Origin of the sequence: Pseudomonas sp. B10 (genome assembly GCF_900156235.1) — a bacterium.
Classification (GTDB): domain Bacteria; phylum Pseudomonadota; class Gammaproteobacteria; order Pseudomonadales; family Pseudomonadaceae; genus Aquipseudomonas; species Aquipseudomonas siliginis.
In genome coordinates this window covers 1683251-1798593 of the sequence record NZ_LT707063.1, presented here as the reverse complement: position 1 = coordinate 1798593, position 115343 = coordinate 1683251, and the positions used below count along the sequence as shown (strand labels likewise).

At 58.7% G+C, this 115343-nt stretch carries 101 protein-coding genes (2 of these 101 running past the window's edge); 70 read left to right on the top strand and 31 right to left on the bottom strand.

All coding sequences use genetic code 11. The annotated features are described in order from the left end of the window. The 10 genes from BXA01_RS07995 to BXA01_RS07945 all read left to right on the top strand — a co-directional run. Nucleotides 1-410 carry the 3' portion of a GNAT family N-acetyltransferase gene (locus BXA01_RS07995; protein WP_071173199.1) on the top strand. It extends 70 nt beyond the left edge of the window, so 410 of the gene's 480 nt are visible here — the last part of the coding sequence; its start codon lies off the left edge, out of view; its stop codon occupies nucleotides 408-410. A gap of 159 nt (nucleotides 411-569) precedes the next feature. After that, nucleotides 570-1232: a hypothetical protein gene (locus BXA01_RS07990; protein ID WP_076563792.1), complete on the top strand. Its 663-nt coding sequence runs from the start codon at nucleotides 570-572 to the stop codon at nucleotides 1230-1232. Beyond that, nucleotides 1229-1723: a PAAR domain-containing protein gene (locus tag BXA01_RS07985; RefSeq protein WP_076563791.1), complete on the top strand. Its 495-nt coding sequence runs from the start codon at nucleotides 1229-1231 to the stop codon at nucleotides 1721-1723. Before BXA01_RS07990 ends, BXA01_RS07985 begins: the two co-directional genes overlap by 4 nt. 6 nt (nucleotides 1724-1729) lie before the next feature. Continuing rightward, the gene (locus BXA01_RS07980) at nucleotides 1730-2470 is read left to right on the top strand and encodes an alpha/beta hydrolase (protein WP_076563790.1); all 741 of its coding nucleotides are present in this window, start codon (nucleotides 1730-1732) and stop codon (nucleotides 2468-2470) included. Further along, nucleotides 2463-2957, top strand: coding sequence for a hypothetical protein (locus BXA01_RS07975; protein ID WP_157115958.1), 495 nt, complete (start codon nucleotides 2463-2465; stop codon nucleotides 2955-2957). Before BXA01_RS07980 ends, BXA01_RS07975 begins: the two co-directional genes overlap by 8 nt. A gap of 209 nt (nucleotides 2958-3166) precedes the next feature. Next, nucleotides 3167-4156: a 2-dehydro-3-deoxygalactonokinase gene (locus tag BXA01_RS07970; protein ID WP_076563788.1), complete on the top strand. Its 990-nt coding sequence runs from the start codon at nucleotides 3167-3169 to the stop codon at nucleotides 4154-4156. Nucleotides 4157-4175: 19 nt separating this feature from the next. Next, nucleotides 4176-4796, top strand: coding sequence for a 2-dehydro-3-deoxy-6-phosphogalactonate aldolase (locus tag BXA01_RS07965; RefSeq protein ID WP_076563787.1), 621 nt, complete (start codon nucleotides 4176-4178; stop codon nucleotides 4794-4796). A 61-nt stretch (nucleotides 4797-4857) separates the two neighbouring features. Then, nucleotides 4858-6006: a galactonate dehydratase gene (gene dgoD, locus BXA01_RS07960; RefSeq protein WP_016770960.1), complete on the top strand. Its 1149-nt coding sequence runs from the start codon at nucleotides 4858-4860 to the stop codon at nucleotides 6004-6006. Between the two features lie 191 nt (nucleotides 6007-6197). Next, nucleotides 6198-7508 carry an MFS transporter gene (locus tag BXA01_RS07950; protein ID WP_076563785.1) on the top strand — a complete coding sequence of 437 codons (1311 nt, stop codon included), beginning with the start codon at nucleotides 6198-6200 and terminating at the stop codon, nucleotides 7506-7508. Nucleotides 7509-7569: 61 nt separating this feature from the next. Then, nucleotides 7570-8373, top strand: coding sequence for an IclR family transcriptional regulator (locus tag BXA01_RS07945; protein WP_016770958.1), 804 nt, complete (start codon nucleotides 7570-7572; stop codon nucleotides 8371-8373). Nucleotides 8374-8382: 9 nt separating this feature from the next. Here the strand turns inward: BXA01_RS07945 and BXA01_RS07940 are convergent, their stop codons facing one another. Beyond that, nucleotides 8383-9435: an NAD(P)-dependent alcohol dehydrogenase gene (locus tag BXA01_RS07940; RefSeq protein ID WP_041479403.1), complete on the bottom strand. Its 1053-nt coding sequence runs from the start codon at nucleotides 9433-9435 to the stop codon at nucleotides 8383-8385. 190 nt (nucleotides 9436-9625) lie between these two features. Here BXA01_RS07940 and BXA01_RS07935 point away from each other — a divergent pair, with 190 nt between their 5' ends. After that, nucleotides 9626-10516 (top strand): AraC family transcriptional regulator, encoded by an 891-nt coding sequence (locus tag BXA01_RS07935; protein ID WP_016770956.1) that lies wholly within the window; start codon nucleotides 9626-9628, stop codon nucleotides 10514-10516. A 183-nt stretch (nucleotides 10517-10699) separates the two neighbouring features. On the opposite strand, the gene BXA01_RS07930 is transcribed toward BXA01_RS07935, so the two are convergent. Next, on the bottom strand, nucleotides 10700-12364 hold the full coding sequence (locus BXA01_RS07930) for an electron transfer flavoprotein-ubiquinone oxidoreductase (protein WP_016770955.1): 1665 nt from the start codon (nucleotides 12362-12364) through the stop codon (nucleotides 10700-10702). Between the two features lie 551 nt (nucleotides 12365-12915). On the opposite strand from BXA01_RS07930, the gene BXA01_RS07925 reads away from it, so the two are divergent. From BXA01_RS07925 to BXA01_RS07880, 10 genes are all read left to right on the top strand, one after another. Then, a complete protein-coding gene (locus tag BXA01_RS07925) occupies nucleotides 12916-13665 on the top strand; it encodes an electron transfer flavoprotein subunit beta/FixA family protein (protein WP_007908338.1) in 750 nt (249 codons plus the stop codon). Then, nucleotides 13666-14595 (top strand): electron transfer flavoprotein subunit alpha/FixB family protein, encoded by a 930-nt coding sequence (locus BXA01_RS07920; RefSeq protein WP_076563784.1) that lies wholly within the window; start codon nucleotides 13666-13668, stop codon nucleotides 14593-14595. It abuts the gene before it with no gap. A gap of 81 nt (nucleotides 14596-14676) precedes the next feature. Further along, entirely contained in the window at nucleotides 14677-15498 is an 822-nt protein-coding gene (locus BXA01_RS07915) for a substrate-binding periplasmic protein (RefSeq protein ID WP_076563783.1), read from the top strand. Nucleotides 15499-15507: 9 nt separating this feature from the next. Further along, nucleotides 15508-15870, top strand: a complete 363-nt coding sequence (locus tag BXA01_RS07910; RefSeq protein ID WP_076563782.1) for a DUF4398 domain-containing protein — start codon at nucleotides 15508-15510, stop codon at nucleotides 15868-15870. Further along, nucleotides 15867-16679, top strand: a complete 813-nt coding sequence (locus tag BXA01_RS07905) for an OmpA family protein (RefSeq protein ID WP_056788304.1) — start codon at nucleotides 15867-15869, stop codon at nucleotides 16677-16679. The genes BXA01_RS07910 and BXA01_RS07905 overlap by 4 nt, the downstream gene beginning before the upstream one ends. A 201-nt stretch (nucleotides 16680-16880) precedes the next feature. After that, entirely contained in the window at nucleotides 16881-18320 is a 1440-nt protein-coding gene (locus BXA01_RS07900) for an aminotransferase-like domain-containing protein (RefSeq protein WP_024013893.1), read from the top strand. A 78-nt stretch (nucleotides 18321-18398) separates the two neighbouring features. Continuing rightward, nucleotides 18399-18872 carry a translation initiation factor 2 gene (locus tag BXA01_RS07895; RefSeq protein ID WP_076563781.1) on the top strand — a complete coding sequence of 158 codons (474 nt, stop codon included), beginning with the start codon at nucleotides 18399-18401 and terminating at the stop codon, nucleotides 18870-18872. Between the two features lie 163 nt (nucleotides 18873-19035). Next, nucleotides 19036-19290: a YkgJ family cysteine cluster protein gene (locus BXA01_RS07890; RefSeq protein ID WP_016770949.1), complete on the top strand. Its 255-nt coding sequence runs from the start codon at nucleotides 19036-19038 to the stop codon at nucleotides 19288-19290. A gap of 40 nt (nucleotides 19291-19330) precedes the next feature. Further along, nucleotides 19331-19936 (top strand): START domain-containing protein, encoded by a 606-nt coding sequence (locus BXA01_RS07885; protein WP_056788309.1) that lies wholly within the window; start codon nucleotides 19331-19333, stop codon nucleotides 19934-19936. A gap of 314 nt (nucleotides 19937-20250) precedes the next feature. Continuing rightward, nucleotides 20251-22344 (top strand): LTA synthase family protein, encoded by a 2094-nt coding sequence (locus BXA01_RS07880; protein ID WP_041478246.1) that lies wholly within the window; start codon nucleotides 20251-20253, stop codon nucleotides 22342-22344. A gap of 72 nt (nucleotides 22345-22416) precedes the next feature. On the opposite strand, the gene BXA01_RS07875 is transcribed toward BXA01_RS07880, so the two are convergent. Beyond that, entirely contained in the window at nucleotides 22417-22569 is a 153-nt protein-coding gene (locus tag BXA01_RS07875) for a DUF3309 family protein (RefSeq protein ID WP_003183939.1), read from the bottom strand. A 331-nt stretch (nucleotides 22570-22900) separates the two neighbouring features. Here BXA01_RS07875 and BXA01_RS07870 point away from each other — a divergent pair, with 331 nt between their 5' ends. The 3 genes from BXA01_RS07870 (at nucleotide 22901) to csrA (ending at nucleotide 24431) form a co-directional block, all read left to right on the top strand. After that, nucleotides 22901-23716, top strand: coding sequence for an SDR family oxidoreductase (locus BXA01_RS07870; RefSeq protein ID WP_076563780.1), 816 nt, complete (start codon nucleotides 22901-22903; stop codon nucleotides 23714-23716). 63 nt (nucleotides 23717-23779) lie between these two features. Next, complete coding sequence (locus BXA01_RS07865; RefSeq protein WP_016770946.1) at nucleotides 23780-24112, top strand: YnfA family protein; 333 nt, start codon at nucleotides 23780-23782, stop codon at nucleotides 24110-24112. A 133-nt stretch (nucleotides 24113-24245) separates the two neighbouring features. Further along, a complete protein-coding gene (csrA, locus tag BXA01_RS07860) occupies nucleotides 24246-24431 on the top strand; it encodes a carbon storage regulator CsrA (RefSeq protein ID WP_024013891.1) in 186 nt (61 codons plus the stop codon). A 5-nt stretch (nucleotides 24432-24436) separates the two neighbouring features. Here csrA and BXA01_RS07855 read toward each other — a convergent pair whose 3' ends face one another. The 4 genes from BXA01_RS07855 to BXA01_RS07840 all read right to left on the bottom strand — a co-directional run bounded on the left by BXA01_RS07855 (nucleotide 24437) and on the right by BXA01_RS07840 (nucleotide 29721). Then, nucleotides 24437-24664 carry a YheU family protein gene (locus BXA01_RS07855; protein WP_003172962.1) on the bottom strand — a complete coding sequence of 76 codons (228 nt, stop codon included), beginning with the start codon at nucleotides 24662-24664 and terminating at the stop codon, nucleotides 24437-24439. Between the two features lie 169 nt (nucleotides 24665-24833). Further along, a complete protein-coding gene (locus tag BXA01_RS07850) occupies nucleotides 24834-26024 on the bottom strand; it encodes an osmoprotectant NAGGN system M42 family peptidase (protein ID WP_024013890.1) in 1191 nt (396 codons plus the stop codon). 172 nt (nucleotides 26025-26196) lie between these two features. Then, on the bottom strand, nucleotides 26197-27945 hold the full coding sequence (gene ngg / locus BXA01_RS07845; protein ID WP_076563779.1) for an N-acetylglutaminylglutamine synthetase: 1749 nt from the start codon (nucleotides 27943-27945) through the stop codon (nucleotides 26197-26199). A 3-nt stretch (nucleotides 27946-27948) separates the two neighbouring features. Next, entirely contained in the window at nucleotides 27949-29721 is a 1773-nt protein-coding gene (locus BXA01_RS07840) for an N-acetylglutaminylglutamine amidotransferase (RefSeq protein WP_076563778.1), read from the bottom strand. Between the two features lie 364 nt (nucleotides 29722-30085). On the opposite strand from BXA01_RS07840, the gene BXA01_RS07835 reads away from it, so the two are divergent. Continuing rightward, nucleotides 30086-34912: an NEL-type E3 ubiquitin ligase domain-containing protein gene (locus tag BXA01_RS07835; protein ID WP_076563777.1), complete on the top strand. Its 4827-nt coding sequence runs from the start codon at nucleotides 30086-30088 to the stop codon at nucleotides 34910-34912. Nucleotides 34913-34915: 3 nt separating this feature from the next. Here the strand turns inward: BXA01_RS07835 and mnmC are convergent, their stop codons facing one another. Beyond that, a complete protein-coding gene (gene mnmC / locus BXA01_RS07830) occupies nucleotides 34916-36895 on the bottom strand; it encodes a bifunctional tRNA (5-methylaminomethyl-2-thiouridine)(34)-methyltransferase MnmD/FAD-dependent 5-carboxymethylaminomethyl-2-thiouridine(34) oxidoreductase MnmC (protein ID WP_076563776.1) in 1980 nt (659 codons plus the stop codon). 227 nt (nucleotides 36896-37122) lie between these two features. On the opposite strand from mnmC, the gene pap reads away from it, so the two are divergent. Both pap and BXA01_RS07820 read left to right on the top strand, forming a co-directional pair. Next, nucleotides 37123-38637 carry a polyphosphate:AMP phosphotransferase gene (gene pap / locus BXA01_RS07825; protein WP_076563775.1) on the top strand — a complete coding sequence of 505 codons (1515 nt, stop codon included), beginning with the start codon at nucleotides 37123-37125 and terminating at the stop codon, nucleotides 38635-38637. Nucleotides 38638-38740: 103 nt separating this feature from the next. Beyond that, nucleotides 38741-39925 (top strand): thiolase family protein, encoded by a 1185-nt coding sequence (locus tag BXA01_RS07820; protein ID WP_016770940.1) that lies wholly within the window; start codon nucleotides 38741-38743, stop codon nucleotides 39923-39925. Between the two features lie 116 nt (nucleotides 39926-40041). Here the strand turns inward: BXA01_RS07820 and BXA01_RS07815 are convergent, their stop codons facing one another. Next, nucleotides 40042-40233, bottom strand: coding sequence for a DUF6316 family protein (locus BXA01_RS07815; RefSeq protein ID WP_076563774.1), 192 nt, complete (start codon nucleotides 40231-40233; stop codon nucleotides 40042-40044). A 210-nt stretch (nucleotides 40234-40443) separates the two neighbouring features. Here BXA01_RS07815 and BXA01_RS07810 point away from each other — a divergent pair, with 210 nt between their 5' ends. After that, nucleotides 40444-41403, top strand: a complete 960-nt coding sequence (locus tag BXA01_RS07810; protein WP_076563773.1) for a DMT family transporter — start codon at nucleotides 40444-40446, stop codon at nucleotides 41401-41403. Nucleotides 41404-41511: 108 nt separating this feature from the next. Here BXA01_RS07810 and BXA01_RS07805 read toward each other — a convergent pair whose 3' ends face one another. After that, nucleotides 41512-42906, bottom strand: coding sequence for a class II fumarate hydratase (locus BXA01_RS07805; RefSeq protein ID WP_016770937.1), 1395 nt, complete (start codon nucleotides 42904-42906; stop codon nucleotides 41512-41514). 191 nt (nucleotides 42907-43097) lie between these two features. On the opposite strand from BXA01_RS07805, the gene BXA01_RS07800 reads away from it, so the two are divergent. The 7 genes from BXA01_RS07800 to BXA01_RS07770 all read left to right on the top strand — a co-directional run bounded on the left by BXA01_RS07800 (nucleotide 43098) and on the right by BXA01_RS07770 (nucleotide 50921). Then, on the top strand, nucleotides 43098-43613 hold the full coding sequence (locus tag BXA01_RS07800; RefSeq protein WP_016770936.1) for a DUF2059 domain-containing protein: 516 nt from the start codon (nucleotides 43098-43100) through the stop codon (nucleotides 43611-43613). A 12-nt stretch (nucleotides 43614-43625) separates the two neighbouring features. Beyond that, nucleotides 43626-43925: a BolA family protein gene (locus BXA01_RS07795; protein ID WP_041478259.1), complete on the top strand. Its 300-nt coding sequence runs from the start codon at nucleotides 43626-43628 to the stop codon at nucleotides 43923-43925. Nucleotides 43926-44093: 168 nt separating this feature from the next. Continuing rightward, nucleotides 44094-45035, top strand: a complete 942-nt coding sequence (trhO, locus tag BXA01_RS07790; protein WP_076563772.1) for an oxygen-dependent tRNA uridine(34) hydroxylase TrhO — start codon at nucleotides 44094-44096, stop codon at nucleotides 45033-45035. A gap of 35 nt (nucleotides 45036-45070) precedes the next feature. Next, nucleotides 45071-45673, top strand: coding sequence for a DsbA family protein (locus BXA01_RS07785; RefSeq protein WP_172834030.1), 603 nt, complete (start codon nucleotides 45071-45073; stop codon nucleotides 45671-45673). Beyond that, nucleotides 45666-47483, top strand: coding sequence for an ABC transporter ATP-binding protein (locus BXA01_RS07780; protein ID WP_076563770.1), 1818 nt, complete (start codon nucleotides 45666-45668; stop codon nucleotides 47481-47483). The genes BXA01_RS07785 and BXA01_RS07780 overlap by 8 nt, the downstream gene beginning before the upstream one ends. 137 nt (nucleotides 47484-47620) lie before the next feature. After that, nucleotides 47621-50080 carry an EAL domain-containing protein gene (locus tag BXA01_RS07775; protein WP_076563769.1) on the top strand — a complete coding sequence of 820 codons (2460 nt, stop codon included), beginning with the start codon at nucleotides 47621-47623 and terminating at the stop codon, nucleotides 50078-50080. A gap of 79 nt (nucleotides 50081-50159) precedes the next feature. Next, complete coding sequence (locus BXA01_RS07770) at nucleotides 50160-50921, top strand: TenA family transcriptional regulator (protein ID WP_442961896.1); 762 nt, start codon at nucleotides 50160-50162, stop codon at nucleotides 50919-50921. 100 nt (nucleotides 50922-51021) lie between these two features. Here BXA01_RS07770 and BXA01_RS07765 read toward each other — a convergent pair whose 3' ends face one another. After that, nucleotides 51022-51948, bottom strand: a complete 927-nt coding sequence (locus tag BXA01_RS07765; protein ID WP_024013877.1) for a GGDEF domain-containing protein — start codon at nucleotides 51946-51948, stop codon at nucleotides 51022-51024. Between the two features lie 157 nt (nucleotides 51949-52105). Here BXA01_RS07765 and BXA01_RS26940 point away from each other — a divergent pair, with 157 nt between their 5' ends. After that, the gene (locus BXA01_RS26940) at nucleotides 52106-52324 is read left to right on the top strand and encodes a hypothetical protein (RefSeq protein WP_157115957.1); all 219 of its coding nucleotides are present in this window, start codon (nucleotides 52106-52108) and stop codon (nucleotides 52322-52324) included. Here the strand turns inward: BXA01_RS26940 and BXA01_RS07760 are convergent. From BXA01_RS07760 to BXA01_RS07745, 4 genes are all read right to left on the bottom strand, one after another. Next, entirely contained in the window at nucleotides 52311-53051 is a 741-nt protein-coding gene (locus tag BXA01_RS07760) for a YciK family oxidoreductase (RefSeq protein WP_076563767.1), read from the bottom strand. The genes BXA01_RS26940 and BXA01_RS07760 overlap by 14 nt on opposite strands. A gap of 183 nt (nucleotides 53052-53234) precedes the next feature. Then, nucleotides 53235-53906, bottom strand: a complete 672-nt coding sequence (mupP, locus tag BXA01_RS07755) for an N-acetylmuramic acid 6-phosphate phosphatase MupP (protein WP_016770929.1) — start codon at nucleotides 53904-53906, stop codon at nucleotides 53235-53237. A gap of 4 nt (nucleotides 53907-53910) precedes the next feature. Continuing rightward, complete coding sequence (ubiG, locus tag BXA01_RS07750; RefSeq protein ID WP_024013875.1) at nucleotides 53911-54609, bottom strand: bifunctional 2-polyprenyl-6-hydroxyphenol methylase/3-demethylubiquinol 3-O-methyltransferase UbiG; 699 nt, start codon at nucleotides 54607-54609, stop codon at nucleotides 53911-53913. A gap of 58 nt (nucleotides 54610-54667) precedes the next feature. Further along, on the bottom strand, nucleotides 54668-56002 hold the full coding sequence (locus BXA01_RS07745; RefSeq protein WP_071173171.1) for a TRZ/ATZ family hydrolase: 1335 nt from the start codon (nucleotides 56000-56002) through the stop codon (nucleotides 54668-54670). A gap of 108 nt (nucleotides 56003-56110) precedes the next feature. On the opposite strand from BXA01_RS07745, the gene mtnA reads away from it, so the two are divergent. The 19 genes from mtnA (at nucleotide 56111) to BXA01_RS07650 (ending at nucleotide 77925) form a co-directional block, all read left to right on the top strand. Then, a complete protein-coding gene (gene mtnA / locus BXA01_RS07740) occupies nucleotides 56111-57187 on the top strand; it encodes an S-methyl-5-thioribose-1-phosphate isomerase (RefSeq protein ID WP_076563766.1) in 1077 nt (358 codons plus the stop codon). Nucleotides 57188-57610: 423 nt separating this feature from the next. Then, the gene (gyrA, locus tag BXA01_RS07735) at nucleotides 57611-60265 is read left to right on the top strand and encodes a DNA gyrase subunit A (RefSeq protein ID WP_056788344.1); all 2655 of its coding nucleotides are present in this window, start codon (nucleotides 57611-57613) and stop codon (nucleotides 60263-60265) included. Between the two features lie 231 nt (nucleotides 60266-60496). Next, nucleotides 60497-61582, top strand: coding sequence for a 3-phosphoserine/phosphohydroxythreonine transaminase (serC, locus tag BXA01_RS07730; protein ID WP_076563765.1), 1086 nt, complete (start codon nucleotides 60497-60499; stop codon nucleotides 61580-61582). Then, nucleotides 61582-62676, top strand: a complete 1095-nt coding sequence (gene pheA, locus BXA01_RS07725) for a prephenate dehydratase (RefSeq protein WP_016770924.1) — start codon at nucleotides 61582-61584, stop codon at nucleotides 62674-62676. Before serC ends, pheA begins: the two co-directional genes overlap by 1 nt. A gap of 12 nt (nucleotides 62677-62688) precedes the next feature. Next, entirely contained in the window at nucleotides 62689-63801 is a 1113-nt protein-coding gene (gene hisC, locus BXA01_RS07720) for a histidinol-phosphate transaminase (RefSeq protein ID WP_076563764.1), read from the top strand. 28 nt (nucleotides 63802-63829) lie between these two features. Next, nucleotides 63830-66037, top strand: a complete 2208-nt coding sequence (locus BXA01_RS07715) for a bifunctional prephenate dehydrogenase/3-phosphoshikimate 1-carboxyvinyltransferase (RefSeq protein ID WP_231991040.1) — start codon at nucleotides 63830-63832, stop codon at nucleotides 66035-66037. Next, on the top strand, nucleotides 66034-66723 hold the full coding sequence (gene cmk, locus BXA01_RS07710) for a (d)CMP kinase (protein ID WP_024013869.1): 690 nt from the start codon (nucleotides 66034-66036) through the stop codon (nucleotides 66721-66723). The genes BXA01_RS07715 and cmk overlap by 4 nt, the downstream gene beginning before the upstream one ends. A 119-nt stretch (nucleotides 66724-66842) precedes the next feature. After that, a complete protein-coding gene (gene rpsA / locus BXA01_RS07705) occupies nucleotides 66843-68528 on the top strand; it encodes a 30S ribosomal protein S1 (protein ID WP_016770920.1) in 1686 nt (561 codons plus the stop codon). A 192-nt stretch (nucleotides 68529-68720) separates the two neighbouring features. Then, nucleotides 68721-68999, top strand: a complete 279-nt coding sequence (locus tag BXA01_RS07700) for a hypothetical protein (RefSeq protein WP_073472356.1) — start codon at nucleotides 68721-68723, stop codon at nucleotides 68997-68999. A gap of 153 nt (nucleotides 69000-69152) precedes the next feature. Continuing rightward, the gene (gene ihfB / locus BXA01_RS07695; protein ID WP_007950920.1) at nucleotides 69153-69449 is read left to right on the top strand and encodes an integration host factor subunit beta; all 297 of its coding nucleotides are present in this window, start codon (nucleotides 69153-69155) and stop codon (nucleotides 69447-69449) included. Nucleotides 69450-69479: 30 nt separating this feature from the next. Next, the gene (locus BXA01_RS07690; protein WP_076563762.1) at nucleotides 69480-69719 is read left to right on the top strand and encodes a LapA family protein; all 240 of its coding nucleotides are present in this window, start codon (nucleotides 69480-69482) and stop codon (nucleotides 69717-69719) included. Between the two features lie 223 nt (nucleotides 69720-69942). Continuing rightward, nucleotides 69943-71019, top strand: a complete 1077-nt coding sequence (gene rfbB / locus BXA01_RS07685) for a dTDP-glucose 4,6-dehydratase (RefSeq protein ID WP_076563761.1) — start codon at nucleotides 69943-69945, stop codon at nucleotides 71017-71019. Continuing rightward, nucleotides 71016-71909, top strand: coding sequence for a dTDP-4-dehydrorhamnose reductase (rfbD, locus tag BXA01_RS07680; protein WP_076563760.1), 894 nt, complete (start codon nucleotides 71016-71018; stop codon nucleotides 71907-71909). The genes rfbB and rfbD overlap by 4 nt, the downstream gene beginning before the upstream one ends. Continuing rightward, nucleotides 71906-72796: a glucose-1-phosphate thymidylyltransferase RfbA gene (rfbA, locus tag BXA01_RS07675; RefSeq protein WP_076563759.1), complete on the top strand. Its 891-nt coding sequence runs from the start codon at nucleotides 71906-71908 to the stop codon at nucleotides 72794-72796. The genes rfbD and rfbA overlap by 4 nt, the downstream gene beginning before the upstream one ends. 55 nt (nucleotides 72797-72851) lie before the next feature. Next, the gene (locus BXA01_RS07670; RefSeq protein ID WP_076563758.1) at nucleotides 72852-73775 is read left to right on the top strand and encodes a glycosyltransferase; all 924 of its coding nucleotides are present in this window, start codon (nucleotides 72852-72854) and stop codon (nucleotides 73773-73775) included. Further along, nucleotides 73772-74728: a UDP-glucose 4-epimerase family protein gene (locus BXA01_RS07665; protein ID WP_076563757.1), complete on the top strand. Its 957-nt coding sequence runs from the start codon at nucleotides 73772-73774 to the stop codon at nucleotides 74726-74728. The genes BXA01_RS07670 and BXA01_RS07665 overlap by 4 nt, the downstream gene beginning before the upstream one ends. Continuing rightward, a complete protein-coding gene (locus tag BXA01_RS07660; protein ID WP_076563756.1) occupies nucleotides 74729-75733 on the top strand; it encodes an MraY family glycosyltransferase in 1005 nt (334 codons plus the stop codon). A gap of 219 nt (nucleotides 75734-75952) precedes the next feature. Then, nucleotides 75953-76546, top strand: coding sequence for an adenylyl-sulfate kinase (gene cysC, locus BXA01_RS07655; RefSeq protein WP_076563755.1), 594 nt, complete (start codon nucleotides 75953-75955; stop codon nucleotides 76544-76546). Further along, nucleotides 76543-77925, top strand: a complete 1383-nt coding sequence (locus tag BXA01_RS07650; protein WP_076563754.1) for an FAD/NAD(P)-binding protein — start codon at nucleotides 76543-76545, stop codon at nucleotides 77923-77925. The genes cysC and BXA01_RS07650 overlap by 4 nt, the downstream gene beginning before the upstream one ends. Before the next feature lie 77 nt (nucleotides 77926-78002). Here the strand turns inward: BXA01_RS07650 and BXA01_RS07645 are convergent, their stop codons facing one another. The 9 genes from BXA01_RS07645 to BXA01_RS07605 form a co-directional block, all read right to left on the bottom strand. Then, nucleotides 78003-79532 (bottom strand): alginate O-acetyltransferase AlgX-related protein, encoded by a 1530-nt coding sequence (locus BXA01_RS07645; protein WP_076563753.1) that lies wholly within the window; start codon nucleotides 79530-79532, stop codon nucleotides 78003-78005. 10 nt (nucleotides 79533-79542) lie between these two features. Then, nucleotides 79543-81039, bottom strand: coding sequence for an MBOAT family O-acyltransferase (locus BXA01_RS07640; RefSeq protein ID WP_076563752.1), 1497 nt, complete (start codon nucleotides 81037-81039; stop codon nucleotides 79543-79545). 157 nt (nucleotides 81040-81196) lie between these two features. After that, on the bottom strand, nucleotides 81197-84217 hold the full coding sequence (locus BXA01_RS07635) for a rhamnosyltransferase WsaF family glycosyltransferase (protein WP_172834004.1): 3021 nt from the start codon (nucleotides 84215-84217) through the stop codon (nucleotides 81197-81199). Nucleotides 84218-84308: 91 nt separating this feature from the next. Then, nucleotides 84309-85244 (bottom strand): sulfotransferase, encoded by a 936-nt coding sequence (locus BXA01_RS07630; RefSeq protein WP_197685574.1) that lies wholly within the window; start codon nucleotides 85242-85244, stop codon nucleotides 84309-84311. Beyond that, nucleotides 85237-85923 (bottom strand): WbqC family protein, encoded by a 687-nt coding sequence (locus BXA01_RS07625; RefSeq protein WP_076563750.1) that lies wholly within the window; start codon nucleotides 85921-85923, stop codon nucleotides 85237-85239. Before BXA01_RS07625 ends, BXA01_RS07630 begins: the two co-directional genes overlap by 8 nt. Nucleotides 85924-85932: 9 nt before the next feature. Next, nucleotides 85933-87021, bottom strand: a complete 1089-nt coding sequence (locus tag BXA01_RS07620; protein ID WP_076563749.1) for a DegT/DnrJ/EryC1/StrS family aminotransferase — start codon at nucleotides 87019-87021, stop codon at nucleotides 85933-85935. Between the two features lie 148 nt (nucleotides 87022-87169). Continuing rightward, a complete protein-coding gene (locus BXA01_RS07615) occupies nucleotides 87170-88513 on the bottom strand; it encodes an ABC transporter ATP-binding protein (protein ID WP_076563748.1) in 1344 nt (447 codons plus the stop codon). Then, a complete protein-coding gene (locus BXA01_RS07610; protein ID WP_076563747.1) occupies nucleotides 88503-89324 on the bottom strand; it encodes an ABC transporter permease in 822 nt (273 codons plus the stop codon). Before BXA01_RS07610 ends, BXA01_RS07615 begins: the two co-directional genes overlap by 11 nt. 762 nt (nucleotides 89325-90086) lie before the next feature. After that, nucleotides 90087-91061, bottom strand: a complete 975-nt coding sequence (locus BXA01_RS07605) for a glycosyltransferase family 2 protein (protein ID WP_076563746.1) — start codon at nucleotides 91059-91061, stop codon at nucleotides 90087-90089. Between the two features lie 396 nt (nucleotides 91062-91457). Here BXA01_RS07605 and BXA01_RS07600 point away from each other — a divergent pair, with 396 nt between their 5' ends. The 3 genes from BXA01_RS07600 to fabF all read left to right on the top strand — a co-directional run bounded on the left by BXA01_RS07600 (nucleotide 91458) and on the right by fabF (nucleotide 95378). Beyond that, nucleotides 91458-93452, top strand: coding sequence for a polysaccharide biosynthesis protein (locus BXA01_RS07600; protein ID WP_076567685.1), 1995 nt, complete (start codon nucleotides 91458-91460; stop codon nucleotides 93450-93452). Nucleotides 93453-93562: 110 nt separating this feature from the next. Continuing rightward, the gene (locus BXA01_RS07595) at nucleotides 93563-93898 is read left to right on the top strand and encodes a ComEA family DNA-binding protein (protein ID WP_076563745.1); all 336 of its coding nucleotides are present in this window, start codon (nucleotides 93563-93565) and stop codon (nucleotides 93896-93898) included. A gap of 205 nt (nucleotides 93899-94103) precedes the next feature. Next, nucleotides 94104-95378 (top strand): beta-ketoacyl-ACP synthase II, encoded by a 1275-nt coding sequence (gene fabF, locus BXA01_RS07590; protein WP_076563744.1) that lies wholly within the window; start codon nucleotides 94104-94106, stop codon nucleotides 95376-95378. On the opposite strand, the gene BXA01_RS07585 is transcribed toward fabF, so the two are convergent. From BXA01_RS07585 to eat, 3 genes are all read right to left on the bottom strand, one after another. Beyond that, on the bottom strand, nucleotides 95375-95932 hold the full coding sequence (locus BXA01_RS07585) for a TetR/AcrR family transcriptional regulator (RefSeq protein ID WP_041478311.1): 558 nt from the start codon (nucleotides 95930-95932) through the stop codon (nucleotides 95375-95377). The two genes, fabF and BXA01_RS07585, sit on opposite strands and share 4 nt — an antisense overlap. Nucleotides 95933-96069: 137 nt before the next feature. Further along, entirely contained in the window at nucleotides 96070-96237 is a 168-nt protein-coding gene (locus tag BXA01_RS07580) for a DUF2897 family protein (protein WP_016770901.1), read from the bottom strand. Nucleotides 96238-96366: 129 nt separating this feature from the next. After that, nucleotides 96367-97731, bottom strand: coding sequence for an ethanolamine permease (gene eat, locus BXA01_RS07575; RefSeq protein WP_016770900.1), 1365 nt, complete (start codon nucleotides 97729-97731; stop codon nucleotides 96367-96369). 423 nt (nucleotides 97732-98154) lie between these two features. Between eat and kdpF the strand changes: the two genes are divergently transcribed. The 6 genes from kdpF (at nucleotide 98155) to BXA01_RS07545 (ending at nucleotide 106220) form a co-directional block, all read left to right on the top strand. Further along, nucleotides 98155-98244 (top strand): K(+)-transporting ATPase subunit F, encoded by a 90-nt coding sequence (gene kdpF / locus BXA01_RS07570; protein ID WP_007899818.1) that lies wholly within the window; start codon nucleotides 98155-98157, stop codon nucleotides 98242-98244. Between the two features lie 8 nt (nucleotides 98245-98252). Then, complete coding sequence (gene kdpA / locus BXA01_RS07565) at nucleotides 98253-99947, top strand: potassium-transporting ATPase subunit KdpA (protein ID WP_076563743.1); 1695 nt, start codon at nucleotides 98253-98255, stop codon at nucleotides 99945-99947. Between the two features lie 10 nt (nucleotides 99948-99957). Continuing rightward, complete coding sequence (kdpB, locus tag BXA01_RS07560) at nucleotides 99958-102015, top strand: potassium-transporting ATPase subunit KdpB (RefSeq protein WP_076563742.1); 2058 nt, start codon at nucleotides 99958-99960, stop codon at nucleotides 102013-102015. Nucleotides 102016-102143: 128 nt separating this feature from the next. Next, nucleotides 102144-102689, top strand: a complete 546-nt coding sequence (gene kdpC, locus BXA01_RS07555) for a potassium-transporting ATPase subunit KdpC (protein WP_076563741.1) — start codon at nucleotides 102144-102146, stop codon at nucleotides 102687-102689. A gap of 132 nt (nucleotides 102690-102821) precedes the next feature. Beyond that, nucleotides 102822-105473 carry a sensor histidine kinase gene (locus tag BXA01_RS07550; protein WP_076563740.1) on the top strand — a complete coding sequence of 884 codons (2652 nt, stop codon included), beginning with the start codon at nucleotides 102822-102824 and terminating at the stop codon, nucleotides 105471-105473. A 48-nt stretch (nucleotides 105474-105521) separates the two neighbouring features. Continuing rightward, the gene (locus tag BXA01_RS07545) at nucleotides 105522-106220 is read left to right on the top strand and encodes a response regulator (protein WP_071173139.1); all 699 of its coding nucleotides are present in this window, start codon (nucleotides 105522-105524) and stop codon (nucleotides 106218-106220) included. A gap of 124 nt (nucleotides 106221-106344) precedes the next feature. Here the strand turns inward: BXA01_RS07545 and BXA01_RS07540 are convergent, their stop codons facing one another. After that, nucleotides 106345-107382: a patatin-like phospholipase family protein gene (locus BXA01_RS07540; RefSeq protein WP_076563739.1), complete on the bottom strand. Its 1038-nt coding sequence runs from the start codon at nucleotides 107380-107382 to the stop codon at nucleotides 106345-106347. Nucleotides 107383-107596: 214 nt separating this feature from the next. On the opposite strand from BXA01_RS07540, the gene BXA01_RS07535 reads away from it, so the two are divergent. The 3 genes from BXA01_RS07535 to BXA01_RS07525 all read left to right on the top strand — a co-directional run bounded on the left by BXA01_RS07535 (nucleotide 107597) and on the right by BXA01_RS07525 (nucleotide 109773). Beyond that, nucleotides 107597-107875, top strand: coding sequence for a hypothetical protein (locus BXA01_RS07535; RefSeq protein WP_016770894.1), 279 nt, complete (start codon nucleotides 107597-107599; stop codon nucleotides 107873-107875). A 106-nt stretch (nucleotides 107876-107981) separates the two neighbouring features. Continuing rightward, nucleotides 107982-108743: a CHAD domain-containing protein gene (locus BXA01_RS07530; protein ID WP_076563738.1), complete on the top strand. Its 762-nt coding sequence runs from the start codon at nucleotides 107982-107984 to the stop codon at nucleotides 108741-108743. 235 nt (nucleotides 108744-108978) lie between these two features. Further along, entirely contained in the window at nucleotides 108979-109773 is a 795-nt protein-coding gene (locus BXA01_RS07525; RefSeq protein WP_076563737.1) for an acyl-CoA thioesterase, read from the top strand. 1 nt (nucleotide 109774) lies between these two features. Here the strand turns inward: BXA01_RS07525 and BXA01_RS07520 are convergent, their stop codons facing one another. The 3 genes from BXA01_RS07520 to BXA01_RS07510 all read right to left on the bottom strand — a co-directional run bounded on the left by BXA01_RS07520 (nucleotide 109775) and on the right by BXA01_RS07510 (nucleotide 112838). After that, complete coding sequence (locus tag BXA01_RS07520) at nucleotides 109775-110140, bottom strand: Mpo1-like protein (protein ID WP_041478386.1); 366 nt, start codon at nucleotides 110138-110140, stop codon at nucleotides 109775-109777. A gap of 202 nt (nucleotides 110141-110342) precedes the next feature. After that, on the bottom strand, nucleotides 110343-111824 hold the full coding sequence (locus BXA01_RS07515; RefSeq protein WP_076563736.1) for a methyl-accepting chemotaxis protein: 1482 nt from the start codon (nucleotides 111822-111824) through the stop codon (nucleotides 110343-110345). 207 nt (nucleotides 111825-112031) lie between these two features. After that, nucleotides 112032-112838, bottom strand: a complete 807-nt coding sequence (locus BXA01_RS07510; protein ID WP_076563735.1) for a TatD family hydrolase — start codon at nucleotides 112836-112838, stop codon at nucleotides 112032-112034. A gap of 234 nt (nucleotides 112839-113072) precedes the next feature. On the opposite strand from BXA01_RS07510, the gene BXA01_RS07505 reads away from it, so the two are divergent. The 3 genes from BXA01_RS07505 to BXA01_RS07495 form a co-directional block, all read left to right on the top strand. After that, nucleotides 113073-114494 (top strand): transglycosylase SLT domain-containing protein, encoded by a 1422-nt coding sequence (locus BXA01_RS07505; RefSeq protein WP_041478391.1) that lies wholly within the window; start codon nucleotides 113073-113075, stop codon nucleotides 114492-114494. Nucleotides 114495-114607: 113 nt separating this feature from the next. Next, nucleotides 114608-115042: a DoxX family protein gene (locus BXA01_RS07500; protein WP_076563734.1), complete on the top strand. Its 435-nt coding sequence runs from the start codon at nucleotides 114608-114610 to the stop codon at nucleotides 115040-115042. A gap of 248 nt (nucleotides 115043-115290) precedes the next feature. Continuing rightward, on the top strand, nucleotides 115291-115343 hold the 5' end (the start) of the coding sequence (locus tag BXA01_RS07495; RefSeq protein WP_076563733.1) for a hypothetical protein. Its footprint extends 256 nt past the window's final position; the window shows 53 of its 309 coding nt (coding positions 1-53); its start codon is at nucleotides 115291-115293; the stop codon falls past the right edge of the window.

Genomic DNA, 115343 nt, shown 5'->3' with positions numbered 1-115343 from the left:
CAGATTTCGAGAAGGCCCGTCACGAAGTCATCGCCAGCGTCGCTGACATCGAACGCAGCCTGTTCGGCGAAGGCGCCACCGCCCACGGCCTGATCTGCCTGCGCGACGGCTCGCCGATCGGCTTCGCGGTGTTCTTCTTCAGTTATTCAACGTGGCTGGGCAGCAATTGCCTGTACCTCGAAGACCTCTACATCACTCCCGAACAACGAGGCGGCGGCGCCGGCAAAACCCTGCTGCGCCACCTGGCAAAAATCGCCTGCGCCAACGACTGCGGCCGCTTCGAATGGAGCGTGCTGGAATGGAACACCCCGGCCATCGAATTCTACAAATCCCTCGGCGCACAACCGCAGGAGGAATGGGTGCGGTATCGCATGGATGGCAAGGTGTTGCGCGAATTTGCCGAGGGCTGAGCACAATGATGGCAATCTACTACTGATTCAGTTGTCGCCACCGCTCTAGTCCGGCATTCTGTGCGCCATTTTTGCGCGCTCACGGACGACACCTGCAATGCATCTGGCAAAATTTCTCCGCGCCTGTGGAGCCCTCGCTGCGTCAATGAGTGACCAGCTATGAGCGGACTGCAGGCGTCCATGCGTCTGTATGGTCTGGTGAAAACCACCGGCTCTTCTGACGACCCGAATCGACAGGCTGTGGAAATTCTCTGCATGGCCCAGCGCACTGGCGGCCTGGCTATACGGGCTTTCGTGTCGCGGCTCGACGCCGAGTTGATGTCGCGCAGCGCCGGCCTCGGCGAATACCGTGTGGTAGCGCTGAGAACCTTTGATCCAACTGCGATTATCGACGCTCATCAAGGCTGGCTGATGCTGCACATCTGTTGCGGCTTCGTCGCTCTCGCCGGTCATTCTCTGTTGAAAAACGGTGCGTTGATCCCGATGGGCTGGCACGTCTACTCCGAAGTGGGGCGCTGGACCTCCAGGCATCATCTGGACCTTGGCGTGGAAATGGGCGACTTGCTGCAACCGACTTTCGAGCGCAATCACCTGCGCAACTACAACGCCTGGCTCAACGAACTTGATGATGCAACGCCTGCCGAGTTGAGTTGGCAAGCCAACGAAGCCTGGCGTGCCATACAAACCGCGACAGCACCTGAAAGCCGTGAGCATTGTCATGCTCTGTTCGACCCGGTCGACAATCGCTGGCGCTTTGCCGCGACCGACATCGACATCTATCAGCCATCCCCGGCACCCCTTAAGCAAGGAGCTTTGAATTGAGTGGTAAACCCGCAGCACGCGTCACCGACCCAACCGCCTGCCCACTGCCAGGTCACGGCACCAACCCGATTGTCTCCGGCTCGCCGGACGTATTCTTCGACGGCCTCGCTGCTGCACGCATGACCGATAAATCAGCGTGTGGCAGCCCTATCACCGGAGCGGTCTCCGGCACTGTTTTCATCAACGGCCTGAATGCCGCGATGCTCGATAGCACTGGTGGGCATGGCAATGTCGTGATCGGTGGCTCGGGCACGGTGATCATCGGCCAAAGTGGGGGAGGGGCAGCATTTAGTGGGCTGTTGCCGATGCCGGTGCATTTCAACGACCGGATGCAAGTAATCAATGAGATCACAGGAGAGCCCATGCCGAATCATCCCTACGCGATTCAACGCGGTGATGGACGCGTCGAACACGGCGTTACCGATGGCAAGGGTTTCACTCACACGGTGAGCTCGCACCTGCCTGAATCCATCAAATTGTTCGTAGAGTAAGAAGCTATGGCCGCTGAAAATTCGCAATTGAAAGGCTGTCAAAGACTGGTCGTGACACACGAATTAACATGTAAAACCGACGGGACCGTAAAGCAGGCTACGGTTAGCCCGAAAAAAATTGTTTTATTTTTCGTCGGAGGGGCGGGAGACAAGGAGAGTTATTACGGAACGGGACCGAACAATAATGTGGCTGAGGCACTGAAAATATTCATCAAGAATATGGACGCTGAAGGCCTTTGCCCTGATACCTACGACGCACACCACATCGGTTATAACGCCTTCACCAGTGATGAGGGACTTAATGCAAATGTGTTGGCGAAAATTCCCGATCTGACCACTCCGGTCTACATTATCGGGCATAGCCTGGGAGGCTGGAATGGAGCTCACTTGTCTAAAGTGCTGGCAGACAGAGACTATCGAATCCCGGTATTGGTTACGCTGGACCCCGTCGGAGAGGGTCAGATCGTATGGGGCATATCAAATATTTATCAAAAAGAGCCTACTCCCAAGGCTGAATATTGGGTGAATGTAAGAGCGGATGCCAAAGACTGGAATTTTTCTGATCTCGTGGCGGATTTTGGAGAGCAGTGGGACATGACAAGCGGCCCGAATATGAACGGCCGGGTAGATGTGAACCATGCCGATGCCTGGGCTATCTACATTGCCGTATTAGGTGGCGGAGTGTCAGCGAGGGATATTCTGATGCAGTCAGTGATACAGCACTTCAAAGGGAGGAAATGTGCGTAAATCTTTACTGATTTCAATGTTTTTGGTATGTGCGTCATGCGCCGTCAGTCATGGGCGGCCGATTGCACATATTGAATATATGAATGTGGAGCGCTATCTCAATCGAAATGTTTACCCAGTCACGTTCTCTTCTGATGTCGACGTGGAGCAATTATTCAAATCGAAAATAAGCCAATCTCTGCTCTGTTCCTTCGACCAGAAAACAGATTTCTCAATGCCGCAAGATCTGAAGGAATATGGCGAGGGCTGGGTTGAGCCGGTTAAGTCAGGGGACGGACTGGTATTCAAAGCGGATCTGATGTTTTACAAGGTTAAGGATTCGACAAGTTATACGCTAATGAGCAGCAATGAATTAAAGGCCTTGCTGGCTCGGCAACAGTCGCTAGCTTGTAAAGTCCGAATCAACTCTTACTCCTACAAGGTCTATTTATCGGAGGTCATGAAGATTCCAGTTAAAGATCTCATGAGAGAAGTCAATAAATACTGAGTCGGGGGCGCTCGATGAGTCACGTGAGAGTTTCGGTTCCCTAGGTCATCGACCGATGCTCTAACGCAACTGAGCCATCCACCCATCAAGTCCAAAGCGGGGCGATTTCTCGTCCCAAAATATGGGATCGATATTTATATATTGAGATTTCCCGTCCCTCGGGTTTATAGTCCGTCGCACTCACTGCCAAAAACAAAACAGGTGAAGCGATGCAGGCGCAATTGATCGCGCTCGATTGGGGGACGACCTCATTACGTGCTTACAAACTCGCGGCGGACGGTGTGGTGCTGGAGCAGCGTGCGCTGTCGTCCGGGATCATGCAGTTGCCCAAGACCCCGCGAATCATCCACGGTCGCGAATGCGCTGATGGTTTTGAACTGGCCTTTGACGAGGCCTGCGGTGACTGGCTCGATGCGCAGCCGGATCTGCCGGTGATCGCTTGCGGCATGGTCGGCAGTGCACAGGGCTGGCGCGAAGCGGCTTACTGCGAGACGCCGGCCGACGTCGCCCATCTCGGAAATTCCCTACAAACCGTTGTCAGTCTTCGCGGTACGCCGGTGCATATCGTCCCGGGCGTGATCCAGCGTTCGCGTCTGCCCAACGTGATGCGCGGCGAAGAAACCCAAGTCCTCGGCGTGCTGCAAAGTCTGCCGGCCGAGGCGGGTAACGATCTGTTGATCGGCCTGCCCGGCAGCCACTCGAAGTGGGTGGAAGTGGTCGACGGCCGCATCACCCATTTCGACACGTTCATGACCGGCGAAGTGTTCGCCGTGCTCAGCGAGCACAGCATCCTTGGCCGTACCCAGCAACCGAGCGCGACCTTCGATGCGCAGGCGTTCGATCGCGGCGTGCAAATCGCGCTGTCGACAGATGCCGAGCTCGGTTTGCTGTCGACCTTGTTCAGCGCCCGCACCCTCGGCCTGACCGGTGAGCTGAGCCCGACTGCCCAGGCGGATTATCTCTCCGGCCTGATGATCGGCCATGAGCTGGCCGCGCTCGCCAATGTGCAGCGGCGCCGGCGCAATCAAGCGAATCTTCCATCGATTGTGCTCATCGGCAATGCGCAATTGTGCACGCGCTATCAACGCGCGCTCGACGCCTGCGGCTTTGCTCGGGTGACGCTGGCCGAGCAGGCGACCGAACGTGGCCTGTGGCAACTGGCGCGCGCCGCCGGACTGATCGATTCCTCATCCCGTTAACCCTGACTGGAGGCCTGACATGCTCAAGCAAGCACTGGCACAAAACGGTCTGATCGCGATTCTGCGTGGCCTGCAACCGCAGGAAGCGGCGGCTGTCGGAGAAGTCCTTTATTCCGCCGGATTTCGCGTCATCGAAGTACCGCTCAATTCCCCATCGCCATACGAAAGTATCCGCATCCTGCGTGGTGCGCTGCCCGACGATTGCCTGATCGGTGCTGGCACGGTGCTCAGCCCCGAGCAGGTCGAGCAGGTCAAAGCTGCTGGCGGACAAGTTATCGTCATGCCGCACAGCGATGCCAAGGTGTTGCGCGCGGCGAAAGCGGCGGGGCTGTTCCTGTCGCCGGGTGTGGCCACGCCGACCGAAGCCTTCGCCGCACTGGCTGAGGGTGCGGACATTCTCAAGCTGTTTCCGGCCGAGCAAATGAACCCGGCGGTCGTCAAGGCCTGGCTCGCGGTGTTGCCAGCCGGCACGGTGCTGGCGCCGGTCGGCGGCATTACGCCGGACAACATGCAGGCCTTTATCGACGCCGGTGTGAAAGGTTTCGGTCTCGGTTCCGGCCTGTTCAAACCGGGCATGACGCCCGATCAGGTGGCGGTCAATGCCAAGGCCTACGTGGCTGCCTGGAAAGCCCTGCGTTGAGATTTTTTGGCGCTGTGTGCGCTGCATCTAATAAAAGCTGCATTTACCAAAGAGAGCAGAGATGAAAATCACCAAACTCACGACCTTCATCGTTCCGCCGCGCTGGTGCTTCCTCAAGGTCGAAACCGACGAGGGCGTGACCGGTTGGGGCGAGCCTGTGGTCGAAGGGCGCGCGCATACCGTAGCTGCTGCGGTGGAAGAATTGTCCGACTACCTGATCGGCAAAGACCCACGCAATATCGAAGACATCTGGACCGTGCTCTATCGCGGTGGCTTCTACCGTGGCGGCGCGATTCACATGAGCGCGCTGGCCGGTATCGATCAGGCGTTGTGGGACATCAAGGGCAAGGCCCTCGGCGTGTCGGTCAGCGATCTGCTCGGTGGCCAGGTGCGCGACAAGATTCGTGTCTATTCGTGGATCGGCGGCGACCGTCCGGCCGACACCGCGCGTGCAGCGAAAGAAGCAGTGAGCCGTGGTTTCACGGCGGTGAAAATGAACGGCACTGAAGAACTGCAGTTCCTCGACACCTTCGAGAAAGTCGACCTCGCCTTGGCCAACGTTGCCGCCGTGCGTGATGCGGTCGGGCCGAACGTCGGTATCGGCGTCGACTTCCACGGCCGCGTGCACAAGCCGATGGCCAAGGTACTGATGAAGGAGCTCGACCCGTACAAACTGATGTTCATCGAAGAACCGGTGCTCAGCGAAAACTACGAAGCGCTGAAAGAACTGGCGCCGCTGACCAGTACGCCGATTGCCCTCGGCGAGCGGCTGTTCTCGCGCTGGGACTTTAAACGGGTGTTGAGCGAAGGCTACGTCGACATTATCCAGCCGGATGCCTCTCACGCTGGCGGCATCACCGAAACCCGCAAGATCGCCAACATGGCCGAAGCCTACGACGTCGCGTTGGCGCTGCATTGCCCGCTGGGACCGATCGCCCTGGCTGCCTGTTTGCAACTCGACGCGGCTTGTTACAACGCGTTTATCCAGGAGCAGAGCCTGGGCATCCATTACAACGAGAGCAACGACTTGCTCGACTATGTGAAGGATCCGCGCGTGTTCGACTACGACCAAGGCTTCGTGAAGATTCCGAACGGCCCGGGGCTGGGCATCGAGATCAACGAGGAGTACGTGATCGAGCGTGCCGCCGTCGGCCATCGCTGGCGCAACCCGATCTGGCGTCATGCCGATGGCAGCTTTGCCGAGTGGTGAGTCTCTGACTCGCTAGCATCAGATCGTTCCCACGCTCTGCGTGGGAATGCCTCAATGGACGCTCTGCGTCCGCTGCTGGGACGCGGAGCGTCCCGGGCTGCATTCCCACGCCGAGCGTGGGAACGATCAGTTCTCCGAGGGAGAGGAGATCTGCGTCATGACCTCAACAAACATAAAAAGAGGCATCTCTCATGCAAACGCACACCCTCTCCGGGCAGGCGTCTTTAGTCACGCCTAGCCGCAAGCGATTTTTCATCATGGTGTTGCTGTTCATCACTGTGGTCATCAACTACCTCGACCGCAGCAACCTGTCGATTGCCGCGCCGGCACTGACCAGTGAGCTGGGCATCGATCCGGTTCACGTCGGTCTGATCTTCTCCGCGTTCGGCTGGACTTACGCCGCGATGCAGATTCCCGGCGGCTGGCTGGTCGATCGCGTGCCGCCGCGCATCCTTTACAGCGTCGCGCTGCTGCTGTGGTCGGTGGCCACAGTGATGCTCGGTTTCGTCAGCAGCTTCATCGCCCTGTTCGTGCTGCGCATGGCCGTCGGTGCGCTGGAAGCGCCGGCCTATCCGATCAACAGTCGCGTGGTTACGACCTGGTTTCCCGAGCGCGAACGCGCCACGGCGATCGGGTTCTACACCTCCGGGCAGTTTGTCGGTCTGGCCTTCCTGACCCCGGTGCTGGCGTGGCTGCAACATGCATTCGGCTGGCACATGGTGTTCGTCGCCACCGGCGCGGTGGGCATTCTGTGGGCGCTGATCTGGTACGCGGTGTATCGCGAGCCGCGCGATTTCAAAGGCACCAACCAGGCGGAAATCGACCTGATCCGCGAAGGCGGCGGGCTGGTGGATATCCAGGCCGAGACGGCCAAGGTCAAGGCCAGATTCAGCTGGACCGATCTGGGCATCGTCCTCAGCAAACGCAAGTTGTGGGGCATCTACCTCGGCCAGTTCTGCCTGAACTCGACGCTGTGGTTTTTCCTCACCTGGTTTCCGACCTATCTGGTGAAATATCGCGGCATGGACTTCATCAAGTCCGGCCTGCTCGCATCGCTGCCATTTCTTGCCGCGTTCGTCGGTGTGTTGTGCTCGGGATTCTTTTCCGATTTCCTGATCCGGCGCGGCTACAGCGTGGGCTTCGCGCGCAAATTGCCGATCATTGGCGGGCTGCTGATTTCGACCTCGATCATCGGCGCCAACTTTGTCGAGTCGACGCCGCTGGTGATTGCCTTCCTCGCCCTAGCATTTTTCGGCAACGGTCTGGCGTCGATCACCTGGTCACTGGTGTCGACGCTGGCACCGGCGCGGTTGCTCGGCCTGACCGGTGGCGTGTTCAACTTCATCGGCAACCTGTCGGCGATCGCTACGCCGATCGTGATCGGCTTCCTCGCCAGCGGCGATTCGTTCGCTCCGGCGATCACCTACATCGCCGTGCTCGCACTGGTCGGTGCCTTGTCCTACGTGCTGCTGGTGGGCAAGGTCGAGCGTATCGAGTTGTAGTGCTCAGTCTCGGGCGACCATAATGCCGCCCGTTCCTTCGCTCAACGGTAAAAGGCTGGATATGCAGGAAGACGCCCCGGAAAAAACCAAGGACGCCGCGCCCACCGGCACCCAGACGCTGCTGCGCGGCCTCGGTGTGGTGCAGGCAGTGGCCAGTGGCGCGCGCGATCTCAAGGAGATCGCCCGGCTGATCGGCACCACGCGCAGCACTACCCATCGTCTGGCCAGCTGTCTGGTCGACGAGCGTTATCTGCGCGTGGTGCCGCAAATCGGTTATCTGCTCGGGCCGAAACTGATCGAACTGGGCTTTCAGGCCCGCGAAGAGTTGCCGCTGGTGACGTTGGCCGGGCCGTATCTGGACGAGCTCTCGGCGCTGACCGGCGACACGGTGCATTTGGGGATCAGGGAAGGCGACGAAGTGCTGTACCTGCTGAAGAATCCAGGGCGCAACGGGCCGGAAATGCGCTCGCGGGTTGGCCATCGCATGCCGCTGGTACGCACCGGGATCGGCAAGGCCTTGATGCTCGATGATTCGCCGCAGGACTGGCGGCGGCTGTACGACATCAGCCTGCCGGCGGGTGGGAAAAGTCAGTTCTGGCCGCAGCATCCCCAGCAGTCTTGGGAACAGCTTGAGCAGCGCATGGGCGAATACGTTGCCGGTGGCTACGCGTTCGATCTGGAAGACAACGAACCGTCGATCCGCTGTGTGGCGGCGCCGATTCGTGATGCGAGCAAGGGCATAGTCGCGGCGATCAGTATCGCCAGCACTGTGCCGTACATGCCGCTGGAAAAAATGGCCGAGTTGATCCCCCTGCTCAAAGGGGTCACAACCCGGCTGTCGGCGGAGCTTGGTTTGAAGGTATAGCCCTAAGGTTTAGGCCTTCAGCGTCGCCATGTCGATGACGAAGCGGTACTTCACATCACCGGCAATCATCCGCGCATAGGCTTCATTGATATTGCGGATGTCGAGCATTTCGATGTCGCAGGTGATGTTGTGTTCGGCGCAGAAATCCAGCACTTCCTGGGTCTCGGCGATACCGCCGATCAGGGAGCCGGCCAGAACGCGGCGGCTCATCACCAGTTTGCCGGCGTGCACGGGCGGGTTCACCGGCTCGATCAGGCCGACCAGAATGTGCACGCCGTCGAAACGCAGGGTGTCGAGATACGGGTTCAAGTCGTGTTGCACCGGAATGGTATCGAGCAGGAAGTCGAAGTAGCCGGCCGCGGCCTTCATCTGCTCGGCATCGGTGGAGACGATGACGTGATCGGCGCCCTGACGGCGACCTTCTTCAGCCTTGCTCGCCGAGCGGGTGAACAGCGTGACTTCCGCGCCCATGGCCTTGGCGAACTTGATGCCCATGTGGCCGAGGCCGCCCATGCCGAGAATCCCGACCTTGTCACCGGCCTTGACGCCGTAGTGCTTGAGCGGCGAGTAAGTGGTGATGCCGGCGCAGAGAATCGGTGCGGCGCTGGCCAGTGCGAGTTTTTCGGGGATGCGCACAACGAAGTGTTCGCTGACCACGATGCTGTCGGAGTAACCGCCCATGGTGTTGCTGCCATCGACCCGGTCCGGGGTGGCGTAGGTCATGGTCGGGCCTTCGAGGCAATATTGCTCGAGGTTCGCCTGGCACGCTTCGCAGCTGCGGCAGGAATCGACCATGCAGCCTACGCCAACCAGATCGCCTATCTTGTGACGGGTGACATTCGCACCGACTGCGGTGACTTTTCCGACGATCTCATGGCCAGGCATCAGCGGATAAACGGCGATGCCCCATTCGTTGCGTGCCTGATGGATGTCGGAATGGCAGACGCCGCAGTAGAGAATTTCGATCGCCACGTCGTCGGCGCGCGGGCTGCGGCGTTCGAATTTCATCGGGGCGAGGGGAGTGGTGGCCGATTGGGCGGCATAGCCGATGGCGGTGTACATGAAGGACCTCGCAAAAACAGTGACAAGTGAGGCGGTGAATTCTGGCCGTCAGACGCGGGTGCGGCCATGACGATTTCTCCGGGTCTCATGCCTAATCCTCCGGCATGCGGGTTTCGGCGATCGCATTGGTCAGCGGATCTGCGATGATGTTTTCATCCCTTTTTCCGTGAATTTTACGAAGACCTATTCGATGCAGTTGACCCGTCATCTTGATGCCAATGCCCGGCTGGTTTCGTTGATCGAACCGCTGGCGCTGCGCGATGGCTACAGCCAGACCGGCCTGCCCGGTGTGCAGATCCTGCGCGCCAGTTGCGACGTCGCCCGTGGCCCGCACATTTACGAGCCGAGCCTGATGATCATCGCGCAGGGCAGCAAACTGGCGTTCCTCGGCCCACGAACCATGGAATACGGCGCCGGGCATTACCTGATCCAGGCGCTGCCGGTGCCGTTCGAATGTGAAACCTTTGCCTTGCCCGATGCGCCATTGCTCGGTGTGTCGGTGGCGATCGATCGTGTCCTGCTCGGCGAACTGGTGCTGGCCATGGGGCTGGCCCCGGGTCGGCATATTCCGGCGCAGACGCCGGAGTCGATGACCTCGGTGGTGCTCGACGATGGCATGCGCGGTTGTGTCGAGCGGCTGCTCAGTTGTCTGCACGATCCGCTGGAATGCCAGATTCTCGGCCCGGCACGGGTTCGCGAGTTATTGTTCGTCGCGCTGCGCGGGCCGCAAGCGGATGTGTTGCGGGCGTTGGTCGAGCAACAAGGGCAATTCGCCCGGGTGGCGGCGTCGATCAGCCATCTGCATGCGCATTACACCGAGCCGCTGAATGTCGAGACGTTGGCCGGTTGCGCGAACATGAGCGTGTCGACGTTTCATGAGCATTTCAAACGCAGCACACTGTTGTCGCCGGTCCAGTATCTGAAGCGTTTACGTTTGTTGAAGGCGCAGACGCTGCTGGTGGCGGAGGGGCTGGGTGTCGCGCAGGTGGCGCATCGGGTGGGGTATCAAAGTACGTCGCAGTTCAGTCGCGAGTACAAGCGTTACTTCGAACGCAGCCCGGGGGATGAGCGCGCTGCCTGATCCGCCGATATCCCCAGTGGGAGCGAGCCTGCTCGCGAAGGCGGTGTATCAGTCGACATCATCTTTATATGACACACCGCTTTCGCGAGCAGGCTCGCTCCCACAGTTGTTTTGTGGTGTCAGGGGAATTTTGGGCAACAAAAAGGCCCCCATTTCGGGAGCCTTGTTGTTCAGCGTTTCGACTTACATGTTCGGGTAAGTCGGGCCGCCGGCGCCTTCCGGCGCGACCCAAGTGATGTTCTGCGCAGGGTCCTTGATGTCACAGGTCTTGCAGTGCACGCAGTTCTGGGCGTTGATCTGGAAGCGCTTCTCGCCATCTTCCTTGGTGATCACTTCGTATACGCCGGCCGGGCAGTAGCGCTGCGCCGGTTCGTCGTACAACGGCAGGTTTTTGCTGATCGGGATGCTCGGATCGGTCAGCTTCAAGTGGCACGGCTGCTCTTCTTCGTGGTTGGTACCGGAGATGAACACCGAGCTGAGTTTGTCGAAACTCAGTTTGCCGTCAGGTTTCGGGTAATCGATCTTCTTGCAGTCGGCCGCGAGCTTGAGGCAGGCGTAATCCGGCTTGGTGTCGCGCAGGGTGAACGGCAGTTTGCCGCCGAAGATGTTCTGGTCCAGCCAGTTGAAACCACCGCCGATGATCGCGCCGTACTTGTGGATCGCCGGGCCGAAGTTACGGCTGGCGAAGAGTTCTTCATGCAGCCAGCTGTTCTTGAATGCGTCGACGTAAGTAGTCAGTTCGACGGTGCAATCCTGCTCGGCGAACAGCGCATCGGCTACCGATTCCGCCGCAAGCATGCCGGACTTCATCGCGGTGTGGCTGCCTTTGATCTTGGCGAAGTTCAGGGTGCCGAGGTCGCAACCGATCAGCGCGCCGCCCTTGAAGACCATTTTCGGCAGCGAGTTCAGGCCGCCCTTGGCGATGGCGCGGGCGCCGTAGCTGACGCGCTTGCCGCCTTCCAGATATTGCTTGAGCACCGGGTGATGCTTGAGGCGCTGGAATTCGTCAAACGGCGACAGGTAAGTGTTGCTGTAGGACAGGTCGACGATCAGACCGACCACCACCTGATTGTTTTCCAGGTGATAGAGGAACGAGCCGCCGGTGTTCTCGGTGCCCATGATGTCCAGCGGCCAGCCGGCGGTGTGCACCACCAGGCCTGGCTGATGCTTGGCCGGGTCGATTTCCCAGATTTCTTTCAGGCCGATGCCGTAATGCTGAACGTCGGCATCGCTGTCGAGGTTGTAGCGCTTGATCAGTTGCTTGCCGATGTGGCCACGGCAGCCTTCAGCGAACAGCGTGTATTTGCCACGCAGTTCCATGCCTGGGGTGTACAGGCCTTCTTTCGGGTTGCCTTCACGGTCGACGCCCAGATCACCGGTGATGATCCCGCGCACTACGCCGTTTTCATCGATCAGCGCTTCCTGAGCGGCGAAGCCCGGATAGATTTCCACACCCAGGTTCTCGGCCTGCTGAGCCAGCCAGCGGCACAGATTGCCCAGGGAAATGATGTAGTTGCCTTCGTTGTGCATGGTCTTGGGCACAAAGAAGTCAGGAATCTTCTGCGCACTGTCGGCGTTTTTCAGCACGAAAATGTCATCGCGCGTGACGGGCGTGTTCAGCGGCGCGCCGAGTTCTTTCCAGTCCGGGAACAGTTCGTTCAGGGCGCGGGGTTCGAACACCGCACCGGAGAGGATGTGTGCGCCGACTTCGGAGCCTTTTTCGACCACGCAGACGCTGATTTCCTTACCGGCGTCAGCGGCCTTCTGCTTCAAGCGGCAGGCGGCGGACAGACCAGCGGGGCCGGCACCGACGATGACGACGTCGAATTCCATGTATTCGCGTTCCACAGGCTATCTCCTACTCAAGGCTCAACAGTTTTTTTTTCTAATATGGAGGTTTGATCTCGCATCCGTATTGCCTTTACGTTAACGTCAAAGGGAATATTGGCGAATCCACCTTTCTCTCTAGGCGGCGCATTATATCTACACCACTCCTAGCGTCCAATACAAACGTTTGTTTGAATCGCCTCCAGCCCTGATAAATCAAAGAAGCGCGGCTTATGACAGGGCATTTTGGCGTATTGACCAGAATGGGCGTTCCGGTCAAGATACGGGCGGTTTTGCGCTCGCCGTAGGCAGACTGGCGGTTTCAAGAGCACCTCTAAAGACAGGGCACAGGCAGTAGACGGTGATGCGCAGCGCAAGTCCGGCGCGCAGTTTACACAGCGTGAGAATGAATGACCCGGCAGTCACCCCTGACGAACGGTCACCGCTCTTCGCGAAGTGAATCACCTCACATTCAAGCCGGCGTTTTTAGAGGTGCCCTTGTCGCCCGATGAGCATCATCCGCCAGGTTCGCCTAGGCGACTTTCTTTTCACCGGAGAGTAACGAGGAATCCATGAAGGTTCTTGTAGCTGTCAAACGCGTTGTGGATTACAACGTCAAGGTCCGCGTCAAGGCGGACAATTCCGGCGTCGACCTCGCCAACGTCAAGATGTCGATGAACCCGTTCTGCGAAATCGCCGTGGAAGAAGCCGTACGCCTGAAAGAGAAGGGCGTTGCGACTGAAATCGTCGTCGTCTCGATCGGCCCGACCACCGCTCAGGAGCAGCTGCGTACCGCACTGGCTCTGGGTGCCGACCGCGCCATCCTCGTCGAATCCGCTGAAGACCTGACCTCGCTGGCCGTGGCCAAGCTGCTCAAGGCCGTTGTCGACAAGGAACAGCCGCAGCTGGTGATCCTTGGCAAACAGGCGATCGACAGCGACAACAACCAGACCGGCCAGATGCTCGCGGCACTGAGCGGCTACGGTCAGGGCACCTTCGCTTCGAAAGTCGAAGTCTCCGGCGACAGCGTTGCCGTGACTCGCGAAATCGACGGCGGCGCGCAGACCGTTTCGCTGAAACTGCCGGCCATCGTCACCACCGACCTGCGTTTGAACGAGCCGCGCTATGCGTCCCTGCCAAACATCATGAAAGCCAAGAAGAAGCCTCTCGAAGTGCTGACTCCGGACGCTTTGGGCGTTTCCACCGCCTCCACCAACAAGACCCTGAAAGTCGAAGCGCCGGCTGCACGCAGCGCAGGCATCAAGGTCAAGTCGGTGGCTGAACTGGTTGAAAAACTCAAGAACGAAGCGAAGGTAATCTAAATGACTATCTTGGTTATTGCTGAACACGACAACAAAGTGCTGGCCCCGGCCACACTGAACACCGTGGCCGCTGCTGCCAAAATCAGCGGCGACATCCACGTTCTGGTAGCAGGTCAGGGCGCAGGTCCGGTGGCCGAAGCCGCAGCGAAAATCGCTGGCGTGAGCAAAGTCCTGAATGCTGACAACGCCGCTTACGCGCATCAGCTGCCGGAAAACGTTGCTCCGCTGGTTGCAGAGTTGGGCAAGAATTACAGCCACATTCTGGCTGCCGCCACTTCCAACGGCAAAAACATCCTGCCGCGCGTTGCTGCTGCGCTGGACGTTGACCAGATCTCCGAGATCATCTCGGTCGAAAGCGCTGACACATTCAAGCGCCCGATCTACGCCGGTAACGCCATCGCTACCGTGCAATCGACTGCTGCGATCAAAGTGATCACCGTGCGTGCCACCGGTTTCGATCCGGTTGCTGCTGAAGGTGGTTCGGCTGCCGTTGAAGCTGTTGGCGCTGCCCACGACGCCGGTACTTCGAGCTTCGTCAGCGAAGAGCTGGCCAAGTCCGACCGTCCTGAGCTGACCGCTGCCAAGATCGTCGTTTCCGGCGGTCGCGGCATGCAGAACGGTGACAACTTCAAACACCTGTACGCGCTGGCCGATAAGCTCGGCGCTGCTGTTGGCGCTTCGCGCGCTGCGGTTGACGCAGGTTTCGTACCGAACGACATGCAGGTCGGTCAGACCGGCAAGATCGTTGCGCCACAGCTGTACATTGCCGTCGGTATCTCCGGCGCGATCCAGCATCTGGCCGGTATGAAAGACTCCAAGGTGATCGTTGCGATCAACAAGGACGAAGAAGCGCCGATCTTCCAGGTGGCCGATTACGGTCTCGTGGCGGATCTGTTCGAAGCAGTACCTGAGCTGGAGAAGCTGGTCTAATCCGGCGTCTTCACTTATAAAGAGCCCGGCCTGTTGGTCGGGCTTTTTTTTGTCTCGAATTTCAAGCGGGAGCGTTTTGCCATGGATCTGCGCTGCGGATGGTTGTTGGGATGGGTGCTGTTGCCAGGTCTGGCCACGGCCGCTGGTAAGTGCGAGCGCCTGGTTGTCACCGGCAGCCCGGATGCGCCGCCCTATCTGTGGCAGGACCCGCAAAATCCCAAACGCCTGATCGGCGCTAGCGCCGATGTGCTGCAGCAAGTGGCCAAGGATCTGGGCATCAAAGTTGACCTGCTCTACGCCGGCAAACGCTCGCAGGCCCTCGATGAAGTGCGCAGCGGGCGCATGGACATGCTGGCCGACGCGCCGTTGACCGTGAATGAGCTGGAAAACCTCGACTACATCCATCCGCCACTGCTGGAAAACGACTATCTGGTGTGGACGCGCAAAGGCTCGACGCTGACCTATGCCGAGGCCGGCGACCTGAAAGGCCATGCCGGCGCGGTGTCGGAAAAGTCTCGGATGACCCAGGCATTCGGCACTTTCGCCGAACAGAATCTGACCCTGACCCGCACAGCAAACCTTACCGAGGCATTACAGAAACTGCTGTTGGGCGAGGTGGAATATGTCCTCGCCGGACGTTACTCAGGCCTGGCCGCCGCGCAGACATTGGGCATGACCAGCGATCTGTTAGCGTTCGAACAACCCATCGACCGGCCGGGTCTGTTCCTCGCGGTTTCGCATAACTCGGCCTGCAACGATCCGTGGTTGCGCGGACAGCTCGCCAAAAAGATGACAGAATTGCCCGCGTCCGGACTGACGGAAGCCGCGCTGCAACGCAACATCGAGCGCTGGAAGGCGCAACAGCAACAGTCGCCACAACCTGTCAGTGCCCCAAAACAGTAGGGATTCTTAGTGAGTATTCGACCTCTTTTCGCGGCTGTGGCCGTTCTGGCCCTGGCCGGGTGCGCATCCGATCCGGCACCCAGTGAACAAATGCGTTTGACCGAACAAGCCATCATGCAGGCCAAGGCAGTCGGCGCCACCGCTGACGAAGTGCCGGAAATGCAACTGGCCGAAACAAAATACAACCGCGCCAAAGGCAGCATGGCCGACGAGTCCTATCGCAACGCGCGCATGCGTGCCGAGCAGGCCGAACTGGATGCACGTCTGGCCGAGGCCAAGGTGCTGACGAAAAAAAGTGAAGAACAGCTGAATGTGCTCAATACCCGCATTGTCCGCCTGCGCAAGCAGCTGCAACTGGGGGAAGCGCAATGAGCCTCAAGTCCAATGCTCTCGGCATCCTGCTTCTTGCCGGTTGCGCCAGCCTGTACGGCTGCGCTGGCCAGCACAGCGAGGCGGCGCTGCAACAGGCCGGCGCTGATTTCCAGAAGGTCAAGGAAGATTCCAACGTCCTGCGCATTGCGCCGAAAGACGTGATCCGCGCCGGCGAATCCCTGGCCCGTGCCGATCGGCTGTCGACCTATTGGGGCAGCGGTGCCGACGTGGTGCATTACGCCTACCTGAGCCAGCGCTACAGCGAAATCGCCCGCGAGCACACCAACCAGGCGCTCAACGAGGAACGCGCAGCCAAGCTCGAGCTTGAGCGTCAGCGTCTGCAACTGGCTCTGCGCGAGTCGAAGCTGCTCAGTGTGCAGCAGCAGGGCAAGTGGCTGGAGGAACAGATCGAGGCGCTGGCCACCACACAGACCGATCGGGGGCTGGTCATGACCCTCGGCGACGTGTTGTTCGACACCGGCCAGGCGGAACTGAAAAACTCGGCCAACCGCGTCGTGCTGAAGATCGTCCAGTTCCTGCAACTCAACCCCAAGCGCGTGGTGCGCATCGAGGGCTACACCGACAGCACCGGTGGCAAACAGGAAAACCTCAAACTGTCCCGCGATCGTGCGCAGTCGGTAGCTGACGTGCTGGTCGATCTGGGCATCGATGAAAAACGCATTCAGGTCGAAGGTTATGGCGACCAGTTCCCGGTCGATGCCAACGCCTCCGAGCGTGGCCGGGCGCAGAACCGCCGCGTAGAGATCGTGTTCTCTGACGAAAAAGGCCAGCTCGGCGCCGCCCGCTAAGGGCTGCGTCTCTGGAAAGCCCGGACTGTCATGCAGTGCCGGGCTTTTTTATGTCTGTCGATTGCTGCGCAAAACCGTACAGATGGGGCAGACACCCCACTGTACGGTCGAGTAATCTGGCAACTGTCCCAGTACACTTCTAAACTGTTCCGGTATTGTTTCAGACAAGAATAAAACGCCCGTGAAATCGAGTGCTGCGTCATGACCAATCTCTTGCTCTACCAACGTATTGCTCAGCAACTGGCCGAAGACATCCGCCGTGGTGTCTATCAACCGGGGGAGCGCGTGCCTTCGGTGCGCAAGATGAGTTCGCAGCTCAACGTCAGTCATGCGACGGTGTTGCAGGCTTACGCCAACCTTGAAGATCAGGGCCTGATCCGCGCCCGACCGCAGTCGGGTTACTACGTGCACCAGACCCCAGCGCTGACCGCGCCGACGCCGGATATTGCCCGGGTCGAACGGCCGGGGCTGGTGACGCGCAGCAGCATCATCCAGCAGGTATTGGTCGAGTCGCGGCGCGAAGGCGTGTTTCCGCTGGGCGCTGCGGTGCCGAGTGTCGATTATCTGCCGGTGCGCGCGCTGCATCAGCAGCTGGCCAAGGTCACCCGGTTTCACAGCCCACGGGCGTTCAGCTACATGTTCAGCCCCGGCTTCGAACCGCTGCGCCGGCAGGTCGCGATCCGTATGCGTGACGCTGGCGTGGTGGTCGATCCGTCGGAAGTGGTGATCACCCACGGCTGTGTCGACGCCTTGCAGATGTCGTTGCGCGTGCTGACCCGGCCGGGGGATCTGATCGCTGCCGAATCACCGACCTATTACGGCCTGCTGCAACTGGCCGATCTGCTTGGCCTGAAGGTCATCGAAATCCCCAGCGACCCCGCCACCGGCATGAGCCTGGAAGCCTTGCAACTGGCCGCCAACCAGTGGTCGATCAAGGCGTTGGTGCTGACCACGCGCCTGAGCAATCCCCTCGGCGGGACCATGCCGGAAGAGCGGCAGAAACAGTTGTTGCGTCTGGCCTCGGATTTCGACATTCAGATTGTCGAAGACGATATCTACGGCGAACTGATGTTCGAGCAGGGCCGTACCAAGGCGCTGAAGGCTTACGACAGGCTGGATCGGGTGATCTACTGCTCGAGCTTCTCCAAAACCTTGTCGCCAGGTGTGCGTATCGGCTGGATGATCGCCGGCAAATACCAACAGGAAATCCAGCGCCTGCAAACCTTCAGCACCCATTCGGCGTGCAGCGTCACGCAGATGGCGATTGCCGCCTATCTGGAAAACGGCGGTTATGACCGGCATTTACGCTACATCCGTCAGGAGTACCGGAAAAACCTCAGCGCGTTCCAGCTGGCGGTGCAGCAGCACTTCCCTGAGGGCACGCAGATGTCCCGGCCCACGGGCGGTTTCATCCTCTGGGTGAGCTTGCCGGGGCGGGTCAACACTCAGGAATTGCATGTCCGCGCGCTGCAACAAGGCATCAGCATCGCACCGGGGCTGATCTTCAGTAATACCGAGCAGTTCAACCACTGTATCCGCCTCAACTGCGGCATTCCGTGGAACCGCGAGGCGGAGCGGGCGCTGATGACGCTGGGTCTGTTGGCCACCCAACTGTGTCAGGAAACCGCTGGCGGATTCTGAACGGGGAGGGCGCTGAGGCTTGTCATGTGACGCACAACAAGCGAGCATGTGGCCCTCTGCCGTTAGTTCGTTGGGTCCATGAAAGCCATTGTTCCTGCCGCGTGGGTATTGCTGGGTTTGTTGATGATCGGTCAGGCACCGGGTGTCATGGCGGCCGCAGCCCAGGAAAAACCGGCAGCGACCAGTACGACGAAGAAAGCCGTCAAAACCGTGGCTCCGGCAAAAAAAGCCCAGGCCAAAACAAACGCCACGGTGAAGAAGCGCCGCCCGGTTGCCTCGAAGTCGAAATCCGCGAGCGAAGTGGCCAAGACCAAATTGCCGCCGGCAAAACTCGATCTCAGCCTGCCCAAGGATATGGTTGAAGACCTGAAGCCACAGGGCACCGTAGAACTGCCCAAACGCGAGGCGATCCTGCCGCAGATGTTTGGCGAAAAAGATAACGGCTTCCAGCTCAACGGCCGCTTGCTCAGCAATGAAATGGAGTTGCAATTGCGCAACGAAGCGCGACGCGATGTGGAAGGCGCGGCGCTGGATTTCGAATTCAAGCAATAGATGCAGCCCTATGCAACGCGCAGACCAGACGCTTCGTCGGAGACTGCCCGGTCACTTTTACTTATCGTTGAAAAGCCGCTTGCAGCAATTTGAAACAGCTGTTTTAGCGGTTACTCTGTTCCCCGTCTCTTTACACATCGCCCGTCGCGAGGATCTGTTCGTCATGAAATGCCGTGAAGGCTGTGGCGCTTGCTGCATTGCCCCCTCCATCAGTTCGCCGATCCCCGGCATGCCCGATGGCAAACCCGCCGGCGAACGTTGCGTGCAACTGTCGGTCGATAACCTGTGCAGCATTTTCGGCCGTCCGGAACGTCCGGCTGTCTGCTCGGGTTTCGCTGCGGATGTCGAGGTTTGCGGCAGCAGTTCAGAAGAAGCGATCAGATTGATCGGCTGGTGGGAGCAGATGACGGCGGCATGATGTGTTCACGAACGGAACTTCAACAATAAGGAATAACACTATGGGTTCGCTGCACCGTATCGCTGTGTTGTGTGGTCTGACTGCCGTACTTGCCACTTCGGTCGCCCACGCGGAAGACTGGAAAGTGGCCAAGAACGAAGACGGCATCAAGGTTTCCCTGAGCGAAATACCCGGTTCGGATTACAAGTCCTACCAAGGCGTCGCGCTGATGAAAACCACGGTTGCCAAACTGCGTGCCTTGCAGGAAGACGTCTCCGGCGCCTGCGCGTGGATTCACGAATGCAAGAGCCAGAAACTGCTCAAGCACGAAGGCGATCTGAGCTGGACCTATTCGCAATTCAATACGCCATGGCCGGTGACCCCGCGTGATTCGGTGTTGAAAATCACCACTGTTGAGGGCGCCGATGGCAGCCTGACCCGCAATCTTGAAGGTGTACCGACCTATCTGCCGGAAGAAAAAGGCTTCGTGCGGGTCCAGCAAGTCAAAGGCTTCTGGAAGTTCGTGCCTAAAGGCGATCAGGTTGAAGTGACTTATCAGGTGCACACCGAACCGGGCGGTAGCGTGCCGGCCATGGTCGCCAACAAGTTTGTGGTCGATGCGCCATTCAATACCCTGAAAGCGCTGAAAGAACGCGCCGAGAAATAATCAATTGGCTGTAAGCAAAACGCCCCGAACCATTCGGGGCGTTTTGTTTTGTCTCTAAATTGTATTTCCAGATATGCGTTGCACGAAATTTTCACAAAGTCTCCAAGACAATTCGCCCGCACTTGTTGCCTGCCATTGCGTTGCCAGCCCTTCGAATGAAAGTCTCGAAGGGCAGGGCAGTAATCAATGGCAATGGTGTGAACGATCGTGCAACATTTGCGCACCGCGCACGCCCCGGGGTCTGGACTGACCAATAGAGGGCCTGGCGCCGCTGTATTTTTGCAACTTCAACTTCCAATGGGTCCTAAAACGACATGGCAAACCCGGACGCCCTGAGTCAGCAGCGATCTTCTGCTCGTCTGCTGCAACCGACCGTCAAATCGCATCTGGCCTACACGCTGCTGTGCGCGCTGGTCATGATGGTGATGTTTTCCGCGCTGCGCCTCGCGCTGCTGGTCTACAACCGCGAGATGATCCTCGACACCCCGGCCGCGACCTTCCTTGAAGCGTTCGTCAACGGCCTGCGTTTCGACCTGCGCCTGGTGGTCTACCTGTGCATTCCGCTGGTGCTGGCGCTGTTCAGTGCCCGGGCCATGGCCGCGCGCGGTTTCTTCCGTCTGTGGCTGACCGTCGCCTCGAGCATCGCGCTGTTTCTCGGCCTGATGGAAATGGACTTCTACCGCGAGTTTCACCAGCGCCTCAATGGTCTGGTCTTCCAGTACGTGAAAGAAGACCCGAAAACCGTAATGAGCATGCTCTGGTACGGTTTCCCGGTGGTGCGCTACGTGCTGGCGTGGGTGATCGGCACGGTCATTCTGACCCTGGCATTCAAAGGCGCCGACCGCGCCACCCGCCCGCGCGGACCGTTCAGCGGCGGCAGCGTCAGCTCCCGTCAGGTTGCGCCGTGGTACACCCGCCTGGCGGTGTTCGTGGTCTGCCTGCTGATCTGCGTGGTCGCCGCTCGCGGCACCTTGCGTCAAGGCCCGCCGATGCGTTGGGGTGACGTCTACACCACCGATTCCAACTTCGCCAACCAGCTCGGCCTCAATGGCACGCTGTCGCTGGTCGCCGCAGCCAAGGCGCGCATGGGCGAAGACCGCGACAACATCTGGAAAGCCACGCTGCCCCAGGAACAGGCGCAGCAAGTGGTGCGCGACATGCTGCTGATGCCGGACGACAAACTGGTCGATGCCGACATCGCCGCTGTTCGCCGTGATTACATGCCGCCGGCCGACAAGACCCTGCCGATCAAGAACGTCGTGGTGATCCTGATGGAAAGCATGGCCGGTCACTCGGTCGGTGCTTTGGGCGCGCCAGGCAATATCACCCCGTACCTGGACAAGCTGTCGAAGGAAGGTCTGCTGTTCGACCGCTTCTTCTCCAACGGCACCCACACCCACCAGGGCATGTTCGCGACCATGGCCTGCTTCCCCAACCTGCCAGGTTTCGAGTACCTGATGCAGACCCCGGAAGGCAGCCACAAACTGTCCGGCCTGCCGCAGCTGCTCAGCGCCCGCGACTATGACGACGTCTACGTTTATAACGGCGACTTCGCCTGGGATAACCAGTCGGGCTTCTTCAGCAACCAGGGCATGACCAACTTCGTTGGCCGCAATGACTTCGTCAATCCGGTGTTCTCCGATCCGACCTGGGGCGTGTCCGACCAGGACATGTTCGATCGTGGCCTGCAAGAACTGAAGGCGCGGGAAAACGGCAAGCCGTTCTACGCGCTGCTGCAAACCCTGTCCAACCACACGCCGTACGCCTTGCCGACGCCATTGCCGGTCGAGCGCGTGACTGACCGGGGCAGCCTCAACGAACACCTGACCGCGATGCGCTACTCCGATTGGGCGCTCGGCCAGTTCTTCGAGAAGGCGCGCAAAGAGAAGTACTTCAACGAAACCCTGTTCGTCATCGTCGGCGACCACGGCTTCGGCAACGAGCGCCAGATCACCGAAATGGACCTGGGTCGCTTCAACGTGCCGATGCTGATGATTGCCCCGGGCATTCAGCAGAAGTTCGGTACCCGCGACCACACCGTGGGCACGCAGATCGACATCGTGCCGACCATCATGGGCCGTCTCGGTGGCGAAGTGCGTCACCAGTGCTGGGGCCGTGACCTGCTCAACCTGCCGCAGGGCGATACCGGTTTCGGTGTGATCAAGCCATCGGGCAGCGAACAGACCACCGCCATCGTCACCGCCGACCAGATTCTGGTGCTGCCACGTGACAAGGACATGGGCCCGAAAATCTGGCAATACCAGCTCGGCGCCAACCCGCACGCCGAAGTTGTGCCGGACGCGCCGCGCACTGCCGAACTCAAACTCAAACTTGAGGCGTTCCTGCAAACCGCGACCAAGAGCCTGCTCGATAACACCGCCGGTGTTATTCATGGCAAGCCGGACTGATCACTTCTTAAAGTCCACGCAATAAAAAAGAGGCCCTTGAACAAGGGCCTCTTTTTTTACCGCTTCAAATCGTCATATCTTGCCGAGTAACAACAGCACCAGCAGCACGACCAACACCACGCCGATAATGCCCGACGGGCCATAACCCCAACTTCTTGAGTGCGGGAAGACCGGCAGACCACCGATCAGCAACAGGATCAGGATGATGATTAGAATTGTGCCCATGGGTGATTTCCTTGTTCAGAGTCTGGAAGAGTCTTGATGCTCAGTGGGCAGCTGGAGAGCAACTAAATTCCAGCCGGCTTACATGTTCCGACTTGCGCCGATGAAAAAAAATTCAATGTTTTTTTAATGTATTTGGATTGCTCGGTTATTTCCTTTCCAGCAAAAAGATCGCAGCCTCGTTGCACTCGTCAGCTCCTAAATGAGACCAACCGGAAAACAATGACGGCTGGAATCTTTTGATCCTCCATTCAGCAACTGGATGGAGCGTGGGTGAACGAACTTCCTTCGCTACACTCGGCGCATCTCTCCCGGAACAACAAGGCTGTCCGCTATGCAAAATCGCATGATGATCACTGGTGCAGGCTCAGGCCTGGGTCGCGAAATCGCCCTGCGCTGGGCCCGTGAAGGCTGGCGGCTGGCCTTGTCCGATGTCAGTGAGCCCGGCCTGCAGGAAACCCTGAAGCTGGTGCGCGAGGCGGGCGGTGACGGTTTCATCCAGCGCTGCGACGTGCGCGATTACAGCCAGCTCACCGCATTCGCCCAGGCCTGCGAAGAGAAGCTCGGCGGCATCGACATCATCGTCAACAATGCCGGCGTCGCCTCGGGCGGGTTTTTCAGCGAATTGTCGCTGGAAGACTGGGACTGGCAGATCGCGATCAACCTTATGGGCGTGGTCAAGGGCTGCAAGGCGTTCCTGCCGCTGCTGGAAGAGAGCAAGGGCAAGATCATCAACATCGCCTCCATGGCCGCGTTGATGCAAGGCCCGGCAATGAGTAACTACAACGTGGCCAAGGCCGGCGTAGTGGCGTTGTCGGAAAGTCTGCTGATCGAACTCGCGCAGCAGGAAGTGGCGGTGCATGTGGTTTGCCCGTCGTTCTTCCAGACCAACTTGCTCGATTCTTTCCGTGGCCCGACCCCGGCCATGAAAGCCCAGGTCGGCAAGTTGCTGGAAAGTTCGCCGATCAGCGCAGCCGACATCGCTGACTACATCTATCAGCAAGTCGCCGCCGGCGAATTCTTGATTCTGCCCCACGAACAAGGGCGCATGGCCTGGGCAATCAAGCAAAAGAATCCGCAACTGCTCTACAACGAAATGACTTCCATGGCCGAGAAAATGCGCGCCAAGGCCAAACAAAACAACGCTTGATCTTGTTCGATTCCCGCCGCGTCGTTAGGGTGGCCGCCACGGTCACCCTGTCGAGACGCCTCCATGCTCAATTACTTGTGGTTCTTCCTTGCGGCGCTGTTTGAAATCGCCGGCTGTTTTGCCTTCTACATGTGGCTGCGCCAGGGCAAGAGTGCGTTGTGGGTGATTCCCGCATTGCTCAGCCTGACCCTGTTCGCGCTATTGCTGACCCGTGTTGAAGCGGCCTACGCCGGGCGCGCCTATGCCGCGTATGGCGGGATCTACATCGTTGCTTCGATTGGCTGGCTGGCGGTGGTCGAGCGGGTGCGTCCGTTGGGCTCGGACTGGATCGGCATGGCGCTGTGCGTGGTCGGTGCCAGCATCATTCTGTTCGGGCCGCGCTTTTCCGCCGCCTGAGGCTTTTGTGCGAAGCGTCTGACAGCTCTGGGCGTGGGCGCCTGTAGGGCAAGACTGATTTGCTCGTCGTGGATTGTGAAGACGCTGTAAGCCGCGCATCTTCAGGGTTTGCCAGTCCTGAAGGATGAATCCCATGCTTGTACTCAGCCGTGTGGTCGGTGAGTTGATTTCAATTGGAGACGACATCACCCTGCGTGTTCTGTCGGTCAACGGCTCCAGCGTGCGCTTCGGCGTCGAGGCGCCGAAAAAGGTCCATGTACACCGCGCCGAGGTCTATGACCGGATCAAGCGCAAGGAGGCCGCAGCGAAGGCTGGCTGACGGCTTCAGTCGAACAGATGCTTGGGTACGTCGTGCTTGAGCATCAGCTGGCACTGTTCGCTTTCCGGGTCGAACACGATCAGGGCCTGGCCTTTGGTCAATGCCTGGCGCACGCGCAGGACGCGGGTTTCCAGCGGAGTGTCATCGCCGTTGTCGGTACCGTCGCGGGTGACGAAATCCTCGATCAGGCGGGTGAGGGTGTCGACTTCAAGCGCGTCGTGGGGGATGAGCATGGGCACCTCGGTCAAATCAATGTCGGGATGCTACGGGGAATGGGTTTCGTCTGCCAGTTCTGTATCGGTCTTGCCGGCCCATTCGCGAGCAGGCTCGCTCCCACCTTTGAATTGCGATCCCTGTGGGAGCGAGCCTGCTCGCGAAGGCGATTATCTGTTCACCGAAGGCTCAACTGTCAGAACGCTGCCCCACCAGACTGTCCACCGGCGGCACGCGGGTTTCGCTTTCCATCTGCGTGTCATGCTCGATCTGATGGCTGAAGCGATCCAGTGAAGCATTGGCTGGCGCCGCATCGCTGGCAAAGACCGGCGGACTCAGAATGTAAGCGCCAAGCAGTCGGCTGAGCGCCGCCAGGCTGTCGATGTGCGTACGCTCGTAGCCGTGGGTGGCATCGCAGCCGAAGGCGAGCAGGGCGGTGCGAATGTCGTGACCGGCGGTGACGGCCGAGTGCGCATCGCTGAAGTAATAGCGGAACATGTCGCGGCGCACCGGCAATTCGTGTTCATCGGCCAGACGCAACAGATGCCGCGACAGGTGATAGTCATACGGCCCGCCGGAATCCTGCATAGCCACGCTCACCGCGTGTTCGCTGGAGTGCTGGCCGGGGGCGACCGGTGCGATGTCGATGCCGACAAATTCGCTGACGTCCCACGGCAATGCCGCCGCTGCGCCGCTGCCGGTTTCCTCGGTGATGGTGAACAGTGGATGGCAATCGATGTTCAATTCCTGGCCACTGTCGACAATCGCCTTGAGCGCAGCGAGCAATGCGGCAACACCGGCCTTGTCGTCGAGATGGCGCGCGCTGATATGGCCGCTTTCGGTGAACTCCGGCAGCGGATCGAAGGCCACCACGTCGCCGACATGAATGCCCAGCGATTCGCAATCGGCTTTGGTCGTGCAGTAGGCATCCAGACGCAGTTCGACATGGTCCCAGCTGATCGGCATTTCATCGACCTGGGTGTTGAAGGCGTGCCCGGACGCCATCAGCGGCAACACGCTGCCGCGAATCACGCCGGTGTCAGTAAACAGGCTGACCCGGCTGCCCTCGGCAAAACGGCTCGACCAGCAACCGACCGGGGCGAGGGTCAGGCGACCGTTGTCTTTCACCGCACGCACAGCAGCGCCGATGGTGTCCAGGTGCGCAGACACCGCGCGGTCAGGGCTGCTCTTTTTGCCCTTCAACGTCGCGCGGATGGTGCCGCGCCGGGTCATTTCAAACGGAATGCCCAGCTCTTCGAGACGCTCGGCGACATAGCGCACGATGGTGTCGGTGAAACCGGTAGGGCTGGGAATCGCGAGCATTTCCAGCAGGACTTTTTGCAGGTAAGCCAGATCCGGTTCAGGGATTTGTGTGGTCATGGTCATGGAAACTCCTGATGGGTTGAGCACACCGATGGTTTCGATGAGAGAAAGATTTGTGGCGCCTGATCGGTCCTCATCGCTGGCAAGCCAGCTCCCACAGTGTTGTGTATACCGCGGGAACTGTTGGAGCTGGCTTGCCAGCGATGGCGTCAGTGCAGCCGCCGGGTAATCAAGAGATCGCCGGCTGACTATGCGGAAACAACAGATCGACAAAGCGTTCCGCCGTCGGCTGCGGTTCATGGTTGGCCAGGCCGGCGCGTTCGTTGGCTTCGATGAACACGTACTCCGGCTGATCCGCCGCCGGCACCATCAGATCGAGCCCGACCATCGGAATGTCCAGCGCCCGCGCCGCGCGCACGGCCGCGTCGACCAGCGTCGGATGAAGAATGTCGGTCACGTCTTCCAGCGTACCGCCGGTGTGCAGATTGGCCGTGCGCCGCACGAACAGATGCTCGCCGGCCGGCAGGATGCTGCTGTAGTCGTAACCGGCCGCATGCAGCGTGCGTTGGGTTTCGTGATCCAGCGGGATCTTGCTTTCGCCACTGGTGGCGGCTTGCCGGCGGCGGCTCTGCGCTTCGATCAGCGCACCGATCGAATGCTGACCATCGCCAACCACTTCCGCCGGACGGCGAATCGCCGCCGCAACCACTTCAAAGCCGATCACCACGATGCGCAGATCAAGGCCTTCGTGGAAGCTTTCCAGCAGCACGCGACTGTCAAACTGCTTGGCGGTTTCGATGGCCTTCTGCACTTCTTCGATGGTGCGCAGATCCACCGCGACGCCGTGGCCCTGTTCGCCATCGAGAGGCTTGACCACCACCCGTTGGTACTCATCGAGGAAGGCCAGGTTGTCGTCGGCGTTGCCCGCCAGTTGCTGCGCGGGCAGTTTCAGACCTGCGCCTTTCAGCACCTTGTGGGTCAGGCTTTTGTCCTGGCACAAGGTCATGCTGATCGCACTGGTCAGGTCGCTCAGCGACTCGCGGCAACGCACGCGACGGCCGCCGTGGCTGAGGGTGAACAGCCCGGCGTCGGCGTCATCCACTTGCACGTCGATACCGCGCCGATGGGCTTCTTCGACGATGATCCGCGCGTAAGGATTGAAATTCGCCTCCGGGCCCGGGCCGAGAAACAGCGGCTGGTTGATGCCGTTCTTGCGCTTGATGGCGAACGTCGGCAGGTTGCGGAAACCCAGTTTGGCGTAAAGGTTTTTCGCCTGACGATTGTCGTGCAGCACCGACAGATCCAGATAAGCCAGGCCGCGACTCATGAAGTGCTCGACCAGATGCCGCACCAGCACTTCGCCGACGCCGGGGCGCGAGCAATGCGGGTCGACCGCCAGGCACCACAGGCTGCTGCCGTGTTCCGGGTCGTTGAAGGCTTTTTCATGATTGAGACCCATGACACTGCCGATCACCGCGCCGCTGTCCTCGTCTTCCGCCAGCCAGTACACCGGGCCGCCCTGATGATGCGGGGTGAGCAACTCCTGATCGATCGGCAACATGCCGCGCGCCTGGTACAAACGGTTGATACCCTGCCAGTCGGTTTCGCTCTGCGCGCGACGGATGCGGAAGCCGCGAAACACCCGCGTGGCCTGTCGGTAATCGCTGAACCACAAACGCAGGGTGTCGGACGGATCGAGAAACAGCTGCGTCGGCTCGAGGCCCAGAATCTGCTGCGGTGCGGCGACATACAGGGCGATATCGCGCTCGCCGGGCTGCTCGTTGAGCAGCTCCTGCGCCAGCGATGCCGGATCCGGGAACGTGTGACCGATCAACAGCCGGCCCCAGCCACAGTGCACGGCAATCGGGGCGCTGGCAGGCTCGCTGCCGTCTTCGGCCAGGCGCGCCTGCAAACGTTCATACGAGGGGGCCTGACCACGCAACAGGCGTTGGTTGATGGACGTGGCATGGGGTTTCATCAATCAGATTCCTTGTTCACTGAGCCACAGGTTCAGGGCCGCCAGTTGCCACAGTTTCGAACCGCGCAACGGGGTCAGTTGGCCTTGCGGATCAGTCAAAAGCTTGTCGAGCATGGTCGGGTTGAACAGGCCGCGATCCTGGCTCGGATCCAGCAGCAGTTCGCGCACCCAGTTGAGCGTGTCGCCCTGCAAGTGCTTGAGACCCGGCACCGGGAAATAGCCTTTCTTGCGATCGATCACTTCGCTTGGAATGACCCGACGCGCTGCTTCTTTCAGCACTTGCTTGCCGCCATCGGGCAGCTTGAATTGACCTGGTACACGAGCCGATAGCTCGACCAGTCGATAGTCGAGGAACGGCGTGCGCGCTTCCAGGCCCCAGGCCATGGTCATGTTATCGACGCGTTTGACCGGGTCATCGACCAGCATCACCGTGCTGTCCAGGCGCAGCGCCTTGTCCACGGCAGCATCGGCGCCGGGCTGGGCAAAGTGCTGTTTGACGAAATCGCCGGCCGCATCGTGGTCGACCAGCCATTTCGGCTGCACAGTCGCTGCGTAGTCGTCGTAGCTGCGATCGAAGAACGCATCGCGGTAGGCCGCGTATGGGTCCGCCGCGCCGTCGACTTGCGGGTACCAGTGGTAACCGGCAAACAGTTCGTCTGCGCCTTGGCCGCTCTGCACCACTTTGCAGTGCTTGGCCACTTCACGGGACAACAGATAGAAAGCGATGCAGTCGTGGCTGACCATCGGTTCGCTCATTGCGCGGAAGGCGGCGGGCAGTTGCTCGATGATTTCTTTCTCGTCGATGCGCAACTGATGGTGGCGCGTGCCGTAGTGCTTGGCGATCAGGTCGGAATACTGGAATTCGTCGCCGCGCTCGCCGCCGGCATCCTGGAAACCAATGGAGAAGGTCGACAGATTCTCTACACCGACTTCGCGCAACAGGCCGACGAGCATGCTCGAATCGACACCGCCGGAAAGCAACACCCCGACATCCACTGCCGCACGCTGACGAATCGCCACCGCTTCGCGGGTGCTGTCGAGGACGCGATCGACCCAGTCTTCCAGATTGAGGTTTTTCTCGTCTTCATTCGGGCCGTAGGGCAGGGTCCACCAGGTTTTCTGCTCGGTGCGGCCATCGGCTTCAACGCGCATCCAGGTGGCGGGCGGCAGTTTTTCGATACCGGCCAGCAAGGTGCGCGGCGCAGGCACCACGGCATGGAAATTCAGATAGTGATTGAGCGCCACCGGATCGAGGATCGGGTTGATGTCGCCGCCCTTGAGCAGCGCCGGCAGTGCTGAGGCAAAACGCAAGCGTTGGCCAGTGCGCGACAGGTACAACGGCTTTACGCCGAGACGGTCACGAGCGATGAACAGGCGCTGGGCATCACGCTCCCAGATAGCGAAAGCAAACATGCCATTGAGCTTCGGCAGCAGCGCCTCGCCCCAGGCGTGATAGCCTTTGAGCAGCACTTCGGTGTCGCCACCGGAATAGAAGGCATAACCCAGCGCTTCAAGCTCTGCGCGCAATTCCGGGAAGTTGTAGATCGCACCGTTGAACGCCAGGGACAGGCCCAGTTGGCTGTCGATCATCGGCTGCGCCGAGCCGTCCGACAGGTCCATGATTTTCAGGCGTCGATGGCCCAGGGCAATCGGCCCCTGGGCATGGAAGCCCCACGCGTCAGGGCCGCGAGGGGCCAGGTGATGGGTGATTCTCTCGATCGCTGCAAGGTCTGCAGGTTGTTGATCAAAACGTAACTCGCCAGCTAATCCGCACATAAAGTCCTTACCGGTTTTTCCGTTGGGGAAGGTCAAGCCGTACCGCGCGAAAAGTGCGGGTACTCAGAAACTGACCTGTCTCGGTAGGTGGAGTTTTAGATCGATAAGTTATAAGGCGGCCACGCTGGCTCCGGCCGTAACGCTATCGGTGCGGATCGAGTCTCGGGATGTACCCCTGCGCCGTTACGCTTTTTTTGCATAAGCCCACACGTGCACGGACGTTCCGGGTGGGGTGGTGCAGGGCTGTTTTTTCCATACAAAAAAGCGTTTGGTCTGCGTGGATTTTGTCCAGCATTTTGAACTGTTATCGGCTGTCCGGCAGCGCTAGGGTCAAGGCTTCAAATCGCAATAAAGGACTATTGCCATGCCCACCCAAGACAACACGAATCCACAGATTCAGGCCTCGGTCCTGAGCACCTTGTATGACGCGACCGGTGACCTCGATACCGCTGAAAGCCTGGAAAAAAGCCTGCCGGCGCATCTGCTCACGGCTTCTGCGGCCACGCTGAACAAGCTGGACGAAATCACTCGTGAACTGCACACCCTGCAAGTCAAAGTCGACAAGGATCTGAGTCGGCTCAAACCATTGCACAGCTTCTGCATCAGCGAACTCAACGCGGCGCTGAACGAGAAATGGCCAGCGGTCTATGACGTGAGCGAGGATCTGCTCAGCCTGCCCGGCGTCGATTGTGGCTGCGATGTGAAGGCGACGGTTCAGGCCGATGTCGGCTTGGTCAGACACGCGACGCAAAGCCTGTTGCAGGCAGCCATGCAGAACTTCAGCGCAGACGAGGAGCAGGCCGACGGGTTCCCCGCCGGCAGTCTGGTGCGCATCAAAAGTGTGCCCGCTGGCGTGGAAGACCTGACGCCGGCAGCGTTCGCAGCGTTGTGCCGCAAGCTGGATCTGGGCAAGAAATACCAGGAGCATCTGCAGCAAGTGTTCGGTCTGCGTGAAGACTGCGGCAAAGTCTTGGCGATCAGTGCCATGACCCGCGATATCGCCGCATTGAAGCAATCGCTGCTGGAGCTGGACGCTCATCTTGCAGAGCTCAAGGGCGATATCACCGCAGCAGGTTTGCGCATGCTGCAGGATCTGATGCTGGCCGAAGGCGTGGCATCGGCGCAGCACCTGCGCTACGGCAAAGACCCGATGATCATGCAGGGCATCAGAATCCTCGACAGCTGCGTTTGGGGCGTCGTGGTATTTTCCAAACGCTCCGTGGAACAACACCCTGAGGACGGATGCATGGTGTATATGCCCGGCGAGCCCGAGCGCGCCGTGTATGAATACCCGAGTTTCAATGCGTTCAAGCGCTACCTCGCGCAACAACTCAAGAGCACGGAATATCAGGGGTATTTCGCCGGCAGCCTGGATGAAGATGACAAGGCGGACTTCTTCAAGGCGTTGGCTGAGAAACCCGATCTGGGCGTCGTCGAACAATGGCCGATCAATGTGGCGCTTTTCGATTTCATGGTGCAAAGCCATGTCGGCAAGTTGCAGATCGACGCGCGCAAACTGGCGGTGCCAACCGCTGATATCGATGAAGAGATCCGACAGAAACGCCTGTTGGATTTCATTCAGCGCGGGGTGACCGTGGCGTCGGTGGCGGGGCTGTTCGTGCCGGTCCTGGGCCAATTGATGATGGGCGTCGCGGTCGGGCAATTGCTCGGTGAAGTGTATGACGGCGTCGCGGACTGGCGTCGCGGTGATCATCAGGAAGCACTGTCACATCTGCTCAGTGTGGTAGAGAACATCGCATTGATGGGCGTTTTCGCCGGCGGTCAGAAGGTGCTGGGAACTGTGGGCAAAAAACTGCTGCGCGCGCATCCGGAGTTCTTCGCGCAGTTCACCGCGATACTCGATCGGGCCGGCAAGCCACGCTTGTGGAATTCCGATTTGAGCCCGTACGAGCATGCTTTGCCGGCCGGATTCACCATCGGTGCCGGTTCAAAGGAGTTCTACCAGATTGGCAACAAGACCATCGCCCGCTTCGAGCACCGCCTGTTGGCGGGCAACTTTGATATCGACACTCAGCACTGGCGCCTGGACCACCCCGCACGCGCACAAGCCTATGCTCCGGAACTGATCCGCCACGTCGAGGGCGGCTGGCGGTTCCCCGCTGAACAGCCCGAAGAATGGGGCAGCAGCGCCTACACGCTCAAGCGCATCGATCCGCAGTTGAGCGAATTTGCCGACAGCGACCTGGACATCCTTCGCCGGCTGAGCAACACCTCGCAGCAGACCTTGCTGGAGACCTTCAACGACAATTTGAGCCTGCCGGTACGCCTGCGCGATACCGTCGAGCGCGTGCGCATCGAGCGCCAGCTGCGTGAGTTGACCACGGAACTGGAAAACGGCGAGATCCACTCCGAGCAACCTCTGGAGGAACAGATGCATGCCTTGACGCAACTGCCGGGCTGGCCGACTGACCGGTACCTTGAGGTCATCGGTCATGAAGGAGACGTCGAAACCACTTATCCAGCAAATAGCACGCTCGACGAAACCCTGGGAGTGCCGGTCACCCAAGGCCAGTTGGCACTCGGGCGCTTGCTGCAAACCGTCATCGATGGCCTCTACGAGCATGAAGTCGAGGCCTTGCTCGGCGGCAAAGTCGCGAAAAGCACGCAAGCCACTGGGCTGGCAAGAAAACTGGGTGCTGCGCTCAAATCCGATTACCGCGCGGCGTTCGAGCGGATGTACAAGCGCTATGACCACAGTGACGCGCAGGATCTGGGCAAATTACGCCAGGTCTTCGCCGACATTTCGGCGCGCCATGGTCAAAGGCTGATCGACCGCGCTTCGACTGTCGAGCGCCTGCACTTGCGCTCGACCGGGAGCGCGCCCTTGCGGTTGGGACAGCGGGCTCGGGCCGGTATTGCCGAGGTGCGGCTTGACCGGGCGCTGAGCGGGTTGCACTGGTCGTGGCTGGCCAATGCCGACACCGACAGCCTGGCCATGAAATTACTGCCGCGCCTGAACGGCTGGAACGCACAGCTGCGTCTGCAAGTACGTGACAAGGCCTTGACCGGACCGATACTCGAAGACATCGGCGATGCGTCGGCGACCTCGGAAAATACCGGTTATCTGGTGAAAACCACGCAGGGCTACGAGGCGTTTGGCGGCGACAAAAAATCCTTGGGCAAGGTGGCATCCGGCCCCGACGCTTTGTACATGGCCATCCTCAAGGCATTGCCGCCACGTCAGCGGACAGCACTCGGGTTTGCCGATGCCGGACAGGTCAGTACGCAACAGTTACGCAAAAAGCTGCTCAACGTTGCCCTCGACGAACGCGAGGTCACTGCGCGGGCATTGCGCGGCGGCAGTACGGAATCACTTCCCGTCGAGCCGGCCTGTGTGCAAGGCGATCAGGTCCCCGCGACAGCTCATTCACGCACACTGCTGCGCAAAGCGCGCAGGCTTTATCCGCGTCTGAGCGAGCCGCAGCTCAATCAATTGCTCAACGAACTGGGCGATGATCCGTTGAGCCGTGCGACCCGCATCAAAGCCTTGCGTCAGGACCTGCAAACCCTGCGTGACGCGCTGTTTGTCTGGAGTGAAGATGGCGCCGCGCTGCAAGCCATGGGGGGCGATCTGGCTGAAGCGCGGCACAGTCGGAAAATGGCCGCCGAGCTGATCGAAGAAGCGTTTCGACGCTTTCATTGGGCCACCAACGAAGAGCGAAAAAACCTCTGTACCCTCGACCTTGACGGCATGCGCATCGGTAAGGTGCCGACGTTACCGTCGTCGGTGAGCTTCGACCATGTCGAGCAATTGTCGATGCGGAACATGGCGCTGGGGGATGATGTGGCGTACTTCCTCAAGTCCTTCAAACAGCTCGACTCGCTGGAGCTGGGCAGCAACGCGATCACCCGGCTGCCTGAAATGTTGTCGCACATGCCGCGTCTGCAACGGCTGAGCCTGGCAAACAATCAGCTCAAGCTCACCGAGCAGACCCTGGCGAAGCTGAACAGGCTGAGCACTTTACGCTACCTGAATCTGGACAAGAATCCGTTGGGTGCCACCCCGGATTTCAGCCGAATGTCGCAACTGCGTCGCTTGTCGCTGAACGATACCGGCATCACCGAACTGCCAGGAGGCCTCGACCATTCTGCGCACATTGAACTGATGGATCTGAGCGCCAACAAAATCACAGAACTGCCCGAGTGGTTGTTCGAGAAATCACGACGTTTCACCGGCGCACTCAAGGTGGGACTGAATCCCTTTTCCGAAGCGACCAAAACGCATCTGGAGAACTATCGCGATAATTTCGGCGTTGGTATGGACTATGTCGCCGATGACATCGCACGGATGAACGAGCAAACGGCGCGCTCGCTCTGGTTGACCAAGGTCAGTGGCGAAGAGTGGGCAGAGCAGTCGCGCATTTGGGCGGCATTGCGTAGCGATCAGACGGCCGATGGCTTGTTCACGTTGCTGGCGCAACTGGGCGATACCGCGGACGGCAAACAGGGTAGCGCTGACATGCAGCGACGCGTCTGGGCGGTACTGAAGGCGGCGGAAGCTGACGAGCCGCTGAGTCGTCAACTGCTCGACATCGCGGCCGATCCGCTGCACTGCACCGATAACGCGGCGCTGGTTTTCAGTCGTCTTGAGGTCGCAGTGGAAGTCGAGCGGGTGAGCAGCGCCGCAAGCGGGAGCAGGGGCACTGCCAAGGCGCTGTTGGAACTGGGCCGCAGTCTGTTCCGGCTGGACAGGCTGGAAGAAATCGCCCGGGAGCATTCGCTCCGGGCGCCAAAGGTCGATGCGCTGGAAATGAACCTCGCTTACCGCATCGGTCTCACCGATGCGCTGGGGCTGCGCGGTCAACCGGAAAATATGCTGTTCAGTGCCCAGAGTGGCGTGACGGCCGCTGATCTTGAGGTGGCAAAAAATCGCGTCATGAGCGCCGAACTCTCCCCGCAATGGCTGGAATACATGCAGGGGCGCACGTTCTGGCGTGACTATCTGCGACGCACATTTGTCCGCAAGTTTGCGCTGATCGATGACCTGTACGACCCACAGATGAGCGCGCTGTTCGACAAGAAGGACACGCTGCCCTCTGGCGATTATTTGAGTCAGAACCAGGCACTCAAGCTTGAAAAGGACCAGGCTGAAGACGTGCTGTTCAAGAGCCTGACGGAAGACGCGATACGGCTGATGGATCTGGGCATCTGTGAAATGCCCGATACGTGAAATTCACTTGCCGCGAATCAACTGCCGTAAGGCGAAACGATTGGGATGGCAGGCTTCGGCCACACTGCGTGGTAACGGCAGCGGCTCGTTGTCCAGCCACGCGGCAAGCAGCTCGCCGGACAGCGGCGCGGTGATCAGCCCGCGAGAACCGTGGCCGCTGTTGACGTACAGACCATCGAGCCACGGGCAGGCGAGGTCCGGCACTTGCCGGGCGTCTTTGCTCAACGCTGCGTAGGTCTGATTGAAGGTTTGCAGATCAGCGAGCGGGCCGACAATCGGCAGGTAATCGGGGCTGGTGCAGCGGAAAGCTGCCCGGCCCTCAAGGTTCTCAAGTGGCTGCTCGCTGATGTTGAGGCGGGTCAGCAGGTCGCTGGAAATTTCTTCGAGCATCGTCAGATTGCCTTGGTGCTCGGCAGTCGTGGGCGTCAGATCGTCATTGTTGAAGTCGAAACTGGCGCCCAGGGTGTGCTCGCCCAGACGCGCTGGGGCGACGTAGCCCTCAGCGCACACCACGGTGGCCAGCGCATGACTCTCTGCGGTTTCAGGCAGACGCGTGATTTGCCCGCGAATGCGCTTGAGCGGCAATTCGGCACTCTGGGCAAAACGTTTGATTTCGGCAGCACCGGCCAGGATCACCACCGGCGCACTGGCGAGCAAACGCTCGCCGTCGAACGCTTGCCACAGGTCTGCGACTTTGCGCAGTTCCAAAGCTTCGTGATGGCTGAGCAACTCAATGTTGGTGTGGGTCGCCTGGGCCTGACACAACGCGGGCGGATGCACCCAGCCGCCTTCGGGGTAGAACAAGCCGCCGTGGGCCACGCCGACACCGGCGCGAGCCTGCGCTTGCGGCTGTTCCAGCCACTGCAAGAGATCTTCAGGAAACGCCGCCGCCAGTTGCGCGTGGCGCTCGGCTTCCTTGGCGTTGAACGCCAGTTGCAGCACGCCGCAGTCATCCCAGTCGCTGCCGCGTTGCAGGCTTTCCAGCAGGCGCCGGGTGTAACCGAAGCCGCTGACGATCAACTGCGACAACGCAGTGCCATGGGCGGACAGCTTCAGATAGAGCACGCCTTGCGGGTTGCCCGAGGCTTCTTGCGCGACGGCCGCGTGACGCTCCAGCAGACTCACCTGCCAGCCGCGCGCCGCCAGACTCGACGCCGTCGCGCAGCCAGCCAGCCCCGCGCCGATCACCAGCGCCCGGCGCTCACCGCGCAACGGAGCAGGGCGGGCGAACCAGGGTTTCGCCGGTATTGGCGCTGCCACCTCGGCGGGCCAGCCGAGAAATTCGCCACGCAGGATTTCCCACTTGTGGCCGATGCCCGGCGTGCGCTTCATCTTGAACCCGGCAGCATTGAGCAGACGGCGGACCCAACCGGTGCTGGTGAAAGTGCTGATGGTCGAGCCCGGCGCAGCCAGCCGCGCCAGCTCGACGAACAGCTCAGCGGTCCACATGTCCGGATTTTTTGCCGGCGCAAAACCGTCGAGAAACCACGCGTCGATCTGTGCATCAAGTTGCGGCAGTTGCTCCAGCGCATCGCCGATCAGCAAGGTCAGCGTCACGCGGCCATTGGCCAGAGTGATGCGTTGAAAGCCTTGATGAATCGCCACGTAATGCCTGAGCAACTGATCCGCCAACGGCATGAGTTCTGGCCACAGTGCCAAGGCTCGGCGCAGATCCGCAGGCGCCAGCGGGTACTTCTCGACGCTGACAAAATGCAAGCGCGCGCCGGCCACCGCGTGCTGTTCGAACAACTGCCAGGCACAGAGAAAATTCAACCCGGTGCCGAAACCGGTTTCGCCAATGACCAGACGCCCATCCGCCGGCAGCGCAGCGAAACGCTCGGCCAGACGGTTCTGTTCGAGAAACACGTAACGGGTTTCTTCCAGCCCCGACTGGTCGGAAAAATACACGTCATCGAACACCCGCGAACGTGGGCGTCCCTGGTCGTCCCAGTCGAGTTGGGCGTGGGGCATTTCTGCTTTCATGGCAGGCTCGGCAAACACAAGGCGGCCATTCTAGCCGATCGCGCGCGAGCTGCCTGATCCAGCACAAGACGGGATTTGGGCGTGTCAGGGAAAATTTCAAAAGATCGCAGCCTTCGGCAGCTCCTACAGGGAAACGCATTTCAAATGTAGGAGCTGCCGAAGGCTGCGATCTGTTCAGGTGCTGTAATCATCCGCTAGTCTTGCTGAACCCTGGAAGGAGCCGTCCCATGTTTGAATCCGCTGAAATCGGTCACGCCATCGACAAAGACACTTACGAGGCGGCCGTCCCTGCGCTGCGTGAAGCCTTGCTGGAAGCGCAGTTCGAGTTGCAGCAGCAGAAGCGCTTTCCGGTGATCATCCTGATCAACGGCATCGAAGGGGCGGGCAAGGGCGAGACGGTCAAACTACTCAATGAATGGATGGATCCGCGCCTGATCGAAGTGCGCACCTTCGACCAGCAAACCGATGAAGAACTCGCGCGGCCACCGGCCTGGCGCTACTGGCGCATGCTGCCGGCCAAGGGGCGGATGGGCGTGTTCTTCGGCAACTGGTACAGCCAGATGCTCCAGGGCCGGGTGCACGGACTGTTCAAGGATCCGCGTCTGGACCAGGCCATCGCCGGCGCTGAGCGTCTGGAAAAGATGCTCTGCGATGAAGGCGCGTTGATCTTCAAGTTCTGGTTTCACCTGTCCAAGAAGCAGATGAAAGCGCGGCTCAAATCACTGGCCGACGACCCGTTGCACAGTTGGCGCATCAGTCCGCTGGACTGGCAGCAATCGCAGACCTACGACAAGTTCGTCAAATACGGCGAGCGGGTGTTGCGCCGTACCAGCCGCGATTACGCGCCGTGGCATGTCATCGAAGGCGTCGATGCCAATTACCGCAGCCTGGCTGTGGGCAAGATTCTCCTCGACGGTCTGCAGAATGCGCTCAAGCGTGCCGACGTCAATCCACACGAAGTCAGTGCCGCGCCGCTGGGCACGCCGGTCGATCAATTGAACCTGCTCGACAGCCTCGACCTGACGCAGCGTCTGGACAAGAAAGACTATGAAGAACAACTGATCACCGAGCAGGCGCGCCTGTCCGGGCTGATGCGCGACAAACGCATGCGTCGCCATGCGCTGATCGCGGTGTTCGAGGGTAACGACGCGGCGGGCAAGGGCGGGGCGATTCGCCGCGTGGCAGCGGCGCTCGATCCGCGTCAGTACAGCATCGTCCCGATTGCCGCACCGACCGAGGAAGAGCGCGCACAACCGTATCTGTGGCGGTTCTGGCGACACCTCCCGGCGCGGGGCAAATTCACCGTGTTCGACCGCTCCTGGTACGGACGGGTGCTGGTCGAGCGGATCGAGGGCTTCTGCACCCCGGCCGACTGGCTGCGCGCCTACGGCGAAATCAATGACTTCGAAGAGCAACTGGCCGATGCGGGCGTCATCGTGGTCAAGTTCTGGCTGGCGATCGACAAGGACACGCAGATGGAGCGCTTTCAGGAGCGCGAGGAGATTTCCTTCAAGCGTTTCAAGATCACCGAGGACGACTGGCGCAATCGGGAAAAATGGGACGACTATCGCCGGGCGGTCGGCGACATGGTCGATCGCACCAGCACCGAGATCGCGCCATGGACGCTGGTCGAAGCCAACGATAAACGCTGGGCACGGGTGAAAGTGTTGCGCACGATCAACCGCGCGCTGGAAGACGCGTTCGAGAAATCCGACAAGAAGGCCAAAAAGCACAAGGACTGAAGCGATGGCCGCGCATACGCCGGGTGAATGATCCTCGCGGTCGGCAAGAAGGTGGACTTATGCTCAGGTCCACTCTCAACCGACAACAACAATGAGGTATGCCATGCGTGAAGTGGTGATCGTCGACAGCGTGCGGACCGGCCTGGCCAAATCCTTTCGCGGCAAGTTCAACCAGACCCGCCCCGATGACATGGCGGCCCACTGCGTCAATGCGCTGCTGACCCGCAACGATATCGACCCGGCCAGCGTCGAGGACTGCATCGTCGGCGCCGGCTCCAACGAGGGCGCGCAGGGCTACAACATCGGCCGCAACGTCGCGGTACTGTCGCGCCTGGGCACCGGCACTGCCGGCATGACCCTCAACCGTTTCTGCTCGTCGGGTTTGCAGGCGATCGCGATTGCCGCCAACCAGATCGCCTCCGGTTGCAGCGACATCATCGTCGCCGGCGGCGTCGAGTCGATCAGCCTGACCCTGAAGAGCGTCAACACCGATCACCTGATCAACCCGCTGCTCAAGCAACAGACTCCCGGCATCTACTACACCATGGGCCAGACCGCCGAAGTGGTGGCACGACGTTACGGCGTCAGCCGCGAAGCGCAGGATCGCTATGCGCTGCAAAGCCAGATCCGCACGGCCCAGGCCCAGGCTGCGGGTTTGTTCGATGATGAAATCGTGCCGATGGCGGTGAAATACCGCGTAGAGGATAAGAACAGCGGCGAAGTGCAGATTGTCGACGGCGTCGTCGAGCGCGACGACTGCAACCGCCCGGACACCACCTACGAAAGCCTTGCCGGTTTGAAACCGGTGTTCGCCGACGACGGTTCGGTGACGGCGGGCAATTCCTCGCAGCTGTCCGACGGTGCCTCGATGACACTGGTGATGAGCCTGGACAAAGCGCTGGAGCTGGGGCTCAAGCCGAAAGCGTTTTTCCGTGGCTTCACCGTCGCCGGCTGCGAGCCGGACGAAATGGGCATCGGACCGGTGTTCTCTGTGCCGAAACTGCTCAAGGCCAAGGGCTTGCAGGTAGCGGATATCGATCTGTGGGAATTGAACGAGGCGTTCGCTTCACAGTGCCTGTACAGCCGCGACCGGCTGGAGATCGACAACGACAAATACAATGTCAACGGCGGCTCGATTTCCATCGGCCACCCGTTCGGCATGACCGGCTCGCGCCAGGTCGGGCATCTGATTCGGGAATTGCAGCGGCGCAATCTGCGTTACGGCATCGTCACCATGTGTGTGGGCGGCGGGATGGGGGCGAGCGGGTTGTTTGAGGCGGTGCGCTAAATCCTCCGTTCGTTGTCGTCGGTCAGATCGCCATCGCTGGCAAGCCAGCTCCCACAGGTTTTGTATATGTCAAAAATCCTGTGGGAGCTGGCTTGCCAGCGATGGGATCAACACGGTTAGCCCTTGGAATCCTGCCGCTGCATCCGCGCTATATAAGCCTGAATCTTCCGCTCGATCACCTGACCGTCAAACGGCCCCTCAAGGGTATTTTCCCGGGTACTGAAATACAGCTCGCCATTGACCCGACATATGCGGTCGCTGCGAAAACGGGTGGCGGGGGCGCTGTCCTCGGCGCGCATGGCGTACATGTCGGTCTCCCTGATTAATGCGTTGAAAAGTCTGCAATCAGCTTATGCCTGAAGCACTTGGTGCGCCTGCCCGGCCGATCAACGGCGGCGCGCCGGTTTACTGCTGCGACCTGCACAGTTTCATTCGCGGCCTGGCGGCAACTGTCCCTGTGTTGTGCGCAGCCGGACGCCTAGAATGAGTGTCCTTGTCAGCAGGCTTTTGGGGTTCGCATGCACATTTCATCGGGGCGCTGGGTGTACGGACTGTTCCTGGCGCTGCTGACCGCGTTTCTGTGGGGCATCCTGCCGATCAAGCTCAAACAGGTATTGCAGGTGATGGACCCGGTCACGGTGACCTGGTTTCGCCTGATGGTTTCCGGTGGCTGCCTGTTCATCTATCTGGCTTCGGTCAAGCGCCTGCCAAGTCGCAAGGTGCTCGGGCCGAAGGGCGGCTGGCTGGTGCTGATGGCGGTACTGGGGCTGGTCGGCAATTACGTGCTGTACCTGATGGGCCTCAACCTGCTCAGCCCCGGCACCGCGCAATTGGTGGTGCAAATGGGTCCGATCATGCTGCTGATCGCCAGTCTGTTCGTGTTCAAGGAGCGCTTCAGCATTGGCCAGGGCATCGGCTTGCTGGTGTTGCTGATCGGCTTTGGTCTGTTCTTCAATCAGCGCCTGGCGGAGCTGCTGACCTCGCTGTCCGACTACACCGCCGGCGTGCTGCTGGTGCTGCTGGCGTCGACGGTCTGGACCTTCTATGCGCTGGGTCAGAAGCAATTGCTCACGGTGTGGAATTCGTTGCAGGTGATGATGGTGATCTACCTGTTCTGCGCGCTGTTGCTGACGCCGTGGGTACATCCGCTTGAAGCGCTCAACCTGAGCCCGTTGCAGGGCTGGCTGTTGCTGGCGTGCTGCATGAACACCTTGATCGCCTACGGCGCATTCGCCGAAGCGCTGGCGCACTGGGAAGCATCGCGTGTCAGCGCGACGTTGGCGATCACGCCGCTGGTGACGTTTGTTGCGGTGGCGATTGCGGCGCGGATCTGGCCGGACTTTGTGCATGCCGAGCAGATCAATGCGCTGGGCTATGGCGGGGCAGTGCTGGTGGTGCTGGGTTCGGCGCTGGTGGCGCTGGGGCCATCGTTGATTGCCGGGCTCAGGGCGCGGCGGGCCAGGGTTGTGCCAGGCTGACGATCGGCGGCGCCTGTATTCGCGAGCAGGCTCGCTCCCACTTTGGAGTGCAATTTTCCTGTGGGAGCGAGCCTGCTCGCGAAGACGGACTTTCAGGCGCTACATGACTCAGCCCTTGGCGCCAGCCTCGATCATGTTCTCCGGGCGCACCCAGGCATCGAACTCTTCATCAGTCAGATAACCGAGCTGCAACGCAGCCTCACGCAAAGTCAGCCCTTCGCTGTAAGCCTTCTTGGCGATCTCCGCCGACTTGTCATAACCGATGTGCGGGTTCAGCGCCGTCACCAGCATCAATCCACGTTCCAGATGCTTGGCCATGACCTCGGCATCCGGTTCGAGCCCGGCAATGCAGTGCTGCTGGAAGTTGCTGCAGCCATCGCCGAGCAAACGGATCGATTGCAGCAGGTTGTGGATGATCACCGGTTTGAACACGTTCAACTGCAAGTGCCCCTGACTGGCGGCAAAACCGATCGCCACATCGTTGCCGAGCACTTGGCAGGCGAGCATCGACAGCGCTTCGCACTGGGTCGGGTTGACCTTGCCGGGCATGATCGAACTGCCCGGTTCGTTGGCCGGCAGCTTCACTTCAGCGAAACCTGCGCGAGGACCTGAGCCCAGCAGACGCAGGTCGTTGGCGATCTTCATCAACGCCACGGCGAGGGTTTTCAGCGCACCCGACAGCGTTACCAGCGGTTCATGACCGGCCAGTGCAGCGAACTTGTTCGGCGCGGTGACGAACGGCAGACCGGACAGTGCTGCGAGTTCGGCGGCAATCGCCTCACCGAAGCCGTGCGGTGAATTCAAACCCGTACCAACGGCGGTGCCGCCCTGAGCCAGTTCGCAAACCGCCGGCAGCGCGGCACGAATTGCGCGCTCGGCGTAATCCAGTTGCGCGATGAAGCCGGACAGTTCCTGACCGAAGGTGATCGGCGTCGCGTCCATCATGTGCGTGCGCCCGGTCTTCACCAGTTTCATGTGCCGCGCCGCCAGTTCGGCAAGGCCGCCGGACAGCTCGGCAATCGCCGGCAGCAGTTGTTCCTGCACCGCTTTGGCGGTGGCGATGCTCATCGCGGTAGGGAAGCAGTCGTTGGAACTTTGCGAGCGATTGACGTGATCGTTCGGGTGCACCGGCGACTTGCCGCCACGCGGGTTGCCGGCCAGTTCGTTGGCGCGACCGGCGATCACTTCGTTGACGTTCATGTTGCTCTGGGTACCGCTGCCGGTCTGCCAGACCACCAGCGGGAACTGCTCGTCATGCTCGCCGGCGAGCACTTCATCGGCGGCCTGTTCGATCAGGCGAGCGATGTCGGCCGGCAGGTCGCCGTTGCGGTCGTTGACCCGTGCGGCGGCTTTCTTGATCAGCGCCAGGGCGTGCAGTACCGGTAGCGGCATGCGTTCCTGACCAATGGCGAAGTTGATCAGCGAGCGTTGCGTCTGAGCACCCCAGTAAGCGTCGTCCGGGACCTCGATCTGGCCCAGGCTGTCGGTTTCGATACGGCTCATCGTGCACACTCCTGTTGGTCTGTTGGCGCAATTTAGGCCGGCGTCGGCCCGGGTGGTTCCATCGGCTCGATTGTTGACCGCAAAACCCCGCCAATCAAGCGCGGCAAGGGCCGGGGGTTGAGCCACAGCGATTGTTAGGCGCAGAATGGTCGCCCTTGGGGTTCGACCTCGCTTTGCTTAAAGGAAACTCGATGACTCGTCTTCGCGCCATCTGTACCGCGGTTGCACTGGTTTGCGCCAGCGGCCAGGTGCTTGCCGATACCGCCAGCCACAACGCCAGTGCCGAAGCTTTCCTGACGCTGGCTCACGCTGACAAGCTGGGTACCCCGGTGTACATGCAAGTGCAGCAAATGTTCGCCCAGCGCTTTGAACAGACCAAAGCCCCTGAGTCGAAGAAAGCCGTGCTCGAAACCTACCAGGCCAAGGCCAACGCCGCGCTGGACCAGGCCATCGGCTGGAACAAGCTCAAGCCGGATATGGTCAAGCTCTACACCAGCAACTTCAGCGAATCCGAGCTGAAAGATCTGGTTGCCTTCTACCAGTCGCCACTGGGCAAGAAAGTCCTGGAAAAAATGCCGCAGCTGACCCAGCAATCGGCGCAGATGACCCAGGGCAAACTGGAAAGCGCGGTGCCTGTGGTCAACAAGCTGCTCGACGACATGACCAAAGAGCTGACCCCGGCCGCGGCGCCAGCCAAGAAGAAGTAAGCGGAGTTCGTGATGACCATGCAACAACGCATCGAATCGACGCTGGCCCTATTACAGCCTGAGCACCTGCAAGTGCTGGACGAAAGCCACATGCACAGTCGCGGGTCACAGACCCACTACAAGGCGGTGGTGGTCAGCGCGCAGTTCGAAGGCCTGAACCGGGTCAAGCGCCACCAGAAAGTCTACGGCACGCTCGGCGAGCTGATGGGCGAGTTCCATGCGTTGGCGCTGCACACCTACACCCCGCAGGAATGGGCAGAGATCGACGGCGCCCCGGCGTCGCCGACCTGTGCAGGAGGGGATCAGCGGTAAGCTTCAAGCGGCAAGCTGCAAGTTAGAGGCGGATGAGTTTTGGCTTGCCGCTTTAAGCTTGGAGCTTGTAGCTGCTTTTTTGCTAAAATCCCGACGCGCCGCTTAGCCGGCGCGTTTTTTTTGAATCCGGTTCACCCTTTGCGAGGGTAGCCACCTGGAGAAATACCCATGACACAACCGATTGTCGTGGCGGCACTGTACAAGTTCGTCACCCTCGAAGATTACGTTGACCTGCGCGAGCCACTGCTGCAAGCGATGGTCGACAACGGCATCAAAGGCACTCTGCTGATCGCCGAAGAAGGCATCAACGGCACGGTTTCCGGCAGCCGCGAAGGCATTGACGGCCTGCTCGCCTGGCTCAAGAATGATCCACGCATGGTCGACATCGACCACAAGGAATCGTACTGCGACGAGCAGCCGTTCTATCGCACCAAGGTCAAGCTGAAGAAAGAGATCGTCACCCTCGGCGTTGAAGGCGTTGACCCGAACAAGAAGGTCGGCACCTACGTCGAACCGCAGGACTGGAACGCGCTGATCAGCGACCCGGAAGTGCTGCTGATCGACACGCGCAACGACTACGAAGTGTCGATCGGCACCTTCGAAGGCGCCATCGATCCGAAAACCACCAGTTTTCGCGAGTTTCCCGACTACATCAAAGAACACTTCGACCCGGCCGTGCACAAGAAGGTCGCGATGTTCTGCACCGGCGGCATTCGCTGCGAGAAAGCCTCGAGCTACATGCTCGGCGAGGGCTTCGAAGAGGTTTACCACCTCAAGGGCGGCATCCTGAAGTACCTCGAAGAGGTGCCGCAGGAAGAAACCAAGTGGCGCGGCGACTGCTTCGTCTTCGACAACCGCGTCACCGTGCGTCACGACCTGACGGAAGGCGACTACGATCAATGTCATGCCTGCCGCACGCCGGTCAGCGTTGAAGATCGCGCCTCCGAGCATTACGTCGCCGGCATCAGTTGCCCGCATTGCTGGGACAAGCTCAGCGAGAAGACACGGCGCAGCGCCATCGATCGGCAAAAGCAGGTCGAACTGGCCAAGGCACGCAATCAGCCGCACCCGATCGGCTACAACTATAAGCAAGCATCCTCCGAGGCTTAACCATGTCTGCGCGCCTGCTCTATGTGATGGATCCGATGTGTTCATGGTGCTGGGGGTTTGCTCCGGTGGCCAAGGCACTGGTCGAGCAGGCGCAGGCAGCCGGGGTCGAGCTGCATCTGGTGGTCGGCGGGTTGCGCACCGGCAGCGGTTCGGCGCTGGAGCCGACCACTCGGCGCTACATTCTTGAGCACTGGCAAGCGGTCACCGAGGCCACCGGCCAGCCGTTCAAGTTCGACGGCGCGCTGCCTGACGGTTTTGTCTACGACACCGAGCCTGCTTGTCGCGCCATTGTCACCGCGCGCAGTCTGGCGCCGGATTGCGCGTGGACACTGGTCAGGCTGATCCAGCAGGCGTTTTACGCCGAAGGTCGCGATGTCACTCAGGCCAGCGTGCTGGTCGAGTTGGCGGAGCAGGCCGGTGTGCCGCGTATCGAATTCGCGGCGTTGTTCGATCATGCCGATCAGCACAGGGCCACCCAAGCCGACTTCACCTGGGTGCAGGACTTGGGCATCGCCGGTTTTCCGACCCTGCTGGCCGAGCGCAACGGGCAACTGGCGCTGCTCACCAACGGTTATCAACCGCTCAGCGAGCTGTCGCCGTTGCTCGGCCGCTGGCTGGAGCGCGCGGCCTGTGTCTGACCGCGCCGATGACACGCCAGCCGTAGAGCGTGTCGACCGGCTGAGTTGGGCTGAAGTCCGGCGTCTGGCACTGCATCACAAGAAATCCCTGTGGATCGCCAACGGCGTGGCCGTGCTGGCGACGCTGTGCAGCGTGCCGATCCCGTTGCTGCTGCCGTTGCTGGTCGACGAAGTGCTGCTCGGCCACGGCGATGCCGCACTGAAAGTCATGAATCATTTTCTGCCAAGCATGTGGCAGCAGGCGGCGGGTTATATCGGCCTGATGCTGGTGGTGACCCTGACCTTGCGTTGCAGCGCCCTGTGTTTTGGCGTGTTGCAGTCGCGGCTGTTTGCGCGCCTGGCCAAGGACATCGTCTACCGCATTCGCGTGCGCCTGATCGAGCGGCTCAAGCGCATTTCCCTCGGTGAATACGAAAGCCTCGGCAGCGGCACGGTGACCACGCACCTGGTCACCGATCTGGATACCCTCGACAAATTCGTCGGCGAAACCCTCAGCCGCTTCCTCGTCGCGATGCTGACCTTGGTCGGCACCGCCAGCATCCTCATGTGGATGCACTGGAAGCTGGCGCTGCTGATTCTGCTGTTCAACCCGTTGGTGATCTACGCCACGGTGCAGCTGGGCAAGCGGGTCAAACACCTGAAAAAACTCGAGAACGACAGCACCTCGCGCTTCACTCAGGCGCTGAGCGAAACCCTCGATGCGATTCAGGAAGTGCGCGCCGGCAATCGTCAGGGCTATTTCCTCGGGCGCCTCGGTTTGCGCGCGCAGGAAGTACGCAACTACGCAGTCAACTCGCAGTGGAAAACCGACGCCTCGAACCGCGCCAGTGGTTTGCTGTTCCAGTTCGGCATCGACATCTTCCGCGCGGCGGCGATGCTCACCGTGCTGTTTTCCGACCTGTCGATCGGGCAGATGCTCGCGGTGTTCAGTTACCTGTGGTTCATGATCGGCCCGGTCGAACAGCTGCTCAATCTGCAATACGCCTATTACGCGGCGGGCGGTGCGCTGACGCGGATCAATGAACTGCTGGCGCGCGCCGACGAGCCGCAGTATCCCGGCGGCGTCGATCCGTTCAAGGGGCGCGACACCGTCGGCATCGAGGTACAAGGCCTGAGTTTCGGTTACGGCGACGAGTTGGTGCTGGACCAGATGAACCTGTCGATCCTGCCCGGTGAAAAAGTCGCGATTGTCGGGGCGAGCGGCGGCGGCAAAAGTACCTTGGTGCAGTTGCTGCTGGGTCTGTACACGCCAGCGGCCGGGACCATCCGCTTTGGCGGGTCGACCCAGCAGGAGATCGGTCTGGAGACGGTGCGCGAGAACGTTGCGGTGGTGCTGCAGCATCCGGCGCTGTTCAACGACAGTGTGCGCGCCAACCTGACCATGGGCCGCATGCGCAGCGACGAAGCCTGCTGGCAGGCGCTGGAAATCGCGCAGATGGCCGCGACCATCCGTGCGCTGCCCGCTGGCCTCGACAGCATCGTCGGTCGCTCCGGCGTGCGTTTGTCCGGCGGTCAGCGCCAGCGTCTGGCGATTGCGCGGATGATTCTCGCCGAGCCGAAAGTGGTGATTCTCGACGAAGCCACCTCGGCCCTCGATGCCGCCACCGAGTACAACCTGCACCAGGCAATGGCAAAATTTCTCCATGGCCGCACCACGCTGATCATTGCCCATCGCCTGTCGGCGGTGAAGCAGGCCGACCGCGTGCTGGTGTTCGACGGCGGGCAGATCGCCGAGGACGGCGACCATCGCCAACTGATCGCCGACGGCGGTCTGTACGCCAAGCTCTACGGCAACTTGCAACAGCACTGATCGAAACCCTCGCCGACCTGTCAGAGGTTCTGCGCGCGGTGTAACGCCGCGCCTTGCCTTGAACGAGAACCCCACCTAGTCTCGTCATAGCGAATTCGCCCGGAAGGCGAGCGGGCAGTGCTCATGCAAGGAATCTCATGAAGCAAAAGCAGACTCTGGGAACACCACGGTTGTTGGGTATCGTCTGGCCCTTTATTGCTGTCGTGGTGTTCCAGGCATTACTGGGGGGCGTGAGCCTTTACGTGCTTTCGGCCGTGCGAGGCTACGTCGCTGGCGAAAGCCTGTGGTCCAAGGGCCAGAAAGACGCCATCTATTACCTCAACCTCTACGCCGACAGCCGTGACGAGGCGATCTACCGCAAATACCTGACGGCGATTGCCGTGCCCCAGGGCGGGCACCAACTGCGCCTGGCACTGGATCGTCAGCCGCCGGATCTGCAAGCGGCGCGCGAAGGCATTCTCAAGGGTGGCAATCACCCGGACGACGTCTCCAGCCTGATCTGGCTGTACCTCAATTTTCGCCACTACAGTTATCTGGAAACCGCGATCGATCGCTGGACGATCGGCGATGCCTATCTCGACCGACTGCACGAAGTCGCGCAGGAGATGCACCAAGGCATTGCGCAGAACCAGGCCAGTCCCGGCGATGTGCAGCGCTGGAAAGCACAGATCTTCGCCATCAACGATGCAGTCACCCCAGCGGCCAGGGCTTTCAGCGATGCCTTGGGCGAAGGCTCGCGGGTGATCATGCGCCTGCTGCTGTTCACCAACCTGGCCACCGCGCTGGGTCTGATCGCGCTGGCGCTGTGGCGCACGCACAAACTACTCAAGCAGCGCCATGAGTTTGCCCAGGCGCTGCAACTGGAAAAGGATCGCGCGCATATCACTCTGCAGTCGATTGGTGATGGCGTGATCACCACCGACGTCAACGGCGCGATCGATTACATGAATCCCGCCGCCGAGGCCATGACGCACTGGAAGGCCGAGCAGGCGGCGGGGCTGCCGTTGTCGGCGCTGTTCAACCTGCTCGACGATAACGCCCAGACCGAAGGGCTGACGTTGATCGAGCACATTCTCAGCGGCCAGCTCAGCGGCGGTAGCGAACATTCCAAGCTGATTCAGCGTCTGGACGGCAGCACCCTGTCGGTGACCCTGGTCGGCGCGCCGATCCGCAATGCCGGGAATGTCAGCGGCACGGTGCTGGTGCTGCACGACATGACCCAGGAGCGGCAATACATCGCCAATCTGTCTTGGCAAGCGACCCACGATGCGCTGACCGGGCTGGCCAACCGCCGCGAATTCGAATATCGCCTCGAACAGGCCTTGCACAAACTGACGCGCCAGCCCGGCCGGCATGCACTGATGTTCCTCGATCTGGACCAGTTCAAACTGGTCAACGACACCTGCGGGCACGCGGCGGGCGATGAGTTGCTGCGGCACATCTGCACGCTGCTGCAATCAGACTTGCGCGAGGGCGATACCCTGGCGCGACTGGGCGGCGATGAATTCGGGATCTTGCTCGAGAACTGCCCGCCGGACATCGCCGAGAAGATTGCCGAAAGCCTGCGCCAGACCGTGCAGAACCTGCATTTTGTCTGGAAGGGGCGGCCGTTTCTGACCACCGTCAGCATCGGCCTGGTGCATGTGGCGCAGAATCCGACCACTCTCGAAGCCTCCCTGCGTGCGGCGGACATGGCTTGCTACATGGCCAAGGAAAAGGGCCGCAACCGCGTGCAGGTCTACCATGCCGATGATTCCGAACTGTCGATGCGCTTCGGTGAAATGGCCTGGGTACAGCGCCTGCACATGGCGCTGGAAGAAAACCGCTTTTGCCTTTACGCCCAACAGATCGCGCCGCTCAAGCCACAACCCGGTCAGGCTGGACACATCGAAATTCTCCTGCGCCTGCATGATGAATCCGGACGAATGATTTTGCCTGACAGCTTTATTCCGGCAGCGGAGCGTTATGGTTTGATGACCCAGTTAGATCGCTGGGTAGTTCAAAACGTTTTCAAGGTTATTGCCCAGTGTATTGAACAGGAACATGAACTTCCTTTGGCAATGTGTGCGATTAATCTGTCAGGCATTACTATAGGAGATGACGCGTTTTTGCACTTCCTGCGGGAACAGTTTGTTAACTACGCTATACCGCCTGAAATGATTTGTTTTGAAATTACCGAAACCAGTGCAATCGCAAATCTTGGCAGTGCAATTCGTTTTATCAATGAACTCAAAGGCTTAGGTTGTCACTTTTCTCTGGATGACTTTTGTGCCGGAATGTCTTCATTCGCTTACTTGAAACATTTGCCTGTAGACTTCCTGAAGATCGACGGGAGTTTCGTAAAGGATATGCTGGACGACCCGATTAATCGGGCAATGGTCGAAGTGATCAATCACATCGGTCATGTTATGGGTAAGCAGACAATTGCCGAGTTTGTTGAAACTAACCAGATCGAACAGGCATTGCTTGAAATAGGTGTGGATTACGCTCAGGGGTATGTCATCGAGCGTCCGCAGTTGTTTACCTGTGACAGTTTGCAAAGTCGTCCTGCCAGACCGCAGCCGTTGTTGTTCAAAGCGCCTGGCACGTTCCGTTGAAGTCTCTCGCCGATCCTTGCCATCACAACTCAAAAGGAGCCGAACAGTGATCGACACATTCAACCGAACCGGACCCCTCATGGAAGCTGCAAGTTATCCTGCCTGGGCGCAACAGCTCATCAAGGATTGCAGCGAGAGCAAGCGCCGGGTTGTCGAACATGAACTTTATCAGCGCATGCGCGACAACAAGCTCAGCGCGAAAACCATGCGCCAGTACCTCATCGGCGGCTGGCCGGTGGTCGAGCAGTTTGCCTTGTACATGGCGCAGAACCTTACCAAGACCCGCTTCGCCCGCCATCCCGGCGAGGACATGGCGCGGCGCTGGCTGATGCGCAACATCCGCGTCGAACTCAATCACGCCGATTACTGGATGCATTGGAGTCGCGCCCATGGCGTCAGCCTCGAAGATCTCCAGGCCCAGCAAGTGCCGCCGGAGCTGCATGCTCTGAGTCATTGGTGCTGGCACACCAGCTCAGCGGATTCGCTGATCGTGGCGATTGCCGCGACCAACTATGCGATCGAGGGGGCGACCGGGGAGTGGTCAGCGGTGGTCTGCTCGACCGGGGTCTACGCGGCAGCGTTCCCGGAAGAGGACCGCAAGCGCGCGATGAAGTGGTTGAAGATGCATGCCCAGTACGACGATGCCCACCCGTGGGAAGCGCTGGAAATCATCTGCACCCTCGCCGGCATGAACCCGAGCAAGGCGTTGCAGGCCGAGCTACGGCAGGCGATCTGCAAGAGTTATGACTACATGTACCTGTTTCTGGAGCGGTGCATGCAGCTGGAGACTTCGGAGCGCTTGCAGGTCAACCGCGAGCGTCGGACCGTAACCGAAAGCTGATCGAACTGTGGGAGCGAGCCTGCGCGAAAGCGGTGGGGCATTCAACGAATCGTTGTCTGACCCTCCCTCTTCGCGAGCAGGCTCGCTCCCACAATGATTTTTAGCCGGCCATCGCCAGCCGGTTCCGCCCCTCGCGCTTTGCGACATATAACGCACTGTCGGCGCGGCGCAATAAGCTGTCTGCCGACTCGCCCGGCAACAACGTCGAGCAACCCAGGCTCACGGTGATCTCGATCAACTGGCCATCGGCAAAATATTCCTCTGACTGCGTCGCCTGGCGCAAACGCTCGCCGACCATCGCCGCCGCCTCGCGACCGGTGTTGGACAGCAGGATCAGAAACTCTTCGCCGCCATAACGGAACACCATGTCGACGTTGCGCAGTTGCGCCTTGATCGACGCGGCAATGGCTCTGAGCACTTCATCACCGGCGCCATGCCCGTGGTCATCGTTGACCCGTTTGAAGTGGTCGATGTCGAGCATCAGTACCGACAGCGGCTGCGCATGGCGGCGCGACATGTCGATCTCGCGCTGCAAGGTCTGCTCCATGGCCACCCGATTGCCGGCACCGGTCAACGGGTCGCGCAAGGCACTCTGGGTCGCGGCGCGATAGAGCAGGGCGTTGCGCATCGGGTATAGCAGGCAGGACAGCAGCGACTCGAGGTCGCCCTGTTCCTTGTCGTTGAAACGCTGATTGCGGCGGAAGACCAACTCGCCCATGTGCTCGCCTTCATGGCTCAGGGTGTAGCTGACCGAATGGTGGCCGCGCGCGCCAAACTCCAGGCGCAAGTCACTGGCCTGATGCACGTAGCTCAGCGCGTCCAGCGGCACCAGGCGCTGGATTTCGCGAAAGAACAGGCCAAGGATGCGCTGTGGCTCAAGGCTGGTTTGCAGTTGCAGGCTCATTTGCTGACGCAATTGCGCCAGGCTGGTCGGGCGCTCGATCAGCGCCGGTAGTTGACCGAAGCCCAGGCGCTGCAATTTGGCACTGTCAAAGTCAATTGCATGGGTCTGGGAAGGAGATTTCATATGGCGTGAGCCCCTAAGCAGTAAGTCTGTCTTACAGGCTGGGTGAGAGCGGCTATGGGCTGCGCGTCGTACTGATCCATCAGTCCCGTAGGACGTTTGGCGTAAGTTTAGTCTGCCGCAAGACGATCAGTCAGCTATCGAAATCGGCGTTTGCCCCATGGCCATCACACGGCATGTTTTGAGGGAATTTAGAGCGAAAGGCGTGCCATTCGGTTCGATTTTATTTAAAGCTTTTCGAATCAATGGCTTGCTGGTGAGGGCGGGGTTGCGGCGCTGGATTCCTGGCGGCTTTGTGACGGTTATGAGCGGCAATGGCTTGCCGCGACAGCATTCTGCCGCGGCAACAAATGCGACGTATGGCGTTATTGGGCGTTGAATGCCTGGCCATTAACGCCCGCGCTGTCCGGACCCATAAGGTACAGATAGACCGGCATGATCTCTTCCGGTGTCGGGTTGTTCAGCGGGTTTTCCCCCGGATACGCCTGCGCGCGCATGCTGGTGCGCGTACCGCCCGGGTTGATGCTGTTGGAGCGTACCGGCGCGACGCCTTCCACTTCATCGGCCAGGGTTTGCATCAGGCCCTCGGTGGCAAATTTCGACACACCGTAAGCGCCCCAGTACGCGCGACCCTTGCGCCCGACGCTGCTCGAGGTGAACACCACCGAAGCATCCTGGGACAGCTTGAGCAACGGCAGCAGGGTGCTGGTCAGCATGAACATCGCGTTGACGTTGACCTGCATGACACGCATGAAGTTTTCGCCGGAGAGTTGCTCGATCGGTGTGCGCGGGCCGATGATCGAGGCGTTGTGCAGCAGGCCGTCGAGGTGGCCGAACTCGGTTTCGATCATCGCCGCCAGCTCATCGTACTGATGGGGCAGGGCGGTCTCGAGGTTGAACGGGATCACCGCCGGTTGCGGGTGGCCCGCTGCCTCGATTGCGTCGTAAACCTCGGTCAGATTGGCTTCGGTCTTGCCCAGCAGCAGTACGGTGGCACCGTGGGCGGCATAGGTTTTCGCCGCAGCCGCGCCGATGCCACGCCCGGCACCGGTGACCAGAATGACCCGATCCTTGAGCAATTCGGGGCGAGCGGTGTAATCAAACATAAAAACCTCATAGTCCATTTGGTGAAGACCTGCTTCACCCCTGTGGCGAGGGGATTTATCCCCGTTCGGCGGCGAAGCCGTCGCAAAACCTGTGTGTCACATTGCCTGGATAAAAGCGGGGGCCGCTTCGCAGTCCAGCGGCGATAAATCCCCTCGCCACACAGGGAATTTGCAACAGTCAGGTCAGCAGCTGCACAGCGCGCTGTCGAGCACCTTGCGCAACTCCAGCGGGTGATCTACCACAACGTCCGCGCCCCAGTGCCGTGGGTTGTCGTCCGGGTGGATGTAGCCGTAAGTCACTGCTGCGGTCTTGGTGCCGGCATCGCGGCCCGATTCGATATCGCGCAGATCATCGCCGATAAACAGCACGGTCGACGGATCCAGATCAAGCATCTTGCAGGCGAGGATCAGCGGCTCCGGATCCGGCTTGCTGTTCTTCACATGATCCGGGCAGATCAACAGCGCTGAACGCTCGGCCAGCCCCAGGCGCTGCATGATCGGCTCGGCGAAGCGCACCGGTTTGTTGGTGACCACGCCCCAGATCAGGTTGGCCTTTTCGATGTCAGCGAGCAGTTCGCCCATGCCGTCGAACAGCTTGCTGTGCACTGCGCAGCCGACCAGATAGCGCTCGAGAAACTCCAGACGCAGCTCCTCAAAGCCCGGCGATTCCGGATCCATCGAGAACGTCACCGCGACCATGGCCTTGGCGCCGCCGGAAATTTCGTCGCGGATGTGCTTGTCGTTGATCGGCGGCAGACCGCGATCGGCGCGCATCGCCTGGCAGATGGCGATGAAGTCCGGCGCGGTGTCGAGCAGGGTGCCGTCCATGTCGAAAAGTACCGCTCTGATGGCCATCGGCTTATTCCTCGCGCAGGGTCTGGATCATGTAGTTGACGTCAACGTCGTTGGCCAGCTTGTAGTGCTTGGTCAGCGGGTTGTAGGTCAGGCCGATGATGTCCTTGACGGTCAGGCCAGCCATGCGGCTCCACGCGCCGAGCTCGGAGGGGCGGATGAATTTCTTGAAGTCGTGGGTGCCGCGCGGCAGCAGCTTCATGATGTATTCGGCGCCGATGATCGCGAACAGATACGCCTTCGGGTTGCGGTTGATGGTCGAGAAGAATACCTGGCCGCCCGGCTTGACCATGCGGAAGCAGGCACGGATTACCGAGGATGGATCCGGCACGTGCTCGAGCATTTCCAGGCAGGTGACCACGTCGAACTGCTCGGGCATTTCGTCGGCAAGGGCTTCGGCGGTGATCTGCCGGTATTCGACGCTGACCCCGGATTCCAGCTGATGCAGTTGTGCGACCGCCAGCGGCGCTTCGCCCATGTCGATGCCCATCACCGTGGCGCCGCGCTGGGCCATGGCTTCGCTGAGGATGCCGCCGCCGCAACCGACGTCGAGGACTTTCTTGCCGGCCAGATTGACTCGTTCGTCGATCCAGTTGACCCGCAGTGGGTTGATGTCGTGCAGCGGCTTGAATTCGCTTTCGCGGTCCCACCAGCGATGGGCCAGGGCCTCGAATTTGGCGATTTCGGCGTGGTCGACGTTGCTCATGTTCAATTCCTCGAAAAACCTGAAAAGGGCTGTAGCCGCGGAGATTGCGCCGCGGTGTTTACGATTCGGTGTGGCCGCTGATGCGCTGGCCCCAGTGGCGGGCGGTCGCGCCCAGCTGTTGTTCGTCCATGCGGGTCAGGCGCCGGTCGTCGAGCAGTTGCTTGCCGGCAACCCACAGGTGTTTCACGCAATCACGCCCGGTCGCGTAGATCAGCTGCGACACCGGGTCATACACCGGTTGCTGCGCCAGACCGGACAGGTCGAAAGCGACGATGTCTGCGGCTTTGCCGATCTCCAGCGAGCCGACCTGCGCCTCGATCCCCAGCGCACGGGCGCCATTGAGGGTGGCCATGCGCAAGGCGCGATGAGCGTCCAGCGCTGTGGCAGAACCGGCCACAGCTTTGGCCAGCAGGGCGGCGGTGCGGGTTTCGCCGAGCAGGTCGAGATCATTGTTGCTCGCCGCGCCATCGGTACCGACAGCGACGTTCACCCCAGCCTGCCACAAACGTTCGACCGGGCAGAAGCCGCTGGCCAGTTTCAGATTGGATTCCGGGCAGTGGATCACGCTGCTGTTGCTTTCTACCAGCAGCGCGAGGTCGTCATCGCTGATCTGGGTCATGTGCACCGCCTGGAAGCGCGGGCCGAGCAGGCCAAGGCGACCCAGGCGCGCCAGTGGCCGTTCGCCGGTCTGCTCGACGGCCTGCTGCACTTCGAACGCGGTTTCATGCACATGCATATGGATCGAAGCGTCCAGCTCCTCGGCGATCACCCTGATTTTCTCCAGGTTCTCATCACCGACGGTGTAGGGTGCGTGAGGGCCGAAAGTAATCTTGATGCGTTCGTGATGCTTGAGATCCCCGAACAATTCGACGCCCTGACGAATGGCTTCGTCGGCACTGCTGGCGCCAGGGATCGGGAAATCGAGGATCGGAATGGCGATCTGCGCGCGGATACCGCTGTTGTGTACGCGCTCGCTGGCGACTTTCGGGAAGAAATACATGTCAGAGAAGCAGGTGATGCCGCCCTTGATCTGCTCGGCGATGGCCAGATCGGTGCCGTCGCGGACGAAATCCTCATCGACCCATTTGCCTTCGGCCGGCCAGATGTGGTTTTCCAGCCAGGTCATCAGCGGCAGATCGTCAGCCAGGCCACGGAACAGCGTCATCGCCGCGTGGCCGTGGGCATTGATCAGTCCCGGCGCCAACAGAACATCCGGCAGTTCGCGGATTTCTGTCGCGTTACACTTCAACGCTTCGGCGCGCGGGCCGATAAACACGATGCAACCGTCACGGATGCCCAGGCCGTGCTCCTTGAGCACCACGCCTGCAGGTTCGACGGGGACCAGCCAGGTCGGCAGCAATAACAGGTCGAGCGCAATGGCAGGTTTCGGCATCGAGGGTCGGTTCCAGTGCTTTTGTAAAGGATGGCGAAGTATACCCGAGCGTCTTCGCGGGGGGATCGCTATAATCGGCGGCTTTTGTTCATGAGTGCGGGGTGTGGGATGCGCGATCGACTGTTGGCTGCGGAGAAAGTAAAGGCCATCGATTGGCGTGATGGCGCGCTGCACCTGCTGGATCAGCGTATTTTGCCGTTCGAGGAAAACTGGATCGCCTACACCAGCGCCGCCGGCGTGGCCGAAGCGATTCGCTCGATGGTCGTGCGTGGCGCGCCGGCCATTGGCATCAGTGCGGCCTATGGCATCGTCCTCGCGGCGCGGGCGCGGATTGCCGAGGGCGGCGACTGGTACGCGGCACTGGAAGAGGATTTCGCGCTGTTGGCCGATTCGCGTCCGACCGCGGTCAATCTGTTCTGGGCGCTGGGCCGCATGCACGATCGCCTGGATCGGCTGAAAAGCAACGCCGATCCGCTGGCGGCGCTGGAAGCCGAAGCTATCGCCATTCATGAAAGCGACCGCGAAGCCAACCTGACCATGGCGCAGCTTGGCGTCGATCTGATTCGCAAACATCAAGGCAACGCTCAAGCCATCCTGACCCACTGCAACACCGGCGCGCTGGCCACCGGCGGGTTCGGTACTGCGCTGGGGGTGATCCGCGCTGCTTATATAGAAGGCATGGTCGAGCGTGTTTACGCCGACGAAACCCGGCCGTGGCTGCAAGGCTCGCGCCTGACCGCGTGGGAACTGGCCAACGAAGGCATCCCGGTGACCCTGAACGCCGACTCCGCCGCCGCGCACATCATGAAAACCAAAGGGGTGACCTGGGTGATTGTCGGCGCTGACCGCATCACCGCCAATGGCGACGTGGCGAACAAGATCGGCACCTATCAACTGGCAGTCAACGCCATGCACCACGGCGTGCGCTTCATGGTCGTGGCACCCAGTTCGACCATCGACATGAATCTGGCCAGCGGCGATGACATCCCGATCGAAGAACGTGATGGCGCCGAACTGCTCGAAGTCGGCGGCAAGCGCGTCGGTGCCGATGTTGAAGCGTTCAACCCGGTGTTTGATGTCACCCCGGCGGATCTGATCGATGCGATCGTCACCGAAAAAGGCATCGTCGAACGCCCGGACACCGCGAAAATGGCCCAGCTGATGTGTCGCAAACGCCTGCATTGAAGGTCTTTAGCGTCTGAGCGGGCCCCATCGCTGGCAAGCCAGCTCCCACAGGTTTTGTGCCCGGCATTGAACCTGTGGGAGCTGGCTTGCCAGCGATGAGGGCCTGAATGTCAATAAACAACTGTAAATCTGCCCCAGATTTCACATTCAAAGAAGCTCAGAGCTTCTGTCGTCCCCCTCAAGCCTGTCATCGGTCAACTAACTATGCTCCATGCGCATCTGGGGGATAGGTGCGTGGCGGCCTTTGTGATAACATCCGGCGTTTTCCGAGGCGGCTCCACGGAGCTGTCTTTACTGCGCAAATCCGCGATCCAATGTTGATTTGTCGTAAGTCGGCGCATGGCACTCGGCCGGCCCCGACGAGCTTCGTTGCTCCCACATGGATATGACGAAGTTTCACCAGAAAAAGGAATCAGGCTTCTCATGGGCGAACTGGCCAAAGAAATCCTCCCGGTCAATATCGAAGACGAGCTGAAACAGTCCTACCTCGACTACGCAATGAGCGTGATCGTCGGCCGTGCACTGCCGGATGCGCGCGATGGCCTCAAGCCCGTGCACCGTCGCGTACTGTTCGCGATGAGCGAGCTGGGCAACGACTACAACAAGCCGTACAAGAAATCTGCCCGTGTCGTCGGCGACGTGATCGGTAAGTATCACCCGCACGGTGACACTGCCGTGTACGACACCATCGTTCGCATGGCCCAGCCTTTCTCCCTGCGCTACCTGCTGGTCGACGGCCAGGGCAACTTCGGTTCGGTCGACGGCGACAACGCTGCGGCCATGCGATACACCGAAGTGCGCATGACCAAGCTGGCGCACGAGCTGCTGGCTGACCTGCACAAGGAAACCGTGGACTGGGTGCCGAACTACGACGGCACCGAACTGATCCCGGCAGTCATGCCGACCCGCGTACCGAACCTGCTGGTCAACGGTTCCAGCGGTATCGCCGTAGGCATGGCGACCAACATTCCGCCGCACAACCTCGGTGAAGTCATCGACGGTTGCCTGGCCCTCATCGACAACCCAGAGCTGACCGTCGATGAGCTGATGCAATACATCCCCGGCCCGGACTTCCCGACGGCCGCGATCATCAACGGTCGTGCCGGCATCATCGAAGCCTACCGCACCGGTCGCGGGCGCATTTACATGCGTGCCCGCTCGATCATCGAAGATATCGACAAGGTCGGTGGCCGTCAGCAGATCGTCATCACCGAACTGCCTTACCAGCTGAACAAGGCGCGTCTGATCGAGAAGATCGCCGAGCTGGTCAAAGAGAAGAAGCTCGAAGGCATCACCGAGCTGCGCGACGAGTCCGACAAGGACGGTATGCGCGTCGTGATCGAACTGCGTCGCGGCGAAGTGCCGGAGGTGATCCTCAACAACCTCTACGCCCAGACCCAGCTGCAATCGGTATTCGGCATCAACATCGTCGCGCTGATCGACGGCCGCCCGCGCATCCTCAACCTCAAGGATCTGCTTGAAGCCTTCGTCCGTCACCGTCGCGAAGTGGTCACCCGTCGTACCGTGTTCGAACTGCGCAAGGCGCGCGAGCGCGGGCACATTCTCGAAGGCCAGGCCGTTGCCCTGTCGAACATCGACCCGGTGATCGCCCTGATCAAGGCTTCGCCAACGCCGTCGGAAGCCAAGGAAGCGCTGATCAGCACGCCTTGGGAATCCTCGGCTGTGGTGGCGATGGTTGAACGTGCCGGTGCCGATTCGTGCCGTCCGGAAAATCTCGATCCGCAATACGGCCTGCGCGAAGGCAAGTACTTCCTCTCGCCAGAACAGGCCCAAGCGATTCTCGAACTGCGCCTGCACCGTCTGACCGGTCTGGAGCACGAGAAGCTGCTGGCCGAGTACCAGGAGATCCTCAACCAGATCGGCGAGCTGATCCGCATCCTCAACAGCGCTGTGCGCCTGATGGAAGTGATCCGCGAAGAGCTGGAAGTGATCCGCGCCGAATACGGCGACGTGCGCCGCACCGAAATTCTCGATGCCCGTCTCGACCTCACCCTGGGTGACATGATCCCGGAAGAAGAGCGCGTCGTGACCATCTCCCACGGTGGCTACGCCAAGACCCAGCCGCTGGCTGCGTACCAGGCTCAGCGTCGTGGCGGCAAAGGCAAGTCGGCCACCGGCGTCAAGGACGAGGACTACATTGCTCACCTGCTGGTCGCCAACAGCCACACCACGCTGCTGCTGTTCTCCAGCAAGGGCAAGGTGTACTGGCTCAAGACCTACGAAATTCCGGAAGCATCCCGCGCGGCCCGTGGTCGTCCGCTGGTCAACCTGTTGCCGCTGGATGACGGTGAATACATCACCACCATGCTGCCGGTCGAGGAATACACCGAAGGTCACTACATCTTCATGGCCACCGCCAACGGCACCGTGAAGAAGACCCCGCTGGAATCCTTCAGCCGTCAGCGCAGCGTCGGTCTGATCGCGCTGGAGCTGGACGAGGGCGACGTGCTGATCTCTGCGGCCATCACCGATGGTGAGCGCGAAGTGATGCTGTTCTCCGACGGCGGCAAGGTTACCCGCTTCAAAGAGTCCGACGTGCGTGCCATGGGCCGTACCGCTCGCGGCGTGCGCGGCATGCGTCTGCCGGAAGGGCAGAAGCTGATTTCCATGCTGATCCCGGAAGAAGGCAGCCAGATCCTCACCGCTTCCGAGCGTGGTTATGGCAAGCGCACCGCGATCACCGAGTTCCCTGAGTACAAGCGTGGCGGCCAAGGCGTGATCGCCATGGTCAGCAACGAGCGTAACGGCCGTCTGGTCGGCGCGGTACAGGTGCTCGACGGCGAAGAAATCATGCTGATCTCCGATCAGGGCACCCTGGTACGTACCCGTGTCGGCGAAGTGTCGAGCCTGGGCCGTAACACTCAGGGCGTGACGCTGATCAAGCTGGCCAAGGATGAAACCCTGGTCGGCCTGGAGAGGGTTCAGGAACCTTCGGAAATCGAAGGCGAAGAGCTCGAAGGTGAAGAGGGCGAGGAAATCGCAGGCAGCGTCGGTATCGACGAGGCCGCAGACGACCAGCAACTCGACGCCGCAGCAGACGAAGAACCGCAGGAATAAGCGGACAAACGAGGGGGCGGATGAGAATTCGCCCCCTTGTTATTTGTCTGCTACGAATTTTCGACATCATGGAGATCCCATGTGGGAGCGAGCCTGCTCGCGAAAGCAGGCGCTGCGGTACCTCTGAAGCACCGCGGTGATGCATTCGCGAGCAGGCTCGCTCCCACAGGGCCATGTTGATCGGTAGTGTGATTTATTGCGTGATACCACCAAATCAGAGCGAGATTGGATGTGAGCAAGCGAGCCTATAACTTCTGCGCCGGTCCGGCGGCGCTGCCTGAAGCTGTCCTGCAGCGCGCCCAGGGTGAACTCCTTGATTGGCACGGCAAGGGTCTGTCGGTCATGGAAATGAGCCATCGCAGCGATGAGTTCGTGTCCATCGCCACTCAGGCCGAGCAGGATCTGCGTGATCTGCTGAATATCCCGTCGAACTACAAAGTGCTGTTTCTGCAGGGCGGCGCCAGCCAGCAGTTCGCGCAGATTCCGCTGAACCTGTTGCCTGAAGGCGGCTCGGCCGACTACATCGACACCGGCATCTGGTCGCAGAAAGCCATCGAAGAGGCCTCGCGCTATGGCCACGTCAACGTTGCTGCCACTGCCAAGCCTTACGACTATTTCGCCATCCCCGGCCAGAACGAGTGGAACCTGTCGAAAGACGCCGCTTACGTTCACTACGCGCCGAACGAAACCATCGGCGGTCTGGAATTTCAGTGGGTCCCGCAAACCGGTGATGTACCGCTGGTGGCTGACATGTCTTCGGACATCCTCTCGCGCCCGGTCGATATTTCGCGTTTCGGCATGATCTACGCCGGCGCGCAGAAGAACATCGGGCCGAGCGGCATCGTCGTCAACATCATTCGCGAAGACTTGCTCGGCAAGGCCCGCTCGCTGTGCCCGACCATGCTCAACTACAAGGTCGCGGCCGATAACGGTTCGATGTACAACACCCCGCCGACGCTGGCCTGGTACCTGTCCGGTCTGGTGTTCCAATGGCTGAAAGAGCAGGGCGGCGTCGAAGCGATCGCCAGGCTCAACGACGTCAAGCAGCGCACCCTGTACGACTTCATCGATGCCAGCGGCCTCTACAGCAACCCGATCAACAAGTCGGATCGCTCGTGGATGAACGTGCCGTTCCGTCTGGCTGATGATCGTCTGGACAAGCCGTTTCTCGCCGGTGCCGACGAGCGTGGTCTGCTCAACCTCAAGGGTCACCGTTCGGTGGGCGGCATGCGCGCCTCCATCTACAACGCCGTCGACATCACTGCGGTCAACGCGCTGGTGGCGTACATGGCGGAATTCGAGAAGGAACACGGCTGATGTCCGAGCAAGAACTCAAGGCACTGCGCGTTCGCATCGACGCTCTGGACACCAAAGTCCTCGAGCTGATCAGTGAGCGTGCGCGTTGCGCCCAGGAAGTCGCCCGCGTGAAGATGGCCTCGCTGGCCGAAGGCGAAGTGCCGGTGTTCTATCGTCCCGAGCGCGAAGCTCAGGTGCTCAAGCGTGTGATGGAGCGCAACCAGGGGCCGCTGGGCAACGAAGAGATGGCGCGGTTGTTCCGCGAAATCATGTCGTCGTGCCTCGCGCTGGAGCAGCCGCTGAAAGTGGCTTACCTCGGCCCTGAAGGCACCTTCACCCAGGCTGCCGCGATGAAGCACTTCGGCCACGCGGTGATCAGCAAGCCGATGGCGGCGATTGATGAAGTGTTCCGTGAAGTGGCGGCCGGTGCGGTGAATTTTGGCGTGGTGCCGGTGGAAAACTCCACCGAAGGCGCGGTCAATCACACGCTGGACAGCTTCCTCGAGCACGACATGGTGATCTGTGGCGAAGTCGAGTTGCGCATCCACCATCATCTGCTGGTCGGCGAAAATACCAAGACCGACAGTATCAGCCGCATCTACTCCCACGCGCAGTCGCTGGCCCAGTGCCGCAAGTGGCTGGACGCGCATTACCCGAATGTCGAACGCGTCGCGGTGTCGAGTAACGCCGAAGCGGCCAAACGGGTCAAGGGTGAGTGGAATTCGGCAGCGATCGCTGGCGACATGGCGGCAGGGCTGTACGGCCTGACGCGCCTGGCCGAGAAGATCGAAGATCGTCCGGACAACTCGACCCGCTTCCTGATGATCGGTAATCAGGAAGTGCCGCCGACCGGCGACGACAAGACCTCAATCATCGTGTCGATGAGCAACAAGCCGGGCGCGCTCCACGAGCTGCTGGTGCCGTTCCACGACAATGGCATCGACCTGACCCGCATCGAAACCCGTCCGTCGCGCAGCGGCAAATGGACCTACGTGTTCTTCATCGACTTCGTCGGCCACCACCGTGATCCGTTGATCAAAGGTGTGCTGGAAAAGATCAGTCAGGAAGCAGTAGCACTCAAAGTGCTGGGTTCCTACCCGAAAGCAGTTCTCTAAGGGCGGTAGCAAATGAGTGGCAACTTCCTCGCTCTGGCACAGCCGGGCGTGCAACAACTTTCGCCGTACGTTCCGGGCAAGCCTGTGGACGAACTGGCGCGCGAGCTGGATCTGGATCCGGCAAAAATCGTCAAACTGGCGAGCAACGAAAACCCATTGGGCGCCAGCCCGAAGGCATTGGCGGCGATCCGCGAAGAGCTGGCCGAGCTGACCCGCTACCCGGACGGCAATGGTTTCGCCCTGAAGTCGCTGCTCGCCGAGCAGTGCCGCGTCGAGCTGAATCAGGTCACGCTGGGTAATGGCTCCAACGATATTCTTGAACTGGTTGCGCGTGCCTACCTGGCACCGGGCCTGAATGCGGTGTTCAGTGAGCACGCCTTTGCGGTGTATCCGATCGCGACTCAAGCAGTCGGCGCACAAGCCAAAGTCGTTCCAGCCAAAGACTGGGGCCATGACCTGCCGGCGATGCTTGCGGCCATCGATGCCAACACCCGCGTGGTGTTCATCGCCAACCCGAACAACCCGACTGGCACCTGGTTCGGCGCCGAAGCGCTGGACGAATTCCTGCAGGACGTTCCCGAGCATGTGCTAGTAGTCCTCGACGAGGCTTATATCGAGTACGCCGAAGGCAGTGATTTGCCGGACGGTCTCGACTTCCTCGCCGCCTACCCGAACCTGCTGGTGTCGCGCACCTTCTCCAAGGCCTATGGCCTGGCCGCGCTGCGCGTCGGTTATGGCTTGTCGACACCTGTGGTGGCGGACGTGCTGAACCGCGTTCGTCAGCCGTTCAATGTCAACAGCCTCGCGCTCGCCGCAGCCTGTGCGGCATTGAAAGACGAAGAATATCTGGCGCAAAGCCGTCAGCTCAACGAATCCGGCATGCAGCAGTTGCAGGCGGGTTTCCGTGAGCTGGGACTGAGCTGGATCGAGTCCAAAGGCAACTTCATCTGTGTCGATCTCGGCCAGGTGGCGGCGCCGATTTTCCAGGGCTTGCTGCGCGAAGGCGTGATCGTGCGTCCGGTGGCCAATTACGGCATGCCGAACCACCTGCGGGTGACCATCGGTCTGCCGGCAGAAAACAGCCGTTTCCTTGAGGCGCTGCGCAAGGTTCTGGCTCGTGGTTGATGTCACTGCGCTGCAACCTGCTGCACCTATGATCGGTCGCCTTGTGGTGGTCGGTCTGGGGTTGATCGGTGGTTCGTTTGCCAAGGGTTTGCGTGAAAGCGGCTTGTGCCGTGAAGTGGTCGGCGTCGATCTGGATCCGCAATCGCGCAAGCTCGCGGTCGAATTGGGTGTGGTCGATCGCTGCGAAGACGATTTGGCGGCGGCTTGCATCGGTGCCGATGTGATTCAGCTGGCGGTGCCGATTCTGGCCATGGAAAAGCTGCTCGCGCGTCTGGCTGTCATGGATCTGGGGCAGGCGATTCTTACGGATGTCGGCAGCGCCAAAGGCAACGTGGTGCGCGCCGCGACCGAAGCGTTCGGCGGCATGCCGGCACGTTTCGTCCCCGGGCACCCGATTGCCGGTTCCGAGCAGAGCGGGGTGGAAGCTTCGAATGCCGAGTTGTTCCGCCGGCACAAGGTGATCCTGACGCCGCTCGAGCAGACCGATCCTGCCGCGCTGGCGCTGGTCGATCGCCTGTGGCGCGAACTGGGCGCGGATGTCGAGCACATGCAGGTCGAGCGGCACGACGAAGTCCTCGCCGCGACCAGTCATCTGCCGCACCTGCTGGCCTTCGGTCTGGTCGATTCATTGGCCAAGCGCAATGAAAATCTGGAGATCTTCCGTTACGCTGCCGGTGGTTTTCGCGATTTCACAAGAATCGCCGGAAGCGACCCGGTGATGTGGCACGACATCTTCCTCGCCAACCGCGAGGCTGTCCTGCGCACACTCGATACATTTCGCAGCGACCTCGACGCCTTGCGCGACGCGGTCGATGCAGGGGATGGGCACCAATTGTTGGGCGTTTTCACGCGCGCCCGGGTTGCCCGCGAGCATTTCAGTAAAATCCTGGCCCGCAGGGCCTATGTGGACGCTATGAATTCCAACGATCTGATCTTCCTGGCTCAACCTGGTGGCCGCCTGTCCGGTCGGATTCGCGTACCGGGTGACAAATCGATTTCCCACCGTTCGATCATGCTCGGCTCGCTGGCCGAAGGCGTCACCGAAGTCGAAGGCTTCCTTGAGGGCGAAGACGCCCTGGCGACCTTGCAGGCATTCCGCGACATGGGCGTGGTCATCGAAGGCCCGCACCACGGCCGCGTGACCATTCACGGTGTCGGCCTGCACGGCCTGAAACCTGCGCCGGGCCCGATCTACCTGGGCAACTCCGGCACCTCGATGCGTCTGCTCTCTGGCCTGCTGGCGGCGCAGAGCTTCGACAGCACCTTGACCGGCGACGCTTCGCTGTCCAAGCGTCCGATGAATCGCGTGGCTAATCCTCTGCGAGAAATGGGCGCCGTGATCGAAACCGCTGCCGAAGGTCGCCCACCGATGACCATTCGCGGTGGCCACAAGCTCAAGGGTCTGACCTACACCATGCCGATGGCCAGTGCCCAGGTGAAATCCTGCCTGCTGCTTGCCGGTCTCTATGCTGAAGGCAAGACCACGGTGACCGAGCCGGCACCGACCCGCGATCACACCGAACGCATGCTGCGTGGCTTCGGCTACCCGGTCAGCGTCGACGGCGCCACGGCTTCGGTCGAGTCCGGCGGCAAGCTCACCGCGACTCACATCGAAGTGCCGGGCGATATCTCGTCGTCGGCGTTCTTCCTCGTCGCGGCCTCGATCGCCGAGGGCTCCGAGCTGGTGCTTGAGCACGTCGGCATCAATCCGACCCGGACTGGCGTGATCGACATCCTGCGGCTGATGGGTGCCGATATCACTCTGGAAAACCAGCGTGAGGTCGGTGGCGAACCAGTGGCTGACTTGCGCGTGCGCGCAGCTAAACTCAAAGGTATCGAGATTCCGGAGGAACTGGTGCCGCTGGCCATCGACGAATTCCCGGTACTGTTCGTCGCGGCTGCGTGCGCCGAAGGGCGTACCGTGCTGACCGGCGCCGAAGAGCTGCGAGTCAAGGAATCCGACCGGATTCAGGTCATGGCGGACGGTTTGCTGGCGCTGGGCGTCAAGTGCGAACCGACCCCGGACGGCATCATCATCGACGGCGGCCAGATCGGCGGCGGTGAAGTGCACGGTCACGGCGACCACCGTATCGCCATGGCCTTCAGCGTCGCCTCGTTGCGCGCTACCGCACCGATCCGCATCCATGATTGCGCCAACGTCGCGACCTCGTTCCCCAACTTCCTCGCACTGTGCGGGCAAGTCGGCATTCGTGTGGCACAAGAGGCTCAGTCGTGAAAAACATTGCACCGGTCATCACCATCGATGGGCCAAGCGGCTCCGGCAAAGGCACGGTCGCCGGGATTCTGGCCAAACGTCTGGGCTGGAACCTGCTGGATTCCGGTGCGCTTTATCGTTTGCTCGCGTTCGCTGCGCACAACCATGGCGTCGACCTGACCAATGAAGAGCTGCTGAAGACATTGGCCGCTCATCTGGATGTGCAGTTCATCGCCGCGACCGAAGGTCAGCTGCAGCGGATCATTCTCGAAGGCGACGAAGTCAGCGATGTCATCCGCACCGAAAGCGTCGGTTCCGGCGCCTCGCAAGTGGCTGCGCTGCCCGCCGTGCGCGAGGCGCTGCTGCAGCGCCAGCGTGCTTTCCAGGAAGCGCCGGGCTTGGTGGCCGACGGCCGCGACATGGGCACGGTGGTTTTCCCGGATGCACCACTGAAGATTTTCCTCACCGCCAGCGCCGAGGAACGGGCGCGTCGTCGATATTTGCAGTTGAAGGGCAAAGTCGAGGGTGTTAGTCTGTCGAGTCTGCTAGATGAGATCCGTGCACGCGATGAGCGTGACACCCAGCGCGCAGTAGCCCCGCTCAAGCCGGCGGCCGACGCGATTCAGCTGGATTCAACGGAGCTTTCCATCGATCAGGTGCTTGAACGCATCATGAGCGAGATCGCCATTCGCGATATCGCCGGGTGACCAAGAGGGCCGCAGGGGACCAGTCATAGTCCTGCGGTGCTTCTTTTAAATGAAACTAACCCACACCGTCTGGGGTGTGGAGATGGGCGTTTACTTCGCCCTCATCTACAGGAATTAAAATGAGCGAAAGCTTTGCGGAACTCTTTGAAGAAAGCCTGAAAACCCTGAACCTTCAGGCAGGCTCCATCATCACCGGTGTTATCGTTGATATCGATTACCAGGCTCGCTGGGTAACCGTTCACGCTGGTCTGAAGTCTGAAGCACTCATCCCGCTTGAGCAGTTCTACAACGATGCTGGCGAACTGAACATCAACGTTGGTGATGAAGTTCACGTTGCTCTGGATTCGGTTGAAGACGGCTTTGGCGAAACCAAGCTGTCCCGTGAAAAAGCCAAGCGCGCTGAATGCTGGATCGTTCTGGAAGCAGCCTTCGCAGCCGAGGAAGTGGTCAAGGGCGTTATCAACGGTAAGGTTAAAGGCGGCTTCACTGTCGACGTTAACGGCATCCGTGCGTTCCTGCCAGGTTCCCTGGTTGACGTCCGTCCAGTGCGCGACACCACGCACCTGGAAGGCAAAGAGCTGGAATTCAAGGTCATCAAGCTGGACCAGAAGCGCAACAACGTTGTCGTTTCCCGTCGCAGCGTCCTCGAAGCCGAGAACTCCGCCGAGCGTGAAGCTCTGCTGGAATCCCTGCAGGAAGGCCAGCAAGTCAAAGGTATCGTCAAAAACCTCACCGATTACGGCGCATTCGTCGATCTGGGTGGCGTGGACGGCCTGCTGCACATCACCGACATGGCGTGGAAGCGCATCAAGCATCCTTCCGAGATCGTCAACGTTGGTGACGAGATTGACGTCAAGGTTCTGAAATACGATCGCGAACGCAACCGTGTTTCCCTGGGCCTGAAGCAACTGGGCGAAGATCCATGGGTTGCTATCAAAGCCCGTTACCCAGAAGGCACTCGCGTAACCGCTCGTGTAACCAACCTGACCGACTACGGCTGCTTCGCTGAGCTGGAAGAAGGCGTTGAAGGTCTGGTACACGTTTCGGAAATGGACTGGACCAACAAGAACATCCACCCTTCGAAAGTCGTACAAGTCGGCGACGAAGTGGAAGTCATGGTTCTGGACATCGACGAAGAGCGTCGTCGTATCTCCCTGGGCATCAAGCAGTGCAAGTCGAACCCATGGGAAGACTTCTCTGGCCAGTTCAACAAGGGCGACAAGATCTCCGGCACCATCAAGTCGATCACCGATTTCGGTATCTTCATTGGTCTGGACGGCGGCATCGACGGTCTGGTTCACCTGTCCGACATCTCCTGGAACGAAGTGGGCGAAGAAGCCGTACGTCGTTTCAAGAAGGGCGACGAGCTGGACACCGTCATCCTGTCGGTTGACCCAGAGCGCGAGCGCATCTCCCTGGGCATCAAGCAACTGGAAAGCGATCCGTTCTCCGAGTACGTCTCGGTTAACGACAAGGGCGCTATCGTGACCGGTACCGTGAAAGAAGTTGACGCCAAAGGCGCCATCATCGTTCTGGCCGACGACATCGAAGCTACCCTGAAAGCCTCCGAAATCAGCCGTGACCGCGTTGAAGACGCGCGCAACGTTCTGAAAGAAGGCCAGGAAGTTGAAGCCAAGATCATCAGCGTTGACCGCAAGAGCCGCGTAATCCAGCTCTCGATCAAGTCGAAAGACGATGCTGAAGAGAAAGAAGCCATCCAGAGCCTGAAAGCAGCTCCGGAAGGTGAAGCAGCTGACACCACTATGGCGGCACTGCTGCGTCAAGCAATGGCCAAACAGAACTGAGTTCTGCTTGATCATTAAAAAGGGCGACTTCGGTCGCCCTTTTTTGTGCCTGCTATTTGGTCTTTGTACGTCCGTGCATGAAACCAATGGCTTCGCCTGCGGGTCTGTTTCTTTAATCGGATCAATCGCCTATTGGCGACTAAGCTTGATCTTGAGCATTAGTCGTCAGGCTTGCCTGGCATAAGGAAGTGGATGAACAAGTTATTTGTTGTTGCAGTGGTCTTGGCGCTGGCAGGGTGCACCACCAGTGCGAAAACCCATGCGGTGCGCGGCGTCAGTGGTATCGAGGTCGATTGCTCCGGGTTGGGTTCCGGTTGGGAAAAGTGCCAGAAGCGTGCAGCGAAGGAGTGTAAAGGCAAGGGCTATAAGGTCATCACCCGTTCTGACGATGCCAAAGATGAAGACGAATACCCGTTTGGCTTTAATCCGGCGGGCTTCGTGACCCGGACCATGTTGGTGATGTGTCGTTAGGGCAGCGGCGATCCGACTCGCTACTGGAGTGCCCTGAAAATGGGCGTTTTGACCCCGGGAAAGATATGTCAATCCCTGGGCTGTTCAAAATCTTCCGGGCATGCTAAAACCTTTCAAGCGCTGATCTAGCTGCTTGAAAAAGAAGGGAAAAATATGACGAAGTCGGAGTTGATCGAACGAATTGTCACCCATCAAGGGCTACTCTCATCCAAGGATGTGGAGCTGGCCATCAAGACCATGCTTGAACAAATGTCTCAGTGCCTCGCCACCGGTGATCGTATCGAGATCCGTGGATTTGGCAGCTTCTCCCTGCACTACCGCGCACCGCGCGTCGGCCGCAATCCAAAGACCGGCCAGTCGGTAAGTCTGGACGGTAAATTCGTTCCGCATTTCAAGCCGGGCAAGGAATTGCGTGACCGCGTGAACGAAGAAGAGGAGGAGGGCGCTTGATCTTCGCTATTCAAATTCAAGGGGGCGTGGATGCGTAACCTCAAACGCATACTGCTTGGCGTTTTTCTTCTGCTGATGGTTCTGGTAGTTCTGGCGTTTGTGCTGGAGAATCAGCAATCTGTTTCGCTTTTGTTTCTGGGTTTTTCCGGCCCGCAGTTGCCGGTGTCGGTTGTTGCAGTTTTGGCATTGCTGATCGGCATGCTCATCGGTCCAATTTTGGGCTGGTTTCTTGGACGTTCGTCCAGAGCGGCTCGTAAACGACTGGTCTAAAAGCGACAGGCGCACGGCATCTGTCGAAATTGCGCCTCAGCCTGTCTTTATCCATTAGTAAAAGCATCATTAAGCTGTAAAATGCGTCCCTTGTTCGATCGTGCCTTAATGCATGTCGATTCAGACTGACTCTGACGGATGCCAACTGATAGTGGCTTCTGCATTCATGGATTAGACCGCGCTCGCTGGCAGCGCTGTCCGCAGCTCAAGGGTATCGTTTCGCGTGAAAATTCTAGTTACCGGCGGCGCCGGCTTCATTGGCTCGGCAGTCATCCGTCACATCATCTCCAACACTTCCGGTGCAGTCGTTAACGTCGACAAGCTGACGTACGCCGGCAATCTGGAGTCCCTGGCAGAAGTCAGCCAGAATTCGCGTTACGCCTTCGAGCGCGTCGATATCTGCGATCGTGATCAGATCGACCGCGTTCTGCGTGAGCACCAACCGGATGCAATCATGCACCTGGCCGCTGAATCTCACGTCGACCGCTCGATCTCCGGCCCGTCCGAATTCATCCAGACCAATATTATTGGCACCTACACGCTACTCGAAGCAGCGCGCCACTACTGGGCTGCGCTGGACGACACCCGCAAAGCCAACTTCCGCTTCCACCACATTTCGACTGACGAAGTTTACGGAGACCTCGAAGGTCCGGAAGACCTCTTCACCGAAACCACCCCTTACCAGCCAAGCTCGCCATACTCGGCCAGCAAGGCCAGCTCCGACCACCTGGTTCGTGCCTGGGCGCGTACTTACGGCCTGCCGACACTGGTCACCAACTGCTCGAACAACTACGGCCCATGCCACTTCCCTGAGAAGCTGATCCCGCTGATCATTCTCAATGCGCTGGAGGGCAAGCCGCTGCCGGTGTACGGCAAAGGCAACCAGGTTCGTGACTGGCTGTACGTCGAAGATCACGCGCGGGCGCTGTACAAAGTCGTCACCGAAGGCGTCATCGGCGAGACTTACAACATCGGCGGTCATAACGAAAAACAAAATATCGAAGTAGTGTATACCCTGTGTGCGTTGCTCGATGAGTTGCGTCCTGATTCTGCCCATCGGCCTCACGCCAGCCTGATCACTTATGTTCAGGATCGTCCTGGTCATGACGTGCGTTACGCAATTGATGCGAGCAAGATTCAGCGTGAGCTGGGTTGGACTCCGGAAGAGACTTTCGAGACTGGCATTCGCAAGACTGTCGAGTGGTATCTGAATAACACTGAGTGGGTTGAGCACGTGAAGAGCGGTAGCTACCAGCAGTGGATTGATCAGAACTACGCGGATCGTTCGAGCAAGGCATGAAGATCCTTCTTTTAGGAAAGAACGGTCAGGTGGGCTGGGAGCTGCAACGCTCCCTGGCTCCGCTTGGCGAACTGGTCGCTCTTGATCGTCATCCCGTTGATGGGCTCAGTGGTGATCTGTCCAACCTCGAATCACTGCGCGCAACGATTCGTAAGGTCAAGCCTGACGTTATTGTTAACGCCGCAGCGTATACCGCGGTCGACAAGGCTGAGTCAGAAACCGAGTTGGCGGATCGCGTGAATGGCCTCGCGAGTGGCGTGATGGCGGAAGAAGCCGCCGCGTCTGGCGCATGGCTGGTTCACTACTCAACGGATTATGTTTTCAATGGTCAAGGCGTCACGCCATGGCAGGAAACAGACGCTGTTGCGCCGGTGAACCATTACGGCTCCAGCAAGCTCGCCGGCGAGCAGGCAATTATCGCGTCGGGTTGCAGCCATCTGATCTTCCGCACCAGCTGGGTGTACGGCGCTCGCGGCAATAACTTCGCCAAGACCATGCTGCGCTTGGCCAAAGATCGCGAAACGTTGAGCGTGATTGCCGATCAGATCGGAGCACCGACCGGGGCTGATCTAATTGCCGACGTGACGGCGTTGACTATTCAACATGCTATGAAGCAGCCAGAGTTGGCTGGCCTTTATCACTTGGCCGCTGCGGGCGAAGTGTCCTGGCACGGATATGCCAGTCATGTAATTGACTTCGCAAAATCCCAAGGCGAGGAATTGGCTGTGAAATCGGTCAACCCGATCGAAACAACGGCCTATCCGACACCTGCGCGACGCCCTCTGAACTCACGCTTGAATACTCAAAAGCTGAGCGACAATTTTTCTCTACACTTGCCGGATTGGCAAAGTGGTGTAACCCGAATGCTTAGGGAAGTTCTAAACAAATGACCACGTCAAATCGTAAAGGCATTATCCTCGCTGGTGGCTCGGGTACTCGTTTACACCCGCTCACGCTTGGTGTTTCCAAGCAAATGCTGCCTATCTATGACAAGCCGATGATTTTTTATCCGCTGTCGGTTCTTATGCTCGCGGGAATGCGGGAGATTTTGATTATCTCTACTCCAGAAGACTTGCCGCTGTTTCGCAAGTTACTGGGAGACGGCAGTATGTATGGCATCAAGTTGACCTATGCAGAACAACCTACCCCCGACGGTCTGGCTCAGGCTTTCATTATCGGTGAGGAGTTTATTGGTCAGGATCCTTGCTGCCTGATTCTCGGCGACAATATTTTCTATGGCCAGCATTTCTCTGAGAATTTGCGTTCGGCTACAGAGCAAAAGAACGGCGCGACGGTGTTTGGTTACCACGTTTCCGATCCTGAGCGTTTCGGTGTAGTGGAGTTTGATGCTTCGGGTCGAGCGCTCAGTATTGAAGAGAAGCCGCTGAAGCCTAAATCCAACTATGCAGTAACGGGTCTTTATTTTTACGACAACGAAGTAGTGGAAATAGCCAAGAATATCAGGCCGTCCGAACGTGGTGAGTTGGAAATTACCGACGTGAACCGTGTTTATCTTGAGCGTAAGTCTCTCAGTGTCGAAATGCTAGGTCGTGGTTTCGCTTGGCTCGATACAGGCACACACGACTCTCTGCTCGAGGCCAGTCACTTTGTACACACCATCGAACAGCGTCAGGGTCTGAAAGTAGCTTGCCTGGAAGAAATCGCTTACCACAACGGCTGGATTTCTGCAGAGCAGTTAGGTGAGCAAGCGAACGCGCTGAAGAAGACTGGCTACGGTCAGTACTTGCAGAAACTCCTGGATTCACCGTTGCACTGATTCGAACGGCAGGTCTCGTCGTATATCAGCGTTTCTCAGCGCAAGCAGGAATGGCATGCCGGTACAACGTCCCAAGGTTGCAGTTTTGCTGGCTGCTTATAATGGCATGCAGTGGATCGAGGAGCAGTTGGCCTCGATCCTTAGCCAGGCAGCAGTCGCTGTAACCGTCTATATAAGTGTTGACCCCTCCACTGACGGTACAGAAGCGTGGTGCGCGGTATATGCTTCCCAGCACCCTCAAGTTTGCGTTTTGCCACCAGCGGGCACTTTTGGTGGCGCCTCTCGCAACTTTTTCCGACTCATTCGCGATGTCGAATTTGAGACCTTCGATTTTGTCGCTTTTGCTGATCAGGACGATATCTGGCACGCGGACAAGCTACGTCGTGCGACCAACGTCATTCATGATCGTCAAGTTGATGCATATTCCAGTAACGTGACAGCGTTTTGGCCTGATGGTAAAACCCATTTACTGAACAAGGCGCAGCACCAGGTACAGTGGGATTTTCTATTTGAAGCAGCAGGTCCCGGTTGCACTTACGTGTTGAGCAAACCTCTTGCTGAGGCCTTGAAAACCTCGGTACTCGAAAAGTGGGATCTCTTGCAAGATGTTAATCTGCACGACTGGTATATCTACTCTTTTGCCCGTAGTCATAAATATGCCTGGTACATAGATCCTCGATCTTCAATGGATTATCGCCAGCACGAGCATAATCAAGTAGGGGCTAATAAAGGCTTCAGTCCACTACTCGCTCGTTACAAAACAATTCGTGATGGCTGGTGGTTCAGTCAGGTCCAGTTGATCGCGCAGTTGGTAGGGCTGGAGGGGAGTCCATTTGTTCAGACATGGCTTGATATGCGGCGCGGGCAACTTATCAAACTGTCACTGAGTGCTTGGCGATGCCGGCGTCGTTTGCGCGATAAAGTGCTTTTCTTTTGTGTCTGCTGGATCACCGCTTTGATGGGAAACAGAATTCAATGACAACCCCCAAGGTATTGGTGACAGGGGCGGGCGGATTTGTAGGGGAGGCGGTCGTCTTCAATCTCTTGTTGGAAAAGAGGTTCATTCCGATCGCTGCCGCCCGCAGAGGCTCGCGCTTGAATGGACTCTGTCCCGTACGACGCTATGATTGCACTCATACCAATATTTTACCCGTACTGACAGACGTTCAGGTGGTCATTCATGCTGCCGCCAGAGTGCATGTAATGTACGAAACTGCGACTGACGCGTTGGCCGAATTCCGAAAGGTGAACGTGGCTGGAACGCTTGCGTTGGCTAAACTCGCGGCCGAGTCAGGAGTGACGCGCTTCATCTTTATCAGTTCGATCAAAGTTAATGGCGAGAGCACCATCCCGGGCGAACCATTCACTGCGGATGATGAGCCGAACCCCATTGATGCTTATGGCATTTCGAAGCACGAAGCGGAAGAGGCGTTAAAGCAACTTGGTCGCGCCACAGGCATGGAAGTAGTGATCATCCGGCCGCCATTGGTTTACGGCCCTGGAGTCAAAGCCAATTTTCTGAGCATGTTGAACTGGCTGAACAAAGGAACTCCGCTGCCGTTGGGGGCCGTTGCAAACAAGCGTAGCCTTGTAGCCATAGGCAATCTTGTCAGTCTGATCGACACTTGTATCGATCATCCGTCAGCCGCAAATCAGACATTTCTTGTCAGTGATGGGGAGGATCTCTCCACCACCCAATTATTACGTCGTTTGGCCACAGCACTAGGCAAACCTGCTCGCCTTCTACCATTTCCGGAGTGGTTGTTGAAACTGGTTGCGTCGATGCTGGGCAAGCAAGGTATTGCGCGGCGCGTATGTGAATCGTTGCAACTCGACATCAGTAAAAATCACGACATGCTGGAGTGGGCGCCGCCTGTCAATATTGACGAAGCAATGCGCAAGACGGCTTGCTATTTTCTGGACAACCGATAGATGAATGTGTGGTGGCTTTTACCTGCGGTGTTTCTCGTTTCTTGGGCTCTCACATTTGCCTTGATGCGTTATGCGTCAGCGAAGAGATTGATGGATATACCGAATGAACGTAGCTCGCATTCCGTACCAACCCCGCGAGGAGGGGGGGTAGCGATCGTCGGCTCGTTTTTGTTCGCGCTGTTGGTTACCGCGTCTCAGGATTTGGTCAGCTCTTCAACATTTTACGGCCTGTTATTTTCAGGTCTGCTCATTACCATCCTCGGCTTCGTTGATGATCACGGGCATGTCGCCGCCAAGTGGCGCTTGCTTGGCCACTTCGTTGCAGCCGGTTGGGCGTTGTACTGGTGTAATGGACTGCCGCCCCAGCAGCTCGCGGGCGTCATGGTCGACCTGGGTTGGTACGGTAATGTTCTGGCCCTGATTTATCTGGTCTGGTTGCTCAATCTTTACAATTTCATGGATGGAATTGATGGTTTGGCGAGCACTGAAGCCATCACGGTGTGTATGGGGATGTGCCTTGTCTACTACCTCAGCGGGGCGGTAGATCTGATTTGGCTACCGTTGTTGCTGTCGGTGGCTGCATCAGGGTTTCTTTGCTGGAATTTTCCACCTGCGAGAATTTTCATGGGAGATGCCGGGAGCGGATTTTTGGGCATTATCCTTGGCGTGCTGTCCCTCCAGGCTGCATGGAGCAAACCTGAGCTAATCTTTAGCTGGATCATTCTGTTGGGGGTTTTCATCGTTGATGCGACATGGACGCTGGGGCGCCGATTACTCCGAGGTGAGAATATTTACCAGGCTCACAGCTCCCATGCCTATCAAATTGCTGCACGACGCGTAGGCCATAAAAGGGTCACGCTTACAGTCCTGTCAATCAATCTTTTGGTTCTTCTGCCTGTTGCGATATTGGTAGCGACCGGCGCCCTGAACACAGTGACGGGGGTGCTCCTGACGTTCACGCCGCTTGGTTACCTCGCGTATCGCCTAGGTGCAGGCAAGGCTTGACCTGACTCATTACCCAGCGCAACTGTGAATGCGATGATGAATTTCACGCTAGCGTTGCGCTACTGATGGGGCAAGGAGTCGGTTCGAACGCGTCTCGCATGGCATGCTCACTGCAATGGGCGACTTAGTTTACGCTCTTCGGCCCGGCTTATTCACTCGCTCATGACGCGGTCCGACATCGAATTTGACGGGGCAAATAATTCAAAATGATGAGAAATTATGCAGAATAATCTTACCAGCCAGCCTATTTCGACATCCAGTCAAGTACGCGGCGAGCAAAAAAATCAACGTCCCGTAGTGATTTGGCTGACCGGCCTGAGTGGTTCAGGTAAGTCCTCTCTGGCTGATGCGCTGGAACAGCGACTTATAGCGCACGGTCACCATACCTATCTTTTGGATGGCGATAACATCAGGATGGGCTTGTGCAAGGATCTTGGTTTTGGAGATCAAGACCGAGAGGAAAATATTCGACGAGTCGCCGAAGTTGCTAATCTCTTTGTAGATGCCGGGCTTATCGTCATTGCTTCTTTTATCTCGCCATTTGAGCGAGACCGTGCTCTTGCGCGTACTGTGATCGGGACGGAGTCCTTTATCGAGGTTTACCTGGATACGCCTCTTAGTGAGTGTGAACGTCGCGACCCCAAAGGACTATATAGCAAGGCACGTAAAGGGTTGATCAAGAATTTTACCGGGATCGACTCGCCTTATGAAGTTCCCACGTCTCCCCAAATCAAGATTGATACGCTGAATCATTCGATAGAGGAAGGTGTCGAGACTATCATGGCTTACTTGAAACATTGGAACGCCAAGTGAAGCGATTAGTCATCATCGGGGCGGGCTTTAGTGGAGCAGTGACGGCTATCGAGTTTCTCAGGCGTGCGCCCAAGGGATCGCAACTGACCATTGTTAATCGTTCAGGAAAAATGGCTCGCGGGTTGGCTTACGGAACAAACAGCTCTGATCATTTGTTGAATGTCCCCGCGGGCAATATGTCCGCTCTTGTAGACGAACCGAACTCATTTCTTGATTTTTGCCGAAAACTGGATCCTGAGGTTCATTCCGGCAGCTTTGTTTCACGGAAAACGTATGGGGTGTATTTGAGCGAACTGCTCAGCCGGTCCGAGGCGGAGTCAGGCGTGCAGTGTTCGCGGATAACAGGTGAAGTTCTCTCTATTCATTCAGCTGATAACGGCGCAGTGATAGAACTCAATACCGGTAAGCAAATATCCGCCGATCATGTTGTGTTGGCATTTGGGAATTTCGCACCTGCCAGACCTCGCGTTCTGCAAGCCTTGGACAACTGCCCAGCTTATGTACCGGACCCATGGTCTGCTTCTGCGCTGTCGGTGCAGTTGGAGAAACCACGTATTCTGTTGATTGGAAGTGGTCTGACTGCACTCGACATGCTGATTTCAATGCGTCGGATCTATCCTGATGCGCAAGTAACGATGGTTTCGCGTCGGGGGTTGATGCCTACATCCCATAGGGATCGACTTCCGGCACCGGGTTTTTCTACCAGTATCTGCGACGATTTGCTTACAGTCCCGGCGTCCATCTCTTCGTATATGAAGTTAGTGCGCAAGGAAGTGGCCCGCTCTCCGGAGCATTGGCGCGAAGTAGTGGCAGCCCTCAGGCCGATTACTTCCCAGTTATGGGAAAGATTGTCCAATGAGGAGCGCAGACGCTTCTTGCGTCACGTTCAGCCGCATTGGGATGTGCATCGCCACCGCGTCGCACCGCAGACATTTCGAATCCTTCAAGACGCGCTTGCCGCGTCTCAGGTCAGGTTGGTTGCTGGTCGGGTCGTTTCGGTTGCGGTCGAGGGTGACTGCGTTTCTGTGCGATTGAAGGCGAGAGGCACCGAGCAGGTAGTTGACGGCCAGTTCGATCAAATCATCAACTGCACAGGACCTTGCACCGATATCAGCAGGATTTCCGATGCCCTTATCTCCTACTTGTTGAACGAGGCGATCGTCTGTGCTGACGATTTGAATCTCGGAATCAAAGTCGATAAAAACCATGCGGTGATTGAACCCACCGGGCGCAGTCTGAGCTGGTTAAGTTATGTCGGCCCGATGCTCAAGGCGCGGTTGTGGGAGGCCACCGCTGTCCCTGAGCTTCGGCAACATGCACGGACGTTAGCTATCGACATTGCCCGGCGTTTTGCGTCTGATGTGAGCGACTTGGTATAACAGCGCTTCTGTTTCATAGAAAAAACATGCCTGGCTGCATTCTGCGGCCAGGCATATTTTTTACGCAAGTTCATCGATCAGTTCTGCACGCCCTGGCTCGGGTTGCCGAGGGTGAAATGAGTACAGGACTGAGTCCCTTCGAAATCCACCCGTATCCGTTTAACGTCAGTGCCTACCGGCCATCTCGGTATGGTTTTCAGATCTATCAGCGACTGACCGGTACGAAGCGGGAGCGTCGTACTGTGGGCTTCATCATAGTATGGCTGACCGTCCTCCATCCAGAACAACTGCAGTGGAACGGTTGGCGATCCGTCAGTGCAAGTCAGGTCGATGTTGAGATACTCTGCGCTGATACGAGCATCCTTGCTTGAGAACGCGAAGTCGACGTAAGGATCGTTGCCATTGATTTGATATTCATTCAAGGAAGGACCGGAGGCCAAATCATTAATGGTCTTGGGTGAGCCGATACTCGATATTTGAAAGTTTTTATCTTTAGGTGTAACGAGCTTCGATGGCTCATCGCTCCCCCAGAGTGACTGGGCTTCACGCTCTACTACCGTGAAGAAAACATAGTCCGGCTTCCACTGTTCTACCAGTTGGGCAAAATTGCCGTCAGGCGCCAATGCGACATTCCAATGAAGTTGAAGTACATCGCTGAACGTAGCTGCCATCAAAGGGGCCAATGAATCACCGAAGGAGTCTCGTAGCCAAAGAACTTTTTTGTGATTGAGTGCGCCGTCGGATTTGACAACGAGGGGCTTTCTAGCATAGGGAACGTTTGTATTTCCGCCCTCGAACAAAACTTCCTGCGTCACGAAGTCCGTTCTCGTCGTTTTAATCGGGAATTTAGCGACGCCAATGTAGGGGTTTTGGTCGCGAAGACTTTTGGGGATTCTAAGGAATCTTGCCAAGTCCTGACCAATGACTGATTCCGTATACAGAATCTGATAGGCGTCTTCCGACGGCCATTTAATTTCCGGAGCCGCTTTCGCGACCTCCTGCCCAAACGCCTGGAACGCGATACCGGCGCCGAACGCGTTCCAATGGGTGTCGGTTTTGAAGTAAAGATCTTCTTTATGGAGTTTTTTGGCTGCCAGCAAAGGCGGACGAAGGTCAACGAAGATGTTCTGATGCTTTACCTCGGCGAACAGAGCGTCAGTCGGATTGTGTACAGACGGTTTAGCCCATTCGGGCATGTATTCCGGATAGATACTGCCCTTGTCCGGACCGATCATGATACGGAAGGCTTTGACACCCTTGCCTTTCAGGAACGTGTCCCATCTCTGTGCCGCGTCGCCTATATTCTTGGCAATGGCTACATCCGTATCATTGGCATGGCGTCTGCTGGTCGTTAGTCCGTGGCGGTACATGTCGCCGAGATACAGCCAGTTATCCTTGCCTATAACGGTTTCTTTTGGATCTATGCTGACACCAAGTGGGTAAAGGACTCTTGAGGTCCAGCGAACCACGAAGTCCATATTGTAAAGGAACGACTTTTCTGTAAGCTTTATCGCGCTTTTATCCGGCGCGCTCAGGATGTTGATTGCCGGGATGCAAAGTAGCACCAGCAAAATCGATAGCAAGAAGGCGAATACGCTACGTTTCATGTCGGCGCCATCAAAAGTTGAAGTAAAGGAATACTGAGCTGGTCGCTGCGAGCATGAAGCACATGGCTATCGAGAACAGTATTGCACCGTAAGCCAGTCGCCACTTGCCAATCACTCCGCTTGCCATGTCCAGCGAGTTCTTTTGAGCGACGATAATAAATGCAACGGCGATCGCCAAGAAAACAGGAAGTTGACCTATCAGGCTGGCCGGCATGATATTCAATGCAATATCGGACAGTCGACCACCCCACGCCAAGTCTGATACCGGCACCGTAGACGTCGTATGTTCAAATGCCGAGCGTATGTTCATCATTCCATCCAGCACCCTCATCGCATCGTCCATCGTCTTGGCGCGGAAGAATACCCAAGCGAAGTTTACGAACATAAAAGTGAAAAACCAGCCGAGTATTGGCGGCATAGGTCGGCGCAGTCTCGTCCACAAACGATGGATGACCAAAGCGGCACCGTGCAGCGCCCCCCAGATTACAAACATCCACGTAGCTCCGTGCCAAAGTCCACCAAGTACAAATGTCGCGAAGAGATTGATGTATGTACGAAACTCCCCGGAGCGATTGCCACCAAAGGGGATGTAAAGATAGTCGCGAAGGAAATGACTGAGGGTGATGTGCCAGCGTCTCCAAAAATCCTGGATGCTGAGCGCCTTATAAGGGGAGTTAAAGTTTATAGGCAGCCAGATATTGAAGATCAACGAGGCGCCAATCGCCATGTCGCAGTAGCCGCTGAAGTCGAAGTAAAGCTGGAAAGTATATGCCAGGCTGGTTGCCCAAGCTTCAAAGAAACCGAGAGTATGTCCGCCGTCGAACCCGGCCGTAGCCCATACGGCGAAGCTGTCAGCAATGACCACTTTCTTGAACAATCCGATCGCAAAGATAAACAAGCCTTTGAGGATATTTGGATATCGGCGTGTCAACGTCCAGCGCGAAGCGAACTGCGGCATTATTTGACGGTGATGTACGATAGGGCCGGCGATCAGGTGCGGGAAGAATGTCACAAAAAGGGAGTAATTCAGTAGGTCGTATTCGGCTGTTTCGCCTCGATAGCTGTCCACCAGATAAACGATTTGAGTAAAGGTAAAGAAGCTTATCGCCAGAGGCAGAAGGATATGCTGGACCGGGTAATGGGTGCCCAGAGCGGCATTGACGTTTCCGATCAGAAAATCCGTGTACTTGAAATATCCCAAAAGTACGAGGTTCGCCACGATGCCAGTGGTAAGAACGACTTTTCGGTTGATTGCATGGTGCGATTTTCGTTCGTCCATAGAGGCTTGATGAGCTTGGGCAAGGCCCGTACCTATCGCGAAGTTTATAAAAATCGACCCTAGTATCAAAGGCAGGTACTGGATGTCCCAATAGGCATAAAAAAACAAACTGACGGCTACCAGCCAAACCTTTCCCGCGACGATCAAACGGCGGTGGTTTAACCAAAAATAGACGAAAAATGAGATCGGCAGAAAGAGCAGAATGAACTGCCATGAGCTGAAAATCATGTTGGTGTATGCCTAATGAATGATTGGAAGGGCTGCTTTGACCTTGTGAGCCGTCAGGCCTTCAAAACTAGCCAGTCGTGGTACCGCGGTGTTTCAACCATTGCGCCTGCAAAAAACGCTCGCATGCTTAAACGGTCCCGCCGCGGTACCGCTCCGTTTATGCGCGAAGAATCCTGGAGATTTTTTCGATCACTTGAGGATTAAATGCATCATCCCAATCACGAACCCAGTCGAACGAGGTTCCTCGAATGCGGGCTTCGCTGTCGCTCGCACGGGCGACTGCGGTTTCGAGGGCTTCGGCGATCGAGAATGGATCTGCCTCGCACGGTTCGATGTTTGAGGAAATGGCACGCAATACATCTGCTGTACGAGATTCATAAGCATTGGTTACGACGACTTGACCGGCCGATGCCATTTCGAATGGCAGAATACTCGGATGCGGAGCCAGCATCAGGCTCAAGCCGATATCGAATTCGCCCAAGGCTTTTCCGTAATCGCTCTGAGGAAGCGTTCCGCTCAGTTTCATTACGCGACCGTGACCCAGGTCAACGTCGTAGTCAGGACCCAGCGTACCCACACCGTGGAATTCCCACGCATCGTCGAAGACGCCATTGGCAATCGCCGCTTTGAGCCCGAGGATGCCAATCTCGAAGATATTACGACGTGCGTGACCTTCTGGACGTCCGTAGAACAGCAAGCGTTTAGTCTCGCGTCGAGCGAGTTGCTCAACCGATGGCGGAGTTGTAGGCGTCAGGGCGTGCTGGAAAGCCACGTAATGTTCATCCAGTGCTTCCCCTTCATGACGCGAGAATACCCCTAGTTGCTTGCTGCGGAAGTAATCGGCGAGCAACTCGGTATTGAAAATGACTTTATGAGGCAGTCGGTACACATAACTGCCAATCGCATACAGCGAATCGTGCGGGTGGAAAATTGGTTCGTATTCCTGCAAAAAGAAAATGAACTCTTTCCCAATGGCCTTTGCCAAATGATGCGCTTTGATACAAGTCCAGAACGAATAGCCTACAAAGGCGTCGTTTGGAGATATCACCAGTTGGTGAGTCCCTTGTGTAATATCTTCGACTTCAGCAGCGGCAACTGCTTTTTGCAATGCCGGGTTGGAAGCCAGTTTCGCATTCACTGCTTCGCGGTCAAATCGGTCAGACTCGGTGAGCAAAATTCTGACTTGAAAGCCCACGGACTGAATTTTCGAAATGAACTGCAGGCAGGCGATATAGCCACCGAACATGATCAGTGGGTCTAGCTGCGGCAGTAGAACATTCACCCGTGCGGGTGCCTGAGCGTCAACTACAAAAGGGGGGGCAGAGATTTTTTCTTCCAGGAGGACGATGTTTCCCAGGCCAACAGGTTGCGTGATACCCGGGTAGCACTTTTCCAGTGCCTGGGCCTTGAGCAACCCCGGATGAGAGGTTTCATCGGCCTGATGGACGCGGTTCAGAACTTTGTCTTGTTCGATTTTGTCTTTGGCCAGATTTATTACGGTGTCCTCATTGTGTCGAGGGACGGCGGCAAAGAACCGACGTACGTTCGCCATGTTGAGGTTTCGCACGAAAAAGCCGGGGTTGGCGAGGCTGAGTTTGATAAGTTTGTACAACAGACTGAGCTTGGCTTGCTGTTTCATCACATCGTTTCCAGATTCATGCTTTATGCGTCTTTTGAAGAGAGTGCTGAGTGTTCTAAGTGGTTTGGTGACACACCAACTTTTAGATCGGTAAATTGCCTCTATGCGAGTGTCACGCTCCCATATCACTGCGTCACGCTCGTTAATCTGTGCGTCATACTCCGATAGCCGTGCGCCAAGCTCGTTAATCTGCACGTCACGCTCCGATATCAGTGCGTCAAGCTCGTTAATCTGCGCGTCTCTCTCCGATATCAGCGCGTTACACTGATTTATCTGCGCGTCACGTTGAGCGATCAGTTCATCGCGCTGGATCTTCTGATGCTCGTGATGCGTTAACTGGGAGTCACGGTCAAATATCTGGGCTTGCTGCTCCGAGACTAAAGCGTCCAGTTTGGCTATTTGCGCCTCTTTTTGCGACAGCGTAGTTGAAATCTCTTTAATCTGGGCTTCACGTTCTGAAATTACTATGCCGCACTGGGTCAGGTGTTCGTCACGCTTGAAAACCTCGGCTTCGTGCTCTGCTGCCAACTTGACGAGATGGTCGAATTGTCCCATTTTCAATGGATCAAGCTCGGCAGTCAGTCTGACGAACTCAGTCGCGCTGAAATCTGCAGGCAGTCGTTTGTTCGGCGAGTTCAGAATTTTGAAAAGTTCTGTCAAGGCGAAAGGTACGACGAAATCAAACGGTTTCATCTCGAGCATTGCTCTTGCCATCGCGTAATGCAGGCAGGCGTCTTCTCCGGCGAGAAATGCCCTGGCCTCAGGAAATACTTTCAGAAGATCGTCTTTGTGTGTGATCTGAAGATACAGCGGCAGCAACATGCTGAACTCAAAAAGCACGCGGGCGCGGGTTTCTGGTCGATTGCCGCTGGAGTTCGCCTCCTTGTCTCGCACCCGGAACTTGACAAGTTTTTCCGGCAGGACGTGGATCTCATATTTAAGACAGAGTCTGATCCACATATCAAAGTCGGCGATCTGTGCTAAACCAATGCGGTACAAGCCACAGTTGTCATAGCATTCCCGGCGGATCAAAACGCTTGGATGGCAAAGCGCATTACCTTGCTCGAAGAATAAACGCAGCCATTCGTGGCGGGAGCGATTCGATCGATTGAAAACAGACGAATAGTAATGCGAAGTATCGGGATGAATTGCCCCTTCTTCATCAATTGCCTGCGCATTGGAGAATACTGCTCCGACGGATGGATGGGTTTTAAGAAAGTCTATTTGCTTCGCAAGCTTGTCTTCTTCCCAGACATCGTCGGAGTGGTGAATGGCGATGTATTCGCCTCGCGTGACACTGGCAATCGCTTCGTTGATACCATAGACGCCACGCTTGGACTGGCTGTTTCGGAAGGATTTAATGCGCGCATCGTTGTAACGATTGATTATTTCCCACGAATCGTCCTGAGAGGCATCGTCCCAGATGATAAGCTCGAAATTCTCGTACGTTTGATTCAGAACACTGTCAATCGCTTCTCGCAAATATTTGGAGTGATTGAAAGATGTCAAAATGACGGAGACTTGGGGGGCTTGCGGCATGACCATTACCATTGTTTTAAATGTGTTTTCAAACGCCTTTGCGTTGCAGGCGGTCGTGAAAAGACATGGGCGAACTCGTCGTGAGTGGACCTCACCGTTTTCTCGTTACTTCAAATGCTGCAGCGCCTGTATATGACGCGTTAGTGATTCCCAGCTTTCCTGAAATTTCTGCGAAATACTTCTCAGGTGAAGCGCAGAAGTCTTCGTATGGGACGACCATCTTCCGAGATTCGGCAACCTGTTCCAAACCGGTCCTGACCGCCTGATTAATAGCTCTAACCTGGCCCAGCGCTTGCTCATATGGGCTGAGGTGCATCAATAACTCTTTTTCCGGAATATCGAACGAATACCAGGAATTTTCGGCGCCCAATTGGCGCCTGCGCGCCTCAAGTACCGACTCGGCATTCGTCGCTTCGTTTCTGACGATATGAACAAAAAGGACCTTGTCGAACTCCGAGTCGAGAAAGGGAATGTTGTAGTTGAACAACATTCCCTTGGCGGCAAATGGTTTCTCGAAAACATCCATTATCCCTTTGAGCTCGCTTCGCATGGTTTGAGTGTCCATACTTTGCGCCAATTCTGCGTCGCTCCATACGTCGCGCGAAGGTTCAGCGAGAAAGCGGCGCCAGAAATACCAGAATTCATTAGGAGCCAGGGCTCCTTCAGTCTTGCCATTCTCGGAGCGATATTGAGTCTGCTGCGCAAACTCGGACAGCTCGCCCCGGAAGTCGAACCGCGGATCGGTTAGCAAAAGCTGAATTTTGGCACCGAGCACAGGTGCCTGATAAAAGCGCGACAGGAGATTCGTTGGGTACGCTACCAGGCCAGTGTTTGCTAGCCATTGCATAAATAACGTGGTTCCACTGCGCAGAGGTCCCATCACGAATATCACTGGGTGGTCAGCATCGGCGCTGGTCTGTTGCTTGAGCAAAGCCTGTTCGGACGGTTGCAGATCACTGTTCAGTTCCGCAAGGAAGTTTTCCAGCAGTTCGTTGCGGCGAAATTTGGCCGTTCTTTCATCAGACAAGGTCGTACTCCTGAAGCAATCGAGCGCATTGCTCTCGGTCATTGAACATCATTACATCGATGATGGACAAATTAGGCAGAAATTCTTTGTCGAATTGGCGATAGCTGATGGGGCGCGATTGAATGAAAGACAGCTTCAAACCATACGACGCAAAGGTTGTTGCATCATACAGCGCCTTGCCTCCTGGCGTATTGAGATAGTCTGTAGCGCCAAGCTCGCTGCAGATTGCGATAACTTTATCTTGTCCACGAAGTCCGGTGTCTTTTTTAAGCGTGGAGGAGATATGCCATTTCGGACTCAGGCTGAGATAGTCGCAAAGTACTCTTAGTTGGTGGTCGAGAAAATCCGCCAGGTTGCGATGCCCGTATCCGAGAATCTTTTCGAGCATGGGGAATACGGATTCGAAATAGGGTGCCTTGCGGTAATTCTGCTGAATATTCTGCAAAATCTTGTGATGAGTACCGATTTCTACCTGATTGATCAACTTATTTGGGCTGGCACCCTGCAGCGGTAATGTGATCAGCTGCTTGTCGCCATTGATGAGAATGTAGTTGCGGTTGATCCAGCCACCTTTGATGAAATTGACGTCATCGTAAACGACAAAAGTGTCAGCTGCACGCAGCAGTTGGAAGTAACCAATATATGGAAACAGATAAGGCTGCATGATCGCCAGCTTCACCGCAGCACCTCAGATATCAAGCACATTCTTGATGCAAGTCGCAATCATCAAGATTTCTTGCTGAGAGAGCGCAGTATAGAGTGGCAGTGACAGAACCCGGCTCGCCAGCGATTCCGACACAGGGCAAGGGCTACGCGTGGCCTCGTCCAGAAATGGCAAAGTGTTAAGAGAAGGGTGGAAGTAACGGCGAGGAAACACCCCGTTATTTTGCAGGGCTTCCCGGACGGCCATCGCTTTTTGATGGGTTTCGAATACGACAGGGTAGTACGCAAAGTTGTATTCAAGACCCCTGACAACTTCTGGGCGCTGTAGCTTGGTGCCTGCCAAGAATTCGTCGTACCAGGCTGAGCATTGGCGACGCGCCTCGATGATCGAGCTGACATGCGGCAGCATGCTCAGCCCCATGGCTGCGTGTAATTCGGACATCTTTGTATTTATGCCCAGATCAATATAGTGATCCTCGCCCAAGTGGCCGAACTTGCTCATAAGAAATGCTCTGTCGGCTACTTCCTTATCGCGAAATATGACTGCACCTCCTTCACCGGTGTGAAAGAGCTTGGTGGCATGGAAGCTCAGGGTGCTGCAGTCACCGTGATTCAACAGTGATTCGCCCTGCAGACGCACACCGTACGCATGCGCGGCATCGTAGATCACCTTAAGGCCATGGCGGTCAGCGATATCCTGAATTCTGCCGACGTCGCATGGGTAGCCATACACATGCGTCGCTAAAATAGCGGAGGTCTTTTCTGTGATGGCGGCCTCGATCAAATCGGGGTCGATGCAAAAGGATGTCGCGTCCACATCCACAAACTTTGGTGTGCACCCTTCCCACAGAATAGAGTTTGTTGTGGCTACGTAGCTATAGGGCGTTGTGATGATCTCCCCCTGTAGTCCGAGGGCCTTGATAGCCAACTGTATTGCCAGGGTACCATTGGTGACGAGTTGAAGATGGGTTATGCCGAGCGAATTGGAGATCTCTGCACTCAGTTGTTTTGACAGTGGGCCATTGTTCGTAAGCACGCCCGACTCCCACATACCCTTCAGGTATGCAGTGTAGACGTCCAGATCCGGTAAAAACGTTCGAGTAACCGGGATCATGATGCGGGTACATCAAGCAGGGTGCGGGAGAGCCCGCGGCTTGGATGCGTCGGAGCATCCGGCTCAGCCAGGCATGCGCGCTGAGCTGAACGCCATTTGGAGCCATTTGACAGGTGAAGGCAAACGGTAACTTTCAGTGTGGAAATGCTCATAGATTCTGCACCTCGATAGTGTTTTCCACATAAGCCTTGGCCCAAATACGTCCGCCGGCGCGTCTCTGAACATTAAAAACGATCGCGTCATCAATGACATCAAGAAACTCGGCACTTTGCTCCAGAACCACCGGTTTTGAGATTTGAATCTGGATGCTGTAATTGCCCTCTTGCAAAGGCAGCAGGGTGGTATAGGAAATAATGTACCGCCCGCCCGCTACGCATTCCAGAAGTGGAAATCCAGCCGTTCTGAATCCAGCACCAAGAATTTGAATCTTCTTGTCATCCTGAATGTAGTAATTGACTGAGCAATCCGTATGCTCTTGAGCTTCGATATAGACTCTGACAGTTACTTTCTGGTTGAATTCAGCGGCCACCACAGGCTCGCCAGAGGCGTCTATCAACTCTGCGAAGGCAATTCGCACGCCCCCTTTGCCATATCGGAAGCCAGCAGCGCGACGATCAAATTCCTGCGACTCTTTAAACCCGTGAGTGGTGGCAGAGCCCGATAGAACTTCGGTCTGATCGGCCTTCGGATTTTTTATTTGCGGTAAATATTTGAGTACTTCATTGTTCATCTCTTCACGGGTGACACGAATATAGTCTTCCGTGAGAGTACTTGCTTTGCCAAAACCCTTGAGTCTGCCTTGTTCAAGATACGCTGCCTGGGAACACAGGCTGCGAATACTGCCGATGTCATGACTGACAAACAGTACTGTTGCACCATTATCTTGAATGCGACGAAGGGCAGTCATGCACTTTGCCTGGAAACTCATATCGCCGACGGCTAATGCCTCATCCACAATCATGATGTCGGGCTGGGATACGATATTTACTGCAAAGGCGAGGCGCACGAACATTCCGCTCGAATACGTCTTGACCGGTTGTTCAATGAAAGCACCGATATCGGCGAAGCTGGCCACATCATCAAAGCGCGCGTCGGTCTGTTCTTTGGTGAGCCCAAGCAGGGCACAACTTAGATAGACGTTTTCCCGCCCCGTGAACTCTGGATTGAAGCCGGAGCCCAGTTCAAGCAACGCCGCAATGCGTCCGTTAGTCTCGATTGATCCGCCGGTTGGGTTGAGGGTGCCGCAGATAAGCTGCAAGAGTGTCGACTTGCCACCGCCATTACGACCGATAATGCCGACCGTCTCGCCTCGTTTGATTTCGAAGGAAATATCCCTTAAGGCCCAGAATTCGCGGTAATACTGCTGAGCCTGCATGCCTAAAGCGTTCTGCAATTTTGGCAAAATGAACTGCTTCAGGCGATCACGTGGCGTGTTATAGATCTCGTAGCATTTGCTCAGACCTTCTATCTTGATAGCGATTTCAGAGGACATCGGCGAACCCCTTTCTCGTCTTCTGAAACAGGGCAAAACCGAGCCAGGCTACAAACGCCGCACCCAGGCTATAAATTGCCAATGCGCTCAGGTCGGGAGATTTGCCCCAATAGAGGATGTCCCTGATCATTTCAATCACGGGTACGAGCGGATTGTAATAAAGAATGTGTTGATATTCCTCTGGCAAGGCACTGGCTGGATAGAAGATCGGGCTCAAAAACATCAGGACAGATGTTACTACTGAGATCAGTTGGGACACGTCACGCAGGAATACTCCCAGCGATGCCAGTGTCCAGCACAGGCCCATGATAAAAAGTGCGAAGGGGATCAGGACCAAGGGCAAGTACAGTGTCGTGATCATGGGGGTGCCGATAAGCAGGGTGTAGGCGACAAGCCACACTGACACGCTGATTGCGGCGTGATAAAAAGCCGCCAGCAACCCTACAAAGGGAAGTATTTCCAGTGGATATACTACTTTTTTAACGTAGTTAGCATTGGCCAGGATCAAAGAGGGGGCCCGGTTCACACATTCGGCGAATAAGTTGAAGACGATCAGCCCGGCAAACAGCACCAGGGCGAACTCAATCTTTGAACCTTCGCCGCTGGTGCCCCAGCGGGCCTTGAAGACCACGCTAAATACAAACGTGTATACAACGAGCATCAGCAGCGGATTGAAGAACGACCACAGCAAGCCGAGCATTGAACCGCGATACCGGCCGAGTACCTCGCGTTTGGCAGAGGCGTGAATGAGCGCTCGATTTCGCCAAAGGCTTGCCGCCATTTCCATTGGTGTTGCTGGGAAGATACGCATTAACCCAACACCTCGACAAGTGAGTGCTCGCCGGGATGAGAATAGGAGGGAGTGGCAGTTATTTGAGTGGTTTGACGGGCTGGACCACTCATCGAAGTCAGCGTCGGGCCGCGCATTATGCATCCCGCCGCTTGGATAAGCTTCGAATGTGGCGGCTTGGAGGGTGACAGATACGACATTTTCGAGTTGTCTCTTCAATATAGCTGATGCGTAAGAGCCTTGAGCCGCTTCGGGTGGCGGCCGCCACAGTAGGTCCGTGGCAGAAGCTAACTTTATTCGAGGGAATATTCCCAGACCATAGCCGCTCAAGATTAACAGGACATCGTGTTTCAGGGCTAGCGATCATTGCTTATGCTGCTGTGTTTCAGGCGTTGCAAGGATGAAATGGCTGAGATTACGCACGGCTGTCTTGCGGCCATCACAGGAGCGGAAGACGTCCTGAAACCGCCGGTGGGCAACTGGCCGGTACCATTAACGGCTTTTGCAATACGCTGGGTCCAGTTTTGCCCAAAATATTATTGCGTTCAGGCAAGCCGTCTTGATATTTGAAGGGTGCGCGAAATAAGCTTGGCTTTCCATGATTAGTGTCGATCACAAGACTTCTGCTAGTGCTCTCATTTATGAGATGCTGTAATTATATCGGCGTGTTTTGATTGGCAGTAGTTTGAAAAATGCCAGGTTGGGGTGATTGGAGGGCGGAGCTGAAAGGCTCTTTGCTCACTACGTAATATCTTCCCCGTAAAGATGGATAAACATTGATGGCTACATTTTATTGATTAATATCGCCAAAGCCAAGCCTACATTACCCATAAACGTCTGACGAAAAAAACGGCTCGAAACCATCATCTTGACTCTGTTGAAAATTGTTGCGTTACGGTTACGCTCAAAACGCTTGAAGGTCATCAAGTTGCGTTCGCTCAGATGCTCGGAAACTAGCGTCAGAGCGGCGATGTTGGCATCGTTCCATTCTTTCATTGAACCTTCGAACATGCGCTTGATTCGAAGCAGGCGACTTTTGATCGAGGTGTTCGCGCCGATAACGTTTTGGGAATGCTGACGATAATCCAGCATGGGCGTTGGGTCGTAATAAACGTTGCCGTCAGAGCCGGTGATCAACAGATAGGTCCACCAATCGTGACATACCAATGGCGCAGTCGGCGGAGTCATGTTCAGTAAGGAGCAGGCGGCTTGATTGATCAGCATCGTGTTGCCGCCTGCCAGATTTTGCATCAGTGCGTTTTCGAAACACGGAGGTTTGCGAAACAAAGGAGACAGTCCGATGAGCTCCCCTGTCTCAGTGACATTTCGAGTGCGCCCACAATAAAGGGCGGGTATACCGGTAGGCTGGTGTCTCAACCACGCCACTGCTCGTTGCAGTTTCGTGGGATGCCAGACATCGTCCTGATCGCAGAAAGCATAATATTTCTGACGACCGCACGCCTGACCCAGCACGGACAGAAAATTACTCGAAAAGCCGCGTCTTGGACCATGCAGGATAAGCAAGCGATCATTGCCCCACGCCTCACGGTAGCGCTGCAAGGTTTCGAGGGTCTCATCCGTCGAGCCGTCGTCGGATGCGTACACAACCCATTGCTCGTGACTTTGAGCTGCGATCGAGTCCAATTGGTCCTTGAGAAAGCTCCCTCCGTTGTACGTGCACAACAAAATCGCCACGCAATCGGTATCTACCACTGGCTTGATCGTCGGGGCGGCAGGAAGGCAGGAGTCATTTGGCACAGGTAATACGCTCTTTCCATGATGGCAAGTAAAGCTTTGATATCGCAGCTAGGCTTGGTAGCTTATCGCGTTTGTCCGCGTATTACACGGCATTAGCCGCTTCAGACGGTCGCTTGCCGAGGCTGAGCTACCCATTGTGGCAGTTAACGTGTTCCTGTGTATTCGCTGTTTCAGTGAAACACTTTCCCGTTGCGCCGGTCGAACTTCACACAAATGCGCGTCGCGCGATTTCGGACGAGTCCCTTGTTGGCTTCCCATCAGCTATCCCGCTCCACATCACTGAGCGGGGTTCAGAGCCAAACCGTTCAGATTCCTCAGGTCAATGCGGTATGCTGTTTGGAGCTCGACCGGTAATGCAGCGGTGGAAAGGAGAAGTTTGAGGTGAGCGAGGCATTCATGGACAAAGTCAGGACTTATCTGGTCAACCTACCCCGCCGGCGCAAGCGGCTGCTTCAGGTGGCTACCGATATTTTCCTGGTCTGGACCGCTTTATGGTTGGCGTTTATCGTTCGTCTGGGCATAGACGACATGTACAACCCGCTTAAAGTACATTTTTGGCTCTTCGCTTGCGCTCCTGTGATCGCCGTTCCCCTGTTCATCCGCTTCGGGATGTATCGAGCGGTGATGCGTTACTTTGGAAATGACGCATTGATCGCCATCATCAAGGCCGTCAGTCTGTCCTCCTTGCTCCTGGCTCTGGTTGTTTATTGGTACAGCAACCATGAGGCGGTGGTTCCTCGCTCGATAATTTTCAATTACTGGTGGCTGAGTCTCGTCATCATTGGCGGCCTTCGCCTTTGCATGCGTCAATATTTCATGGGGGACTGGTTCACCGCCGTCAAACATGTACCTTTCACCAATCGCGATGATGACCTGACCAAGGTTGCCATCTACGGTGCAGGTGTCGCGGGCAACCAATTGGTTGCAGCGTTGCGTATGGGGCGGGTCATGCGGCCGGTGGCGTTCATCGACGATGATTCAAGTATCGCTGATCGATCCATTGCTGGCCTTCAGGTTTATAAACCCAAACATATTCAACAAATGATTGATGTCACCGGCGCACAGGAAATTCTCTTGGCGCTGCCTTCATCGACTCGAGCTCGGCGGCGGGAAATTCTCAATTTTCTGGAGGGTTATCCGCTTCATATACGTAGCGTTCCCAATTTCACCGACCTGGCCAGCGGCAGGGTCAAGGTGGATGATATTCAGGAAGTCGATATCGCCGATTTGCTGGGACGAGATGCTGTTCCCGCGCAGCCGGATCTGTTGGAGCGTTGCATCAAGGGCAAGACAGTGATGGTGACGGGCGCCGGGGGGTCTATTGGGTCTGAGTTATGCCGACAGATTTTTTCGCTCGGGCCGACTGCGCTCTTACTGTTTGAACACGGCGAGTTCAATCTATACAGCATTCTGTCAGAGTTGGAACAGCGAAGTAGTCGCGAGTCGGCGCCTATCAGGCTGCTGCCGATTCTGGGTTCGATCCGGCACCAGGAAAAATTGCTGGACGTAATGAAAACCTGGAAAGTAGATACCGTTTACCACGCCGCGGCTTATAAACATGTGCCGATGGTTGAGCATAATATTGCTGAAGGCGTTCTGAATAACGCCCTCGGAACGCTTAATACTGCCCAAGCGGCTTTGCAATCTGGCGTATCGAATTTCGTGTTGATTTCTACAGATAAGGCGGTTCGCCCGACTAACGTGATGGGAAGCACCAAGCGTCTGGCGGAGATGACTCTCCAGGCGCTGAGTCGAGAGGTCGCTCCTGTACTGTTTAACGACAGTGCGAAAGTCTCCCGAGTGAATAAAACCCGCTTCACCATGGTTCGTTTCGGCAATGTGCTGGGTTCGTCTGGTTCGGTCATACCGCTATTCCATAGCCAAATCAAATCCGGCGGGCCGTTGACCGTTACCCACCCCAAAATCACTCGATACTTCATGACAATCCCCGAAGCCGCCCAACTTGTTATACAGGCTGGCTCCATGGGGGAGGGCGGCGACGTATTCGTCCTCGACATGGGTGAGCCAGTAAAAATTGTCGAACTTGCTGAAAAAATGATTCACCTTTCTGGGTTGAGCATCCGCTCCGACCGTAATCCCCAAGGCGATATCTCCATCGAATTTACGGGGCTGCGCCCGGGTGAAAAGCTCTATGAGGAACTGCTCATCGGTGACAACGTATCGGCTACCTCACACCCCATGATCATGTCTGCCAAGGAAGACTATTTGCCATGGGACTTGCTCAAGGTAAAACTGAACGAACTCCTTAAGGCCGTCGAAGCCGACGACTACACTCGCGTCCGCCAGCTCCTTCGTGAAACTGTCTCCGGCTACACTCCCGACGGAGAAATCGTTGACTGGATCCATCAGCAGCGTCGCCTCGAGCCCTGATTGTTTCACATTCTGTAACGCTCGCATTTTTGACTTCCCGCCATCATGACCTACGTTTGGAGAGCAGCTTGGGAAAAGCTGCTTTCTAAAACGATAATGGAGCGTCACTTATGCGTACCGGTTATTTCTACTCGCTGATCTTTGCTTTTCTTACCAGCGCCTCGATCGCTGCGATTGCTGCGCCTGTTGCGCCGACCGAGTCAACAAAAGCGCCGTTGCTGATGGATGCGGCTTCGCCTTCGGCAAGCGCCAAGGTCGATCTCAACGGCGCGGATGCGGCGACGTTGCAGAAGGAGTTGGCGGGTGTGGGGGAGGCGAAGGCGCAGGCGATTGTTGCGTATCGCGATACAAACGGGCCGTTCGCGTCGGTGGATGAATTGCTGGAAGTGAAGGGGATTGGCAAGGCGATTCTGGATCGCAATCGTGAAAAGCTGGAAGTGAACTAAGCTGACAGTTCAACGCCGAGAGGCCGGTCATTGACCGGCCTTTTTATTGGATGCTGATCGGGTGGATGCCTGAATACTGAAAATTACGAGTATCATATTGCGCCTTGATTATGCCTATAATAATTTCGCTCGGGACTGATTCAGCAGTCGAATCGCCGCACACCGATGCACGTCGAATCTTGAATTGATAAGGGGTAACCACGGTATGAACCAACGTCGAGTCGTCGTCACGGGCATGGGCCTGGTTTCACCCTTGGGCAGTGATGTTGAAATTGTCTGGCAGCGTTTGCTCGCCGGTCGTTCCGGGTTGAGCAACTTGCCCGATGCGGTTGTGGCTGATCTGCCAACCCGGGTCGGCGGGAGTGTGCCGACGGTGGAGGAGGACGCGGAGGCCGGGTTTGATCCGGATCGTGCGACGCCGTCCAAGGAACAGAAGAAGATGGATCGCTTCATCATGTTCGCCATGGAAGCGGCGCGGCAGGCGCTGGAGCAGGCCGGCTGGCATCCGGCGGACGCTGAAAGCCAGGAGCGCACTGCAACAATCATCGGCTCGGGTGTCGGTGGTTTCGGTGCCATTGCCGATGCGGTGCGTACCACCGACAGCCGCGGCCCCCGGCGTTTGTCGCCGTTCACCATCCCATCGTTTCTGGTCAATCTCGCGGCGGGTCATGTGTCGATTCAGCATGGCCTCAAAGGGCCGTTGGGTGCTCCGGTTACCGCATGTGCCGCCGGGGTTCAGGCGATCGGCGATGCAGCGCGGTTGATCCGAGCAGGTGAGGCGGACATCGCAGTATGTGGCGGTGCTGAAGCTTCGATCGATCGCGTCAGTCTCGCCGGTTTCGCGGCGGCGCGGGCGCTGTCCAGCGGTTACAACGACACCCCTGAGAAAGCCTCACGTCCTTTCGACAGTGGGCGCGATGGTTTCGTGATGGGCGAGGGCGCTGGTTTGTTGGTGATCGAATCGCTTGAGCATGCGCTCGCACGGGGTGCGACGCCGTTGGCCGAACTGGTCGGCTACGGCACGACAGCCGATGCCTATCACCTGACCGCCGGGCCAGAAGACGGCAGCGGCGCTCGCCGGGCGATGCAATTGGCACTGGCTCAGGGCGGTGTAACGCCGGAGCAGGTGCAGCATCTCAACGCACATGCGACGTCGACGCCGGTCGGCGATCTCGGCGAGTTGGCGGCGATCAAGGCGTTGTTTGGCACGCAGAACCAGATCGCCGTAACGTCGACCAAATCTGCTACCGGTCATTTGCTCGGCGCGGCCGGCGGGCTGGAGGCGATTTTCACGCTCCTGGCGATTCGGGATCAGGTGGTGCCACCAACGCTCAACTTTGACAACCCGGATCCGGCGAGCGAAGGGGTGGACATCGTCCATGGTCAGGCGCGGTCGATGGCGATCAAATATGCCTTGTCCAACGGCTTCGGTTTTGGCGGGGTCAATGCGAGCGTGTTGTTCAAGCGCTGGGAAGGTTAATCGCTCGATTGCTTGAGGTGCTCGCGGGTGACGTCGAGGATGCGCTGGGCGAAGTCGGCATCCGCGACGCTGCGTGACAGCAGAAGAGCGCCGGCCAGGGTCGCCATGATGACAATGCTGCGATCTGCGCTGTTCTCGCCTTCGAGCGTGCCTTGAATTTGTTCGAGGCGAGCATTGAGGACTTCGTCGCTGGTGGGGCTTGGCTGGCCACGCAGGCCCAGCTCGGAGGAAATGGTCAGCAGCGGGCAGCCTTCGTCGGGCGAGGTCTGATGCCACTCTGACAGGTAGGTGTCGATGAACACTTGCAGAGGGTTTTCCTGCGCGAAGATTTCTTCGCACAGGCCCGCGACTTGCTCGCCGGCCTCTTGCAGGGCTTTTTCGACCAGCTCTTCCTTGGATTTGAAGTGCGAGTAGAAACCGCCATGGGTCAAGCCCAGGGCTTTCATCAAAGGCTGCAGGCCGGTGCCGCCGATACCGTCCTTGCGAAATCGGGCGGAAGCCTCCTTGATGATGCGTTGATGGGTCTGGGCTTTGTGATCTGGCGAGTAACGCATGTGGAGCTCTCCGCGACGATGCTGCCATCTTAACCACGGAAGATTAAATGGTGACTGTACTTCTAAAATCTAAACAGCCTGCGGGTAAGTCCGATTGTGCTGAAAAAACAAACCCCGCCATTGCGGCGGGGTTGGTATCAGCGGTCTTGTGCATCCTTGGCATCCGCTTCGGCATTGCGCTGTGCAACGCGCTTGCGTTCTTCATCGGTCAGTTCGACCTTGTTGGCGGTGTCGCGCAACATCATCAATCCGCCGACAATCGAGCCGATCGCAACGACCAGAATCAACCAGGCATACCAGGGCATAACGGCTCTCCTTAATGGCAGCTCGACGGGCGAGGACTTCGCCGTGCGATGCTGCATACCACCTTTGAGCGAAACGACTTCGCAGTGGTTCCATTCTAGGCCGCTTATGCCCGGCATACCTGAACCGTGTTACAGACCGGTCAACATGGCATCCGCCGGCGCATCGGCGCGCAGTTGCCCGGTGAGCATGAAGTAGCAGAACCCCACCGCCATGAAACCGAGGAAAATCAGCCCGATCAGTGTGTTGAACCACGCCATCGCCACCAGGCAAACCACCGCCAGCACCAGCGCGATCAGCGGAACCAGCGGATAGCACGGCGCGCGGAAAGTACGTTCCAGATTCGGTTCCGATTTACGCAGTTTGAACAGGCTGAGCATGCTCATGATGTACATCACGATCGCGCCGAACACGGCCATGGTGATCATCGCTGCGGTGAGTGTCATGCCGCCGAGGTTGATCAGGCCGTCGCTGTAGATTGCCGCGATGCCGATAAGGCCGCCAGCGATGATTGCGCGGTGCGGGGTCTGGAAGCGCGACAGTTTTGCCAATGAGGCGGGCAGGTAACCGGCGCGGGCGAGGGCGAAGAATTGGCGTGAGTAGCCGAGGATGATGCCGTGGAAACTGGCGACCAGGCCGAACAGGCCGATCCACACCAGCATGTGCAGCCAGCCGGAGTTGTCACCGACCACGGTTTTCATCGCTTGCGGCAGTGGGTCGTTGATGTTGGATAAGGTGCGCCAGTCGCCGACACCACCCGCGAAGAACATCACGCCCATGGCCAACAGCACCAGGGTCAGGATGCCGCTGATGTAGGCTTTTGGGATCGTGCGTTTCGGGTCCTTGGCTTCTTCGGCAGCCATGGCGGCGCCTTCGATGGCGAGGAAGAACCAGATCGCAAACGGAATCGCCGCGAACATCCCGGCAATCGCCGGCGCGCCGAAGACGTCGGAACCGGCCCAGCCATTCAGCGCGAAGTTGCTGAAGCTGAACGCCGGTGCGACCACGCCCATGAACACCAGCAACTCAGCCACCGCCAGCACGCAGACGATCAGCTCGAACGTCGCGGCCAGTTTCACCCCGAGAATGTTCAGGCCCATGAACACGATGTAGGCGCCAACCGCCGCGTGTTTCGGGTCGAGCGCCGGAAATTGCACATTGAGATACGCGCCAATCGCCAAAGCAATCGCTGGCGGGGCGAAGACGAATTCGATCAGCGTGGCCAGTCCGGCGATCAATCCGCCTTTTTCGCCAAACGCGCGGCGGCTGTAGGCAAACGGCCCGCCGGCATGGGGAATCGCGGTGGTCAGTTCGGTGAAACTGAAGATGAAGCAGGTGTACATGGTCGCGACCATGAATGAAGTCACCAGAAAACCCAGCGTACCGGCCACGCCCCAGCCGTAACTCCAGCCGAAATATTCCCCGGAAATCACCAGCCCCACGGCAATGCCCCACAGGTGCAACGTGCCCAGCGTGGGTTTGAGTTGTGTGTTCATGCGCTTGCTCCCTGAAGGATTGGAAAGCTCGGGGGAGGGCGTGTGCAGTGGGCGTGCCATTACGCTGAAACAAGTCGTAATGAGTCCAAAGCTGTCGCAGCGGGGATGATTGGCGCTGGATGTGCGGGTTTTGTGCGCCAGTTGGGAGCAGCGGAGTCTGTTATGCCGCCTTCGCGGGCAAGCCCGCTCCCACAGGTTTCTGCGTCGTCCGCTGAATTTGATTCCACCGCATAACCTGGGGGAGTCGGGCTTGCCCGCGATGAGGCCCGACCTGACGCTGCAAAAACCTGCTGTAACGCCCGCATAAACCCACTCTTTACGCTTTCTTTATGACCCACGCCGGGCCTCGCTCTCGTTCCTTTACAGCCTCCTTCCCGACAATCGCTGCACACGCGGCAATACGCCGTTACACGGAGATCTTCCATGAGCGTTCTGGACGGGGTGTCACTGCTGTTGGCAGTGGGGCTGTTCATTTATCTGTTGGTTGCGCTGTTGCGCGCGGACCGGAACTAGGAGCGGCTATGCACAGTTATGACTATTGGCTGATCCTCGGGTTTTTTGCGCTGGTCCTGCTGCCGGCGCCGTTCCTTGGGCGCTTCTATTACAAGGTGATGGAGGGCCAGCGCACCTGGCTGACGCCGATTCTCGGCCGGGTCGAGCGCGGTTGCTATCGCCTTGCCGGGGTCGATGCGCAGGCGGAGCAGAGCTGGCAGAAGTACACGCTGGCGCTGCTGGCGTTCAACCTTGCCGGTTTTCTGCTGCTGTTTGCGATTCTGCTGTTCCAGGATCACCTGCCGCTGAACCCGCAAAATCTGCCCGGCCAGGAATGGACCCAGGCGTTCAACACCGCGGTCAGTTTCATGACCAACACCAACTGGCAGTCCTACAGCGGCGAAGCGACCCTCAGCTATCTGAGCCAGATGGTCGGTCTCACCGTGCAGAACTTCGTCAGCGCCGCCACCGGCCTCGCCGTGCTGGTCGCGCTGTGCCGTGGCATCGGCCGTAAGTCGGCGCAGACTCTTGGCAACTTCTGGGTCGACATGACCCGCGCCACCCTCTATGGCCTGCTGCCGCTATGCCTGCTGCTGGCGCTCTATCTGGTCTGGCAGGGCGTGCCGCAGACCTTCGCGCAGTATGTAAATGCCGTGACCCTGCAAGGCGTCGATCAGGTAATCCCGCTCGGCCCGGCCGCCAGCCAGATTGCGATCAAGCAGCTGGGCACCAACGGTGGTGGTTTCTTCGGGGTCAACTCGGCGCATCCGTTCGAGAACCCGACCGCGTGGAGCAACCTGTTCGAAGTCGCTTCGATCATCCTGATCCCGGTGGCGCTGGTGTTCACCTTCGGCCATTACGTCAAGGATCTGCGCCAGAGCCGCGCGATCATCGCCTGCATGCTGGCGTTGTTCCTGATCGGCGGTGCGACATCGTTGTGGGCCGAGTATCAGCCGAATCCGACCCTGAACAACGCCGCTGTCGAGCAGACTGCGCCGCTGGAAGGCAAGGAAGCGCGCTTCGGTACTACCGCGACGGTGCTGTGGTCGGCGACTACCACGGCGGCGTCGAACGGCTCGGTGAACGGCATGCACGATAGCCTCAACCCGCTGAGCGGCATGGTCGCGCTGGTCAACATGATGGTCGGCGAAGTGATCTTCGGCGGTGTCGGCGCCGGGCTCTACGGCATGTTGCTCAACGTGCTGATCGCGGTGTTCCTCGCCGGTCTGATGATCGGTCGGACACCGGAATACCTCGGCAAGAAGCTTCAAGCGCGTGAGGTGCAATTGCTGGTGGTAACGCTGCTGGTGATGCCCGTCGGCGTGCTGGTGCTCGGCGCGATTGCCGCCACGGTTCCCAGCGCTGCGGCAACCATCAGCAACCCCGGCGCGCATGGTTTCAGTCAGTTGCTCTATGCCTACACCTCGGCGAGCGCCAACAACGGTTCGGCATTTGGTGGCCTGGGCGCGAACACGCCGTTCCACAACCTGATGCTCGGTCTGGGCATGTTGATCGGCCGCTTCGGCTACATCCTGCCGGTGCTGGCACTGGCCGGTAGCCTGGCGATGAAGAAAAGCGCACCGGTCGGCCAGAACAGCTTTCCGACTCACGGCCCGCTGTTCGTGACCCTGTTGACCGTGACCATTTTGCTGGTGGGCGGCCTGACGTTCTTGCCGACGCTGGCGCTCGGTCCTATCGCCGAACATTTAAGTATGGGCTTCTAAGGAATCCATCATGAATATGCCTGCAATCAAACCCGCCGCCGTCAAAGCGCCGGAACAAGCCAAAACTGCGATCTCGGCCCTGTGGCGCCCGGCGCTGGTGCAAGCCTTCGTCAAGCTCGACCCACGGCAGCTGGCGCGTTCGCCAGTGATGCTGGTGGTCGAACTGACGGCGATTTTCACCACCGTGCTGTGCTTCATTCCGGACGCTGATGTGCCGACCTTCGTCGCCGCACAAATCGCTCTGTGGCTGTGGTTCACCGTGCTGTTCGCCAACTTCGCCGAGGCCTTGGCCGAAGGTCGTGGCAAGGCCCGCGCCGACAGCCTCAAGGCCGGCAGCGAAGGCCTCAGCGCACGCTGCCGTCAGGCTGATGGCAGCTTCAAGATCGTGCCGGCTGCCAATCTGCGCAAGGGCGACGTGGTGCGTGTCGAAGCCGGGGAAATGATCCCCGGTGACGGCGAAGTCATCGAAGGCATCGCGGCGGTCAACGAAGCGGCGATTACCGGTGAATCGGCGCCGGTGATCCGCGAGTCCGGCGGCGACCGCTCGGCCGTCACCGGCAACACGCGGCTGGTGTCCGACTGGCTGCTGGTGAAGATCACCACCAACCCTGGTGAATCGACCCTCGACCGCATGATCGCCCTGGTCGAAGGCGCCAAGCGTCAGAAGACCCCGAACGAAGTCGCGCTGGATATTCTACTGATCGGCCTGACCCTGATCTTTCTGCTGGTGGTCGTCACCCTGCAACCGTTCGCGCATTTCGCCAATGGCAGCCTGCCGCTGGTGTTCCTCGTGGCGTTATTGGTCACGCTGATCCCGACCACCATCGGCGGTCTGCTGTCTGCGATCGGCATCGCCGGGATGGATCGCCTCGTGCGCCTGAATGTGATCGCCAAATCCGGTCGCGCAGTGGAGGCGGCGGGTGACGTGCACGTGCTGTTGCTCGACAAGACCGGCACCATCACCTTCGGCAACCGTCGTTGCAGCGCGGTGTATGCCGCGCCGGGAGTGACCGGCCGTGAGCTGGCAGAAGGCGCGCTGTTCGCCTCGCTGGCCGACGAAACCGCTGAAGGCAAGTCGATCGTCGAGTTCCTCCGTGGCCTGCATCCGCAACCGGAGCCGGGCCCGGAAACCCTGACCGCCGTGCCGTTCAGCGCGGAAACCCGTTTGTCCGGCGTCGATTATCAGGGCCGCGTGTATCGCAAAGGCGCGGTGGATTCGCTGCTGGCGTTTCTCGGGCAGCAACGTAGCGATCTGGCCCCGGCGCTGGCGCGGGAAATCGACAAGATTGCGCAGAGTGGCGGCACGCCGTTGCTGGTCTGTGCAGACGGTAAGTTGCTTGGCGCGATCCATCTCAAGGACGTGGTCAAACCAGGCATCCGCGAGCGTTTCGCCGAGCTGCGCAAACTGGGGATTCGCACGGTGATGGTCACCGGCGACAACCCGCTGACCGCTGCTGCGATCGCCGCTGAAGCAGGCGTCGATGATGTGCTCGCCGAAGCCACGCCGGAGAAAAAACTCGCGCGGATCCGTCACGAGCAGAACGACGGTCGCCTGGTCGCCATGTGCGGCGACGGCGCCAACGACGCCCCGGCGCTGGCTCAGGCCGACGTCGGCATGGCCATGAACGATGGCACACAAGCAGCACGCGAAGCGGCGAACATGGTCGATCTCGATAGCGACCCGACCAAGCTGCTCGACGTGGTGCAGATCGGCAAGGAATTGCTGGTGACCCGTGGCGCGCTGACGACCTTTTCCATCGCCAACGACATCGCCAAATACTTCGCGATTCTGCCGGCGCTGTTCGCCTCGATTTACCCGCAGCTGGGCGTGCTGAACATCATGCATCTGAGCAGTCCGCAGAGCGCGATTCTCTCGGCGATCGTGTTCAACGCGCTGATCATCGTTGTGCTGATTCCACTGGCTTTGCGCGGCGTGCGCGTGCAGGCGGCGAGTGCGGCGGCGTTGCTGCGGCGCAATCTGCTGATCTATGGCGTCGGCGGGATTGTCGTGCCGTTCGTGGGGATCAAGGTGATCGACATGCTGCTTACGGCGTTGCATCTGGTGTAACGCTTTCGCGAGCAGGCTCGCTCCCACCTGAAACTGCATTCCCCTGTGGGAGCGAGCCTGCTCGCGAAGAATGCGCCACTGCTTATCTGACTCAACACAGTACTGGTTTCTGAATCGAGGATTCTGCAATGTCCACAATGATACGCCCGGCCCTGACCCTGTTGGCGCTGATGACCCTGATCACCGGCGTCGCCTATCCACTCGCGGTCACCGGCATTGCCCAGGTCGCTTTCCCGGATCAGGCCAATGGCAGCCTGATCCACGACGCCGACGGCAAAGTCCGCGGCTCGTCGCTGATCGCCCAGGATTTCAGCGGTGACAACTGGTTCCACCCACGCCCGTCCGCCGGGGCTTTTGCCACGGTCGCCAGCGGCGCCAGCAACCTCGCGCCGAGCAATCCGGCCTTGGCGACCCGCGTAATCGAAGACGCACAAAAACAACAAGTCGCTGGGCAGGGGCCGGTGCCATTGGCCTTGCTGACCACCTCCGCCAGCGGCCTCGATCCGCACTTGCCACCGGCGGCAATTGCCTATCAACTGGCGCGTGTCGCAGCAGCGCGTAACTTACCGGTGTCGACCGTGCAGCAATTGCTCGATAAGCACATCGAACAGCCGCTGGTGGGGCCGCCGGTGGTGAATGTGCTGGAGCTGAATCTGGCACTGCAAAACCTGTAATCGGCGGCGCGGCCATTCGCGAGCAGGCTCGCTCCCACCTTTGGAATGCATATCCATGTGGGAGCGAGCCTGCTCGCGAAGGCGCCCTGACAATCACCGCATAAACCTCAGAAGAAAGAGAGCATCCCCAGCATGAGCGACTCCGGCCGCGCCGACGCATTGTTAGCAGACCTGCCCCGCGATGGCCGTGGCCGGCTCAAGGTTTTCCTCGGCGCCGCCCCCGGGGTCGGCAAGACCTACGCCATGCTTCAGGCCGCGCACACGCAACTGCGCCAGGGCGTGAAGGTCCTGGCCGGCGTTGTCGAAACCCATGGCCGCGCCGAAACCGAAGCCTTGCTCGGTGGCCTGCCGCAGCAGCCGTTGGTGCGCAGCGAATACCGTGGCGTGCTGCTTGAGGAAATGGACCTCGACGGCATTCTCGCCGCCAAACCGAAGCTTGTGCTGGTGGATGAACTGGCCCACAGCAACGCCCCCGGCAGCCGTCACGCCAAGCGCTGGCAAGACATTCAGGAACTGCTCGCCGCCGGCATCGACGTGTTCACCACGGTCAACGTCCAGCACCTGGAAAGCCTCAATGATCAGGTGCGCGGCATCACTGGCGTGCAGGTGCGCGAAACCCTGCCGGACTGGGTCCTGCAGGAAGCTTTCGAGCTGCTGCTGATCGACTTGCCGCCGCGTGAATTGCTTGAGCGTCTGCGCGAAGGCAAGGTCTACGTGCCGGAACAGGCCCGCGCCGCCATCGATGCGTTTTTCACCCAGACCAATCTCACCGCACTGCGTGAACTGGCGATGCAGACCGCCGCCGCGCAGGTCGACAACGATCTCGCCCAAGGCTATCGCCAACTCGGCCAGGCCGCGCCGGCGGTGCGCGGGCGTTTGCTGGTCGGCATCGATGGCGATGCGCAGGCCGAACGGCTGGTGCGTCACGCCAGCCGCGTCGCCCAGCGCCGGCATCTGCCGTGGAGTCTGGTGCATGTCGACAACGGCAGTGCCCGTGACGAGCAATCGCGGTTGCGTTTGCAAAGCGCCCAGCAACTTGCCGAACGCCTCGGTGGCGAAGTAGTGCTGTTGCGGGCCGGCGAGGTGGCGAAAACCCTGATCCAACACGCCGCCGAGCGCCGCGCCAGTCTGTTGCTGGTCGGCCAGTCGCGGCCGCGCTTGCGCCGTCGACTGTTCGGCGGTGGTCTGGCGGCGCGCCTGCTGCGTCAGGCGCACGGTCTGGAAATCAACGTGCTCGACAGTGATCACGAGCAGCACCAACCGCGCCCGCGTAATTCAGTCACGCTGGTGTGGTTCGACTACGCGCTGGCGCTGGTCGCGACGTTGTTGGCCACTGCCTTGGCCTGGGCGGTGTCTAGTGTGTTGCCGTTGCCGAACATCTCGCTGGTGTTTCTCGCGGCGGTGTTGCTGGTGGCGGTGCGCAGCAGCCTCGGCCCGGCGCTGGCCTGTGCGGCGCTGTCGTTTCTCACCTACGATTTTCTGTTCATCCCGCCGAATTTCTCTTTCAGCATTCAGCGCGAAGAAGACGTGCTGACGCTGCTGTTCTTCCTGTTGATGGCGGCCCTAACCGGCAACCTCGCGGCGCGTCAGCGTCGCCAGTTGCAGGCTTTGCGCGATACCCAGGAAGAGACCAGCGAACTGCTCGACCTGTCGCGCAAACTCACCGCCGCGACTGATCGCCAGGCCGTGATCAGCGCCGCCGCGCAGCACCTCGAAGGCTGGAGCGATGTGCAATTGTGCCTGCTCAACCGCGACGGCCAGGGCGGCTGGAAAGTCGAAACCGGCGGGCCACTGCAATTTACCGAGGCCGAACGCGCCGCCGCCGATTGGGCCTGGCAACACGATCAACCGGCGGGCAAGGGCACCGGCACCTTGCCGCTGGGGCGTTGGTGGTGGTGGCCGTTGTCGGTCGAGGACGGGCCGCTGGCGTTGCTTGGTGTTTGCGCCAAGGAAGGCCAGAGCTTGAGCGGTCAGCGCCGGCGTTTGCTCACTGCGCTGAGCCAGCCGCTGGCGCAAGCCCTGGCCCGCGCGCAATTGGCCGATGACCTCGAAGCGGCGCGTCTGCACGGCGAAACCGAACAGTTACGCAGCGCCTTGCTGGCCTCGGTGTCCCACGATTTGCGCACGCCGCTGACGGCCATGCGCGGCAGCATCGACAGCCTGTTGGCCCTCGGCGAAGCGATTCCGCTGGAGGATCGCCGCGAGCTGCTCGAAGGCACCCGCGACGAAGCCGAACGCCTCGACCGCTACATTCAGAACCTGCTCGACATGACTCGCCTCGGCCACGGCGCCCTGAAGCTGGCGCGGGACTGGGTGTCGCCAGCCGATATCGTCGGCAGTTCACTCAACCGCCTGCGCGCGGTGCTGGCGCCGCTGCAGGTCAGCACCGAAGTGCCGGCCGAGTTGCCGTTGCTCTATGTGCACGCGGCGTTGATCGAACAGGCGCTGGTCAACGTGCTGGAGAACGCCGCGCGCTTTTCCCCCAGCCACGGTCGCCTGCAACTGCGCGCCGGTGCCGATGAGCAGGAAATTTTCTTTTCGGTCAGCGATGAAGGCCCGGGGATTCCCGAAGAGGATCGAGCGAAGATTTTCGACATGTTCTACACCGCCGCGCGCGGTGATCGCGGCGGGCAGGGCACGGGGTTGGGGCTGGCGATCTGTCAGGGCATGGTCGGCGCCCACGGCGGGCGTATTTCCGTGGCTGACGGCATCGACGGGCGCGGCACCTGCATCACTTTGCACCTGCCGTTGCAGGCACAACCGGGGATGGACGGTGAAGCTTGAAGTCGACTGCGCTACTCTCTTGCCAATCTATTGTGTTGATGTGAATTCATGAGCCAGACCGCGACCATTTTGGTCATCGACGACGAACCGCAGATCCGCAAATTCCTGCGCATCAGCCTCGCTTCACAAGGCTACAAAGTGCTCGAAGCCGGCACCGGCGCTGAAGGCCTGGCACAAGCCGCGCTGAGCAAACCGGACCTGGTGGTGCTCGATCTCGGCCTGCCGGACATGGACGGTCAGCAGGTCCTGCGCGAGTTGCGCGAGTGGGCGACCACGCCAGTGCTGGTGCTGTCGGTGCGCGCCAGTGAAGGGCAGAAGGTCGAAGCGCTGGATGGCGGCGCCAATGACTATGTGACCAAACCGTTCGGCATTCAGGAATTTCTCGCCCGGGTTCGCGCGTTGTTGCGTCAGGCACCGGCGGGGGAGGCGCAGCCAGCGGCGCTGAGTTTCGGCCCTCTGACCGTGGATCTGGCCTATCGGCGCGTGCTGCTCGACGGTGCCGAAGTCGCCCTGACCCGCAAGGAATACGCGGTGCTCGCGCAACTGGCGCGGCATCCGGGGCGGGTAATCACCCAGCAGCAATTGCTCAAGGATATCTGGGGACCGACGCACACCGAGGACAGTCATTACCTGCGCATCGTGGTCGGGCATCTGCGGCAGAAACTGGCGGATGACCCGACCCGGCCGCGGTTTATTGTGACTGAGGCGGGGGTGGGGTATCGGTTGTTGAGTGAGAACGGCCTGTAGCTTTGTAGTGGCCGATCCGGCGCTTTCGCGAGCAAGCTCGCTCCCACATTTGGAATGCATTCCTCTGTGGGAGCGAGCTTGCTCGCGAAGAGGCAAGAATAAACACTGAAGGACTTTCAGGATTTCAACCCTGCTCCTGCTCATACCGATCCAGCGTATCACTGGCAATCTGTCTGCCCAGCGCGATCAACTCCGGCGCTTTGTAGAACTCGAAAAACCGGCATACCCGCTTCGGCACGTTGATCAGGATGTCCGGCGGATACCCGGCAATCTTGTACTGCGCCAGTGAGGTCTGCATCACCTCGAAACTCTGGTTGATCAAATCCAGCAACGACGCCGGCCCGACGTTATCGATGATGAACGAACCGGTGGCGGATTTCGGCGCGCCTTCGCGTTCCGGGGCGGCGGCCGGTTGTTGGCTTTCCGGTTCGACGCCTTCGAGCCACGGATTGATCTCCGCCGCCTCGGCGCGCAAGGCTTCCTGCTCCAGCTTCAACAATTGCTCGGCCTGTTTACGCCGGAACGGCAACTTCGAACCCATGGATTTGATCAGACTGTCGAAGCGCGAACGGAACGCCGCTGGCCGCTCGATCACCGGCAATTTGTACTGGCGCTGATTGGTGGCGTTGAGGTTGACCGCGATGATCAGATCGCAGTGGCTCGATACCACCGGAACGATCGGCAACGGATTGAGAATGCCGCCGTCGACCAGCATGCGGTTGCCCTGCATCACCGGGGTAAACAGGCTGGGAATCGCCGCCGAGGCGCGCATGGCCTGATGCAGGCAGCCTTCCTGAAACCAGATTTCCTGCTGATTGGTCAGGTCGGCGGCGACGGCGGTGTAGGGGATGCGCAGGTCTTCGATGTTGATCTCGCCGACGATCTTGCGAATCTGCCCGAAGACCTTTTCGCCGCGAATCGCGCCGAGACGAAAACTCACATCAACCAGGCGCAGCACGTCGAGGTAATCGAGGCTTTCGATCCAGCGCCGGTACTCATCCAGTTTGCCGGCGGCATAGATCCCGCCGACCACCGCGCCCATCGAACAACCGGCAATGCAGGCGATGTCGTAGCCGCGTCTTTCAATTTCTTCGATAACGCCGATATGGGCATAGCCCCGGGCGCCACCGGAGCCCAGCACCAGTGCGACACGCTTTTTCATCAAACTTCCTCCCGACAAGCCTGCACAATGCACGCATCGGCCAAGCGGCTCAATCGCCAAGGTCGTTGCGCGAAGCGGTGACGTCGTTTTTCGTTCGCGGCGCACGCTTGCGCGCTATGCTCTGCGCCACGTGGTTTGACCGGTCAGCGAGGCACTTTTTCACCGCTTGACCGTCTTACCTGCACGACTGTTGACCTACCTTGAGGTGTGAGTGATGAAAGCCTGGATCTGTGTACCGTTGATGGCTCTGGTTCTGGCCGGTTGCGCCGGCAAAACCGCGTACCGCGACAGCTGCGGCAGCCAACTCGACGCGGCCTGGCACGAACTGGACCTGGCCAAGGCTGAAGGCTTCGCCGGCACCGTCAGCTATTCCAAAGCGCTGTCGCTGCTGACCGCCGCCAAGACCCAGCAACAATTCGAAGGCTTTGAAGGCTGCAGCAAGAAAGCCGAAAAAGCCCGCTTCTACATTCGCGAGTCCCGCGCAGGACGTTAAAAAAGCAGCTGCAAGTTTCTAGCTGCAAGCGGCAAGCTTTGAAGCAAACGCATTCAGCTTGAAGCTTGTAGCTAGAAACTTGCAGCCGTCTACGGAGTAGACCCCCATGATCGATCGCTTGGTGGCTCATGTTTTGAGCCTGGATGTGCGGCTGCTGGCATGTCAGGCGCGCTTGACTGCGCGCACTGATCCCGAGGCGTTGCATGATTTGCGCACTACGGTGCGGCGCTTGCGCAGTCTGTTGCGGCCGTTGCGCGGCTTGCCGGGTGTCGAGCAACTGGAGGCGGCGGCTTCTGCGGTGGGCGATCTGACCACACCGTGGCGTGATCGCGAAGTGCTCGCGGCGTATCTGCTCGAGCATGATCAACCCGAGGCTGCGCAGCGGCGTCTGGCGCAAATGGCCGAGGCGTATCCGGCGCTGGCGGCGAGTGCTGAATTGGCTTCGTTGCTGATGATTCTCGACGCATTTCCACGGTTTCTGCGCGCGTCCGAGCGTCAGGGCTTGCTCAAGGATCTGGGTAAACGCATTGAAAAACGCCTGGGCAAACAATGGCAGAAGCTCGACGCGGCGCTGCACGATCCCGCCCATGACCGCCATCGTCTGCGCCTGCTGATCAAACGCGTGCGCTATGGCATCGAAGCCTATCCCGAGCTCGATCGCTTGCCGAAACCGGCTTACAAACGCCTGAAATCGGCGCAAGGCGCATTGGGCGATTGGCACGATTGCTGGCAATGGCTGGCCCGGGCCGAGCAGGAAGCCGATCTGCAACCGTGCGTGGCGACTTGGCAGGCGGGGTTGATCAAGGCAGAGCTGAAGGCCGACCAAGTGCTGGAAAAGCTCAGCGCGACGTGTTTCAAACATTCCTGAAGATGACTCCGTTCCCTGTGGGAGCGAGCCTGCTCGCGAAGAGGCCGTGTCAGTCGCAATCGTTGTCGACTGATCGACCGCTTTCGCGAGCAGGCTCGCTCCCACAAGGTGATTTGTCGCTTGAAGGAATCGGGCCAAGGCCTATCTGTCAGCCCATTTGACCGGAATAGACGCTGCGCCGCCGCCCGGGGCTGGGTAAGATCCGCGCATTCCTTTGTCGTTTTCCGAGGTTGCCATGCGCTTTTGCGATCTGCTCGATGCTGTCCGCCAACAACCTGAAGTAATCATCCCCGCTGAATGGGGGCAGGGCCGCGCCAGTTTTGGCGGACTGGTGGCCGCGCTGCAATTTGAAGCCATGCGTGCCAGGGTGCCGGCGGAGCGCCCGGTGCGTTCGCTGGCGATTACCTTTGTCGGCCCGGTCGAGCCGGAAGTGCCGGTGAGTTTCGAAGTTGACGTGCTGCGTGAAGGCAAAGCGGTCAGCCAGGTGTTGGGCCGTGCCATGCAAAATGGCCAAGTGGTGACGATCATTCAGGGCAGCTTCGGTGCCTCGCGGCCTTCGGAAGTCGCCGTCGAAGCCTATCCGGCGCCGACCATGAAACACTGGGACGAATGCCAGGAGCTGCCGTACATCAAAGGCGTTACCCCGGAATTCATGCGCCATCTGGCGATGCGCTGGAGCGTCGGCGGCATTCCGTTCTCCGGCACGGCCTCGCGCTTGATGGGCGGCTGGGTGCGGTTGCGTGGGGATGTCAAAGAGGAGCCGGTCAACGAGGCGCATCTGCTGGCGCTGGTGGATGCCTGGCCGCCGGCGCTGTTGCCGTATCTGAAGAAACCGGCACCGGGTAGCACGCTGACCTGGACCATCGAATTCGTGCAGCCGTTACACGACTTGAGCACGCTGGACTGGTGCCAATACCTGGCCGATATCGAATACGCGGCCGACGGTTACGGCCATGTCGCCGCGAAGTTGTGGAGTGCGAAAGGGGAGTTGATTGCCATGAGTCGGCAGACCGTGACGATCTTCGCCTGACTCAATGCCGACGGTGGCGCTCACGCCAGGCGCGCCACCAGCCACCGCTGAGAAAGAACCGTGGGAAGGTCAGAAACTGCTCGACCAGCAAACGTGACACGGCATCTTTGCGATCACTGAACGGCTCGGAGGCTTGCGCCTCCAGGCCGTGACCGTGGCGCTGCAGACCCAGCGCCGCGACGATACCGATCACGCCGATGGCGACGCTGGCCAGGCTCAGGCTGAACACCCCCGAGACGATCAGCAGAAACGCCACGATGAACAGCGGCACGGCAATCAGGTGCAGGACCAGATTGGTCGGATGCTGATGATTGCCCGGGTAAGCGCGCCATTGCCACGCGGGAAGGTTGGGGTGACGTTTGCCCATGTTTGCTACTCCTCGATCCATGTTGAACACATGCTTGAAGAATAGGCCCGGGCGCGGAGGGCGGCGAATCAAGGTTGGCTATTGAAGTGATAGCCGTCATCGCAGGATTCGATGTAGATGCCTCTGACGCCTTCGCGAGCAGGCTCGCTCCCACATTGATTCAATGGTGCATGTGGGAGCGAGCCTGCTCGCGAAAGCGGACTCACAATTTCAACTGACCTATCGCCTTGTTCAGCTCCCCGGCCAACGTCGCCAGCTCGTTACTGGTCGTCGCCGAATCCACCGTCTGCTGCACGGTATTTTCAGTCACGTCACGAATACTCACCACGGCCCGGTTCATCTCCTCGGCAACCTGACTCTGCTGTTCCGCCGCCACGGCAATCTGCGTGTTGCTTTCGCGCATCTGCGCCACTGCCCCGGTGATTTCCGCCAACGCCGCGCCAGCCTCCTGCGCCTGCTGCACGCAGTCGTCGGCCTTGTACGAACTCTCCTGCATGAAATCCACCGCATCGCGGGTGCCGGCCTGCAACGCGGCGATCATGCCGGTGATCTCGTCAGTCGACGCCTGCACGCGCTTGGCGAGATTGCGCACTTCATCGGCGACCACGGCAAAGCCGCGACCCATCTCCCCGGCGCGGGCCGCTTCGATCGCCGCATTCAGCGCGAGCAGATTGGTCTGTTCGGCGATGCTGTGAATCACGCTGACCACGCCGTTGATCTTCTGGCTGTCCTCGGCCAGGCGTTGAATCATCTCTGCTGTCTGCTGCACGCCGCTGGACAACCCGGCAATCGATTGCTGCACGCGCGCCACCACCTGCTGACCGCTTCCAGCGAGACCATCGGCGGTTTTCGACAGATCGCGGGTGGCGCCGGCGTGTTGCGCGATGTGATAAACGGTGGCGGTCATTTCGTTGATCGCAGTGGCGGCCTGATCGGTTTCGCTTTGCTGGCCAAGCATGCCGTGGCGCACATCATTCATGCTCGAGGCCAGCCGCGCAGCGCCGTCATCCAGTTGTCGAGCGGTGCTGGCAACGGTGCTCACGACGCGTTGATAACCGGCCTGCATGGCGTTGAAGGCATTGGCCATCTGCCCGACTTCGTCCTTGCCCACCAGCGGCACACGAGCAGAAAGATCGCCGGTTTTTTCAACGTGCAGCATCACGTCTTTCAACGTGTTGAGCTGGCTGAGCAGAAAGCGGATCAGCAGTTGCGAAGCGCCGAGCATCGCCAGCATCAGGACGAAGACCGCCAGTGCATAGTTGGCGAAACGCTCGCTGAACACCTGGTTCAGGCTCGGGGCGGAGGCGATGACCGCCACTTGCTCGCCGTCGGCACGGCTGAACACTTCGGCGCCCATCAATGGGTTGTCGCCGAACAGCGGCATCTCATTGATGGCGTTCCAGCCGTTGCTGCCGGTGATTTCCAGCAGCGGTTGATCATTGAGACGCGGCGCTTCACCGCGCTTGAAGGCCAGCACTTGAGCGGATTTGGGCAGCGCTTGCCCGGTCGGCCAGGCCTTGAGCAACTGCGCCTGCGCCTGCGCGGACACCTGCGCGGCGTGGCTGCGGGCCTGTTGTTCGAGATGTACGGCGTACAGCACCAGCAGCAGGGTGGTGACAAAGGCGACCGCGTTGACCGCCCAGAATTTGTATTTCAGCGAGATGTTGCTAAGCCAGGCACCCATGGAGGTCTTCTCTGATAGCGGAAACAGTTTTGGCAAGGTGCCATTATTGTGCCGCTATGCAGATTCGGGAGTTTTGATATGAATCAACAGATGCCGAGATCTATTGTGGGAGCGAGCCTGCTCGCGAAAGCGCTGCGTCCTTCAGCCCATTTGTAGCTGATCCACCGCCTTCGCGAGCAGGCTCGCTCCCACAGGGGACGTGTGCAGTCAGATGAGAATGGGGAGTTTAAAAAACGCCCGGGCACACGCGGTGGTATGTGCGGCCAGCGCTTCCTCGGTCTCGCCGCGATGCAACGCCACTTCGCGCAGCACTTCGGTCAGATACGCCGGTTCGTTGCGGCCGTTTTTCGGCTTCGGCCGCAACGTGCGCGGCAGCAGATATGGCGCATCGCTTTCCAGCATCAGCCGCCCCGGCTTGATCTCTTTGACCAATGGATGCAGATGCGTGCCCCGGCGTTCGTCGCAGATCCAGCCGGTGATGCCGATGTGCAGATCCAGATCGAGGTAGCTGAACAGGGCTTTCTGTTCGCCAGTGAAGCAATGCACCACCGCCGCCGGCAGTTGATCGCGGAAGTCCTTGAGGATCTCCAGCAGGCGCTGACTGGCATCGCGCTCGTGCAGGAACACCGGCAATTGCAGCTCGACGGCCAGCGCCAGATGTTCTTCCAGGACCTTTTCCTGTTGCGCGCGCGGGGAGAAGTCGCGGTTGAAATCCAGCCCGCATTCGCCCACCGCGACGACGCTGGATTCGTTCAACAGACTGCGCAGGCGACGCGCGCTGTCAGCATTCCAGTCGCTGGCCGAATGGGGGTGAATACCGGCCGTGGCGAACAGCCGTTGGCCGCTTTCATCCAGTTGCTGGCACAGTTCCAGCGCCTGCCCGCTACCCTCGACGCTGGTGCCGGTCAGTACCAGTTGGCAGACGCCGGCGGCGTAGGCGCGGTCGAGCACGGCCTGGTGTTTGTCGGCGAAACTGGGGTTGGTCAGGTTGACGCCGATATCGATGAGTTGCATGGTGCTACCTCGGGCCGAAGGCCGGAAAGCATATCAGAGCTGTAGATTTATAAGAAAAGCCAAGAACTACAAAGACTTATGGCTGTCTGTTGAGGCCGCGACGAACTCCGGGGTGGCGACGATGCCATCACTGTGCCAGTCTCTCGCACTTTGCCAGCGCTCAGAGCGCTCTGTTTTCGTCGGTGATGTCGTCTTTTTTGCGACGAATCGCCCCGTATTCTTTTCGGAGAGTGGATGCATCGTCCCTCGGTTCTGCTGCTGTTGTGTGCTGCGCTGCTGCTGCCGATGACGGCGGTCGCGCGCCTGCCCGGGCCGCTGCAAGCCGTGCCGGCGAGCAAGGTTCGCGACCTTTCGGACATTCGCAGCAGCCGCGTGTTGCGGGTGTTGGTCAATCAGAGCCGCAACAGCTCCGGCGAGGTCCAGGGCCAGGCCATCGGTGTCGAGTACCACCGACTGCGCGCGTTCGAGCAATACCTCAATGGCCATGCTCGCGACGGCCAGGAAGTCACCCTCAAGATCATTCCCAAAGCCAAGGATCAATTGCTCGGCGCTTTGCAGCGCGGCGAAGGCGACATGGTCGCGCCCGGTGAATTGCTCGATCTGCCTTCTGGCTACGCGGTCGCCAGCAGTGAGCCAATTGCCAGCAACGTGCCGCTGGTGCTGGTCGGGATCAAGGGCCAGCGCCGTTACACCAAGGTCGAGCAACTGTCCGGCAAGACCCTGGCCTTGCCCACCGGTAGTGCGGCGGGGGAGGTGGTCAGTCAGCTCAACCAGAAACTGGCGCTGCACAAACTGGCGCCGATCAATATCGAGTGGGTCGATCCGACGCTGGCGGTCGAAGATGTGCTGGAGATGGTCCAGGGCGGGATTTTCCACCTGACCATTGTCGAGCAACCGATTGCCGAGCGTTGGGGCAAGATCCTGCCGAAACTGCGTCTCGATCGGCAACTGAGCCTCGGCGAGCCGGGCGAAGAACATTGGTTCGTGCGTCGCGATGCGTCGATGTTGCGCGCGAGCATTGATCGCTTCCTCACCGGTTACAAGAGACCGTCGGACGAAGACGCCGCTTTTCTGCGCATCTATCGACGCCTGTATCAGGTGCACAATCCGCTGGCCAAGGCCGATCGCCAGCGTCTGGAAAAACTCCGTCCGACCCTGCAAAAGCACGCCGATGCGCAGAACATGGACTGGCTTAACCTGGCGGCGCTGGCGTTCAAGGAATCGCGTCTGCAGCCCAACGCTCGCAGCGGCAGCGGCCCGACCGGGCTGATGCAGATCACCCCATCCGCCGCGCAGCGGGTCGGCGTGAGCAATATCCAGAATCTCGATGCGAATGTGCAGGCCGGCGCCAAGTACCTGGCGATGATCCGCCGCAAGTTCTTCAGCAGCCCGAAACTCAACGAGCGTGAGCGCATGGCGTTCACCCTCGCCGCGTACAACATCGGCCCCGAGCGCGTGCAGGGCATGCGCGCCGAAGCCCGCCGCCGTGGCCTCAATCCCAACCAGTGGTTCTTCCAGGTCGAACGCATTGCCATGGAGCAGGTGGGTATGGGCGCCGTCAGCTATGTTAATAGCGTGAACAAGTATTACCTGGCATTCGACCGGGAGCGAGAGTCGCTCGAGCCCCGGCAGCAGAAAGTGGTCACACGGAAATAATCTAACAATTCGATTGTTATGGCGAAATTTTTGCGCTTTAAACATGAAATAAACTGATTAATATAGCGACCAACCCAAACACACAAACACTTCTGCACAACAAGGAATGCACCATGAACTCTCTGATCAACAAGGTTCTGTTCACCCGCGCCGGTTACGGCCTGACTGTCCTGCGCATTGCTGTCGGCGTGATCTTCGCCGCCCACGGTTCGCAGAAACTCTTTGGTCTGTTCGGTGGTTACGGCCTGGCCGGCACCGCGCAATGGATGGAAAGCATCGGCCTGACCCCTGGCTATCTGATGGCCTCGCTGGCCGGCGGTACCGAGTTCTTCGCCGGTCTGGCGCTGATCATCGGCCTGCTGGCACGCCCGGCGGCACTGGGTCTGGCGTTCCTCTCGCTGGTTGCGATCTTCTCGGTGCACATCGGCAACGGTTTGTTCATGGCCAACAACGGTTATGAGTTTGCTCTGGCTCTGCTGGCCGGCAGCATCGCGGTACTGATCGAAGGTGCCGGCAAGCTCTCGGCGGATCGCGCCATCGCCGGTTGAAGGCTCTGGCTCAAGGCAAAGGCCCGCATTGCGCGGGCCTTTTTTGTTGCGGGCGATTCTTGACACTGATCGGTCACGTTCTCTAGGATGTTGCCCATGCGCCGATTTAAACAGCTACTTGCGGGGCGCCAGGTGACTTCTACAGTTACCGTCAGAAGCCGGAACAGGGCTTCGAAATACCGCTAAAGCGCTGGTTCGGTGTTGCCTCTCACCTGCCATGCAGACTTTTGAGGCAGAGACACGATACGATGAACGCACTACGCCCTCCAGCACGTCCCGCGCCGATCACGGCACATGTCAC

Bases quoted from the DNA above. Each gene is read 5' to 3' on its own strand.
- BXA01_RS07990 (WP_076563792.1), top strand. From the start codon at position 570: ATGAGCGGACTGCAGGCGTCCATGCGTCTGTATGGTCTGGTGAAAACC.
- BXA01_RS07980 (WP_076563790.1), top strand. From the start codon at position 1,730: ATGGCCGCTGAAAATTCGCAATTGAAAGGCTGTCAAAGACTGGTCGTG.
- BXA01_RS07970 (WP_076563788.1), top strand. From the start codon at position 3,167: ATGCAGGCGCAATTGATCGCGCTCGATTGGGGGACGACCTCATTACGT.
- BXA01_RS07965 (WP_076563787.1), top strand. From the start codon at position 4,176: ATGCTCAAGCAAGCACTGGCACAAAACGGTCTGATCGCGATTCTGCGT.
- dgoD (WP_016770960.1), top strand. From the start codon at position 4,858: ATGAAAATCACCAAACTCACGACCTTCATCGTTCCGCCGCGCTGGTGC.
- BXA01_RS07950 (WP_076563785.1), top strand. From the start codon at position 6,198: ATGCAAACGCACACCCTCTCCGGGCAGGCGTCTTTAGTCACGCCTAGC.
- BXA01_RS07945 (WP_016770958.1), top strand. From the start codon at position 7,570: ATGCAGGAAGACGCCCCGGAAAAAACCAAGGACGCCGCGCCCACCGGC.
- BXA01_RS07940 (WP_041479403.1), bottom strand. From the start codon at position 9,435: ATGTACACCGCCATCGGCTATGCCGCCCAATCGGCCACCACTCCCCTC.
- BXA01_RS07935 (WP_016770956.1), top strand. From the start codon at position 9,626: ATGCAGTTGACCCGTCATCTTGATGCCAATGCCCGGCTGGTTTCGTTG.
- BXA01_RS07925 (WP_007908338.1), top strand. From the start codon at position 12,916: ATGAAGGTTCTTGTAGCTGTCAAACGCGTTGTGGATTACAACGTCAAG.
- BXA01_RS07920 (WP_076563784.1), top strand. From the start codon at position 13,666: ATGACTATCTTGGTTATTGCTGAACACGACAACAAAGTGCTGGCCCCG.
- BXA01_RS07915 (WP_076563783.1), top strand. From the start codon at position 14,677: ATGGATCTGCGCTGCGGATGGTTGTTGGGATGGGTGCTGTTGCCAGGT.
- BXA01_RS07905 (WP_056788304.1), top strand. From the start codon at position 15,867: ATGAGCCTCAAGTCCAATGCTCTCGGCATCCTGCTTCTTGCCGGTTGC.
- BXA01_RS07900 (WP_024013893.1), top strand. From the start codon at position 16,881: ATGACCAATCTCTTGCTCTACCAACGTATTGCTCAGCAACTGGCCGAA.
- BXA01_RS07895 (WP_076563781.1), top strand. From the start codon at position 18,399: ATGAAAGCCATTGTTCCTGCCGCGTGGGTATTGCTGGGTTTGTTGATG.
- BXA01_RS07890 (WP_016770949.1), top strand. From the start codon at position 19,036: ATGAAATGCCGTGAAGGCTGTGGCGCTTGCTGCATTGCCCCCTCCATC.
- BXA01_RS07885 (WP_056788309.1), top strand. From the start codon at position 19,331: ATGGGTTCGCTGCACCGTATCGCTGTGTTGTGTGGTCTGACTGCCGTA.
- BXA01_RS07880 (WP_041478246.1), top strand. From the start codon at position 20,251: ATGGCAAACCCGGACGCCCTGAGTCAGCAGCGATCTTCTGCTCGTCTG.
- BXA01_RS07875 (WP_003183939.1), bottom strand. From the start codon at position 22,569: ATGGGCACAATTCTAATCATCATCCTGATCCTGTTGCTGATCGGTGGT.
- BXA01_RS07870 (WP_076563780.1), top strand. From the start codon at position 22,901: ATGCAAAATCGCATGATGATCACTGGTGCAGGCTCAGGCCTGGGTCGC.
- BXA01_RS07865 (WP_016770946.1), top strand. From the start codon at position 23,780: ATGCTCAATTACTTGTGGTTCTTCCTTGCGGCGCTGTTTGAAATCGCC.
- csrA (WP_024013891.1), top strand. From the start codon at position 24,246: ATGCTTGTACTCAGCCGTGTGGTCGGTGAGTTGATTTCAATTGGAGAC.
- BXA01_RS07855 (WP_003172962.1), bottom strand. From the start codon at position 24,664: ATGCTCATCCCCCACGACGCGCTTGAAGTCGACACCCTCACCCGCCTG.
- BXA01_RS07850 (WP_024013890.1), bottom strand. From the start codon at position 26,024: ATGACCACACAAATCCCTGAACCGGATCTGGCTTACCTGCAAAAAGTC.
- ngg (WP_076563779.1), bottom strand. From the start codon at position 27,945: ATGAAACCCCATGCCACGTCCATCAACCAACGCCTGTTGCGTGGTCAG.
- BXA01_RS07840 (WP_076563778.1), bottom strand. From the start codon at position 29,721: ATGTGCGGATTAGCTGGCGAGTTACGTTTTGATCAACAACCTGCAGAC.
- BXA01_RS07835 (WP_076563777.1), top strand. From the start codon at position 30,086: ATGCCCACCCAAGACAACACGAATCCACAGATTCAGGCCTCGGTCCTG.
- mnmC (WP_076563776.1), bottom strand. From the start codon at position 36,895: ATGAAAGCAGAAATGCCCCACGCCCAACTCGACTGGGACGACCAGGGA.
- pap (WP_076563775.1), top strand. From the start codon at position 37,123: ATGTTTGAATCCGCTGAAATCGGTCACGCCATCGACAAAGACACTTAC.
- BXA01_RS07820 (WP_016770940.1), top strand. From the start codon at position 38,741: ATGCGTGAAGTGGTGATCGTCGACAGCGTGCGGACCGGCCTGGCCAAA.
- BXA01_RS07815 (WP_076563774.1), bottom strand. From the start codon at position 40,233: ATGTACGCCATGCGCGCCGAGGACAGCGCCCCCGCCACCCGTTTTCGC.
- BXA01_RS07810 (WP_076563773.1), top strand. From the start codon at position 40,444: ATGCACATTTCATCGGGGCGCTGGGTGTACGGACTGTTCCTGGCGCTG.
- BXA01_RS07805 (WP_016770937.1), bottom strand. From the start codon at position 42,906: ATGAGCCGTATCGAAACCGACAGCCTGGGCCAGATCGAGGTCCCGGAC.
- BXA01_RS07800 (WP_016770936.1), top strand. From the start codon at position 43,098: ATGACTCGTCTTCGCGCCATCTGTACCGCGGTTGCACTGGTTTGCGCC.
- BXA01_RS07795 (WP_041478259.1), top strand. From the start codon at position 43,626: ATGACCATGCAACAACGCATCGAATCGACGCTGGCCCTATTACAGCCT.
- trhO (WP_076563772.1), top strand. From the start codon at position 44,094: ATGACACAACCGATTGTCGTGGCGGCACTGTACAAGTTCGTCACCCTC.
- BXA01_RS07785 (WP_172834030.1), top strand. From the start codon at position 45,071: ATGTGTTCATGGTGCTGGGGGTTTGCTCCGGTGGCCAAGGCACTGGTC.
- BXA01_RS07775 (WP_076563769.1), top strand. From the start codon at position 47,621: ATGAAGCAAAAGCAGACTCTGGGAACACCACGGTTGTTGGGTATCGTC.
- BXA01_RS07770 (WP_442961896.1), top strand. From the start codon at position 50,160: ATGGAAGCTGCAAGTTATCCTGCCTGGGCGCAACAGCTCATCAAGGAT.
- BXA01_RS07765 (WP_024013877.1), bottom strand. From the start codon at position 51,948: ATGAAATCTCCTTCCCAGACCCATGCAATTGACTTTGACAGTGCCAAA.
- BXA01_RS26940 (WP_157115957.1), top strand. From the start codon at position 52,106: ATGGCCATCACACGGCATGTTTTGAGGGAATTTAGAGCGAAAGGCGTG.
- BXA01_RS07760 (WP_076563767.1), bottom strand. From the start codon at position 53,051: ATGTTTGATTACACCGCTCGCCCCGAATTGCTCAAGGATCGGGTCATT.
- mupP (WP_016770929.1), bottom strand. From the start codon at position 53,906: ATGGCCATCAGAGCGGTACTTTTCGACATGGACGGCACCCTGCTCGAC.
- ubiG (WP_024013875.1), bottom strand. From the start codon at position 54,609: ATGAGCAACGTCGACCACGCCGAAATCGCCAAATTCGAGGCCCTGGCC.
- BXA01_RS07745 (WP_071173171.1), bottom strand. From the start codon at position 56,002: ATGCCGAAACCTGCCATTGCGCTCGACCTGTTATTGCTGCCGACCTGG.
- mtnA (WP_076563766.1), top strand. From the start codon at position 56,111: ATGCGCGATCGACTGTTGGCTGCGGAGAAAGTAAAGGCCATCGATTGG.
- gyrA (WP_056788344.1), top strand. From the start codon at position 57,611: ATGGGCGAACTGGCCAAAGAAATCCTCCCGGTCAATATCGAAGACGAG.
- pheA (WP_016770924.1), top strand. From the start codon at position 61,582: ATGTCCGAGCAAGAACTCAAGGCACTGCGCGTTCGCATCGACGCTCTG.
- hisC (WP_076563764.1), top strand. From the start codon at position 62,689: ATGAGTGGCAACTTCCTCGCTCTGGCACAGCCGGGCGTGCAACAACTT.
- BXA01_RS07715 (WP_231991040.1), top strand. From the start codon at position 63,830: ATGATCGGTCGCCTTGTGGTGGTCGGTCTGGGGTTGATCGGTGGTTCG.
- rpsA (WP_016770920.1), top strand. From the start codon at position 66,843: ATGAGCGAAAGCTTTGCGGAACTCTTTGAAGAAAGCCTGAAAACCCTG.
- BXA01_RS07700 (WP_073472356.1), top strand. From the start codon at position 68,721: ATGAACAAGTTATTTGTTGTTGCAGTGGTCTTGGCGCTGGCAGGGTGC.
- ihfB (WP_007950920.1), top strand. From the start codon at position 69,153: ATGACGAAGTCGGAGTTGATCGAACGAATTGTCACCCATCAAGGGCTA.
- BXA01_RS07690 (WP_076563762.1), top strand. From the start codon at position 69,480: ATGCGTAACCTCAAACGCATACTGCTTGGCGTTTTTCTTCTGCTGATG.
- rfbD (WP_076563760.1), top strand. From the start codon at position 71,016: ATGAAGATCCTTCTTTTAGGAAAGAACGGTCAGGTGGGCTGGGAGCTG.
- rfbA (WP_076563759.1), top strand. From the start codon at position 71,906: ATGACCACGTCAAATCGTAAAGGCATTATCCTCGCTGGTGGCTCGGGT.
- BXA01_RS07670 (WP_076563758.1), top strand. From the start codon at position 72,852: ATGCCGGTACAACGTCCCAAGGTTGCAGTTTTGCTGGCTGCTTATAAT.
- BXA01_RS07665 (WP_076563757.1), top strand. From the start codon at position 73,772: ATGACAACCCCCAAGGTATTGGTGACAGGGGCGGGCGGATTTGTAGGG.
- BXA01_RS07660 (WP_076563756.1), top strand. From the start codon at position 74,729: ATGAATGTGTGGTGGCTTTTACCTGCGGTGTTTCTCGTTTCTTGGGCT.
- cysC (WP_076563755.1), top strand. From the start codon at position 75,953: ATGCAGAATAATCTTACCAGCCAGCCTATTTCGACATCCAGTCAAGTA.
- BXA01_RS07645 (WP_076563753.1), bottom strand. From the start codon at position 79,532: ATGAAACGTAGCGTATTCGCCTTCTTGCTATCGATTTTGCTGGTGCTA.
- BXA01_RS07640 (WP_076563752.1), bottom strand. From the start codon at position 81,039: ATGATTTTCAGCTCATGGCAGTTCATTCTGCTCTTTCTGCCGATCTCA.
- BXA01_RS07635 (WP_172834004.1), bottom strand. From the start codon at position 84,217: ATGCCGCAAGCCCCCCAAGTCTCCGTCATTTTGACATCTTTCAATCAC.
- BXA01_RS07620 (WP_076563749.1), bottom strand. From the start codon at position 87,021: ATGATCCCGGTTACTCGAACGTTTTTACCGGATCTGGACGTCTACACT.
- BXA01_RS07615 (WP_076563748.1), bottom strand. From the start codon at position 88,513: ATGTCCTCTGAAATCGCTATCAAGATAGAAGGTCTGAGCAAATGCTAC.
- BXA01_RS07610 (WP_076563747.1), bottom strand. From the start codon at position 89,324: ATGCGTATCTTCCCAGCAACACCAATGGAAATGGCGGCAAGCCTTTGG.
- BXA01_RS07600 (WP_076567685.1), top strand. From the start codon at position 91,458: ATGGACAAAGTCAGGACTTATCTGGTCAACCTACCCCGCCGGCGCAAG.
- BXA01_RS07595 (WP_076563745.1), top strand. From the start codon at position 93,563: ATGCGTACCGGTTATTTCTACTCGCTGATCTTTGCTTTTCTTACCAGC.
- fabF (WP_076563744.1), top strand. From the start codon at position 94,104: ATGAACCAACGTCGAGTCGTCGTCACGGGCATGGGCCTGGTTTCACCC.
- BXA01_RS07585 (WP_041478311.1), bottom strand. From the start codon at position 95,932: ATGCGTTACTCGCCAGATCACAAAGCCCAGACCCATCAACGCATCATC.
- BXA01_RS07580 (WP_016770901.1), bottom strand. From the start codon at position 96,237: ATGCCCTGGTATGCCTGGTTGATTCTGGTCGTTGCGATCGGCTCGATT.
- eat (WP_016770900.1), bottom strand. From the start codon at position 97,731: ATGAACACACAACTCAAACCCACGCTGGGCACGTTGCACCTGTGGGGC.
- kdpF (WP_007899818.1), top strand. From the start codon at position 98,155: ATGAGCGTTCTGGACGGGGTGTCACTGCTGTTGGCAGTGGGGCTGTTC.
- kdpA (WP_076563743.1), top strand. From the start codon at position 98,253: ATGCACAGTTATGACTATTGGCTGATCCTCGGGTTTTTTGCGCTGGTC.
- kdpB (WP_076563742.1), top strand. From the start codon at position 99,958: ATGAATATGCCTGCAATCAAACCCGCCGCCGTCAAAGCGCCGGAACAA.
- kdpC (WP_076563741.1), top strand. From the start codon at position 102,144: ATGTCCACAATGATACGCCCGGCCCTGACCCTGTTGGCGCTGATGACC.
- BXA01_RS07550 (WP_076563740.1), top strand. From the start codon at position 102,822: ATGAGCGACTCCGGCCGCGCCGACGCATTGTTAGCAGACCTGCCCCGC.
- BXA01_RS07545 (WP_071173139.1), top strand. From the start codon at position 105,522: ATGAGCCAGACCGCGACCATTTTGGTCATCGACGACGAACCGCAGATC.
- BXA01_RS07540 (WP_076563739.1), bottom strand. From the start codon at position 107,382: ATGAAAAAGCGTGTCGCACTGGTGCTGGGCTCCGGTGGCGCCCGGGGC.
- BXA01_RS07535 (WP_016770894.1), top strand. From the start codon at position 107,597: ATGAAAGCCTGGATCTGTGTACCGTTGATGGCTCTGGTTCTGGCCGGT.
- BXA01_RS07530 (WP_076563738.1), top strand. From the start codon at position 107,982: ATGATCGATCGCTTGGTGGCTCATGTTTTGAGCCTGGATGTGCGGCTG.
- BXA01_RS07525 (WP_076563737.1), top strand. From the start codon at position 108,979: ATGCGCTTTTGCGATCTGCTCGATGCTGTCCGCCAACAACCTGAAGTA.
- BXA01_RS07520 (WP_041478386.1), bottom strand. From the start codon at position 110,140: ATGGGCAAACGTCACCCCAACCTTCCCGCGTGGCAATGGCGCGCTTAC.
- BXA01_RS07515 (WP_076563736.1), bottom strand. From the start codon at position 111,824: ATGGGTGCCTGGCTTAGCAACATCTCGCTGAAATACAAATTCTGGGCG.
- BXA01_RS07510 (WP_076563735.1), bottom strand. From the start codon at position 112,838: ATGCAACTCATCGATATCGGCGTCAACCTGACCAACCCCAGTTTCGCC.
- BXA01_RS07505 (WP_041478391.1), top strand. From the start codon at position 113,073: ATGCATCGTCCCTCGGTTCTGCTGCTGTTGTGTGCTGCGCTGCTGCTG.
- BXA01_RS07500 (WP_076563734.1), top strand. From the start codon at position 114,608: ATGAACTCTCTGATCAACAAGGTTCTGTTCACCCGCGCCGGTTACGGC.